Here is a 113,320-nt window from a genome sequence, read left to right on the forward strand (position 1 = left end):
CGCCGATGTACATCAAACCCGCCGATGCGGCCCCGTCACGGGACGTGCCGCCACGCATCCTGACATGACCAGCCCCATGTCACCGGCCCCCATGTCACCGGCCACTGCGGCCCAGATCATGGCGCGCGCCTACATGCATCAGTCGCCTTGGTCCGAAAAGGCCATCGCCGACACGCTGGCGCAATCAGGCTGCATATTCCTGCACGACCCCCACGGCTTTCTGATCGCCCGCCAGATTCTGGACGAGGCCGAGATCCTTGCCGTCGCGGTCGACCCCGATGCCCAAAGATCAGGCATCGCCACGCGGCTGATCACAGCCTTCCATGACGCGCACAAAGAACAGGGAATCGCCACCGCATTTCTTGAAGTTGCAGCCCAAAACACGGGCGCACGCGCCTTTTACAAGGCCCATGGCTATACCGAGTCCGGCCTGCGCAAGCGCTATTACCGCCGTCCGGACGGTAACTTTGATGATGCTGTGCTTATGGCACGGGCAACAATCCACCCCGAGAGCGTGACGTAACGCCAGACAGCCCTGTTTTTGCTGAAAAACCGGTTGACCACTTGGTCAAGACACGCCCTAATCTCTGTCAGATCGTTTTGATCCTGTAAAAATGGCCGCACGATTTTGGGAGCGGCCAGACATAACACACTGGGAGCCCGTAATGACAATCATGACCAAATTTCTTGGCGCAACAGCCGCGCTGGCACTCTCTGCTGGTGCCGCACTGGCCGATCCTGCGCTGATTTATGACCTTGGCGGGAAGTTCGACAAATCCTTTAACGAAGCTGCTTATAACGGTGCTCAGCGTTGGGCCGAAGAAACAGGCGGCACGTACAAGGACATTGAAATGCAATCCGAAGCCCAGCGCGAACAGGCGCTGCGTCGCTTTGCTGAAGCCGGCTTCAGCCCGGTCATCACAGCCGGTTTCGCCTTTGCCGATCCGATCAACAACGTCGCGGCTGACTATCCGGACACCAAGTTCGTCAACATTGATGGCTGGCTGCCTGAAGTGCCCGAAAACGTTCTGCTGATCAACTTCCAGGAACATCAGGGTTCCTATCTGGTTGGCATGCTGGCGGCGATGGAAAGCAAATCCAATACAGTCGGCTTCATCGGCGGCATGGACATTCCTCTGATCCGTCACTTCGCCTGCGGCTACGCACAGGGCGCGAAGGCCGTGAACCCCGACATCACTGTGATTTCCAACATGACAGGCACAACACCTGCGGCATGGAACGATCCGGTTAAAGGCACCGAGCTGGCTAAAGCACAAATCGGCCAAGGCGCGGACGTCATCTATGCGGCTGCTGGCGGCACAGGTATCGGTGTTCTGCAGACAGCGGCTGACGAAGGCATCAAGTCCATCGGCGTTGACAGCAACCAGAACCACATGCACCCGGGGTCCGTTCTGACATCCATGCTCAAGCGCGTCGACAACGCCGTGTTCGAAGCAATGTCCGGCGGTGCGGATCTGGAAACAGGCACGTTCATGACACTTGGTTTGGCAGAAGACGGTGTTGGCTACGCGGTTGACGAAAACAACGCGGAACTGATTTCCGACGACATGATTGCAGCGGTGGAAGACGCCAAAGCGAAAATCATCTCGGGCGAACTGGAAGTCGTATCCTACTACGCCAACGACAGCTGCCCCGCGCTGGAATTCTAAGAAGCGCTTCGCGTTTTATCTGAAACTTGGTTGAGGGGCCGTCCACGGGCGGCCCCTTCCCCATAGCGATATTCGGACCTTGATCATGAACGATACGGTTCCCGCGATCGAACTCAAAGGCATCTCCAAGGCATTCGGCCCTGTACAAGCCAACAAAGATATTTCGATCCGCGTCATGCCCGGCACCATCCACGGCATCATCGGTGAAAACGGTGCTGGTAAATCCACCCTGATGTCGATCCTCTACGGCTTTTACAAAGCCGACGCGGGCGAGATATATATTTCGGGCAGAAAAACCGACATCCCCGACAGTCAGGCGGCGATTTCCGCAGGCATCGGCATGGTGTTCCAGCACTTCAAGCTGGTGAAGAACTTTACCGTTCTGGAAAACGTCATTCTGGGCGCCGAAGAAGGCGGGTTGCTGAACAATTCGCTGTCCAAGGCGCGCAAGGTACTGAAGCAACTTGCCGAAGAATACGAACTGTCTGTCGATCCCGATGCGTTGATCGAAGACCTGTCTGTCGGCCACCAGCAGCGCGTGGAAATCCTCAAGGCGCTTTATCGTCAGGCCGACATCCTTATTCTGGACGAACCCACTGGTGTTCTGACACCGGCCGAGGCCGACCACCTGTTCCGCATCCTTGATAACCTGCGGGCCGAGGGCAAAACGATTATCCTGATCACCCACAAACTGCGCGAGATCATGGAGATCACCGACACCGTATCGGTCATGCGCCGGGGCGAGATGACGGCGACCGTTAAAACATCTGAAACATCGCCCGAAGAACTGGCCGAACTGATGGTTGGTCGTAAGGTTCTGCTGCGGGTCGATAAAAAGCCCGCCACGCCGGGCGAAAAGCTTCTGGAAATCAAAGACCTGCGTCATGTGGACGACCACGGCGTGGAACGTCTGAAAGGCATCTCGCTTGACCTGCGTGCCGGTGAAATTCTGGGCATCGCGGGCGTTGCTGGCAACGGCCAGTCCGCGCTGTTGGAAGTACTTGGCGGCTATGCCGATGCCACTGGATCCGTGAAACTGCGCGGACAGGAGTTGCCGCTGACAGGTGCCGGATCAGACGGCAGCGCGCGGCGCGAGGCCGGTATCGGCCACGTCCCCGAAGATCGCCACCACGAAGGTCTGATCCTTGATTACACCGCGTGGGAAAACGCGATTTTCGGCTATCACCGCGACGCGCAGTACCAAAAAGGTCTGCTGATGGATCATGACGCGATCCGCAAAGACGCCGAGGGCAAGATCGAACGCTTCGACGTGCGTCCCGCAAACTGCAACCTTGCGGCCAAGAATTTTTCCGGCGGGAACCAGCAAAAGATCGTTCTAGCGCGCGAGATTGAGCGCAATCCCGATGTGCTGCTGATCGGCCAGCCGACGCGCGGCGTGGATATCGGCGCGATCGAGTTCATCCACCAGCAAATCGTGCGCCTGCGCGATGAAGGGAAGGCCATTTTGCTGGTCTCGGTGGAACTGGACGAAATCTTTGCCCTGTCCGACCGCATCGCCGTGATGTTCGACGGTCAGATCATGGGCTTCCGCGACCCTGCGGAAACGGACCAACGCGAACTGGGCCTGCTGATGGCCGGCGTCACCAACACGAAAGAGGCAAGCCATGGATAAGATGCCAGCATGGGCCGATGCAGTCCTTGTTCCGCTGATTTCGCTGCTTTTGGCGGCTTTCCTGTCGGCGCTTGTTATTCTGGCCATCGGGGAAAACCCCGTTGATGCCTTTAAACTGATGGTCGACGGCGCGCTGATGCGGTCGTCGGGTTGGGGCTATACGCTTTACTACGCCACGAACTTTATTTTCACCGGTCTGGCCGTTGCCGTGGCCTTCCACGCGCGGCTGTTCAACATCGGTGGCGAAGGTCAGGCGGTTCTAGGCGGTCTGGGCGCGGCACTGGCCTGCCTGTTCATCCCGTGGCCCCACTGGTCGCTGGCAATCATCGGCGGTGCCTTTGCGGCGGCGGCCTTTGGCGCGCTCTGGGCACTGATCCCTGCCTATCTTCAGGCAAAACGTGGCAGCCACATCGTGATCACCACGATCATGTTCAACTTCATCGCCGCGGCGCTGTTGAACTACGTCCTTGTGAACCTGCTGAAACCCGCAGGCTCGATGGAACCCGCAACCGCGAACTTCCCCGAAGCCACGCACCTGCCGTCGTTCCAGGACATGTTCGCCACCGCAGACAACCCGCTGTTCCGCGGCTCGCCTGCCAACGTGACCTTCTTCCTTGCCCTGATCGCCTGTGTGCTGGTCTGGCTGCTGATCTGGCGCACGCGGTTGGGCTATGAAATCCGCGCGCAAGGGCATTCGGAAACCGCCGCACGCTATGCCGGCATTTCGCCTGTGCGCATCACCATTGTCGCGATGCTGATCTCGGGCGGTCTGGCGGGCCTGATGGCCGTCAACGCCACCATGGGTGAGGCCGAGCGTCTGGTCATCAACGCCGCCGAAGGCGCGGGCTTTATCGGCATCGCCGTGGCCCTGATGGGCCGCAACCACCCTGTGGGCGTTCTGATGGCGGCATTGCTATTCGGATTCCTCTATCAGGGCGGCGCGGAACTGGCGCTTTGGACAAACATCCCGCGTGAACTGATCGTCGTTATTCAGGCGCTGGTCATCCTGTTCACGGGCGCATTGGACAACATGGTGCGGATGCCTCTTGAGAAACTCTTTGTGAAACGGAGGGCCGCGTGATGGATTTTCTGACCCTACTTCAGGTTCTTGATTCCACCGTCCGTCTGGCAACGCCCCTGTTGCTGGCCTGTCTGGCTGGCCTTTACAGCGAACGCGCCGGTGTTTTCGACATCGGGCTTGAAGGCAAGATGCTGGCCGCTGCCTTCCTGTCTGCCGGTGTCGCCTATGTGACCGGCTCTGTCTGGCTGGGTCTGTTTGCCGGTATCGCAGCCTCGGTCGCGCTGTCGGGCATTCACGGGCTGGCGTCGATCACCTTCCGTGGCAACCAGCTGATTTCCGGTGTGGCGATCAACTTTCTTGCGGCTGGCCTGACCGTTCTGATCGCACAGAACTGGTTCAAGCAAGGGGGGCGCACACCGTCGCTGATCGGTGGCGGGCGTTGGGAAAACATCACCCTGCCCTTTGCTGAAACCCTGTCGGGTGTGCCTGTCCTTGGCCCCATCTATGCCGAGCTGATCTCGGGCCATTCGCTGCTGGTTTATGTGGCCTTTGCCATGGTGCCGCTGACATGGTGGATCCTGTTCCGCACCCGTTTCGGCCTGCGCTTGCGCGCCGTGGGCGAAGCGCCCGAGGCAGTGGACACCGCCGGCGTTTCGGTCGTCGGCCTGCGCTTTGCGGCTGTGGGCATTTGCGGCATCCTATGCGGTATTGCAGGCAGCTATCTGGCCACCGGCCTTCAGGCGGGTTTTGTCAAAGACATGACCGCCGGTCGCGGCTTTATCGCGCTGGCGGCGCTGATCTTTGCTAAGTGGCGCCCCTGGTACGCGCTTGGCGCCTGCCTGTTGTTCGGTCTGCTTCAGGCCGTCGCGCTGCGCTATCAGAACATTGATCTGGGCGGCGTCGTCATCCCTGTGCAGGTGATGGATGCCCTGCCCTATATCCTGACCGTGGTCATCCTTGCCGGTTTCGTCGGCAAGGCCATCCCGCCCCGCGCGGGCGGCGAGCCCTACGTCAAGGAAAGATAAGCCAAAAGCGGGCGTAGACCTGTGCTGCGCCCGCACTTTTTTAAAGCAAATCCACTCTGCCCCCGTTGCCATTTTTGAAATCGTAGGCACAGAGTGAGCACATGCAGATTTACCTTCCCATTGCCGAGGTATCGGTTAGTCTGATCCTTCTTCTGGGTCTGGGTACGCTTGTGGGCATTCTGTCCGGCATGTTCGGCGTCGGCGGCGGGTTTCTGATCACGCCTTTGCTGTTTTTCATGGGTATTCCGCCTGCTGTGGCCGTGGCCACCGGCGCGAACCAGATTGTGGCCAGCTCTGTATCCGGCGTGATGGCCCATCTGAAACGACGAACGGTCGATCTTAAAATGGGAACGGTGTTGCTGGTGGGCGGCCTTTTCGGGTCTGCCATCGGCGTCTACATCTTCAATTTCCTGAAAACCCAAGGTCAGGTCGATCTGCTGGTCAAGATTTGCTACGTCGTCTTCCTTGGCATCATTGGCGGGCTGATGTTTTACGAAAGCGTCAAGTCGATGATGAAAAGCCGCGCGGGCAAGCGTGGCAAACGACATGTGCATGTCTGGGTGCACGGCCTTCCGTTCAAAATGCGCTTCCGTGCATCGGGGCTTTATATCTCGGCCATCCCTCCGCTATTGGTGGGTGCGGCTGTGGGTATTCTGGCCGCGATTATGGGCGTCGGCGGCGGTTTCATTATGGTGCCTGCGATGATTTATCTGCTGGGCATGCCCACCAAGGTCGTCATCGGCACATCGCTGTTCCAGATCATCTTTGTCACCGCCTTCACGACTCTTCTGCATGCGGTATCCACACAAACCGTGGACATCGTTCTGGCGCTGGCGCTGATCCTTGGCGGCGTCGTGGGCGCGCAGATCGGGTCCGTGATTGGCGCAAAGCTGAAGGCCGAACAACTGCGTATCCTGCTGGCATCGCTGGTGCTGGCGGTCTGCTTCAAACTGGCGCTGGATTTGTTCCTGACGCCGGATGAGCTGTATATTCTGGCCGAGTTCGGATCATGATCCGCTACCTCGCCGCCATACTGACGTTTCTAACCGGCGCAGCCGCCGCGCAGGAAGAGATCGTACTGGGCCTCAGCCACGATACCGTGTCCATCTCTACCGATTTCGACGGGTCCGACATTCTGGTCTACGGCGCGGTCAAACGCGAAAACCCGATCCCCGAAGGTCCGCCGCTAGAAGTGATCGTCGCCGTCTCGGGCCCGACCGAGCGCATGACCGTCTACAAGCAGGATCGCAAACTGGGCATCTGGGTAAACGCCGAAAGCGTCGAGGTCGACGAAGCCCCGTCGTTCTATGCGGTCGCTACATCTGCCCCGTGGACCTCGGTCATTTCAGCCGTCGAAGACCTGAGGCATCGCATCTCCATCCCCAAGGCCATCCGCTCCGTCGGCGCGCCTGATGATGTCACAGACGCGCAAGCCTTCACACAGGCGCTGATCCGTATCCGCGAAAAGGAAGGCCGCTATCGGTTGGATGAAAATACCGTGAATATGCGGGAAGAGACGTTGTTTTCGACCTCGGTCTCGCTGCCAGCAAACCTGACCGAAGGCGAATATACCCTGCGGATATTCCTGACCCGTGAAGGCGCGGTTGTGGGTGATATCGACACATCGATCATCGTGGAAAAGGTCGGGATCGAACGCTGGCTGTATAACCTGTCGCGCCTGAACCCGCTGGCCTATGGCCTTCTCGCTGTGGCCATCGCGCTGATTGCCGGGTGGCTTGCCTCGGCCGCTGTCCGACTGGTCAGGAACGGCTGATGCCCCGCACACCGCCCCCCACCCGCGCCGATTTCCGCGCCTTCCGCCCCATCCAGACCCGCTGGGCGGACAACGACGAATACGGCCATATGAACAACGCCACCTACCTGTCGATCTTCGACACGGCGATCAGCATTTGGCAGATGGAAAACGGCATCAACATCCGCGGGCCCGAAGCGATCCGCTTTGTCGTGGTGGAAAACGGCTGCACCTATTTTTCCGAAGTGGGCTTTCCCGATGCGCTGACTGCTGGGCTGCGGCTGACCCATCTGGGGCGCACGTCCTACCGCATCGAAATCGCGCTGTTCAAAGGGGATGAGGACGTGGCCTCGACCCTCGGGTTCTTTGTGAACGTGCTGACTGATCCCGATGGCACCCCCACGCCGATCCCCGACGATCTGCGCGCACTGCTGTCCACCATCCTGACGGAGTGATCAGCCCTTTTCGTGGAAGAACCCGTAAATCCGTTCTGCCAGCGCCTCTGACACGCCATCGACAGCCTTAAGGTCGGCTAGATTGGCGCGGGATACGGCCTTGGCCGATCCGAAATGGGCCAACAGCGCGCGTTTGCGCGATGCGCCGACGCCCGGCACCTCGTCCAGCGGGTTGGCCATGTTGGCCTTGGCCCGCTTCGCACGGTGGGTGCCGATGGCAAAGCGGTGCGCTTCGTCGCGCAGGCGCTGGATGAAATAAAGAACCGGATCATTGCGTTGCAGCGCAAAGGGGCGCTGGCCGACGCGGTGGAATTCCTCCTTGCCGTGGTCACGGTCCACGCCCTTGGCCACACCGACCATGGGGATATCCTCCACCCCGTATTCGCGCATGATCTCGGCCACGGCACTGACCTGCCCTGCACCACCGTCGATCAGCAGCAAATCCGGCCACAGCCCGTTTTCGCGATCAGGGTCTTCTTTCAACAGGCGGGTAAAGCGGCGCGACAGCACCTCTTTCATCATGCCAAAGTCATCGCCCGGCGTAAGGTCTTCACCTTTAATGTTATACTTGCGGTATTGGTTCTTCATGAACCCGTCCGGCCCCGCAACGATCATCGCGCCAACGGCATTTGTGCCTTGGATGTGCGAGTTGTCGTAAACCTCGACCCGTTCCGGCGGGGCATCCAGCGAAAACGCCTCGGCCACGCCTTTCAGCAGTTTGGTCTGCGCCGCAGATTCCGACATCTTGCGGCCAAGGCTTTCGCGGGCGTTCCGCGTGGCGCCTTCGATAATCTCGGCCTTTTCGCCCCGCTGCGGGACAGAAAGTTCGACACGCCGCCCCAGTTTGCTGGAAAGCGCTTCTTCCATCAGGTCGGGGTTTTCCACCGCATGGGACAGCAGGATCAGGCGCGGCGGTTCCTTGGTGTCGTAGAACTGGCCCATGAAGGCCTCAAGCACCTCGGCCTCATCCACATCGGGGCCAACGCGAGGGTAGAAATCGCGGTTGCCCCAGTTCTGGTTCGCACGGATGAAAAACACCTGCACACAGGCCTGCCCCGCTTCCATATGAAGCGCGATCACATCGGCCTCGGTCACGGTGCGCGGGTTGATGCCCTGTGACGTCTGCACCTGCGTCAACGCGCGGATACGGTCGCGCAGGGCGGCAGCGCGTTCAAACTCCATCGCCTCGGACGCTTCCTGCATCTGGGCGCCCAGAGCCTCTTGGATGCGGGTGGATTTGCCGGACAGGAACCGTTCGGCATCTTTCACCGTCTCGGCATAGTCAGCTTCGCTGATCTTGCCCACGCATGGCGCGCTACAGCGTTTGATCTGGAATTGCAGGCAAGGCCGCGTGCGGCTGTCGAATACGGAATCCGTACAGTTGCGCAGCAAGAACGCCTTTTGCAGCTGGTTCAGTGTGCGGTTCACCGCACCCGCGCTTGCGAAGGGACCATAGTAGCTGCCCTTCTCTTTCTTCGCGCCACGGTGCTTTTTGATCATCGGATAGGGATGATCGCCCGTCACCAGAATATTCGGAAAACTCTTATCGTCACGCAGCAGCACGTTGTAGCGCGGCTTAAGCTGCTTGATTAGGTTCTGTTCCAGCAACAGCGCTTCGGTTTCGGTGCGCGTGGTCAGGAACATCATCGACGACGTTTCCGAGATCATCCGCTCGATCCGCCGCGAATGTCCCGAGGGCCGCGCATAGTTCGACACCCGCGCCTTCAGGTTCCGCGCCTTGCCGACGTACAGAACGCGACTTTGCGGGTCCAGCATGCGGTAGACACCCGGCGAACTATCCAATGTCTTTAGATAGTCCTGAATGACCGAATGGCCCTTTGGAATTTCAGGATTCGAATGTGTCGGATCGTCTGTCATTCACGTCACTTGATTCGCTGCTCGGGTGTCCTGATTCTTACGGCTTGCCTGCAAAAAGTTGACCCCCTGATCAAGACCAAAGGCATCCACGGTTTCTGTGGATAACTCTATGGGCAAATCCGAAGGAATTGGAAAATTTCGTTGGTTTTGAAGGATTTCGCTGATTTGCACAAATTTTAGGCACATAAATAAGCATTTGTTTTGCAACGATATTTTTTCTCAAAACGCCAAAACACTGATTTCCCTAAAGCTTCTGTGAACACTATGTGACGGCAATCATGATTGTGCAGAACTGACGTCCAATAGGTCACTCGACCCCCAAAACATCCGGCGTTTGCCATGCAAGATGTTGACCTCCGTCAACACACAGAAGCTGTCCGGTGATGGCTGGCGAATCACAGAAATAGCTGAGAGCTCCGGTTATATCCGAGGTATTTGCACCGCGCCCCAAAACTGTCGCTGCGCGCTGTCTTTCAAAATGGCTATCGCTTTGACGACCACCCTGAAGCGTCGGACCGGGGCCGATCGCGTTGACACGGACTTTATCGGCCATTGCCTGCGCTGACGTGCGCGTAAACGCCCACAAACCCATCTTGGCGATTGTGTAGGTCATGAACTCGGGCGTCAGCTTGTGCACGCGCTGATCGATCATATTGACTATCAATCCGCGCGCCAGCGGTTCGCCATATTCATCCATCGCCGCATCCGGCACCTGCGCATAAAGCGCCTGCGACAGCACGAAAGGCGCGCGCAGATTGCTTTCCATGTGTCGGTCCCAGCTGTCGCGGGTGGCAGAACCAATGTTGTCGTATTCGAAAATCGACGCATTATTGATCAATGTGCTTAAAGGACCGCCAAGCGCCCTGACCGCCTCGGGCAGCAGGTTTTGCACAGCGTCCTCATCCAGCAGGTTCGCCTGTACAGCCACCGCATCGCGGCCCTTGGCTTTGATCTCGTCCACCACGGCTTCGGCCTCATCCGCCGAACTGTTGTAGTGCACCGCCACATCATAGCCCTTGTCCGCCAGACAAAGCGCCATCGCACGGCCCAAGCGTTTACCCGCACCGGTTACAAGTGCGCGGTTCTGAAAGTCTGACATGAGCGGATCCCTGGTCTTAGATCAGTACTGAAACGACATAGCCCACATATAGCGCAGACAAGATCACACCCCAAACCTTCCCGATGTTCTGACGGAAAAAGACGAAGGGGATCAGGATCAATGTCGCCCCCAGCATGACCCACAGGTCATAGCGCAGGAATTCAGGGTCCACATCCATCGGCTTGATCAGCGCGGCCACACCGATGATGGCCAGCAGGTTGAACATGTTCGACCCGATCACGTTGCCAAGCGCCACATCCGCCTGACGGCGCAGTGCCGCCATCACGGTCGTTGCCAGTTCCGGAAGGGATGTTCCGATCGCAACCAGAGTCAAACCAATCACCGTTTCCGAGACACCGAACATGCGGGCGATTTCCGTGGCGCTTTCCACCAACAGGTTGGCACCCAGTGGCAGGCCAACAAGGCCCAGCACAAGGAACAGGCCAACCTTCCAGCCCGCCATATCCGGATCAGCGCCCTCGGGCTCTTCTTCGTCGTCCTCGCAGGCAGCAGCGCCTGCACGACGGTGGCGCAGGGAATCGACAATGTTGTCCCCCAGCGCCATGGCCAAAGCCGCCAGCAGGATCAGACCCGCGATCCAGTCGAACGTGCCGCGAAAGGCCAGCCCGATGAACAGCACGGTCGACGCCAGCATCACCAGATAGCTTTTACGCGAGTCGTGTTCAGCCGTGTGCATCACCGCGATCAGCGCAGGGATACCCAAAACCATCAGCACGTTGGCCGTGTTCGATCCCACCACGTTACCCAGCGCGATCCCCGGCACGCCGTCCAGCGCGGCCTTGATCGAAATCAGCAGTTCCGGCGCAGAGGTCCCGAAGGCCACGATGGTCAGGCTGACAATCAAAGCAGGGATGCCCACGCGAAGTGCAAGGTTCACAGCGCCTTTCACCAGTGCGTCACCCGCCAGCAACAAAATGACGAGTCCCAAAGCTGCAGTCAGCCAAACCATACTACTTTTTCCCTTGAGTACAGGGGCACGGGCCCTTGCCTATCTTGTAGCGTCCGCAATTGCTGCAGACGCCCGGCAACCTGCGTCCCGCCTTGGGCATCCGCAGACGGCCAAACATGGCCAGTACGGCCATGCCAATCAGGAAGAGGACGACAATCTTGATAATCACGTCAAAGCCCGAAGCGCGCGAATTCGGCGCGTTCCTCGATTTCCGATAACCCGTCCCGCACCAACTGTGCACCGAAACGGGGGAACATCGGGCGGCGCTGGCTGTAGCGGCGGAAACGGACCTTGTCGCCAAAGCGCGCCTTCATCACCGTTTCCAAATGGCCCACGCCATCGGCCAGGCCAACCTCGACCGCCTTCTGTCCAATCCAGACTTCGCCAGTGAACAGATCAGGGTTATCGGCCAGCTTGTCACCGCGACGCGACTGGATTTGTCCGATAAAGTTGTCATGCAACTGGGCAAGCAGGCTGTTCAGCCGCTCGATGTCTTCGGGATTTTCCGGTTTGAACGGGTCCAGCATCGACTTGGATTTACCGGCAGTATGCACGCGGCGTTCGATGCCCTGCTTTTGCAGGAACACATGCGCGCCGAAGCCTGCCGAAATCACACCGATCGACCCAAGGATCGAACTCGCGTCAGCAAAAATCTCATCTGCCGCCGAAGCGATCCAGTAGCCGCCAGAGGCCGCTACATCTTCGACAAAGGCGAAAACCGGCACTTCCTTTTCCTCGGCCAGCCGACGGATGCGGGCGCCGATCAGGCTGGATTGGACAGGCGATCCGCCAGGCGAGTTGATCTCAAGCGCGACTGCGGCAGGTTTGCCCTTACTAAAAGCGCGGGTCAGAAGCGGCGCCAAAGACGCATCGGACAATGTCCCGCGCCCGCCACTGGCAATCGTGCCCTGAAGGCGGATCACCGAGACAACCGGTTTGGATTTGAGGAATGGCAGCTTTGATCTCATGCCATTGGACTTAGATTGCCCGCCTTCAACAAACAAGGGTACGGCCCGATGGAACGCAGGGGAATTTTGCAGTGACGCAAACATGCACAACAAAAAAGCCCCGCCAAAGTGACGGGGCTTTTGTAATTTCAGTAGGCGAAAGACCTATCAGTCTTTCTTGCGGCCTTTGATCGGTGCCCAGATCTTCTTGTTCACCAGATACAGCAGAACCGACAGAACCGTCAGGAACAGCACGCCAACAAAGCCGGCCTGCTTGCGGGCCATCATCTTGGGTTCCGCTGTCCACATCAGGAACGCAGCAACGTCCTGAGCTTCCTGCTCGAGCGATGCTTCAACCTCTTCGGACACGTATTCAACGTCGTCACCGTACAGCGGCGGTGCCATCGAAATCCAGCCGCCCGGGAAGGCAGTGTTTTCGTACAGGGTCACACCAGCTTCGACTTTGTCTTCACCTGTGTAGCCTGTCAGCAGCGACGCGATGTACTCGGGGCCGCCCATGCCTTTGAACAGCTGGTTCAGACCAGAGCCATAAGGACCGTGGAAGCCCGCGCGTGCCTTTGCCATCAAGGACAGGTCAGGCGCGCCAACACCGTTGTTTTCCGGGAAGTGATCAGTCGGCTTGGCAGGGCGGAAATCTTCCAGCTCTGCGTCATAGACTTCGAAGTTTTCAGCCGCATAAGCGCGGACTTGTTCTTCGGTATAGCCCAGACCTTCTTCCAGATCACGGATCGGTACGAACTTCAGACCGTGGCAGCCTGCGCAAACTTCGGTGAACACCTGAAGGCCGCGCTGCAGCTGGTTTTGGTCATATGTGCCGAAGGGGCCTTCAAAGCTGAAAGCGAAGTCTTCGACGTGGCCCTCGGAGCCGGCAGCAAATGCGCTGCCGGAGGTCAGGCCGAGTGCTGCGACAGCAGCGATAGCGAGTTTTCTGAACATCTTCTTCAGATCCTTTCTTACTCGGCCGGAGTGGCGTCAGACTTGGGGTAATGCGCATCGAAGTCCGCTTCGATGGTTTCCGGACGCGGCTCGGGCTTTTCGATAACACCCAAGAGCGGCAGGATCACCAGGAAGTAACCGAACCAGTACGCGGACGCGATCAGCGAGAAGCTTGCATAGGGCTCTTCTGCGGGCATCGCACCCAGCCACATCAGCAGGAAGAAGTCGATGACCAGAAGGACAAACCACATCTTGAACTGCGGACGGTAGCGGCCGGAACGTACGCTGGATGTGTCCAGCCACGGTGCCAGCGCCATAACCGCGATCGCACCGAACATCGCCAGAACACCAAAGAACTTGGCGTCGATGATGCCACCTGTGACGAAGGACGCGATTTGTACGACCCATACATCAGCGGTGAAGGCACGCAGGATCGCGTAGAACGGCAGGAAGTACCATTCCGGAACGATGTGCGCAGGTGTGACCAGCGGGTTTGCCTCGATGTAGTTATCGGGGTGGCCCAGGTAGTTCGGCATGAAGCCAACGATCGCGAAGAACACGACCATAACGATGGCCAGCGCGAACAGGTCCTTGATCACAAAGTAAGGCCAGAACGGAACGGTGTCCTTTTCAGCGTCTGCTTTGGATGTGCGGCGCACTTCAACACCTGTCGGGTTGTTGTTGCCTGTCGAGTGGAACGCCCAGATGTGAACGATCACCAGACCTGCAATAACGAACGGGAACAGGTAGTGCAGCGAGAAGAAGCGTGTCAGCGTGTAGTTGTCTACAGCCGGTCCGCCCAGCAGCCATGTCTGCAGCGTTTCACCGATGAACGGGATCGCGCCAAACAGGCCGGTGATAACGGTCGCGCCCCAGAAGGACATCTGGCCCCAAGGCAGAACGTAGCCCATGAACGCGGTGCCCATCATCAGAAGGTAGATGAGGATACCGATGATCCATGTGACTTCACGCGGTGCTTTGTACGAACCGTAGTACAGGCCACGGAAGATGTGGGCGTATACAGCAACAAAGAACAGCGAAGCGCCGTTTGCGTGCAGGTAACGCAGAGCCCAGCCGCCGTTTACGTCGCGCATGATGTGCTCGACCGAGGCGAAAGCCAGCGTTGTGTCCGGCGTGTAGTGCATAACCAGCGTGATGCCGGTGATGATCTGCAGTGCCAGAGTGAATGTCAGTACGATACCCCAGATCCACATCCAGTTCAGGTTCTTGGGTGTGGGGATCATGATTGTGTCATAGAGCAGACCAACCACCGGAAGGCGCGAATGCAGCCACTTCTCGGCGCCGGACTTCGGCTCGTAATGATCGTGTGGAATTCCAGCCATCTCTACTCTCCCTTATCCGAGAAGGATCGTGGTTTCATCCACGAACTGCGCTGTTGGAACCGGCAGGTTCTCGGGTGCGGGGCCGCGACGGATGCGGCCGGACGAATCGTAGTGCGAACCGTGGCAGGGGCAGAACCAGCCGTCATAATCGCCAGCGCCGTTGCCCAGAGGCACGCAGCCGAGGTGCGTACAAACGCCCATCATGACCAGCCATTTGCCGTCTTCGTCCAGCGAACGGTTTTCGTCTTCTGCCGACGCTGTGCCGTCGATGTTGGCGTTACGCGCCAGCGGGTCGATCAGCTCGGACACGTCAACTGCACGTGCCTCGTCGATTTCAGCTTGGGTACGGTTCCGGATAAATACGGGCTTTCCCAACCACTTAACAGTCATCTGGCTGCCTTCAGCGACGCCGCTGATGTCGACACGAATGGTCGACAGAGCACGAACATCAGCCGAGGGGTTCATCTGATTGACAAGCGGCCATACCGCCGCACCGGCGGTCACGGCACCTGCACCTGCGGTGGCATAGTAGAGGAAGTCCCTCCGGGTGCCTGCGTGGTCTTCTGCGTTTGACACGAGGTTTTCTCCATTCCTGGGCCGTCCAAAAAACGACCAAAATTCAGGGTCGCACCGCGCCTGCAACACGGCGTTCTGGCGCGCTATGTAACGAGGTCAGCCTGCTCCGTCTAGATCACAACGCCGAGAGATCAAGAAAAGCGCCCATGTGTCGCGGTTGAACGGAACGTTTCCGACCCCTAATTCGTTAACCAACAGCTAAACCTCTTAACTCTCCTCCCTTCCTCCCGAGGTAGCCATGAAAAATTCACTAAAACTGGCCGTACTGGCCAGCGCCATGTCTATGGCAACTCCTGCTTTGGCTGAATTCGAACTTTCGGCCTATACCGGTTGGCAAAATGCCAACGACAGCACGGTCACCGGTACATATCCTCAGACCGGCGCCCAGATCGACGCAACCGTCGGCTGGGACGGCAAATCATTCGAAGCACCACCCTATTACGGCCTGCGCGGTACGTGGTGGCGAACGGACAATTTCGGCTGGGGTGTCGAATTCACCCACTCCAAGGTCTATGCCGAAGAAGATGATGCCCGTGCGATCGGCTTTTCCGGTCTGGAATTCACCGACGGCCTGAACATTTTGACCGCGAACGCCATGTACCGCTGGCCGAACGCCGCTTTGGGGGCAACGCCCTATGTCGGTGCGGGTCTGGGTATCTCTGTTCCGCATGTCGATGTGAACTCGACCAACGGTTCTGACACCTTCGGCTATCAGATCGGCGGCCCCGCCGCGCGCCTGACGGCAGGCATGTCCTATGACCTGACCGAACGCACAGCACTGTTCACCGAATACCAGTACACGATTTCGGATAACGAAGTTGAATTGGATGGTGGCGGATCGCTCAGCACCGTGATCGAAACAAACGCGATCAACTTCGGTGTGTCGCTACGCTTCTAATGCAAACGGCAGGCCCGATTACTCGGGCTTGCCCAAACCACGCGGGCGGGTGATCAGCTTCCAGATCACAACGCCGATATAGACAAAGCACAGCGCGATCAGGCTCAGCCACGCGTAGGTGACCAGCAAAGCCCCCACCAGAACAAAGCCCACCATGAAGATGCGGACATCGCCGCGGGGCACTTTGACCGTCTTGAACGACCACGTGGGCACACGACTGATCATCAACAGACCAATCCCGCCCATATAAAGCGCCAGCAGCAGGTCAGGCAGCACCGGATCTGTGCCGAAGCCGAAGGAAATGAACATCGGCAACATGACAAGCGCCGCGCCCGCAGGTGACGGCACCCCAACGAAATAGGCGTTCTCACTGCCTTTGCCGGGCATTTCCTCTTTCCGCGCAACGTTGAACCGCGCCAGTCGCAGAACGCAGCACACCGCATAGACCAGCACCGCCAGCCAGCCCAGACCGCGGAAATCCTCAAGCGCCCAGTGATACAGGATCAAACTGGGGACGACCCCGAAATTCAGGAAGTCGGCCAGCGAATCCAGTTCAGCGCCCATTTTGCTGTCAGACCCAAGCGCACGGGCAATCCGCCCGTCCAGCCCGTCCAGCACAGCGGCCAGAAGAACCAGTTGCACCGCCAGTTCGTACTGACCGTTCAGACCGAAACGAATGGCCGTCAGCCCCGCACAAATGGCGGTGATGGTCAGCATATTCGGAATCAGCTGAACCAGAGACAGTTTTTCGTTTTTGCGGTCAGGTCGGGTCATGCGTTGTCCTGTGTCAGGCGGGCAATCACGGTTTCACCGGCAATCATGGTCTGGCCGATGGACACTTCGGTGCCCACGCCTTCGGGCAGGTAAACATCCAGACGCGATCCAAAGCGGATCAGGCCAAAACGTTCGCCACGGCGCAGGTGATCGCCCTCTTTCGAGAAACACAAGATACGTCGCGCGACCAATCCGGCAATCTGAACAACACCCAGATCACGGCCATCGTCCATGCGGATCACGATGCCATTGCGTTCGTTGTCCTTGCTGGCCTTGTCCAACGACGCGTTCAGGAACTTGCCCGGTGTGTAGGCCACTTTGACCACCTCGCCCGGAACCGGCGCGCGGTTGATGTGGCAGTTGAAGACCGACATGAAGACGCTGACCCGCAGACGCGGCGCATCGCCCATGCCCAGTTCGGGCGGCGGCGACACGGTTTCGATCAGGGACACGATGCCATCAGCAGGGCTGATCACAAGGCCCGGAACCTGCGGCGTGATGCGCGCGGGGTCGCGGAAGAAGTAGTAGCACCAGACGGTCAGGCCCACGCCGATCCACCCCAGCGGTTCCCAGATCAGGAACAGAACAACGGTGATCGCGGCAAAAACACCGACAAATTTGAAGCCTTCGGGATGCATCGGCTTCAGAAACGTGTCGCGCATGCGCATGGTCAAATCTCCTGTAACGGTGGTCCGCTGGATGCGCGGGCCAAAGATGTTACGCCTGCCCTAGCCCCCCGCCGCGACGGTGGCAAGGGCCGCTTAGCCTTGTGGAACCGTCGCCTGCATGGACGGACGCTGGGAAAACTTTTCTTCCCAAGCGGCCAGTTTCGGCCGCCCGTCGCGCCAGTTGCGTTCGTCATGGCGCAAATCCAGATAGCCCAGCGCACAGCCCACCGCGATCTGGCCTGCGTCAAGCGGCCCTGCAAGATGGCTCATCCAGCGCTCTTCCAGCGCGTCCAGGCAGCGCGTGACCTTCAGCCATTGCGCCTCGATCCATTCCTGGCTCTGGATTTCGGGCGCGCGGTAGCGCAGCTCGTACACCATCGACAACGCCGCCTCGAGCAAGCCGTCCGCTGTCGCCTCAAGCGTCAGGACATCCCAAATCCGCGCGTCGGGATAAAGCCCCGCACCAGCGCGGTCGCTCAGATAGCGGGTGATTACGCGGCTGTCGTACAGCGTTGCGCCATCATCACGCACCAAGGCAGGGATTTTGCCGATGGGGTTCAGCGCCGTCAGTTCCGCATCAGGCTCCATCACCGAGTTTGCACCTGTTACCATCTCGACCTCGTCGAACTGGCCGGTTTCGTGCAATGTCACAACAACCTTACGGACAAACGGCGATGCGCTAAGCTTCAGCAGCTTCATGGGAGCCCCCTCTTTCCAATGCGTTCGTGTGGTGACCGTAGGGTTGCCCCCCGCAGATGGAAAGCGCCTTTATGCTTTGGGGTGCGCCTTTTCGTAGACTTTCATCAGGTGCACCGTATCGACCGCCGTATAGGCCTGTGTCGTCGACAGCGAAGAATGCCCCAGCAGTTCCTGAATAGCCCGCAGATCGCCCCCTGCCTCAAGCAGATGGGTGGCAAAGCTGTGGCGCATGGCGTGGGGCGTGGCCGTCGACGGCAGGCCAAGCTGCATCCGCGCGGCTGCCGTCACCTTTTGCACCAACCGCGCCTGCAACGGCCCGCCACGGGCCCCGCGAAACACCGGATCGTGTGTGCCAATCGGGAACGGCGCCATTTTGACATATCGCGCGACGGCCTCTCTTGCAGCGGGGATCACCGGAACGATCCGTTCTTTTCCGCCCTTCCCGACGATCCGCAGCACATCGCCCAAAGGCAGATCACGGCCTGTCAGGCCCAATGCCTCGGATATCCGCAGACCGCAGCCGTAAAGCAGCGTCACAACCGCCGCATCGCGCGCGCCGATCCAGTCGGCCCGCCCCTGATCACCCACGGTGTCAATGACCGCACGGGCGGCGTCGGCCGACAAGGGCCGCGGCAGTTTTTTCTGAAAACGCGGCGCGCGGGCGGCAAGGACCGAGGTCGCCTCGAACCCTTCGCGTTCGGACAGCCAACGATAAAAGCTTTTGACGGCAGACAGTTTGCGCGCCGCAGATCGCGGGGCCGCGCCCTGACCGCGCAGATGCGCCATCCACGACCGCATGTCGGACACGGTGATGCGCGACAAAGGGCCAAGGCCCTGCGCCTCGGCATAGTGGTTGGTCATGAAGGCGATGAAATCCAGAACATCTGCACGATAGGCGTTCAGCGTATTTTCCGACGCGCCTTTCAGTGCAGCCATCGAGGCCAGCCAGTTTTCCAGCGCGTCCCGCGCCTGTGCGGAAATCCCGAGTGTCACGACAACCAGCGGCGCATGGACCGTTCGAACACACCAGCAAAGAATGCCAGAAGGTCCGTGCCATGCTGCGGCGTGAACTGATGGGGGTCTTCGGCACCGAAGACCAGCAGACCGGGCTGACGACCTTCGCCGAAATCCAGCTTCAGGCAGGCCTCGGACCGCAGATAGCTGCCCTTGTCGCCGTAGATGCGTGCATCGCCTTCGTGCATCTGGCGCAGGGTCACCTGACGCACCGGCAGATTGCGGCCTTCGGTCAGATAGTCGTTGATAAAGCCCGATTGCGCGATGCTGAGAACATCACCCAGACGGTTCAGCGCCTGATCCTGTTCGCCAGCAGGCGATTCCAGCACCAAGCGGACTGCGTCCACACGCAGGATATCGGCAACTTCGCCACCCAGTTCGCGCAGGAAGGCCTCGAACTCGATCGGGTCCAGCATGCGCAGGATCGCGCGGTGGATCTGATTGGTGCCGGACAGGTTTTCGTAGGCCGCTGCAATCACCGACCGGTGGGTTTCTTCCAACCGGTCCAGACGCTGTTCCAGACGATCCATCGCAATGCCGCGCAGATCGACGATATTCGCGCCCATCGCCCGTTCATTGGCCGCAACCAACGCCCGCATCAGATCGGCGTCTTCAAGCACAATATCCGGGCTGGTCAGGATTTTTTCGCGCAAATCGCCTTCAATACGCGCACTGCTGGTCATGGTTGGCCTCGTGTTCTTTTCGCTACCTTACCAGAAAATGGCAGGTGCCTGAGAATTAATTTCTCACTTATTCGCTCGGCGTCATGTCTCTACTTTGGGGCCGCGTCTGTCAACGAAAGCTTGGTGAAAGTTTATGACAAAACGCGCGGCGTTGTGGGCATGTCACGTCATGCGCCACCAAGGTATTGCGCCAGCGCAGGCGGCGGGTTGTCGAGCAACGGGCCCGTGGGCTGCGGCGCGTGGGCGACGCCGTCGCTGACCAGCACGGTTTCCGGCGCAAAGCGGCGCGCGTCGTTCGGATCATGGGTCACGATCAGCACCAACGCCTGCAGCCGGTCGGCCACCTTCGCCAGCAAATCCAGCATTTCAACCTTCAGCGCAGGCCCCAACGCCGAGAAAGGCTCATCCAGCAACATGATGGGCCGTTCCTGCAAAACCACCCGCGCCAATGCCGCGCGGCTTTGCTGACCGCCGGACAATTGCGCCGGTTTGCGCCCACCCATGCCTGCCAGCCCCACATCCGCCAAAGCCTGCACAATCTTTTCGCGGCCCTCTGCGCCGATGCGACCCCCGTCAGGGCGCAAGGCCAGCGCCAGATTGCGATCAACCGTCAGGTGCGGGAACAGGTTGTTGTCTTGGAATAGCATCGCCAAGGGGCGTTCCGCGGGCGACAGATCGGTGAAGGGCCGACCGTTCCACGACACCGCGCCAGACACCAAAGGCTGGAAGCCCGCAATCGCATCTAGAAGCGTCGATTTACCCGCCCCCGACGGCCCGATCACCGCATAACGCCCCCCTGCCCGCAAACTCAGATCAGCCCGCAGTTCGAATTCGCCCTCTTTCAGATGCAGGCCCTTCAACTCAAGCATTCACGCGTCCCCCACGGTCAAACAGCCAGAACAGCCCGAGGCTGAGCATCAACAACAACAGCGCCGCCCCCTGAGCCGCCTCCATCTGATAGCGGCCCATCAGTTGGTAGACGTGCAAAGGCAAGGTCGCACGGTCCGGATCGGCAAACAGCGCGATGACCCCCAGATCACCCATCGACAAGGCCGCGGTCAAACCCGCCGCAAACCCCAAAGGCCGCTGCAAACGGGGCAAATAGACAAAGCGCACCCAAGCCCACGGCGTCAGGCCCAAAGCGGCGCTCAGCCGCGCATGGTCCTGCCGGATCGCCTCGGCCTCGGGGCGCAGAATGCGCAGGGCAAATGGCAGGCTGACCAATGCGTTGATCACTGCCGTAACCGGCAAGGCCACAGATAACGGGTTGATGTAAGGCCGCAAGATCAGGAACAGCCCCGTACCCAGCACCAAGGGCGACAATGCGATGCCCAGAAGGCCGATCAATTCGCCCCGACGCGTCGCGAGCGGCAGTGCCCAGAGGATGCAGAGCAGTGTCGAGCCCAAAGCAACCGACATCGAATGCCCCGCCGCCTGCCACACCGATGCGCCCAACATTGGCAAACCCGCCAGCCCGTTCCACGCAACCAGCGCCAAGGGCGTCAGCAGAAACAGCGCGGCCAGCATGATCCAGACCGCATCCAGCGCCAAACCTAATCGCCCAGTATCAAACCGCGTCACCACACGGTCCAACCCTGAACCAAACCCGTCGCCCCGCGCCAGCGCCAAAGCGGCCACACCTGCAACCACGGCCAGCACCAACTGCACCATGGACAGGCTCGCCGCGCGGGCCAGATCGAAATCAAAGCGCATCGCTTGATAGATCGCCAGCTCTACCGTCGTGGCCTTCGGCCCGCCGCCCAAGGTCAGCGCCACCGCAAAGGACGACAGGCAAATCACAAAGATCACCGCAAAGGCCCCGGGCGCGACGCGCAGCAGCATGGGCCACTCCAACACCTTGAACGCCGCCCAAGGGCGCAAACCCAGACCAGCGGACAGACGGAACCGTTCTGACGGGATCGCCAACCATCCTTGCAACAGCATCCGTGTCGCCAAGGGCAGGTTAAAGAACACATGCGCGATGATGACCCCGTGCAGGCCATAGATCGTCATGCTTGGCAGACCCAAGGCCCGCAGAAGTCCGTTGAAAATACCGTTGTTGCCGAACACCGCGATCAGGCCCAGCACAGCCACGATCACCGGCAGGATGAACGGCGCACCCAACAGAGCCACCAAGGCCCCGCGCCCGACAAACCGCCGCCGCGCCAACGCGCGAGCCACCGGAATGGCAAACAACACGCTGAGGCCCGCAGAAATCACCGCCTGCGTCAGCGTAAACCTGATCGCGCCCCAATCACCGGGCGCGAACCCGCCAACCCCGCCAGCCCGCAGTGACACTGCCACCACGGGCCCAAAGGTCAAAAGCGCGACAAGCGCGCCCGCGATTACTGCGAAAGCGCGGCGCGCCATGCCTCGATCGCTGTATCACGCAGCTCGGCTGCTTCGTCCTCGGAATAGAACAGAACCTTTTCAGGCAGGTTCAGCTCTTTGAAGCCTTCCGGCCATTTGTCCTGATCCAAAGCCGCAGGGATCGACCAGTTGCCAGTGGCAATCATCGACTGGAACTGTTCGGACAGGACAAACGCCATGAACTGGTCCGCCAGCTCCGGAACATCGGTGCTGGCGATTTTGGCGGCCAGTTCGACCATGAAATAGTGACCTTCAGGGAAGATCGCTGCCTTCTTGGTGCGGTCTTCTTCCGCGATGATGTGGTAGGCAGGGGATGTCGTGTAAGACAGCACCATGTCCGCCTCACCGTCGGTGAACAGGCCATAGCTTTCAGACCAGCCCTTCGTCACAGTCAGCACCTTGGGTGCCAGCTTTTCCCAAGCGGCCTGCGCCTGATCGCCGTAAACCGCCTGCACCCAAAGAACCAGCGCGAGGCCGGAAATGGATGTGCGCGGATCCTGAATGACCAGCTTCAGATCATCATCCGAGTTCACCAGCGCATCAAAGCTGGTGGGCGGATTGGCGATTTTTTCCTCGTTATATATAAACGCCGTATGCCCGTAGTTATAGGGCAGGAAGATCGCGTCATCCCACTCAAGCGGCAGGGTCAGCGGCGACAGGTCCACATTGTGCGGCGCAAACAGGCCGGTTTCGCGGGCCTTCTTGGTCACATCGGTGTTCAGGCCGAACACGATGTCGGCGTCAGTCTGGTCGCCTTCCAACAGGATGCGCGGCAACAGATCGCCCGGCTTGAACTGAAGATCGCAGCCGCATTCGGCCTCGAACAGTTCTTCGATCTTGGGGCCCGGCCCCCATTCGGATGTGATGTAGTCAGGTGCGTAAACCGTCAGCACATTGTCCTGTGCTGTCGCGGCAGTTGCCGCCATCAGTCCCGCAGCGATGATAAAGCCCTTGGTCATGGCATTCTCCACTCTGCGACGGACGGGCAAGGATGGAGCGGGACAAGGGTCCGTGGGCCATGGCCTTCCCTCCGCCGGTGTTAACCGGTTCAGGTTCGACGGGTTCGCGAAGCGTCGCATCTCAGCTTGGACCAACCCAAGCACCCCGAGGTGCGGCAACAGCTAGTGCCCCACGTAGGTGGATTCAAGCGAAATCCCTTGAGGGTCCGCGTCCCCTGCCCTAGGACGTCACCCAAGATCAGGAGATGCTTCATGAGCTTCAACACATTCGGCCACCTTTTCCGCGTCACCACATGGGGCGAAAGCCACGGACCCGCCCTTGGCTGCACTGTCGACGGCTGCCCCCCGGGCATCGCCGTGACCGAAGAAATGCTTCAGCACTGGCTGGACCGCCGCAAACCGGGCCAGAACCGCTACACCACCCAGCGCCGCGAACCTGACGCGGTGAAAATCCTGTCGGGCGTGTTCGAAGGCAAAACCACAGGCACGTCGATCCAGTTGATGATCGAAAACACCGACCAGCGATCCAAGGATTACGGCGAGATCGCCGAAACCTTCCGCCCGGGTCACGCCGATATCACCTACTGGCAGAAATACGGCATCCGCGACTATCGCGGTGGCGGCCGCTCGTCTGCGCGCGAAACAGCCGCCCGCGTGGCAGCCGGCGGCATCGCCCGCGCTGTTCTGGCCGACATGCTGCCTGACCTGAAAATCACCGGCTACATGACGCAAATGGGCCCGCATGGCATCACCGGCGACCGCGACATGGCCGAGATCGAGAACAACCCCTTCTGGGTGCCATCTGCTGACACAGCGGCTCAGTGGGCCGAGTATCTGGACGGCCTGCGCAAATCCGGTAGCTCTGTCGGCGCGGTGATCGAAGTTGTGGCCCAAGGCCTACCCGCAGGCATCGGCGCGCCGATCTACGCCAAACTGGACACCGACCTTGCCGCCGCGATGATGTCGATCAACGCGGTCAAAGGCGTGGAAATCGGCGAAGGCATGAACGCCGCCGCCCTGACAGGCGAAGAAAACGCCGACGAGATTTCAATGGGTCCGGACGGCCAGCCGATCTACGGCTCGAACCACGCAGGCGGCATCCTTGGCGGTATCTCTACCGGTCAGGACGTCGTCGTGCGCTTCTCAGTAAAACCCACATCGTCGATCCTGAAGCCGCGCGGGTCCGTTACGAAGTCCGGCAAGGATATCGAAGTCGTCACCAAAGGCCGCCATGACCCTTGCGTGGGTATCCGTGCCGTCCCGGTGGGCGAGGCGATGATGGCCTGCGTTCTGTTGGATCAGATCCTGATGGACCGCGCACAGACTGGCGGTAAACGCGGTCAGATCGGATAAGGGTTCCGCCGCGCTTCGCGCGCCGGCGTAGTGGGGGCTCTGCCCCCTTGGCCTTCGGCCAATTCCCCCGAAGGTATTTGTCGACAGAAAATACACTGTGCTCTGAGTGAGTATTTTCTGTCCCCAAATACCTCCGCCGGAGGCTCCCGCAATCAAACCTCGCGCGAGGTTTATGATTTACTCGGCAGCGATGGGTTTCAGGTCCAATCCACCGATATCGCAGAGCAGATCGATGATCTGGTCAACGCCTTTGTTGTGCTTGTTCTGCGCGAAGACAAAGGGCTTACCCGCCCGCATCTTTGTCGCGTCCCGCTCCATCACCTCAAGCGACGCACCCACGTAGGGTGCCAGATCGGTTTTGTTGATCACGAGGATGTCGGATTTACAAATCGCTGGCCCACCTTTGCGCGGGATTTCTTCGCCTGCGGCTACGTCGATCACGTAGATCGTCACATCCGCCAGTTCGGGCGAGAACGTTGCTGACAGGTTATCCCCACCGGATTCAATCAGCACCAGCTCCAGATCGGGGATCGCTTTGGTCAGCTCATCCACCGCCGCCAAGTTGATCGAAGCATCTTCGCGGATCGCCGTGTGGGGACAGCCCCCTGTTTCCACGCCGCGAATACGTTCCAATGGCAGCACCTGCATCCGCATTAGCGCTTCTGCGTCTTCGCGCGTGTAGATGTCATTCGTGATCACCGCCATCGACAGACGCGGACCAAGCGCGCGTGCAAGTTGGGCAGTCAGTGTCGTTTTACCAGCGCCCACGGGACCGCCGATACCGACACGCAAAGGGCCGTTTGGGGATGCCATAAGAAACCTCCTGTTCAGGACCGGAAGAGCCGCGTCTCAAGCACTTCGTGCCGCGCGGATGAGATATCGATAAGGGGTGCAAAACCGCCGATGTCGTCGATTGGCGTGTCAGCCGCCTTCGCCACAACGTCGGAGCAGATCACTGCGGCCTTGGCCAGCACCGCCTGCCCGTCGCTTTGCCCCAAGGGGATCAGCCGGACGCCAGCGTGAACAAGGTTCGACGCCATGCCCAACAAACACGCCTCGGCGCTCGGGATACGCGGCAGACCCATCAGCGCCGCAGCACGACCAGCCGCAACGGGATAGGCCATATCGGGCAAATCCAGCTGCCAGACCTTGCGTATCGTGGCGGCAAAGGCCGCGCCCTGAAGCATGGTTTCGCGGCGCCGTTCCTCGGTGCCCGACAACGCGGCGGCCAGTTCAGCGACCTCGGCCAAATCATCCCCAGCGTCATAGGCACAGCAAAACAGCGCTGCATCCGTGGCCCCCGCGCCAAAGCGCAGCACGGTTTCCAGCCAGTCCGCCATGTCGCCAACAGACGCCACCCGCCCCTCGGCCACCATCGCCTCAAGCCCATGGGAATAGGCAAAGCCGCCTGTCGGGAAGGCAGGCGAAAACATCTGGTGAAGGGTCAGGAACGGATCAGCCATGGGCATGCACGTGGGTGTCGGGACCGTGGCTGTGGGAATGATCATGCCCGTGGGTGCGACCATGCCCATATGCGCCACCTTCCGGCGTGAACGGTTCGACCACCTCGGCCAGTTCCGCCCCCAAACGCTCTAACATATCGCGCAGCACGTGATCGCGCTGGATCAACAGCCGATCCTCTTCGATCTGACAGGGGGTGTGGCGGTTGCCGATGTGCCAGGCCAAACGAACCAACCCGTCGCCGCGCACTTCCAACAACGGCTCTGGCGCGGCAACGACGGTCACCTCTCCGGCGTCAGTCACCAACACACCACCCGCATCCAAAGACGTCGTTTGCGGCAAATCCACCAGACAGCGGCGATCATCCGTCAGGGTAATCACCTTGCGGCGCAGAAAACGGCCTTCGTAATCCAGCACGACCTCTCCGATCGGGGTGGCATGGGCGTGACCGTGATAAGCATGGGCGGTGAGCATGAGCGGGCCATTCATCGTAGTGTCAAAGGGTGTCACAGGTGGCCCGACGCCGGTCGGACCCTGAGCCTGCGACGTTAGAACAGGAAATAGCGCTGCGCCATGGGCAGCTCTTTTGCCGGTTCGCAGGTCAGCAATTCGCCGTTCGCGCGCACCTCGTAGGTTTCTGGGTTCACCTCGACCTCAGGCGTCGCGTTGTTCAGGATCAGGTCCTTTTTGCCGATGTTGCGCGTGTTGCGCACGGCCAGCGTCTGTTTCGACAGACCCAGCTTTTCGCCGATACCTTCGGCCTGCGCGGCCTCGGACACGAACACCACGGCCGAGTTTTCGACCGCTTTGCCATAGGCCCCGAACATCGGGCGGGTGTAAACTGGCTGCGGTGTCGGGATGGAGGCATTCGGATCGCCCATCTGCGCACAGACAATCGAGCCGCCGATCAGGACCATCTCGGGCTTCACGCCAAAGAACGCTGGGTTCCACAGCACCAGATCGGCGCGTTTGCCTTCCTCGATCGACCCGATTTCATGGGCGATGCCGTGGGCAATCGCTGGGTTGATCGTGTATTTCGCCACATAGCGACGGACGCGGTAGTTGTCGTTATCGCCGGTTTCTTCAGGCAGGCTGCCGCGCTGCTTTTTCATTTTGTCGGCGGTTTGCCATGTGCGGATGATCACCTCGCCCACGCGGCCCATGGCCTGACTGTCCGACGCGATGATCGAAAACGCGCCCATGTCGTGCAGGATGTCTTCGGCGGCAATGGTTTCGCGGCGAATGCGGCTTTCGGCAAAGGCCACGTCTTCCGGCACACGCTTGTCCAGGTGGTGGCACACCATCAGCATATCCAGATGCTCTTCCAGCGTGTTCACCGTGTAGGGGCGTGTCGGGTTGGTGGACGACGGCAGCACGTGCTCTTCGCCACAAATCTTGATGATATCCGGCGCATGTCCGCCGCCCGCGCCTTCAGTATGGAAGGCGTGGATCGTGCGGCCCTTCATGGCCTTCACGGTGTTTTCGACAAAGCCGGATTCGTTCAACGTGTCGGTGTGGATCATCACCTGAACGTCCATGTCATCGGCCACAGACAGACAGCAATCAATCGCACCGGGGGTCGTGCCCCAGTCTTCGTGCAGTTTCAGCGCACAAGCACCGCCCTTGATCTGTTCGATCAACGCCTCGGGCAGGGACGCGTTGCCCTTACCCGCGAAGGCAAGGTTCATCGGAAAGGCATCAGCCGATTGCAGCATCCGCCCGAGGTGCCAAGGACCGGGCGTACAGGTTGTCGCCAAGGTGCCATGTGCAGGCCCCGTGCCGCCGCCCAGCATTGTGGTCAGGCCGGAATGCAGCGCGTCTTCGATCTGTTGCGGACAGATGTAATGGATGTGGCTGTCAAAGCCGCCCGCGGTCAGGATCTTGCCCTCGCCCGCAATGGCTTCGGTGCCCGGACCGACGATGATGTTCACGCCCGGTTGGGTGTCGGGGTTGCCCGCCTTGCCGATCTTGGCAATACGCCCGTCTTTCAGACCCACGTCGGCCTTATAGACACCGCTGTGATCCACAATCAGCGCGTTGGTGATGACGGTGTCCACCGCCCCACCTGCACGGCTGGTCTGTGCTTGGCCCATCCCGTCGCGGATCACCTTACCGCCGCCGAATTTCACCTCTTCGCCATAGATGGCAGAATTGGCCCCCGAACCGCCAGTCTGGGCCGTGCCGACCGCCTCGGCGGTCAGATCACGCTCGACCTCGATGATCAGATCGGTGTCGGCCAGACGGACGCGGTCGCCGGTGGTGGGGCCGAACATGGCAGCATAATCAGCACGGGAAATCTTGGCGGGCATAAGGTGTCCTTAACGGTAAGGGGTCGTTTCTGTACGTCCTGAGCGGGGATCAGGACGTGGGTTTCTTGGGCGATTTGTCGGGCATTGCAGGCGGCATCGACGGCTGACGCACCACTTTGCGCTTAGATGCGAATTCTGCGTCTTTAGACGGCGTTGCAGGCGCTACCGGTTTGGACGTGGCGGTCTTGGCAGGCGTCGCCTCAACGGGTGTCGCCTTGGACGGAGATGCTTTGGCAGCGGGTTTCGCTGGCGCAGCTTTAGCAGCAGGCTTGGGGGCCGCCTTGGGACGCGCCGTGGTCTTACGTTTCGGGGCCGCACGTTTCGCTGCGGGCTTTGCTGCAGGTTTTGCGGGCGCTTTCGGGGCCGCAGGTGCGGGTGTGGCTTTGACCTCGGGCGCGGCCGTTTTGGCCGCTGGTTTCGGTGTCGGCGCAGGGGCTGCTTCGGCCTTTGGTGCGGGTTCGGCCACCTTTGCGGCAGCAGCAGGCTTTGCTGGCGTCTCTGTCTTGGCCGCTACGGCAGGTGTTGGTTTGGCTTTCACAGGCTCAACAAGCTTGGGCTTGGAAGGCGCCGCTTTCGGTTTGTCGTAGACAGGCGTGTTCGTCTTGGCCGCCACGGGTTTGGACGCGGTCTTGGCCGCAGGTTTTGACGTGCGGGTCGTTGCAGGATTTGGAATAGGCCAGCCCATGCGCTGCATCGCGCGCGGGCTGATCGTTGCCTCGTACATCACTTCGGCAATCTTGATCTGTTGCACCCAGACTTTCTGGGTCAGGTTCATCCAATTCGTCACTGGTGTCGTCATCATGTCTTCACCTCCTGAAACCGGACCAATGGCCGGTCAGTTGAGCTCTCCGAAAATACGTAAATCTTCTGTTCTGTTTCTCGTTAACCGTTCCAAACACATAAAAAATATCATGTTCTGCATGGTGCCACCGCGTGCCATCAGGCTTTCCGCCTCGCAGGCTTGGTCCCGAAACGGAAGCCATGCCCGCTGCGCATCACGCAGGATTTCGACGGCGGGCACCTGACCGTCTTGCAGGTATTCATCCATGGACCGCGCACGCTCCATGGCCATTTTGTAGGCGAGGTTCAGATCACCATCCGCCGCCTCATACGCGCGGGCCGCGCAGCCGGTCATTTCGGCCTGAGACGTCGCATCAGGGCAATCAAGCACCTGCGCAGCAACGGGGCTTGCCAGTGTTACCAAAACTGCCAGCCCACGCAGCATCACAGCGCCCCCATAACCTTTTGGTTAAAGCCATAGACCACACGGTCCCCCGCCAGCTGGATCAGTGAAACCTCGCGGCGTTGGCCGGGTTCAAAGCGCACCGCTGTGCCCGCCGCGATATCCAGACGACAGCCCCGGGCCGCGTCACGATCAAAATCCAGCGCGGGGTTCGCTTCGGCAAAATGGTAATGGCTGCCCACCTGCACCGGACGGTCGCCGGTGTTGGCCACCATCAGCGTAAACGCCTCGCGGTCGCTGTTCAGGGTCAGGTCGCCCTCGGCAGGAATGATTTCGCCCGGGATCACGCCCGCGCTCCTCGTGCCCAAGCCAGAACGCCCGCCAAAGCCACAACGGCCAATGCGCCCGCGACCAGCCCCAAGGAAGACCCGCTGTCGCCATGCACATGCAAGCCCGGATGGGCCGCCGCCTGTGTCGCTGTAAACATCGCGCCGAATGCCAGTGCTGTCCGCATGATGTGTCCTTTCCTATCGTTCAGAATTATCGAATGGGGTTGTGCACGGTCACCAGTTTGGTGCCGTCGGGAAACGTGGCTTCAACCTGAACCTCGTGGATCATTTCGGGCACGCCTTCCATGCATTTTTCACGGCTGATCACCTCGGCTCCGGCCTGCATCAGATCGGCCACGCTGCGCCCGTCACGCGCACCTTCGACCACCGCATCGGTGATCAGCGCAATCGCTTCGGGGTGGTTCAGCTTCACGCCGCGTTCAAGCCGCTTGCGGGCCACGATGGCGGCCATGGAAATCAGAAGCTTGTCTTTTTCACGGGGGGTCAGTTGCATAAGTCAGATCATCCAGGGTCTTGGCAGGTCCGCACCATTCAGATGGCGCAGAACGGGAATAAGGGATTGGCGCAGATCGAACCCGTCAGGGGCCAGAATGCGCAGCACGATCAGGTCATCATCAAGGGCCGAGGCACCTGCGGTTTCGGGCAGCATCGCACGCAGTGTCTCCAGTTGCACAGAGGCCGCTGGCCATGCGGCGACCACGGTGGTCATCGCGACGGCACCACCGCCCAGATGCGCGCGGTTCAGTGCGGCTTGCGCATCGCCCGACAGGCGCAGGCGGTCGGCAAAGACAAGCTTTCCTTCACGACGCACGGAAATCCGGTCCATCAGGTCAAGCTGGGTGACGGTTTCGCCCATCAGGGCGCGTCCGAAGATCAGACTTTCAACACCCAGAAACCGCGCATCCGCCGCCATGGTCACGTCCAGCCGACGATCCAGCGCGGCGTGGTCAAACAGGATCGTTTCCTGCGGCAGCCAATCGGCCCGCGCGCGTTGGGCGATCTCAAGGCGGTTCACAACCTGCCCCGGCTTGCCCGGCATCGCGCGGTAAATCCGCTCTGCCGCCTGCGAGGTCAGCACCAGATGCGCACCTTCATCCGCCGCGGCCTCAAGCGTGAACTGGTCGCCGCCTGTGATGCCACCTGCGGTATTCAGCCAGACGCCTGTCATCGGCCCATTCGCGGGACCATGAGGGAACAACATCTTGGAGGAACCGGACACGGAAAACCCGCCGATCACAGTCGCCTTGTCCCGACGCTTTGCCCGCAAAACAACTGCACCCCGCGCGCGCTGCGCGGAGACTTTGGGTTCGTTGGCAGAGGTCTGGTCGTAAGGAATTGGTCGGTCCTCGGTTGGTCGCGATCAGAGTTGGCCCAACTCTGCACGGGCGAACAGGGACGGCCAAGAGCGAGACACCCCTCGCGCACCGAGTCGCCCATTTATGCGGCAATCACTGCCAGATTCGCCCAATAATTAATCCAAATTGAATCAACTTCGTGAAACCAACCAGATTTCCCTGATAAACCGACTATTTCGCACAGCAATTCAGCAGAACGCAGACCAAAGCATATGGTCCCCGTGATGCTTTTTCCTTGCCTTTCTTGCAATTTTTCCCAAATCTGACTCTCGAGCTGGAAATTTTGCAAGGTCGGGAGGATTTGCAAGACATGGGCGACGCGCTGCACCTTGCAGGACAGCTGGTTTTGTCAGGCGATCCCGATCTGTGGGAAATCGTCCTGCTGTCCCTGCGCGTCAGCCTGATTGCAACCCTGATTGCCTGCATCATCGGCCTTGCGATCGGGTCGCTGCTGGCCGTGTCCCAGTTCCGCGGCCGAAGCGCGGTTCTGGTGGTGATCAACGCGCTAATGGGCCTGCCGCCTGTTGTCGTGGGCCTGATCGTCTATCTGAACCTGTCGCGCTCTGGTCCCTTGGGCTTTCTCGGGCTGCTTTACACCCCGACAGCCATGATCATTGCGCAGACGATCCTGATCACCCCGATCATCGCGGCGCTGTCCCGTCAGATCCTTGAGGACCTGAACCACGAATACGCCGAACAATTCCGCTCTTTCGGTCTGTCCCGCATCGGCCAGATGAAGGCGCTGCTGTGGGATGGGCGTTTTGCCCTTCTGACCGTCGCTCTGGCCGGCTTCGGCCGCGCCGTGGCCGAGGTGGGGGCAGTGATCATCGTAGGCGGCAACATCGATCACCTGACACGGGTGATGACCACGGCCATCGCCTTGGAAACCTCCAAAGGCGACCTACCCTTGGCTTTGGCGCTGGGAATGATCCTGCTGACAATTGCCTTGGTGGTGAACGGTTTTGTCCAATCGGTACGCAGCACAGCAACAAGGGCCGCCTATGCGTGATTTCATGGACATGCCCGACGCGCGCACGCGCCATGAACAGGGGCTGACCCTGTCGGGCATCGGCCTGTCGCGCAATGGCACATGCCTTTTGAACGACATCACCTGCGCCCTGCCCCCCAGCGGCATCACCGCCGTGATGGGCCCGAACGGCGCGGGTAAAAGCCTGCTGCTGCGCGTGGCGCATGGGTTGATCGAGGCTGATCAGGGGCTGGTGTTCTGGCAGGGCGAGACCGTTACCGAAAAGGCCCGCAAAGCGCAGGCCATGGTGTTCCAGAAACCCGTTCTTCTGCGCCGCTCGGTCGAGGCAAACGTGGATTTCGCCCTGAAAGTCGCAGGCATCCGCCATCCATCGCTGCGCGACGCGCTGCTGAACCGCGTTGGCCTGAAGGGCCGCAACAAACAGCCGGCCCGCCTTTTGTCCGGTGGCGAACAACAGCGCCTTGCCTTAGCCCGCGCCTTGGCCACCAGCCCCAAGCTGCTGTTTCTGGACGAACCGACAGCCAGCCTTGATCCAACCTCGGCCCGCATGATCGAAGACATCCTTCACGAAGAACGCGATGCTGGCACCAAGATCGTTCTGGTCACCCACGACGTGCCGCAGGCACGCAGGCTGGCCGATGATGTTTTGTTTCTAACCAGTGGTCAGCTGCACTGCCATCAGGACGCAGCCAGCTTTTTCCAGACACCGGATAGCGCAGAAGCTGCACGCTTTCTGGCCGGTCACATTCTGAACTAACCCTTTTCTTGAACGGACCCCCATGAAACTGATCCCACTGATCCTTGCCGCCTTTGCCGCGACCGCCGCGCAGGCAGGCGACAGCATTATCGTGCAATCCACCACATCCACCGCGAACTCAGGACTGTACGAGGCCATCCTGCCCACCTTCAAAGACACCAGCGGCATCACCGTGAACGTCGTTGCTGTGGGTACCGGTCAGGCGATCCGTAATGCGGAAAACTGTGACGGTGACGTGCTGTTGGTTCATGCCAAACCCAGTGAAGAGAAATTCGTCGCCAGCGGTGGCGGCGTCGAACGCACAGACCTGATGTACAATGATTTCGTGGTGGTCGGTCCCTCGGATGATCCCGCACAGGTCGCATCTTCCGCCAGCATCACTGAAGCGTTGACCAAGATCGCCAACGCAGGCGCGCTGTTCACCTCGCGCGGCGATGACAGCGGCACGCACAAAAAGGAACGCGCGCTTTGGGCGGCGGCGAACCTGACACCGGCAGATGCATCAGGCACATGGTATCGCGAAACCGGTTCAGGCATGGGTGCCACGCTGAATGCGGCCGTCGGCATGGGCGCCTACACCCTGACCGACCGCGCCACTTGGATCAGCTTTCAGAACAAATCCGATTTCAAGATCGTACTGGAAGGCGACGAAACCCTGTTCAACCAATACGGCGTAATCCTTGTGAACCCCGACAAATGCCCCAACGTCGATGCCACAGCCGGTCAGGCTTTCATCGACTGGCTGCTGAGTGACGCGGGACAATCGGCCATTGCAGGGTATAAGCTGGACGGACAACAGTTGTTCTTCCCCAACGCCCCGAAGTGACATGACCGAAAACGCGCCCGAATACCTGACAGTCAAAGAACTGGCCGAGCTGCTGCGCCTGAAGGAACGCAAGGTCTATGACCTTGCCGCCTCGGGCGCGGTGCCTTGCGTCAAGGTGACGGGCAAGCTTCTGTTTCCGGAGAAAGACATCCGCGCATGGATGGCAGCGGGTCAAAGCGACGGCAGCAGCGAAGCCATCGGCGCGGCCCGCCCCAACGTCTTTCTGGGCAGCCACGATCCGCTGCTCGACTGGGCGATCCGCCAGTCCCGCTGCAGCATGGCCAGCCTGTTTGATTCCAGCCTTGACGGCCTGACCCGCTTTTCCGCCCGCGAAGGGACCGCGGCGGGCCTGCACCTGTTGGGTGCAGAAACCGAACAGTGGAACGTGCCCCACGTCCAGAAACACTGCGCCAACCAGAACGTCGTACTGCTTGGCTTTGCGACCCGCATGCGCGGCATCGTGATCCGCCCCGAAGATCAAAGCCACATCCAAAGCCTGACCGACCTGCCCCAGCGCCGCTTTGCGCCCCGTCAGCCGGAATCTGGCACCGCCAGCATTTTCGCCCGCCTTTGCCGCGACACCGGCATTGACCCCGCCGGTCTGACCCAGACCCCCGCACAGCGCAGCGAAACCGATGCGGTCAGCATGGTGCAACACGGCGCGGCGGACGCGACCTTTGGCCTTGCCAGTCTGGCCAAGGCGCACGGTCTCGCCTTTATCCCGCTGATCGAGGAACGCTTTGACATCCTCGTCGACCGTCGCGCGTGGTTCGACGACCCGCTTCAAAAACTGGCCGAATTCATGCGCACCGACGAATTCGCCGACTACGCCCACCGTTTGGGCGGATATGACATCAGCGCCGCCGGAAAAACGCGCTGGAACGCCTGACACAGGCTTCGTGACCGTAGGTTCGCAACGTTGCCCCTTGCCTGATGCACCCCATCGCGGCAATACATTCGCCACCACTAGGGGATAGGGGCGCATGGCAAGCAATCTGATGGAAACCGCGCAGGGCTACCTGCAGCAGGGCGTTGATATCGCGCAAAACTGGCTGCTGACGCCTGCGGCCTGGTCCCAATTCGCGATCCTGATACTTGCCTATGGCGCAGCGGTTCTCGCCAACCGCATCATTACCCCCAAGATCAAAGCCGTTCTGGAACCGGCCGAGGACGCGACCTCGATCATCGCCAAAGCGCGCCGCTTTGTCCTGATCTTCCTGCCGCTGCTCCTGCCGCTTCTGGCCTACGGGCTGACCGCGATCGGCGAACAGGTCACAAGATCGCTGTTCGGATCGGGCGCGGTGATTGCCTTTGGCAAACGCGTCTTTCTGTTCCTGGCTGCCCGCGCGCTGGCTAACAAGATCATTCAGGAACCCTTCCTGCGCACGCTCGCCAAATACATCCTTGTGCCGCTGGCGGGCCTCTATGCCTTGGGCATCCTTGACGATGTGTCGGCCTTCCTGAACGAAACGCAGGTCAATCTGGGCAACATCCAGTTCTCGGTCATGTCCATCGTGCGCGGCCTGATTGCTGGTAGCCTGCTGTTCTGGGCTGGCACTTGGTCAAACAGCCACACGGCGACCTATATCGACAAACAACCCATGCGCCCCGCGATCCGGCAACTGTCGGCCAAAGCCGCCGAGGCGATGATCTTCGGCGTGGCCTTCCTGCTGTTGATGAACATCATGGGCATTTCCCTGTCGTCGCTTGCCATCATCGGTGGTGCTGTCGGCGTCGGCCTTGGTTTCGGCCTGCAAAAAATCGCCTCGAATTTCATCTCGGGCGTGATCCTGCTGCTCGAGGGTCAGGCCACCGTGGGTGATTACGTGGAACTGGACGGCGGCGAGGCGGGCAAGATCATCAAAATGACCGCCCGCGCGACGATCCTAGAAACCTTTGACGGCCGTTGGATCGTGGTCCCGAACGAAGACTTCATCACCACCCGCGTTGTGAACTATTCCGACAGCGGATCGGCCAACCGGCTCGAGGTGGAATTTTCGGTCAGCTACGACACCGACATCAACAAAATCCCCGACCTGATCTCCAAAGCCGTCGCCGCCCACCCCGGCGTTCTGAGCGAACCGGAAGAGCCGGACGTCGAACTGCGCGGCTTCGGCGAGAGCGGGATCGATTTCGGGGTCGAGTTCTGGGTCGAAGGTCTGGACGACGGCAAGAACAAATACTCCAGCGATGTGCTGTTCCTGATCTGGAACGCGCTGAAAGCCGAAGGCATCGAAATCCCCTACCCGCGTCGGGTTATCGAAATGCGCGGCGGGGATGATGGGAAACCGTCTGAGGCGTAAGCGCGGCGTTTTGCCAATGCTTGCCGCCTGAAGTCAGGCATGTGGACTTTTCCGCCAGTGCCCTGGAGCAAGAGTACGTCTACGATGTGGATTACGAATTTTCTGAACGGCCAAGATTAGCCTTTTGGCACTTATAAATAGAACTAGGCCCCGTGAACACTTGCACTTGCAGTATTTCGCGACAGAGGCAAAAGTTACCTCAATTTAATTATATGATTAATCTAGGCATTCATGACAACTCCAGCGCTTCACGTATTTAAACATCCAGGGCCTTTCCTCCGTGCAATAAGGCAGCGTGTAATCCGAATTGAGAATTTCTTTGGACGGCTAGATGAAGCTGGCGGACTAAAGCGGTGGTTCTTTCCTCCTTATTGGCATACGGCGAAGCCTCTCATGTCAGACGGAATCTTTCGCCTGATCAAGTATTGGATCATCGTCTGTCCATTGATTGTTGCGATAGTTTCGAGCTTCCCAGTCGAAATTACTTTTCCAGAAGGCTTCAAGATAGAAATCGGCGATGGCTTCGTCGTACCATTCAGCTTCAAGCTTTCATTTGTATCGGCATTACTTCTAATGGCTGGACTTGCTTGCTACAAACTTCGATGCCCAAGTTTCATACAGAAACACGAAGCGCGATTTAATGATTTCCCCGATACGCTTACCGACACAGATTTTCTGGCAGAGTATAGGGAATTCAGCCTTGGTAGCTTACCCAGAACCATTTCTATCGAGGGGAAAGAGCCGTTAAAGCGAGTACATGGGGCACCCTATTTCAGCGAAAACATGTACATCAAAGACAGGGACAATCAAGCAATTCATGCGCGCGCCGCAAATACGCTAACGGAGAACGATCTAAGGACGCTATGTCTGTTGCTTGAGACCTCATCTTCCTATGCCCAGTTAGAGCGCATTAGCAGGGCTCATTTTATTCAGCCGAACTGGTCAGACCAATTGGAAAAAGCAAAGAGTGGCTACCTTCTGCGAGATGGCATGGGTGGTTTTGACCTATTTTTCATGGACAAGAAGTATGATGATATCAATAACTCCCTGAAGCTTTTGATGTGGCCAGATTTATTTGTTCAGGAGGGAGCCAGGGTCAGAGCCTATACCGAACTTTACCTCAGCGAAGGGAAATCGCGGCCAGTAAGCAGACTTGTTTTTTGGCTTTTGTACTCTTCTGGCGCGGTGACAGGCCTTATCGTTTTAGTCCAGCTAATCATGCGTGGAATTAGAGTAATGTTCTTCTGATAGAGGATAACAAACAGGTTGCCTATTCATTGCTCTATTCCAACTTATTTTTTCAAACTGGCGATTAGCTGGGCGTGAAGTGCAAAGCATTTTGGACTCCGATCAGAACAGCCGCACCTCATCACTAACCACGGCAGGCGCGATGCGCCCGCCAAACGTCACGCAGATCCAGCCGCTTACCTCAGCCGCGCTTCTGTCGTTGCATCAAAGAACATCGCCTGCGTGCCGTCGCAGGTGATGGTCACGTTGGACCCTTCCGCGATGTCTTCGTCGCCGCGTGTTTCCACGACCAGCTTTTCACCGTCCGGCGTGATCAGGTAGTCGTAGGCCACACCGCCCAGACGTTCGCGGATGTCCAGACGGGCGTGGTCTCCGCCTGCCTGCACGAACAGATGCTGCGGGCGTAGGCCGACGAGCACCTCGGACCCATCCGCAGGAAGGGACGCAGGGCCCGCCAAAGACGCACCGCCCAGTGCGGGGACCTGAACCTGACCACCAGCGACAACACCCTTAAGGAAATTCATGCTGGGCGATCCGATAAAGCCCGCGACGAATTTGTTGTCGGGGTCTTTGTAGAGATCCATCGGGCTGCCGACCTGTTCGATCTTGCCCGCGCGCAGCACCACGATCTTATCGGCCAGCGTCATCGCCTCGACCTGATCGTGGGTGACGTAAATCATCGTCGCGCCGATTTCCTTGTGCAGGCGCGCGATCTCGACCCGCATGTCGACACGCAGTTCCGCATCAAGGTTCGACAGCGGTTCGTCGAACAAAAACACCTCGGGGCCACGCACAATCGCACGGCCAATCGCCACGCGCTGACGCTGACCACCGGAGAGCGCCTTGGGTTTGCGTTTCAGGTAGTCTTCCAGCTTCAGGATGCGGGCGGCTTCATCGACCTTGGCTTTGATTTCATCCTTGGGATGGCCGTTCATTTTCAGGCCAAAGCCCATGTTCTGTTCGACCGACATATGGGGGTAAAGCGCGTAGGTCTGGAACACCATCGCCACGCCACGATCCGCCGCCTCGACCCGCGTGACATCGCGATCACCGATGTTGATCTGGCCGTCGGTGGTTTCCTCAAGCCCTGCGATCATGCGCAAAAGCGTGGACTTGCCGCAGCCCGACGGGCCGACAAACACACAGAATTCACCGTCCTTGATGTCCAGATCCACACCGTGGATCACCTGAACGTCACCGTATTTCTTAATAGCCTGTGTCAGCGTCACACCCGACATGGCGATCCTCCCCCGAAAAACTTAGGTCGGGAACTGCCAGCTTTCGGCAGCCCCGGCGATATCCTGCGCCGTGCGCAAAAGCGCGGCGCGATGTTGCTCTAACCCGTCAAAGCTCTGGCGGGATGTGGATGTGGTGATCGACAGCGCGCCGATAACGCGGCCCGTCGATGACAGAATCGGCGCGGCGATACAGATGATGCCGGGCTCGTGCTCTTCACGGTCGTACGACACGCCTTCGGCCTTGATCCGGTCCAGCTCGGCGGCCAGCGCGTCTGGTGTCGTCAGCGTGTTGGGCGTATGGGCGAAATAGGCCTGACGGTTGATGGCATCCTGCCGGTCCTCGGCATCAAGGAACGCCATCATCGCCTTACCGACGCCCGTGCAATAGCCCGGACCAACCTTGCCCGCCTGCGAAAACATCTCGATCGGTTCGGCGGCGTTCATCTTGTCGACATAAAGAACCTGCCCGCGATCAAGCTGGGCAAGGTGGATGGTTTCCCCGACTTCCTGAGCCAAGGCAGCCAGATAGGGGCGCGCCACAGGGGCCAGCGAACTTTGCCGCCACGCGCTGTGGGCCAACCGAACCAACCGCAGGCCGGGCGCATATGTCTGGCGATCTTCATCATAGGCCAGCATCCCTTGATTAGTCAGGGTTTGCAGCAACCGGTAGAGCGTCGCCTTGGGATGCGATGTTTCGGCCAGCAGTTCGGAGAAGCGCACAGGACGGCCCTTTTCAGCGACCTGATCCAGCACCTCCAAAGCTTTGCCAACGGTCCCGTCGGCACCACCCTGCTGTCGCACCTGTGAATTCATATGCGTGTTCCTCCCGACATTCGAAACATGAATGCCACCTGTTGACTTTCTTAGCGAGTCGCGATCATAGTTTCAATAGCTGGAAACTAGTTTCATTATTTGGAACCTGTTGACGCTCAGCATCAATCAGGGAGGACGCAATGCTGACCAGACTAATGACAACCGCAGCCGCGGTGGCTTTTACCGCAGGCGCGGCACTCGCTCAGGACTCGAACCTGACAGGCACGCTTAAGATTTTCTCGGACATGTCGAACCCCGCGCCCCGCGCGGTGATGGAGGATATGGCCGCACGCTTTGACGCCATGCACCCCGATCTGACCGTTGAACTGACTGTCATCGACCGCGAGGCGTACAAAACGCAAATCCGCAACTTCCTGTCCGCGAACCCGCCGGATGTGGCCAACTGGTACGCGGCAAACCGCATGCGCCCCTATATCTCGGCTGATCTGTTCGAAGACATTTCCGACCTGTGGGCCGAACCCGAAATCGCCGAAAACCTTGCGTCCACCAAAGGCGCGATGACCATCGACGGCAAACAGTGGGGCGTGCCCTATACCTACTATCAGTGGGGCGTTTACTACCGCGAAGACATCTACAAAGAACTGGGTCTGAGCGAGCCGACAAACTGGGATGAATTCAAAGCCAACTGTCAGGCGATCCTCGATTCCGGCAAGAAGTGCTTTACCATCGGCACCAAGTTCCTGTGGACCGCCGGCGGCTGGTTCGACTACCTGAACATGCGCACCAACGGCTATGACTTCCACATGGCGCTGACCAACGGCGAAGTGGCTTGGACAGACGACCGCGTCCGTCAGACATTCGCCAACTGGCGCGAACTGATCGACATGGGCGCCTTCATCGACAACCACCAGTCCTACAGCTGGCAAGAGGCGCTGCCCTTCATGGTCAACGGCGAAGCAGCGGCCTACCTGATGGGCAACTTTGCCGTAGCCCCGCTGCGCGAAGCAGGCCTGAGCACCGACCAGCTGGACTTCTACCAGTTCCCCGCCATCAACCCCGATGTCGAACTGGCCGAAGACGCGCCGACAGACACGTTCCACATTCCGGCAGGTGCCCAGAACAAAGAAGCCGCACGTGAGTTCCTGCGCTTCGTCGTTTCTGCGGACAACCAGACCAAGATCAACGCCGGCGACGCGCTGGGACAGTTGCCTGTGAACGCGCAGTCTTCGGTTGATGATGACGAAATGCTGAACCAGGGCTTTGCGATGCTGTCGTCCAACAGCCCCGGCGGTATTGCGCAGTTCTTTGACCGCGACGCACCGGCGGAAATGGCATCCGTTGCCATGGAAGGTTTCCAGGAATTCATGGTCTTCCCTGACAATCTGGATGACATCCTTGGCCGCCTCGAACAGGCGCGTGGCCGGATTTACAAGTAATCCTCCCCGGGCGGATGGCTTGATCGCCACCCCCCTTTGAAACACAGTTGCGCAAGGCCGCTGCGGCCTTGTGCCATCCGAACGACTGCGGAGGATCCCCGCCATGGCCACCGCCACGCATCCTGACACATCGCAACCCACCGGCTTTATCCGCCGCAACCGTCAGAAACTGGCCCCTTGGGTGTTTCTGGCTCCGGGTTTGCTCTTCTTTCTGTTCTACGTCATCGCCCCGATTTTCCAGAGCTTCCAGATTTCGTTCTACCAATGGGACGGGCTAGGCGCGAAAGAATGGGTCGGCATGCAGAACTATCAGGAACTGGTCACAGACCGCGCCTTCGAGGTGTCGCTGTGGAACAACCTGAAATGGCTGCTGATGTACCTGCTGGCGATCCCCGCCGGTCTGGGCATTGCGTTGTTCCTGAACCAGACGGTGACGGGCATCCGCCTCTATAAATCGCTGTTTTTCTTTCCCTTCGTGATTTCCCAAGTCGTCGTGGGTCTTGTGTTCACATGGTTCTACGATCCCACTTTCGGTCTGCTTAACACCATTCTGGAATCTGTGGGCCTTAGCCCGATCAATGTTCTGGGCGACCCGAAACTGGCCACCTACGGCATCATCGCCGCAGGTCTCTGGCCGCAGATCGCCTATTGCATGATCCTGTACCTGACCGGCCTGAACGCCGTGGACCCCGAACAGATCGAGGCTGCGCGTCTGGACGGTGCGAAAGGCCTGCGCATGCTGTGGCACGTGGTGCTGCCACAACTGGCGCCCGCCACCTTCATCGCCTTTGTCGTCACGATCATTGGCGCGCTTCGCTCGTTCGATCTGATTTCCATCATGACCAACGGCGGCCCCTTCGGATCGACCCGCGTGCTGTCGTTCTACATGTTCGAAAAGGCGCTGTCGGAATACGGTTTCCGCATGGGTTATGGCGCGGCGATCTCGGTCGTTCTGTTCCTGATCATGCTGGTCTTTATCGCCTACTTCCTCTGGTCGATGTGGCGTCAGGAAAAGGGGCACTGATCATGACACACACCACCATCACACCACGCGCGGGGGCCTGACGATGTTTCCCAAACCCATCGAAAAATCATCCCGTGCCGCCCAGCTCAGTTATCAGGGCCTGCTGCCCATCGCGCTTTTGATGTGGCTGGCCCCGCTGATCGCCGTAGCGCTGTTTTCGATCAAGCCTGACACGGATTTCACCACCGGCAACTACTGGGGCCTGCCCACGGCCTTTGGCGGATTTGAAAACTACGGCAAGGTGTTCTTCCAGTCGGACATGCCGCGCTATCTGATGAATTCCTTCCTGATCACCGTACCCACCGTGATCGGGGCCGTGGCCCTGTCCTGCATGACCGGATTTGCGTTGGGCATTTACAAGTTCAAATCGAACCTGTGGATTTTCTTTATGTTCGTGGCGGGCAACTTTGTGCCCTTCCAGATCCTGATGGTCCCGGTGCGCGATCTGACCTTGGACATGGGGCTATACAATACCAAAACCGGTCTGGTCCTGTTCCACATCGCGTTCCAGACAGGGTTCTGCACGCTCTTCATGCGCAACTTCATCCGTGCGCTTCCTTACGAACTGATCGAAGCCGCCCGCGTCGAAGGCGTTGCTGAATGGCGGATTTTCTGGTTCGTCGTCCTGCCCCTGATGAAGCCCGCAATCGCCGCCCTTTCGGTGCTGATCTTTACCTTCATCTGGAACGATTACTTCTGGGCCGTCGTCCTGACCCAAGGCGCTGAAAGCCAGCCCGTGACCGCAGGCATCACCAGCTTTAACGCTCAATACCGCGCGGCCTATCACCTGATGAGCGCGGGCAGCATCGTCGCCGCCCTGCCGCCCGTGGCGATGTTCTTCCTGATGCAACGCCATTTTATCGCGGGCCTGACACTGGGTGCTGTGAAGTAATGCGGAACTGGCACCTGACTGACGGGCATCAAAGCCTGATCCTTTCGTCGCTGAACGATGCGCTGCCCCATGTCGTCTATTGGGGCGCGGCGCTGGACGACGATCTGGCCGAACTGACGGCTGCGTCCGAAATGGACGTGACCGGCGGCATGCTGGATGCAAACCCGCCGATCTCGCTCTGCCCCGAGGCATCCCAGACCTTCCCCGGCCAACCCGGCCTCATGGTGCAGGATGCCACTGGCGCACCGATGTTGCCGCGCTTCCGCTATGCCAGCGATCAGGCCAGCGAAACGGCGATCAGCCTCACGTACAGCGATGCGGATTTGGGCCTGACCCTGACCTTTGATCTGGGGATAGACACCGTCACGCACATGATCACCGCGCAGACGACGCTGACATCAGACGCGCCTGTGCGCATCCACTGGTTGGCCGCGCCCACCCTGCCAGCGCCGCAACTGGCCGATCACTTGATCGACTTTTCCGGCCGCTGGATTGCCGAATTCCAGACCACAAACATCCCGTGGGCCGCTGGCATCCACATGCGCGAAAGCCGCACGGGCCGCACGGGGCACGAACATTTCCCTGCCGTGATCCTGCCGGAACGCGGCACCACCAACACGCGCGGCGATGCATGGGCCATCCACTACGGCTGGTCCGGCGGGCACCGCATGGTGGCCGAGGAACTGCCCGACGGGCGCCGCCAAATCCAGTTCGGCCACGCTATGGGCACCGATCTGGCCCCCGTGACCAAGGCCCAAACCGCCAAGCTTTATGCCACCTTCAGCACCACGGGCCTGAACGGCATCGCCACCACCTTCCAGCGCCACGTGCGCGACCGGATCGTGACATGGCCCAAACCCGACACCCCGCGGCCTGTGCATTACAACTGTTGGGAGGCGATCTATTTCGACCATTCCCTACCCGAACTGACCGCCATCGCCGACCGCGCGGCGGCGCTGGGGGCCGAACGGTTCGTGCTGGATGACGGCTGGTTCGGACGGCGAGACGATGACACCTCATCCCTTGGTGACTGGGACATCGATCCGCGCAAATACCCCGATGGGCTCGGGCCGCTGATTGATCACGTCCACGGCTTGGGCATGACATTCGGCATCTGGTTCGAACCGGAAATGGTGAACCCCGACAGCGATCTCTATCGCGCGCACCCAGACTGGGCGCTTGGCCCCGCCGATCAGGTACTGGGCCGTCAACAGATGGTGCTCGATATGGCAAACCCCGCCGTGGGCGCGTATCTTTACGACAAGATTGCCGCTGTCCTGTCGGCCTATGACATCGACTATATCAAATGGGATCATAACCGCGTTCTGCCCTTCCCCGATGCGGCCCAGACACGCGGCTATTACGCACTGGTCGACCGCCTGCGCACCGATTTCCCGCTGGTCGAGATTGAAAGCTGTTCGTCCGGCGGCGGGCGCATTGATCTGGGCGTACTGGAACGGACCCAGCGTGTCTGGCTGTCGGATTCCAACGACGCCATCGAACGCCTGCGCATCCAGCACGAGGCCGCGCTGTTCCTGCCGCTGGACGTCACCGGCAGCCACGTCGGCCCGCGCCATTGCCACACCTCCGGCAGAACGCTGGATATCCGCCTACGCGCATGGGTCGCCGCACAGCGCCACATGGGGTTCGAAATGGACCCCCGCGAACTGACCGAAGACGAAGCACAGGTTCTGCGCGACGTCACGCAGTGGTGGAAAGACAATCGCCATTGGCGCAGCACCGCCGCGATCCTGCGGCTGGACAGCGCCGATCCCTCTGTCATCGCAGAACAGCAACTGGCCAGTGACGGCAGCCGCTTTGTCGTCTTTGCAGGCAAGCACGCCACATCGGCGCAAATCCTGCCGCGCCCCTTGCAACTGACGGGGCTTGACCCCAAAGCACGCTACAGCATCCGACTGCTCAACCGCGACGACGCGCTGCCCAACCTGTCGCGCGGATCGCAGGCGATCAAAAGCCGCGATATGGTGCTGTCGGGACAATATCTGATGCAACACGGTCTGACCCTACCTTGGGCCTTCCCCGAGACGATGTGGGTGATCGAAGGAACACGAACATGACCAAGAAAAGACGCAGCGAAAACTGGTACGGCAAGCTGGACAAAGACGGCTTCATCCATCGTTCATGGATGAAAAATCAGGGTTTTCCCGATCACGCCTTTGATGGCCGTCCGGTGATCGGCATCTGCAACACATGGTCCGAACTGACGCCGTGCAACTCGGGCCTGCGCGATCTGGCCGAGGGCGTGAAGCGCGGCGTGTGGGAGGCGGGCGGTTTCCCTGTCGAGTTTCCGGTCATGAGCCTTGGCGAAACCCAGATGAAGCCCACCGCCATGCTGTTCCGCAACCTTCTGGCCATGGATGTCGAGGAATCGATCCGCGCCTATGGCATTGACGGCGTTGTGCTTTTGGGTGGCTGTGACAAAACCACCCCCGGCCAGTTGATGGGCGCAGCATCCGTTGATCTGCCGTCCATCGTCGTGTCGTCAGGCCCGATGCTGAACGGCAAATGGCAGGGTAAGGATATCGGGTCCGGCACCGACGTCTGGAAGTTTTCCGAGGCCGTCCGCGCGGGCGAAATGACCCTGCAGGACTTCATGAACGCCGAAGCCGGCATGAGCCGATCAAAAGGCGTCTGCATGACGATGGGCACGGCATCCACCATGTCGTCGCTGGTCGAGGCGATGGGCCTGTCGCTACCCACCAACGCCGCCCTGCCCGCCGTCGACAGCCGCCGCATGGCGCTGGCCCATCTGACCGGTAAGCGGATCGTTGAAATGGTGGACGAAGACATCAAACCGTCCGACGTTTTGACCAAACAGGCCTTCATCAACGCCATCCGCGCCAACGCCGCCGTGGGCGGATCGACCAACGCGGTTGTGCACCTTCTGGCCATCGCAGGCCGTGTCGGCGTGGACCTGACGCTGGCCGATTTCGAACTGGGATCGGACGTGCCGCTGCTGGTCAACTGCATGCCGTCGGGCAAATACCTGATGGAAGATTTCTGCTACGCGGGCGGAATGCCTGTCGTACTGCGCGAACTGGCGGATCAGGGCCTGTTGGAAGGCGCGCAAACCGTGCTGGGCCGCGATATCAGCGCCTATGCCGACGGGGCCGAATGCTTTAACCGCGACGTGATCCACAGCTGGGATGCGCCCGTCAAGCCCGCCGCTGGCCTGCGCGTTCTGCGCGGCAACCTTGCCCCCAACGGCGCGATCGTTAAGCCCTCGGCGGCCACGGATGCGCTGCTGGAACACGAAGGCGAGGCCTACGTTTTCGAGAATATCGAAGAACTCAAAGCCACCATCGACAACGATGATCTGCCCGTCACCAAAGACACCATCCTTGTCCTGAAAGGCTGCGGGCCCAAGGGCTATCCCGGCATGGCCGAGGTCGGCAATATGCCGATCCCGCGCAAGCTGGTCCGCGAAGGCGTGCGCGACATGATCCGCGTCTCGGATGCCCGCATGTCCGGCACGGCGTTCGGCACCGTCATCCTGCACGTCTCGCCCGAGGCGCAGGCAGGCGGCACGCTCGCGCTGGTGAAAACCGGCGACCGGATCAAAGTCAGCGCATCGCAGGGCATTCTGGAACTGCTGGTCGACGAGGCCGAACTGGCCGAACGCCGCGCCGCATGGACACCGGATGAACCGCATTACACCCGCGGCTACGCGAAGCTTTACATCGACCACGTTCTGCAAGCCGACCAAGGCGCGGATCTGGATTTCTTGGTGGGTAAAGACACCCGCCTTGTCACAAGGGAAAGCCACTGATGGACCTGAACGCCACCTATCACGATCTGAACGGCAAGTCGGTCTTCATCACCGGCGGTGGTTCGGGCATCGGCGCGTCTCTGACCGAAGGCTTCCTGCGCCAAGGTGCCAAGGTCGCCTTTGTGGGCCGCTCGGACGCCTCCGGCTTTGTGGAGGAGATGGAGCAGAAAACCGGCAACCGCCCGTTTTTCATCCAATGCGACATCACCGACATTCCCGCCCTACAAGACGCGATTGCCAAATCCGCCGAACATAACGGCCCGATTACCGTTCTGGTCAACAACGCCGCCAACGACAAACGCCACACAACCGAAGAGGTGACCGAAGACTTCTGGGACTGGTCGATGGCCATCAACCTCAAGGCTTACTTCTTTGCCTGTCAGGCCGTTGTCGGCGGTATGCGAGATGCAGGCGGCGGATCGATCATCAACTTTTCCTCCATCAGCTACATGATGGGGAACGCTGGATATCCTGCGTATACAACCGCAAATTCCGGCATCAACGGCATGACCCGCAGCCTTGCGCGTGAATTCGGCCCCGACCGTATCCGCGTGAATGCATTGGCACCGGGTTGGGTGCTGACCCAGAAACAACTGGATATGTGGGCCGACCCTGAATCCCTTGCCGCGCATCTGGACCGCCAGTGCCTTAAGGATCACCTCGTGCCCGAAGACATCGTAGGCACCACCCTTTTCATGGCCTCGAACGCCAGCCGGATGATGACCGGTCAGGCGATGGTCGTGGACGGTGGTGTTGTAGTGACAGGATGACCAAGACTATGAAACCCGACTGGATTGCCGTCGATTGGGGCACAACCCACCTACGTCTCTGGCTGATGACAGCCGATGGGCAGGCGCTGCAGCGGATCGACAGCAACAAAGGCATGGCCGGTCTGCGCCCCGACCATTTCGAACCCGTCCTGATCGACGCACTGCGCGATCATCTGGAACCGGGCGTCACCCTGCCCGTGGTGATCTGTGGCATGGCGGGATCGCGTCAGGGCTGGGCCGAGGCGCGCTATGTCAGCGTGCCCTGCAAGCCCCCCAGCATCGATCAGGCCACCCATGTGCCCACCCGCGACGCGCGGATCGATGTGCACATTCTACCCGGCATCAAACAGGACAAACCTGCCGACGTCATGCGCGGCGAAGAAACCCAGATCGCGGGCGTGATGCAGATCGATCCCGACTTTGACGGCATCGTCTGCCTGCCCGGAACCCATTGTAAATGGGCACATATCAGCGCCGGAGAGGTCGTGAGCTTCCGCACCTTCCTGACCGGTGAAATGTTCGGCCTTCTGTCGGAACAGTCGGTTCTTCGCCATTCCGTGGCCGATGATGGCTGGGACGACGATGCCTTTACCGACGCCTTGGATCAGGCCATGTCCCGCCCCGCCGCCGTCGCGGCCGAGCTGTTCTCACTACGGGCCGAGGCGCTTTTGACCGACCTTGATCCAGTGACGGCACGGTCGCGTCTGTCGGGTCTTCTGATCGGCCTCGAACTGGCCGCCGCCAAGCCCTATTGGTTGGGTCAGGACGTGCGCATCGCGGGCGCGGAAAAGATCGCCACCGCCTATGCCGATGCCCTGTCGGCGCAGGCCGTTCCCGTGACCATTCTGGATGCCGAAACGGTCACGCTTGCCGGGCTGACCGCCGCCTACAAAACCCTTCAGGACGCCTGACATGACACGCAACATCATCGCCATCCTGCGCGGCATCACCCCGCCCGAGGCCGTCGACGCCATGAACACCCTGATCGACGCGGGCATCACGCTGATCGAGGTGCCGCTGAATTCGCCCGACCCGTTCGACAGCATCGCCGCGATGGTGCAGGCCGCAGGCGACCGTGCTGTGATCGGTGCGGGCACGGTGCTGGATACCGATGCGGTCACACAGCTGGGCAACCTTGGCGCGCAGATGATCGTTTCACCCGACTGCAACCCTGACGTCATCGCGGCAACTAAGGCCGCTGGCATGCTGTCCTACCCCGGTGTGATGACCCCGACCGAATGCTTCACCGCCCTGCGCGCCGGGGCCGACGGGCTGAAAATGTTCCCCGGATCGCTTGTAACGCCCGCTGGCCTGAAAGCCATCCGCGCGGTTCTGCCCGAAGGCACGAAATGCTTTGCCGTAGGCGGTGCAGGCCCCGACAATTTCGCCGATTGGAAAGCTGCCGGAGCGGATGGGTTTGGCATCGGAACGGCACTGTATACTACAGGTATACGAACCTCCGAGATCAAAACACGGGCCGAAAAAATCGTCGTGGCCTATGACGAAATCTACGGATAATCCTTTATGAAACGGACACTTGGAACCTGCTACTACCCCGAGCACTGGCCCGAAGACATGTGGGAGCAAGACGCCGCCCGCATGGTCGAGGCCGGTCTGACGTGGGTGCGCATTGGCGAATTCGCGTGGGGTAAAATAGAACCGCGCGAGGGCGAGTTTCATTGGGATTGGCTGGATCGCGCGATTGACGTGCTGGGGCGTGCGGGCCTCAAGGTTGTTCTGGGCACCCCCACCGCCACACCGCCCCGTTGGGTCGTTAACAAACACCCCGATATGATCGCTGTCGATGTCGACGGAAAGCCGCGCAAATTCGGATCGCGCCGCCATTATTGCTTTAGCCACGAAGGGTTCAGCGCCGAAAGCCGCCGGATCACCGAAAAAGTCGCGCAGCGCTATGGCAAAAACCCCTATGTCGCCGCATGGCAGACCGACAACGAATACGGCTGCCATGATACGGTCATTTCCTATTCGAATGCCGCGCGTCTGGCCTTCCGCGACTGGCTGCGGAACGCTTTTGCCGACGATATCGACGCGTTGAACACGGCTTGGGGCAATGTGTTCTGGTCGATGGACTACGCCGATTTCGACGACATCGACCTGCCCAACCTGACGGTAACCGAACCAAACCCTGCCCACGCCTTGGCCTTCCGCCGGTTTTCGTCGGATCAGGTGGTGCAGTTCAACCGCGAACAGGTAGATATCATCCGCGCGCATTCCGACGCGCCGATCAGCCACAACTACATGGGCCGCATCACCGACTTCGACCATTACAAAGTCGGGCGCGATCTGGAAATCGCGACGTGGGACAGCTATCCCCTTGGTTTCCTTGAAGATCGCGTTGGCGCCGATGCCGAACGCCAACGCAAATATGCGCGTCAGGGCGATCCGGATTTTCAGGCGTTTCACCATGATCTGTATCGTGCCGTGGGCCGTGGCCGCTGGTGGGTAATGGAGCAGCAACCCGGTCCGGTGAACTGGGCGCCCTATAACCCCGCGCCCCTGCCCGGCATGGTCCGCCTCTGGACGTGGGAGGCGTTTGCCCACGGGGCCGAAGCGGTCTGTTATTTCCGCTGGCGTCAGGCGCCGTTTGCGCAGGAAGAGATGCACACAGGCATGCTGCGCCCCGACAGCGCGGACGCGCCCGCGATCATCGAGGCGCGGCAAGTGCGCGATGATTTGATCGATGCGCCCGAGTTGCAGGCAGCCCAAGCGCCTGTTGCGCTGATCTTCGACTACGACGCCGACTGGGCGTGGACGGTGCAGCCGCATGGCGCGGGCCTGTCCTATTTCGGCCTTGTGTTCGAACACTACCGCGCTCTGCGTCGCGCGGGGCTTAGCGTGGACATTCTGCCGCCTGATACACGTGATTTTTCCGGCTACTGTGCTGTTTTTGCTCCGGGTTTGATGCATATGCCCGATGACCTGAAGGCCGCTTTGAATGCGGCTGATGCGCAGGTCGTCCTTGGCCCCCGCAGCGCGGCGCGGGATGCGCACTTCTCAATCCCCAACCCGTTGCCGCCCGCGTTCCCCGATCTGGACGTGACCGTCACGCTGGTCGAAAGCCTGCGCCCCGACAGTCCTATGACCTTGTCAGGTGGTGGCGCGTTTACGGGATACCGAGAGGAACTGAGCGGCGACGCGGAAACGGTGATGACCCTGACCGACGGTCGCGCGGCGGTGAAACGTGCGGGCCATGTGAGTTATGTGGGCGGCTGGGGCGATGATGCGGCGCTGGACCGGATCGTTGCGATGATCTGTGAGGCGGCTGGCGTGCCCGTGATGGACCTACCCGACGGGCTGCGCACACGGGCGACGGCGACAGAACGGTTCTGGTTCAATCACACGGATTCCGAGATCGAGTTTGACGGCAGAACCATCCCCGCCGCAGGCGTTCTGCGCGAAGCCCGTTAAAGCGTATCCGTCTGATATAGCTTCACTTTCAGACCGCCATGAGGCACCGGCGGGCTGGTTTTGGCAAAGGTCAAACCGGTCGCCTTGGCCAATTGCGGCTCGCTGGTGATGATGCCGACGCGCCAGCCTGCAAAGCGCTCTTTCAGCACCTCACCCATCTGCGCGTGCACGGCGAACAGCGGGCCTTTGTTGCTGATCCGCGCGCCGTAGGGCGGGTTGATGATGACGATGCCCGGTTCACAGTCGGGGCGCTGCAAATCGGCGATCGCGACGTTGGTGAATTCGGTGAATCCATCCACGCCCGCGCGTTCGGCATTGGCGGCGGACATGCGCACGGCGCCTGCGTCGCGGTCCGATCCGAAGAACTGCTTTGGCGGGGTGCCGGATGTTTGCGCCGCCTTCATCTGCGCCCAAGCCGCAGGATCGAAAGAGGCAAGGTTTTCAAAGGCAAAGCTGCGCGAGCGACCTGGGGCAAGGCCGGCGGCCATCTCAGCCGCTTCGATCACAAAGGTGCCTGATCCGCACATCGGGTCGAGCACGGGCTGACTGCCGTCAAAGCCCATCTGGCGCAGGAACAAAGCAGCCAGAGTTTCACGCATGGGGGCTTTGTTCACCGCCTCTTTGTGCCCGCGCTTGTGCAGCGAGGTGCCCGAGGTATCGAGCGAGAACATCACAAAGTTATCGTCGATCCGCGCCATCAGCCGTAGCTCGGCGTCGTCCGCGATGGTGATGCCGTGGCTGTCCTTCAACGCGGTTTCGATGCGCTGGGTGGCGGCACCGGCGTGGTAGATCTTGGATTTGCGATTGGTCGTGGTTTCGACCTTCACCGGCACATCCGCGCGCAGGAAATCGCCCCATTCAAACTTGCGCGCGCGTTTATCCAGCTGCGCCAGATGGAATGCGCGGAACCCGCCGATACGGACCAGAACCCGCGTTGCGCCGCGCAGCACCAGATTGGCGCGCCAGACCTCGGGCCAGCCGCCTTGGGTCGTGACACCACCGGGCACGGTTTGGGGCGTGGCAAATCCTGCTGCGCGGACCTCTTCGGCCAACACAGGTTCCAGCCCCGGCGGGGCGGTCAGGAAAATCTCGAATGTCTGATCATCGCTCATATCCTGCGTCATAGCGGGGATTTTTGGCCTTAGCGATGACCAAATGCGTATAGGTTAGGCAGAAGCCATACGAATTTGCATGAAATCCTGAAGCGCGGTCTTCTGTGTTTCATTCATGCGAAGGCCCAGTTTGCTGCGCCGCCAGATCACATCTTCGGCGGTTTGGGCGTATTCATGGTCCATCAGCCACGCGACCTCGCGTTCGGTCAGGGTCGCGCCGAAATCCCACCCCAGATCATCAGCGGTTTCGGCCCCAGCAAGCAGATCCCATGCCTCGGACCCATAGGCCCGAACCAGTCGTTTTGCCCACCGTTCTGTCAAAAAGCCGAACTGTTTGTGCAGATTGCCAACCAATTCATCGAAATCGCCGACCTCAAAGTCGCCGCCGGGCAATGCCTTGCCCGCAGTCCATGGGCCGCTGAGACCGGGGAAGAACGGTGCGATTTCCTCCAGCGCGCTTTCGGCCAGTTTGCGATATGTGGTGATTTTCCCGCCGAAAATGTTCAGGACCGGCGCGCCGCCACGGTCTTCGACCTTCAGCACATAGTCGCGCGTTGCAGCCGTGGCCGACGATGCCCCGTCGTCATAAAGCGGACGCACGCCCGAATAGGACCAGTCGATATCGTCGACCGTGATGTCCTGTTCGAAATACTTGTTCACGAACTCCAGCATATAGTCGCGCTCGGCCTCGGTGCATTCAGGGCGCGTGTCTGGGTCTGTGTGATCCTGATCGGTGGTGCCGATCAGGGTGTAGTCGGTCTCATACGGGATCGCGAACATGATGCGGCCGTCTTCGCCCTGAAGGAAGTAGGCCTTGTCATGGTCGAACAGGCGGCGCGTGACGATGTGCGATCCGCGCACCAGCCGCACGCCATCGCGGGAATTGGACCGGATCGTGCCGCTGATGATGTCGCCCACCCACGGGCCACCGGCATTGACCAGCATCTTGGCCGTGACGGTGCGGGTTTGATCGCCCTCTTCCAGCGTGATCCGCCAGACACCGCCTTCGCGTTCGGCACTAAGAACCTTGGTGCGGGTCATGATATCGGCGCCAAGGCGTTCGGCGTCGCGGGCGTTCAGCACAACAAGACGCGAATCCTCGATCCAGCAGTCAGAATATTCAAACGCCTTTTCAAATTTGGACTTCAGCGGACGGCCCTCGGGCACCTCGGTCAGGTCCAGTGTCTTGGTGCCGGGCAGGATTTTGCGGCCACCCAGATTGTCGTACATGAACAGACCCAGGCGGATCAGCCAGGCAGGGCGGCGGCCCTTCATCCATGGCATGACGGTGTTCAGAATGCGAGAGGTCGGGGTCGACCCCTCGAACCGCATATCCTCATGATAAGGCAGCACAAATCGCATCGGCCATGAGATATGCGGCATCGCCCGCAGCAGGGTTTCCCGTTCGATCAGCGCCTCGCGGACAAGGCGGACCTCGAAGTATTCAAGATAGCGCAGACCGCCGTGGAACAGCTTGGTCGAGGCCGAGGACGTGGCCGACGCCAGATCGTTCATCTCGGCCACGCCAACAGACAGCCCGCGGCCCGCCGCGTCGCGCGCGATGCCGCAGCCGTTGATACCGCCACCGATGATGAAAAGGTCGTACTGCGTGTCCATGGGCCCTAGCCTACGTGATTTTGTTCGATTCACAGGTAGATATATAGCGCAAATCGTCCCAAAAGAAAGCCTGTTACTTTCGTTTGTGTTCGTTTTCCCATAAAATTCGCACATTCACCGCCAGACACGCGCCCCCGCGCAAATTGCCGCTTTGCGCATTTCACCGTTTCCAGTGGCGTATACTGGGCGTATTCACACCCCATGCTAAACGCTTTGATCCTAATGGTCGTTGTGGCCGCCGGTGCGCTGTTGATGTGGCCGAAGCTCGCCAATGCCACGCTGTGGCGGGCTGCGATCACGCCTTTGGCGTCGATCATCGGCAGCGGCTTTCTGGTGTTGGGGCCGATCCTGAACGCGTCCTTCGGGGCCTATGCGCCGCTGGTCATGGCGATCTTGTGCGGCGCAGCCTATCTGTTCGGCGCGGCGATCCGGTTCAACATCTGGCGACTGAACAACAAGGGCGAAAACCGCAGCCCGTCGGAACGGGGGCTAGAGCTTGCCTCGGCATGGTCGCTGGCTTTTGCCTATATCATCTCGGTCGCCTACTACCTGAACCTGCTGGGGGCCTTTGCCGTCAGCCTGACCGAGGTCGAAGGACACATCCCCGCGAAACTGGTCACCACCGCGACCTTTGCGATCATTCTGATCGTCGGCTGGACGCGCGGCTTTGGTGCGTTGGAGCGGCTCGAGGAGGTGTCTGTTGGCATCAAACTGGCCATCATCGCGGGGCTTTTGTTCGGACTGGCGGTGTTTTTCGGCAAAACTGCCAGCGCGGGCGATCTGGTATTCAGCGCGACCACCGTCAGCGGCTGGCAGGCTGTGGCGCTGGTGGGCGGATTGCTGGTGACGGTGCAAGGCTTTGAAACCTCGCGATACCTTGGCGCGGAATACAGCGCGCCGACGCGGATCAAATCGATGAAACTGGCGCAGGGCGTGTCGACCGCGATCTATCTGGTCTACATCCTGCTGCTCAGCTTTGCCTTTGCCCCCGATGCACTGGACCTGAGCGAAACCGCGATCATCGGATTGATGGAGGTCGTGGCCCCCATCCTGCCGATCCTGCTGATTGTCGCAGCGCTGAGCGCGCAATTTAGCGCCGCGGTGGCCGATACCGGCGGCGCGGGTGGATTGGTTTCGGAGCTGACTGGCGGACGTCTGGCCCCACGGGCGGGCTATGTGCTGTTGGCGGTTGTGGGCGTTGCGCTGACGTGGACCGCCAGCGTGTTCGAGATCATCAGCTATGCGTCCCGCGCCTTTGCGCTTTACTACGCCATCCAGACCCTGATCGCAGCAAAAGGGGCCGCCCTGAAGGGGAGGCCCGTGAAAGCCGTTGGCTTTGTTGCTTTGGCCGGCGTCGCGGTTGCGATCGTGTTGTTCGGCGCGTCGGTCGAGTAACCGGTGCTTAGGCCGGTTTGCGGCTGTGCATGACCTCGGGCGCGTCGGTGAACAGCGAATCCGCCAGATCCGCGCGCAGGCGCAGAACCGCGCGTTGGTTGACCGATCCTTTGTCCGTGACCTCGCCCAGATCAAGGCTGAGCGGTTCTTCCAGAAAACGCACATGCGGCACGCGCAGCGACGAACCACCTGCGGTTTTGTTGTAGGTGCCCAGAAGCGTTTCGACACGGTCGCGCAGCGCCGGATGGGCCAGCAATTCCGCGTCGGACAACGATGCGCCGCTCGGAACGACCTTTTCAATCGCAGGACGGAACGGCACCAGCAGCGCGCCCAGTTCCTCGTGGCCTTCACCGGCGATCACGACGTCTGCCGCCAGACCTTCCAGCGCGTTGTTCAGTTTACCGCGCAGGGCACCGACAGCGACCCACGTGCCTGTGGCCATCTTGAAGTTTTCAGCCACGCGCCCGTCAAAGAAGAAGCCCTTGGACGGATCACTTTCATCAGCAAACCGAAGCGCGTCGCCCAAGCAGTAGAAGCCTTCGTCATCGAATGCCTCGGCGGTCAGTTTGTCGTTCCGCCAGTACCCCGGCGTGACAGACGGGCCTTTCAGACGGGCCTCGAACTTGCCTTCGTTCGGGACCAGTTTCAGCGTCAGGCCCTTGGACGGCACACCGACGTTGCCCGGCGTTTCCTGATATTCGATCTGTTGCAGAGCGAACGGCGTGGTTTCTGTCGCGCCCAGACCGGTGCTGAGTGTCACGCTTTTGCCGGTGACCTCTTTCGACAGACTGCGCAGATCTTCCCATGTGTGCTGGGCCATGGCCGCGCCCGCGTACATCATCAGCTTGGCATCGCGGAAGAAACATTCCGCCAGCGATTTGTCCTCTTTCATCGCGGTGACCAGCATTTCGTAGCCGACGGGCACGTTGAAGTACCAGTTCGGGGACACATCGCGCAGGTTGCGGATGGTTTCGCCGATCAGCTTGGGCGTCGGTTTGCCCTGATCGATATGATAGGTGCCGCCGTTGTAGATCGTTAGGTTGAACACTTTCGTTCCGGACGCGACGTGGTTCCACGGCGCCCAGTCCAGCAGGACGGGCGGCTCATCGCGGAAAAACGCAAAACAATCGGCAACCATCGCCATATTCGCGCACATCATGCGCTGGGTCAGGATAACCGCCTTGGGCGATCCGGTGGTGCCGGATGTGAACATGAACTTGGCCACCGTATCGGGGCCGGTTGCGGCATTGGCCGCATCGACGGACGGGGTGATGGGAGTTGTCACCAGATCGTCCCACGATACGGCCAGGCCTGTCCCTTCGACCGCTAGACGCGGCAGGTCGGGGAAAACTTCTTCGATCGCGGGCAGAAACGGATCGAGGGTGTCAGCAAACACAGCGCCCGGTGTGATCTGGCCGCGGATGCCTTTGAGTTTCGCATAATCGCCCGACACCAGCGCATAGGCCGGCGCCAAAGCCGCCGACGGGATGCCCACGTACTGCGCACCCAAGGCCATCAGACCGTGGGCGATGGAATTGCCCGACAGGATGACCAGCGGGCGGTCGGTAGAAAGATCGAGATCAAGAAGACGCTGACCGATGGCACGGATTTGCGCGAACATTTCGCCGTAGGTGACCTTGCGCCACGCATCATCGGGGCCGCGTTCGGCCATCCATACACGATCAGGCGCGACCGACGCCCAATGCGCGATCTTGTCCGAAAGACGGTCGGGATAAGCGGGCAGCGGGTCTTTCTGCCAGACATAGATTGTCCCGTCGTCGCGCGTTTCGCTTAGGATTTCGGGCTGCCAGAAAAGCGTGTCACGCGAAGTTGCGTCCTGCACCAGATGTCTCCTCCGTAATCTGATCCAATTTAGTTTCCATGGAAACTTTATCCGTGGGTACTATTTATGCTAGGGGTAATCAAGTCTGAACAAAGCACACCGAAGGTCGCGCGAAAATGCCTGCGAAAACAGCAAAAAAGCCGCCCCTGCCCGCCGACGACGAAACCGTCGAGATCGCGGAACTGGGCGAATCCCTCGGGTTTCTTTTGCGGATCGCGCAGCTTCGCGCCTTTGAGGCATTCTTTGACGAACTGTCGGCTTTGGGCCTGCGGCCGGGGGAATTCACCGCGCTTTGGCTGGTCTTGCGTAATCCGGGCATGAAGCAGGGCGCGATTGCGCGCAGCCTGTGCATCAAGCCCGCGCATATGACAAAACTGGTGGATCGTTTGGTGACGGCTGGCCTGATGGAACGGGTCGCATCCCCCGAAGACCGCCGCGCGGTACATCTGTCGCTGACTCCCGAAGGCGAAACATTCGCCGCCGCGCGCAAGGATGATTTTCTGGCACTGCACCAGGCAGAGCGCGGAAATCTGAGTGAGGCCGAATTCAGCGACCTCACCCGTTTGCTTAAGAAGTATTCCGGTCTGGACTGACCCTTAGGACACGGCCTTGATCGGCGTAGCGTCGTGCAGGTCGCGCCAAGCATCGTACTGGGCCAGATAGACCTTACCAGTCAACTCTTCTAGGAAATGCGCCCGTTGCAAGCGGTCCATGACAGGGCCTTTGACCTCGGACAGGTGCAGCTTGATGCCCTGTTCATCCAGACGTTTGTTCAGTGCCTCAAGGGTTTCCAGCGCGGACAGGTCGACCTCGTTCACAGCCGAGAACATCAAGATGACGTGCTTCAGCGCGCAGTCTTTGGTCAGGCGGTCAAGGATCTGGTCCTCAAGGAAGCGCGCGTTGGCGAACCACAGGGCCTCATCCACACGCAGGGTCAGAATTTCCGGATCGGTTTCCACCTTGTGGCGTTTGATATTGCGGAAATGCTGGGTGCCCGGCACCAGACCGACCTCGGCCACATGGGGGCGCGATGTGCGGAACAGGTGCATCGCGATCGAGATGATCACACCGGCGCTGACGCCAGCCTCGACACCGAAACCAAGGGTCAGAAGAATGGTTGCCAGAACTGCGGCGAAATCGGCGCGGTTGTACGTCCATGCGTGTTTCAGGATAGACAGATCGACCAGACCCAGAACCGCCACGATGATCGTCGCAGCCAGCGTCGCCGTCGGCAGGAAGTAGATCAGCGGGGTCAGCGCAAGGGCGGCAATCGCCAGTCCGATGGCCGTGAAGGCACCGGCGGCGGGCGTTTCCGCGCCTGCGTCATAGTTTACGACCGAACGCGCAAAGCCACCTGTCACCGGATAACCGCCGGTAAAGGCCGCACCGATGTTCGCGGCACCCAGACCGATCAGTTCCTGATCCGGATTGATGCGCTGGCGTTTCTTGGCGGCCAGTGTCTGCGCGACAGAGATCGATTCAACAAAACCGATGATGGTGATCAGCGCGGCAGGCAACAGCAGTTGCTGCAACAGATCGGGCGACAACGCAGGCATGGTCAGCGGTGGCAGGCTTTGCGGGACAGAGCCCACGATCTTCACGCCGCTTTCATCCAGACGGAACAGCGCCACAGCCAAGGTGGTGACAGCAACAGCAGCCACGGGACCGGCCTTGGTCAGAACGCCCGCGACACTGTTTGACAGGCCAAGCTTGATCAGCGCGTCTTTCATGCCAAGACGCACCCAGAACAGGAAGGCAATCGCCACGATGCCGATCACAAGGGTGATCACATTGGTGTCGCCCAGATGCGTCCACAGCGAATGAACGATTTCCGGCAGGGTATGGCCCGACGCGGACACACCAAAGATGTGTTTCAGCTGGCTAACCGCGATCAGGATACCGGATGCGGTGATAAAGCCCGCGATCACAGGGTGGCTGAGGAAGTTCGCCACAAAGCCCAGACGGAAAATACCCATCGCCAGCAGCATCAGGCCGGACAAAAGCGCAAGGCTCAGGGCGGCGGCGGCATAACCGATGGTGCCCTGTTCGGCGATCTGGCCGACGGCGGCAGCAGTCATCAGCGACACAACCGCCACCGGCCCCACGGCCAGCGCGCGTGATGTACCAAAGACCGCATAAAGCAGGATCGGCACGATCGAGGCGTACAGACCCGCCTCGGGCGGCAGACCTGCCAGCATCGCATAGGCCAGCGATTGCGGAATCAGCATGATCGTCACGATCACCGCGGCGATCATATCATTCGAGAACGCAGTTTTATCGTAGCTGCGGCCCCAGTCGAGGATCGGGAGATATCTGCGGAAGTCAGGCATGGGCAGTCAATTCAAGAAAAGGGGGCAGCTTGAACATCCAAGCCACAAGCTGCCCGAGGTTTTGGCCAGACAGAGAGGAGTCGGCCATTTCGGGGAACGGGGGCGGGTGCCGCCCCTGTTCGTTGCATTCGGGGCCGATTACTCGGCAGCGATGGTCAGCTTTTCAGGCTTGGCCATCCATTCTTTGCCGCGCAGCATCGCTTTCCAGTAGATCGGCGGCAGCATCTTTTCTTTCAGGAACCATGCCGCGCGTGTCGGCTTGGTGCCGTCGATCAGGAACGACGGGAAGCTGGGCTTCAGCACACCGCCATAGCCGAACTCGGCCAGAACGATCTTGCCGCGCTCAACGGTCAGCGGGCACGAGCCGTAGCCGTCATAGGCGGCGACCGGAGACCGGCCATCGATGTCAGCCGCGATATTGTCCGCAACCGTCGGCGCCTGTTTACGTGCGGCCGCTGCGGTTTTCGCGTTCGGCGCGTTCATCACGTCACCAAGGCTCCAGATATTGTCGAAGCTTTTGTGGCGCAGCGTCGCCTGATCCACATCGACCCAACCAGCCGCATCCGCCAGGGGCGACACGCGAATGAAATCAGGGGCCGTTTGCGGCGGGGTGACGTGCATCATGTCAAAGTCGACAGTGACTTCGGTCGCTTCGGTGTCCGGCTTGGCCACCTTGAAGGTCGCCTTTTTCGCCGCCCCGTCCACAGACACAAGGTTGTGGAAGAAGTTCAGCGTCACACCGTATTTGTCGATATACTGTTCCAGAGCGGGGACATAATCCTTGACCCCGAACAGCACGCCGCCCGCGTTCATGAACTGGATGTCCATGTTCTTCAGAACGCCACGGCGGTTCCATGCGTCACCGGACAGGTACATCGCCTTTTGCGGCGCACCGGCACATTTGATTGGCATCGGCGGCTGGGTGAACAGCGCGCGACCGCCCTTCATTTCTTGAACCAGCTGCCATGTGTAAGGCGCCAGATCATAGCGGTAGTTCGATGTCACACCGTTACGGCCTAGTGTTTCTTCCAGACCTTCCACCGCTTCCCAATCCAGCTTGAGCCCCGGTGACACGACCAGACGGTCATATTTCACCACGCGGCAGCCATCGAGAATTACGGCGTTATTGGCAGGTTCGAACGCGGCCACGGCGGCCTTGATCCACTTGACCCCGCGCGGGATGAGCGAGCCCATGGTTTTCGCGGTTTCGCTGGCTTCGAAGATGCCACCGCCCACCATGGTCCAGCCCGGCTGGTAATAGTGGATATCCGCCGGATCGATGATCGCGATCGAGATATCGGGTTTGCGAGCGTGCAGGCTGGCTGCGACAGAAATACCGCCCGCGCCGCCACCTACAACAACCACATCATACTTTGCGTCGCCTGTTTCGGTGGGTGTTTTGCCACCGTTGGCGATGCGTCGGGCCACGCCGTTCATATCGTAGCCCGCCGCTTTGGTTGCAGCCAGGATTTCCGGCATGGGACGGTTCTTGGATTCGTGGAAGGACCACAAAGTCGCGGAACGAGTCCCCGTCCGGCAGTAAGCCAGCGTCGGGCCCGGCAGCGTATCAAGCGCCGCGCCGAACGCTTCGACATCCTGATCCGACACCATCCCCGCCTTGATCGGCACATAGCGCGCCTCCAGACCGGCTGCCTCGGCAGCCTTCTGGACTTCATCAAAGCTGGGCTGGTCGGCACCTTCGCCGTCCGGACGGTTACAGATAATCGCCCGGAATCCGGCTTCTTTGATGGCGGCCATGTCGTCTGGCATGATCTGAGGCGAAACGCTCAGATGGGATGAAATCTTTCTCAGGTCCATGTCTGGCTCCTTTCCTGTGTGCCGATTAGCCCAGTCCGTTGACCGGAACCTTGAGCATTGGCTTGCCGTCTTTGTCTGTCGGCACTTCACCGGCACGCATGTTCACTTGCAGCGACGGGATGATCAGTTTGGGCACGGCCAACTGGGCGTCGCGCTCGGTGCGGAACTTGACGAATTCTTCTTTCGTCTTGCCTTTACCGACGTGAATGTTGTGCTCTTTTTCCTCGGCAACCGTGGTTTCCCACTGGATGTCGCGGCCATTGGGCGCGTAGTCGTGGCACATGAACAGACGGGTTTCGTCCGGCAGCGCCAGCACCTTCTGGATCGAGTCGTACAGCTCGCCCGCATCACCACCCGGGAAGTCGGCACGGGCCGAACCGCCATCAGGCATGAACAGGGTGTCACCGACGAATGCCGCGTCACCGATCACATGGACCATGCACGCAGGCGTGTGGCCCGGTGTGTGCATTGTGAAGGCAGGCATGCCACCGATCGAGAACGTGTCGCCGTCCTTGAACAGCATATCGAACTGCGAGCCGTCACGCTGGAATTCGGTGCCTTCGTTAAAGACTTTGCCGAATGTGTCCTGCACAACGGTGATCTTGTCGCCGATACCGATCTTGCCACCCAGTTCCTGCTGGATGTAGGGCGCGGCAGACAGGTGGTCGGCGTGCACATGTGTTTCCAAGAGCCATTCGACGGTCAGGTTGTTGTCCTTCACGTATTGGATGACCTCATCCGCGCTTTCATAGCTGATGCGGCCAGCGGCATAGTCGATGTCCATGACGGAATCGACGATGGCACATGCGTTCGAGTTCGGGTCTTTCACAACATAGGTGATTGTGTTTGTGGCCTCGTCAAAGAAGGCTTTGACTTCGGGCTTAACAGACATGTTTACAGGATAATTGGTCATAGGTCTGATCCTTTAAGTCGTAGATTTGGTAAGTGCGTTCACGCCAACGCGGCGTAGGACGCGTGCTGTCAGAAGGCCGGCGATCAGGGATGCGACGAAGATCGCAACTTCGATCATGCCAGTGCCAAGGGCCGGCAGAGCACCACCCGGGCAGAAGCCCGCGATACCCCAGCCGATGCCGAAGACCGCCGAACCGCCAATAAGCGGCAGGTCAAGATCGCGGCGTGTGGGCACTTCGAAGCGGGGCGCCATCAGCGGGGCCGACCGGCGGAAGGCCAGACGGTAACCGATAAACGTCACAATCAAAGCACCACCCATCACGAACATCAGGGACGGATCCCACGATCCGGCAAGGTCAAAGAAGTTCAGGACCTTGGCAGGGTTGGCCATGCCCGAAATCGAAATACCGACGCCGAAAACAAGACCGATCAGGTAGTAGACGATAAGTTTCATGGCTTAGGCTCCGATCACGTGGCGGACGATGTAGACGGTGACAATTGTCGCCGCCATGAAGGTCAGGGTCGCGATGATGGACCGCGGCGACAGCCGCGCCATGCCGCAAACACCGTGGCCCGATGTGCAGCCCGACGAAAAGTTCACGCCGACCCCCACAAGGAACCCGCCTACGATGATCATCGGCAGCGAGATCGGGATTTCCACGGCAGGCATGGAACCTGTCATGAGCTGCACCGCCAGCGGACCGGAAACCATTCCGGCCAGCAGCGCCCAGCGCCATGCTCGGTCACCCGCACCTGATGGCAAAATCGCACCTGACAAGATGCCCGTGGCGCCAAAGATACGGCCTCCGAAGGTCATCAGCAGAACGGCAGCAAGGCCGATCAGCGCACCGCCAAAGGCCGAAGCCAGGGGTGTGAATTCAGTTACGATTGGTGTCATGCGCGGCACGTCCTTATTCCAAGAATTGAGTAGAGCGGGCAGTTGCCCAGTGCTGATGTCAGCAAGAAGACCGCGGCCACGACCAGCGCCAGCCAGTGCCACAGACCTGCGGCAGGCAGGATACCGGTGAAGGCCGAAACGATCAGAGCGATCGCGACCACAATTCGGATGGTCCGATCCAGTTTTCCCATGTTCTTTGTCATCTCGGTTTCTCCAGAAGGAATCACTTGATGACGTTGTTTTCTCACATGGTGGTCAAATCTACGGTGACTTCGTCACATAGAGGAAGAAGAGCGTGCCAAACGCTCTAATCCTTCGCGTCCGATAATACGGAGCGTGCCGCGGGATTGTTCAATCCAGCCACGGCGTTGGAACTCTGAAAGGGTGCGAGAAATCACTTCGCGGGCGGTACCAAGTTCGTTGCCGAGCACCTGATGCGTTGCCTTGACCGTATCGCCGTCACCCGCCAATTCTAGCAACCGCGCGGCCAAACGCACGTCCATGCGTTGGAAAACGATGTCATCAATCAAAGTAAACAAATCAGTCATCCGCCGCGAATAGGCGGCGAAAATCACATCGCGGAAGGGCTTGGATAGCCCTGCCAGTTCGTCAAACGTGGCACGCGGGATCGCCACGGCCAGAACGTCGGTTTCTGCGATCCCCTCGGCGGAATAGTCGTCAAAGGTGATCATGAAGGCTGTGGTCAGAACACAGCTTTCACCGCCATTCACACGATAGAGAAACACCTCGCGCCCGGTGTCCGAGGTCTGCTGGACCCGCACGGTGCCTTCCAGAAGCATCAAAAGGTTATCAGCGGACTGGCCGGGGCCGAACACTTGTGTGCCCTCGGGGACCGAGATCACCTTACTGCCTTTTTCCAGAATAGCACGATGTTCGGGCGGCAGTTGCTGCAGCCCGGGGAACCGATCAATCCACGATCCTTCCATCAGATGATCATGTACGGTGTCGTGCATGGCAAAATGGTGTCCCTTCGTATTCGCTTAGGCTAATCCAAAAGGCCGCGTTCTACCAGCACCTGCGGCCCCTCATGCGGCGCCTTTACGCAGAACGCCCCGTCAGATGCATCAGAGGTTCAAAATGATGCATTGTGTCAAAGGTACAGAATTCGATCGCCCCGAGGTCGATAGGCCCGATGTCTTCGACCACATCAGCCGTCAGTTCGGCGCTGAAATCCGCCATTTCCTGCGCCAGCGTGTCCGACACCCAATCGAGCGGATAGGCCATGGTGATGTGAAACACGTAGTCGTCGAATTTCGCAGGGCTGATCCCTGTCGCATCGCGCAATATCCGGCGGGCATGACGCAGATCGGCCTCGGCCGCCTCATCCGCGCCGACCGTTGTCAGGGAATGCAGGGCAAACAATTCGGTCGTGGTGACGCGGAAGGCCGTTGGTAGAACCAGATCACGGGTGCGCGCCATCAGTTCCGCACTGACCCTGTCGCGCGGCGTGTTCGGTGCAAGCCCATCGGGCATACTGGCGGGCAGATCAGGGGACAGGCCCTGAAACACCGTCATGTGAAAGCTGGTGGGCGTGAGGAACGCAAAGAAGCGCTGGAATTCGCTGCATTTGACCTGTTCCTGAAGATCGCGCATCGCCTCCCACTGGGGGGATTTGCGGTTGATGTGGCAGATGAACGTATTCCCCGGCCAGATCAGCGCATGACCATCCGGCGTGAACTTGCCCCCGTCCCCGGGCATCGAGACACCGCCGGGACGATCCGTGCCGCTGTGGCGACCGGTCAGGAATTCTAGGGGATCAGGGCGAAGTGGGATCATGGGGCACCGTGGCTGGCTGGGATTTCCCTGTTGCTAACCACGGAACACAACAGCCGCGTGACTGTCTACATATTTCGCTATGGGCGCAGGCGGGGTGCGCTGGCCCCGCCTGCCCTTCGATCATTTCCAGATGCGCTGGCGTTGACCTACCGCCATGGCCAAAGCCATAGGCCGCGCCGCGTGGCCGGCGACATTGGCTGGACGATGCACCGGCAAACCGCCGATCATCATCGGACGTGCACCATAGGCCGACATGCCGAAGGCTACGGTTTCGACACGTTGCAAGCCCCCTTCGACAGTCGACACGCCCGGAAGACCGACACCAACAGATCCTTGAACAATGTAACCGATCTTGTGCTGACCATCGGGTGTCATAACGTACTGCGCTCCGGCACCGACACTCACCCCGAGATCGGCAGATACGGTCGTTCCAATGACCAAACTTTGGCCGAAGAACTGGCTTGCGTCGCCATTGATAACAGTGAAATCGTAAGTCGCGTTGATCGAGAAGTTCCATCCTCCACCCCAACCGAACGACCCGTAGGCCGCCAAGTCACCATTGGGCAGGAACACGACACCGACGCCAGCAGCAGCTGATCCACCAAGACCTGCATTCACGCCAACGCCAATCCCGATTGATACATTCTGCGCCTGTGCCTCCATTTTGAGAAGTGTCGACATGGGAACTGTTCGCGACCAGATCATGTGCCAAGGATCAAAGGCCTGATTGATGGCCGCTTCCAATGCTGCTCGTTTCCAGCCTGTGATGCGGGTATAGGGGGGCAGCGAGTTGTTGTTCATAGCACGCGCATAGCCCATCGATTGGGCCTCGGATGTGCCGTTCAAGAAGGCGCCGGCCTCTTGTTCTGTCGCTCCGGCCTCAATCGCGGCACGAATAAAGGCCTGAATTCCAGGCGTATCATTCGCGCTCAGCGACATGGCCGAGAAGGTGGTCATCCACGAACCGGTGTTGGAAATCGCGCCGGTGATCTCGACCGCCGAAAGAACCGGAACCCCGAGCGAGAAGTTGATCTCGCCGACCACGCCGATGATGCCGCTGTTGTTCAGGATGGCCCGCAGACCGAAACCGGGGCCTTCGCTACCATCGACGCTGCCGCCGATCACAAGGCTCTGGCCGTTGAAATTGCTTTCACCACCTTTGACCGCAAGGAATTCGATGCCTGCGGCTGCATCCAGCACCCAGCCACCGCCGATGCTTGAGGCCGCATAGAAACCTGCGCGACGGTTCGGGGCGACGACGACACCGCCGCTGACACCGATGTTTTCCATGATCCCGCTGGGCACGCTGCCGTGCACGCCAATGGCAAGGCACAGGTCATAGCGGGTGCAGAAATCAAACAGGTGGTCCCACGGCATCTTGCCACCGGGGTTCGTGCCAGCCAGCACGTTGCCCAGCAGGGTGCGGATACCTGCCATCAACGGATTGCTGTCGCTGATAAAGGTCACATCGGGCAACTTCAGGCTGCTGGCCGACATGGACACCGACATGGAGCCACCGAAATAGGCGCGGGCCTCTTGCTCGGACGCGCCTGCCGCGACAGCGGCGCTGACGGCAGCGTTCAAGCCACCGGACATGGACATTGCAAGGCCTTGCGTTCTTGCGTTGTCGCGACTGGCCGGAATATGGCCAATATACTCAATTCCCTGCATATTAATCACCATTGATGGGTTGGATTTGGAAGGTGTGCCAAGCGATCTGCCAGCGGCGTCGAAGGCTTCGAAAATCATTTCGGAACAGAAAAGCTTATCTTCGTCATGGCCAGTCAGGAAGCTGGCTATAGCCCAGTAATCGTACTCGACCCCACGGCGCACGACGTCTTCGGCGAAATTGACGATGGTAGTTTCCTGCGCAGTCGTGAGACCGGACACGCGATAGGCCGCGGCGAAATCTGTATCGCGCAGGATCGTGGTCAACGGCACCTTGCGTGCGCCGGTGCCCACCATCTCGATGACCTGACCGTTGCCCACATAAAGTGCCGCATGACTTGCAGGTCCGCCTGTGTGGGTGCGGATTGCGGCAGATACCATGGCGTTGGCGCTGGTCAGAATGATATCCGCAGGCATCAGCATACTCGTGTCGATGCTTTGGCCGTAATAGCCGCGCGTGATCATCGCGTCGCGCTGGCTTTCATCCGGCGCAAAGGCGTCTTGTGCATGGCCATAGCCGCGCTGCTGCATCGGGTGCATGCCATGCGATGCGGCATAGCCCGGACGTTTCAAGTGGCCGACGTAGGTCACGTTGGACAGGGTCAGGATCTGCCCCGGCTCGCTATTGCCGGGTTCAACCGTCGACAACGGTTTGCCGATATGTTCGTAGGCGGCAAAGGTCAGCTCCGAACAGAACCACGCATCGTCGGAATTCGTGATTTCGTGGATCAAACCGCCATAGTCGTAGGGCTCGCCCACTTTGCCGCGCAACCACGTGACCAACGCGCTGCGGTCGGCGTCGGTCAGACCGTTCACGCGGTAGGCTGCCGAATAATAATCATCGGCCAAAGCGGCGGTTAAGCGGTGGCGTGTGACCCCGTCTCCAATGCCCTCGATCACCTCGCCGTTGCCGATGTAGACAGCGACATGGCTAACGGGGCTGTCTGTCACTTCGCGGATTGTAGCGCTGATCGCCTCGGATGTGGTGGACAGCAACAAATCACCCGGCTGCAACTGATCCGAGGTGATATCCGTCACCGCAGACGCGTTCGGAGCCAGCCGGACATAGCTGCCACGAGCGGGCGGAAAGTACCCTTCGCCATCGCCCGAGCCACCCGACAGGGGGGCGCCCTGAGGACGAACAGGCTGGCGGCGTGTGTGTTCGTGATAATGGGGCATATCAAAGGTCTCCTAATTTCTTTTGTTCTAAGTCATTGAAGTGACCGGCTGATTGGCCGCCGGATTGGCCGTGTTCGACTGGATGCCGGAAATCACACCGGCATCAGCAAAACGTTCGAGCGGGAAGACATCGGACTTGAATTGCAGGTCAACCTCGCCCGACAGGTTGGCCGAAACATCAATCTCGTTTTCGCTGTCCTTCTGGGAGGACGACACATAGGCAACAGTGGTTTTGGTCGAAGCCGAAACAGGCGACAGGAACCAGCCGTAGCGCGCTTTGGTTTCGTTTTTCATGTCAAAGCTTTTGGACGCCGACGCCGTTGCCGCATCCTTGGTGTCGATGCGGAAACCCATCTGCGCTTTGATCCGGCCACGGGTCACGATCACGCGGTTGATCCCCATCAGAACCATCGAGGACAGCATTTGCTGACGGCTTTGCGCGATGTGGCGGCGGGCTGCGGGAACGACGACGGATTCCACATCCGACAGGTCCGCATCCTCGCCCAGATTAAGCGTGCGGCGCATGCGGCTGGCTTCTTCGTCGGTCAGATCCTCGGACGGTTCCAACTGCGGGCCGTCACCCGAGGCGTTCAGCGTGTAGCGCGCGGGAAATGCGCCTGTGACCCAGTCGCGGGCGTTGTTGTCGGTGATATTGTCGGCCATGAAATCATCGACGGTCTTGGCGACGTTGGACAAAAGCTCGCTAAAGGCCTCCATCTGCTGGATCGAGGCATCGATGATCGCGTTGAAAGTGCCTTTGATCAGATCGGCGACAAAGGTCGGAAAGGCGATGGCGTTCAGGGTGCTTTCGGTGACGCTGGCCACCTGATTGGCGGCGGCGGGATTGAAATCGCCGGTTGCCATCGGTTTGGCGACAGGCTTGGGGCTGGCTGTGTCCACGGCCATGGGGACCGGAGCTGCGTCAGGATCGAACTCCATCGACCGGCTGGTGCGCACCATGGGCGTCTGGCCCAATTTGCGCGACTGTTTCCAGTCGTCTTCCACCAAAGCCGCCGAATAGGCCGCGATCTTGGCCATATTGGCGCGCATCTCGTCCTGTTTTTCCTCGGGCATTTCCGAGAACGCAGGCGACGACAGCAGCAGCGCGGAAATCTGTGATTGCACCAACCCGTTGACCTGATCCGAAACTTCCATCTCGGGTTTGGGTTCGCTGCCATAGGGGCCGGGAAGAACGTTGGTCTGGCTCATGCGGCACCTTCTGTGGCAGGGGTTTCGGCGGCGGGGGTTTCGGCGGCAGGCGTTTCCGTCGCCGGAGCTTGTTCGGCAGATTGGGAATTGTTCGCAGCTTCGTTCTGCTGCGCGTTTTCGCGGTTGATGCGAAGCCGTTCTGCCCGCTGTTCGTTGGACTCGCGCGGGATATCATCCAGCCCTGGTGCCGTGACGGCCTCGCGCCGTCCTAGATGGGTGTTCAGCATATCCGACGCCGACGCACTCTCGGTCCGATTGCTGCCAGCCATCGAGGCCGCGGCAGGTGCATTGGCCGACGGGTTCGGTGTGTTCTGACGGATGCGCGCGATCCGTTCGTCCGTCGCCATCCGGTTCAGCGGCAGGTAGTCGGTGGAAAAGGTCAGATCGACCTCGCCTGTCAGGTCGGCGTTGACGTTCAGTTCAGCGTTGCTGTCCGATTTCGTGGACCGCACGTAGGTGACCGAGGTCGAAACAGACGCAGACCACGGCCCGTAACCGAACGATCCCGACGCCGCCATGGACGTATCAAGAAGGCTGGCGTCACTGCGGCTCGCGGTGTCTGTTGCATCGATGTGAAACCCCATGGTCGCGCGGATGCGACCGTGGTTGATAACGATCCGCTGCAGCCCCATCATCACCAGCGACGACAGCATCTGAAGCCGTGACTGTGCCAGCTTGCGGCGTGCCGCCGGCAGCAGCGTTTCCTCGATCGTGGTTTCGTCAATGGACGACACACGATCCGGCAGCATCAGGGAATTTTCCAGCCCCTCGGGCACGCCATCAGCATCATCTGTTGGCACCGCAATCGGACCCGCGTCCGAGGGCTCCAGACGCATATGACGGGGATACTGCTGGGCCAACCACTGGTGTGCCTGCGCGTCCGAGATGTTTTCGTTCTCGAACTGCTCAACGGTTTGGGACACCTGTTCGAGCAGCTTCATATAGGCGTCCATCTGTGACGTGGTGGCGTCCAGAATGGATTTGAACGTGCCTTTGATCAGGTCCGACACGAACTCGGGGAAGGAAATGGCATTCAGGGTCGAGCGCGTCACCTCGCCCACACGGCCCGTCGAGGCGTTTTCAAATTCGGCACGCGCCTGTGGCCGTGCAACGGGGGTGTTTTGCGGGCGCATCCGTTCGGTGCGACGCACGACCGGACGCTGGCCCAGTGCCTCGGATTGCTGCCAGTCTTCCAGCGCAAGCGCCGCTGCATGACCAGCGATTTTTTGCAGCTTTTCCTCAAGCGCGGTCAGGTCTTTGGCGGGCAGTTCCGATGCGGCGGGCGATGCCGCGACCAGCGCTTTGACCTGCGCATCCGTCAGCCGCTTCAGCTCGGGCGTGACCAAGGGCGGATCGCGCCGGTCCAAGCCGCTAAAGCCTCTGGGCAATATGCGGGGGTGCGCCGTCATGCCCAGCCACCCGAATTGCGTGGCGTGTGGGGTTGATCGTAGGGCGAACCAGACGATGGCTGCTGCAACATGCCCTGCGGCGCGTTCATCAGCCAGTCCGATGCCGAGCGTAACATGCCGTAATCACGGGACAAATGCGCAGCCAACCCGCCGCTGCTGCGCGCTGAGGCCAAAGCCGCGATCAGGGCCGATCCTGACTGGGCACGACGCACGGCGCGACCCAGATCGGGCAATTGCCCCTGCGCGGGCACAGCGACGGCCTGCAAGAACCCCCACATATCCCTAGCGCCGACACGACGATGAAGCGCGGGGTTCTGCATAACTTCGATCGCGGCACGCAACTGGTGGTTCAGCAACTGCGCAGCCCGTTCCAACCCCATCGCGGCGCGCTGGGTTATGACCCGCAATGTGGCATCTGCCGACATGTCCAGACGGGCAGACATCCCATAGCTGCTGCCGCCATAGGACAACGTTTGTTCGAACTGCGCGATGGACTGGCAAAGACCGCCAAGCGCGCTCTGGATGCCATCGGACCGGCCAAGGCCCAGCATCGTGCCAAAGATCATCTGGCGCCGCTCTGCGCCGTACCATTCCCCGCGCATCGCACGGCTCAGACCATCAAGCGCACGATAAAGCGCCTCGTCCCGCACGCCCATAGCATCACGGTCTTCGGCCAAAAGCTCGGCCACGGTCATCAACCCCGTGCCTTCCAGTTCGCCGTAATAATAAAGCGCCGCATAGGCCCTGATTTGCGCGTCGGTCAGCGCACCGCCCGCCATACCGCCACCAGGCAAAGCGGGCAGCGACAGGTCCAGATCTTCCAGTCCCATCGCCATGGCACGCGGACCAACCGCCAGCCATCCGGCGTGCGTTCCAAGAGCCATCGAAATGGCGCTGGACAAAGGGCATATGGGCTGGCGTGTCATCGGCTTAACCTCAGGAATTCGGGAACGGCGGGATGTCGACCTGCGGCGCATCAGCCCCGCCCGAGGCAGGCTGCTGCTTGGCGTTCTGGGTGATCATCGTGGTGTCCGTGCCCATCAGCTCAGTCATTTTTTCCAGCGGGAAGGTCTCGGATTTGAAACGCAAATCGACGTTGCCCGTCAGCTTGGCCTTCAACTCGGTCTCGCGAACGCGCTCTTCTTCGTTGGTGCTGCTGGACTTGGTGGTGGTGTCGGTTTTGATGTTCAGTTTGTTCCGGCTGACCGTCTTGGGTTTGAACCAAAGGAACCCCGGCTTGACCGTCGCCGACTTTGTGGTGTCGTCCGTTTTCTTCCGGTATTCAAAGCTGCTTTCCCGCGTCTTAATCTCTTTATCCATCGCTTCGGAGTTCAGATCGATCACGACCGAGGCCTTGATCTGACCGTCGGTCACGACGATCCGGTTCAGCCCCATTAGAACCATGGTGGCCAGCATCTGCTGACGATCCATCGCGATCCGTTTGCGACCGGCCTGAACAAGTTGCTGTTCGGCCTCTTCATCGTCGATATCCCCCAGATCGAAGGGCAAACCGAGATCCGAGAGGAAATCAGGCGCGTTGTCGGTGTCGGCCTCCGGCTTGGCGGCCAGTTTCCCCGCCTCAAGATCCGCTTGAAGATGGTCGGGATACTGACCCACCAGATAGTCCCGTGCCTGATCTTCACTGACGTTGTCCTTCATGAACTGGTCAACCGATTTCGACACATTGGCTACCAGTTCGGCAAAGGCTTCCATCTGCTGGATCGAGGCATCGACCACAGCCTGAAACACACCTTGGATCAGTTCGGAAACGAAGCCCGGGAAATCGATGGCATCGACGGCATTTCCCATCGCGTCCACACCATCGTTCAGGTGATCACCGTGACCATCGCTCTGGTTTTCGCCTGCCATAGCCCGCGCGCGGGGTTTGCGCCCCTTGTTGTAGGCATTCATCGCCTGCGCGCCGACAGCGTGGCGCAACAGATGTTCCCCGCCTGCATCGGCGATAAAGCCCACGACCTTGCGGGTATTTTGCAGCACTTCGGCCTGCTGGTCCTGTGGCAGCGCCTTGAAGGACGCCGAACGATGCAGAAGGCTTTCGACCTCTTCCTGCGCAAAGTCGCGCTGGCTTTGGGGGCGCGGGTGGCGGGGGGCCATCTGGTTCATCTGTAGGCCCTCCAGTCCGGCATGTCAGCGGCGCGAAACTCGCCCGCGGCGGCGGCATGCATTTCCGGTGTCTGGGGAGCCTCCCGTTCGCCTTCGTCAAACGACACAGGACGCAGGTAAACGGCGATGCGGGCGGGCATGTCGCTGCGCACGCGGATCGACAGGACGTTGACCGACCCCGGCCCGCCATAGCCCTCGGGCGTCAGCGCAGTCAGCCAGCGGTCAAAGCTGGCCAGCGCCCCGGGGCGTTCGGCCATAGGCAGACGCAACAGCGGCAACAGAACCTGCGGCGCGTCCGGCAAGGCATCAAGATTGATATCCAGACGCAGTTCGATCTGCGGACCCGAACGCAGCAAAGTCAACGTCGTGCTGCGGGCTGGCAGCGTGTAGCGCGCACCAAGCGAAAACGCGCCCAGCGTCGTCAGACCGGCGTGGCGGTGGGACAGGCCGAACGCCTCCATCAACGGGGCCAGATCGGCAAAGCTGGTGTCTTGCGTCAGTTCGAACGTGATCTGCTGGCCGCCCGCGCTGCGGCCACAGCGGATCGTGGTATAGAAAGGTTCAAGCGCAGGCAGCGCCTGCTGTGCGATGCGCACCATCTGCACGATCGTGTCGGGAAACTGCCCTGTCATGCCCGGGGTCCATCCGTAGGTGGCCGACGCCTCGACAACACCATTGCCATCCAGCGCGGTCGAAAAATTGGCCCCGAAGCCGCCTGCCCAGCTAAGCTGGCGCGTGCGGAAGGGTTCGGTTCGGGCATCGAACCAACGGGCCGCTTCGCGCCCCATGTCGGCGGCGATCACCGCACGGGTGGCTTCTGTCGACAGCTCGGTCTTGTCCGACGCGCTGGCCTGGTCACCACCGGGTTCCACCTGAAACCCCAAGGCACTGCCGCGGGTTTCGGAATAGGTGGGCTCGAACGCGTCACCATGACGGCCCTGCCCCATAGACCAGTCAAGCGATCTGTCCAATGCGGTGGACATCTCTGGCAACTCGCTGGGATCGGGCGTCAACAGATGCCGTGATGCCCTGCTCAGCAGCGATTTCGCCACTGTAGATGCACGGGGGGAATACATGTCTGGCCCTCCTTTGTCTGGCCTTGAAACAGGATGGATCAGTAGGGAAGCGGCACAGCCGAGCGGACATCAGCCGCCGTCGGTGCACGACCACTGGCCGCCATGTTCTGCAGGTTGTTGATCGGGCTTTGGACCGGAAGCGCCGAGGGCACAGGTGCGGCCCCGCTTTGGCCCCCTGACCCGAACATCCCCATGCCGGGGATAGACGGCAGCGCGGGCGTATCGACGGGCTGGCTGTATTCGTAGACCTGATCGCTCTGGATGCCGTTCACAGCAAGGAAGTACTGCGCCGCACGCATCATGGTAGAGGTGTCTGCAAAGCTCAGGTCACTGGACGGCGCGTAGTCATAGTTCGACCCGCTATGGAACAGGGGCTGGCCGCTGGTGACGGACCAGACGCCCGGATTTTCCGCGATCACCTGCATCAGCTTGCGCACCTCTTCGGCCATCGTGCGGTGTTTCACGACGTTGACGGTGGTGCCGAATTCCGACTGCGCGACCCGTTCGATCACCTGCCACATGTTGTTCACGCCATAGATTTCGCGCACACGGGGCAGCTGCAGGATCTGCATCGCGGACTTCAGCTGGTTGCCCAGACGCTCGGCGGCGAACTGGACACCGGCAAAGCCGTAAAGCGTGCAGTTTGCGGCCAGATCGCGCACCGCCTTGCGGACATACTCGCCCGAGGTCGGCACCGCGCGGCGGCCTGTCTGGTCCAGCAGGTTGCCAACGGAATTCTGGCGTTCGTATTCCGAAATCGACGAAATTACACGCATCAGTAGGCTGTTGAATTCGCTGTTGGGTGAAACATCTGCACCCACATCACCACCCGGCGCGCCCAGCGCACGGCTGTATTGCGCGGAACGACCAGTCACGCTGACCTTGTCGTGGTTCCAGTAATACTGATCCAGCAGCCGCGCGGTGGAATCGCCTGCCATGGGCAGAAGACCCGCCATGAACAGTTCGACAATCCGGTCTGTCGCGCTGAACAGCATCATCTGTTCGCACTGGTAGACCACATAGATCGACGATACCGCCGTGATGTTTTCCTTCACGATATCGTCGCTACCACCGGACGGATCGGACAGCGGCGGCAGATCAAGATAGGCAACCCCGTTGCCCCCACCCGAGCCACCGCCCAGCTTCAGGGTTTCATTGGCGTAACGCGCCTCGACCGCGTTGGCGAACCCTTTGTCGTTGGGTTTGACCGAGTCGTGGATATCGACCATCTGGCGACCGACCGAGGCGTAGGAATCGAAGAAGATTTCGTTGTCGTCAGCTAAGACCTTAGCCACTGCGTAAAAGACATCGCGCTTAAGCGTGAAATCCGGTTCAAACACATCATTGCCGACTTCGGCGTGGTTGGGATCAGCAGCGCTGTTCAGTTCGTTGACCGCGTCTTTCACATAGTCAAAGAACTTGGCCGCGTCCGGATCATGGCGTCCCTCCAAAAGCAGGATGCCCATGACCGCGCCCATCGCGGCGAAAGCAGCCTCATCATTTCGCGGCACCGCATTGAGCCGCTTCATGGCAAGGATCACGCCCGAGATCAGGGCCTTTTGACCGACCGAGAACACACGGCTGCCGTTGTCACCATCGTAGTGAAGGCGCGACGGCAGTTTGGATTCATCGAAGGCATAAATTGAATCAATTTTGTCTAAAACTTCCTGGAATTCGGTCTCGTCCATTGTGGTATCTCCATTATTTGTGGTGCCGGTCACCACAATGGGTTCCGGAGTTTCTGGTTGGGCTTCTGGTTCAGGGGAAATCGTGTGCAACGCAGTGGACACGTCGCGCATGTAGGTTCTGACGGGTTCGGGTTTGTCACTGTCATCCAGTTCGGCCAGCGCCCGCAGCGTGTTCAGCTTGGTGCCGGGGTCCTGCTGGCCTTTGGCAATGACCTTTTCCACGAACCCTTTTGTCGCGTCCTTGGAATAGGTTTTGCCCGAGGCGGTGATCGCCTGACCGGCGATAACCATCGCGCCCAGTTCTTCACTGGCGTTTTCGGGGCTGATCTTTTTGTCCCGCACCCTTTGCGCCAGATTTTCCACCGCTTTGGTGGTGGCAGGGTCCAGATAGGACAGGAGCTTGGACACCGCCGCGTTGCGTTCGGGCGCGGACAGGTCCGGGAAAACGGCGCTGGCGAATTCGTTCCTCAGCACCTGCGGCAAGGTTGGGGCATTATCGGCCATTGGAACCTCCTTGATTTGCGGCGATCAGTTGATCCACCAGTGACAAGGTGCGAGGGACATTCAGGCGTCCGGCACCGGTTTCTTCGGGTCTGCTGTCGGGATGCGCGGGATCAGCCGCGCGACGCAGGACATCGCGACACTGGATCGCGTTCAGTCGCAGCCCTGCCGCATCGGCCCGCGCCAACATCAGCGCGACGGCACCGGCCACAAAGGGCGCGGCATGGCTGGTTCCGGTCGATGCGCGATAGCCTGTCAGTCCGGTCGAGATCACATCCTCGCCCGGCGCAGACAGGGCGATGTGATCGCCCATCGTGGAAAAGCTGGCCCTGCGGCCATGTTCGTTGATCGCGCCTACGGCGATCACCCCGTCTAACGCGGCGGGGTAGAAGCGTTCCGATTTACCAGAGTTGCCCATCGCGGCGACCGGCACGGCCCCTTTGGCCAGCACATACTGGATGGTGTCCGAATGAACCGGCGGCGCGCCAAAGGGCATGTCCTCTTCCGAGGTGCCGAAGGACAGGTTCAACACGCGTGCGCCAAGGTCCACAGCCGCCTTGACCGCAGCGTCGATATCCATAGTGCCGCCGATCCCGACGATCCGTCCGTCGGCAGAACGGGCGGCGGCCAGCGCGCGCACGGGGATCAGACAGGCGCGCCCGCCCACACCCGGCGGGATACGGTCGCCATTGGCAGCGATGATGCCGGCCACATGGCTGCCATGTCCGGTTTCGTCGTGGGCCATGATGTCGGGCGTGTCGCTGTCCCCGACAAGTTCCGCCCCGCCACCAAGCGCGCCACTGCCAAGATCAACCGTGTCTACGCCTGCCGCGATCCGGTTGTGAAATTCGGGATGACCCAGCGCCACACCCGTATCGACGACTGCCACGCGGATCGCAGGATCACCCGGCTCCATTTCCAGCGCGACAAAGGCGCCGACCTGCTGGAACGGGGCAAGTATTTTCTCGGGCGTCATGTCACGTGCCGACAGAACGCGGACCGGCGTGATGTCCATAGGGGCGAAAGACATCGGTTCGGGCATGGCCCATTCCACGTCATCACGTTGGTTCAGATCGTGCGCCAGATCGGCAGCGCGGGCGGATGTGGGAATATCCAGCGCCACGACACGATCCATCCCCAGCGCTTTTTCCGTGTCATCGAAACATTTGCAGCGCGTGCCTTCGTGCATCAGCGACTCGGCCGCGTGATAGACGCGGCGCACCTGCATCGCGCCCGCATGGTGATGGATGCAGCGATCGAGGCTGTTGTTGTCGATATGCCCCATGGGACGCGCCGCGCCCGCGATCACATCCAGATGCGAAGGCACATGTTCGGGACATTCGCAAAGCTTGGCCAGAACGCGGCCCGTGGTCATGCCGTGGTGGGTCATGATTGATCCTCCACCTCGTCACGATCCGGATCGGACCAGCCCGCGCCGCTGTCCGTTGGCGGGGTGTCTGTGTCCGTGTCCGGCTCCATCATCAGTGAAAGCGCCTCGACCGTGCCGCCGGGCAGTTCGAGCTCCAACAGACCACCTGTCAGCCCGTCCAGCTCCACATCGATGTGGCTTTGACTGAAGCTTCGGATCGGAAGCGTTTTACCGTCCAGCTTGGCGACAGGGCTTTCGCCCGCTTCGGTCAGGCGACGGCCCCGCAGGCGCAGTTTTGACTGGCCGCTGCGCAGCGACACCTCGGGCGTGCGCGGGCCGTTTGCTGCGGGCAGTGGCGTTTCCTTGCGCCCGATCTGGACAAGGTCGATGCGCGGACGCGCCTTTTGCAACCGCTGACGCAGAACGCCACTGTCCAGACCGGCAAATTGCGCGACCGAGTCTTCGTCCGTCCGCTGGCGCAGCTTTTCCAACTGGGCCAGATTGCGCACACCCAGACGCTGCAACTGTTTGCTTTCGTCAGGCGCAAAGCCGGCATCCTCAAGCGACGGGCTTTGCGTCATTTCCATCGAAATTGTGTTTTCCTCAATCATCGGGCGGGTGATTGTGGTGAAGCCGATCTTGATCACGCTGGCACCGGATTCATTCGGCCCCGAGGGGCGCAGCCGCACCTGACCGTCGCGGTCCATTTCCACGAAAACGGACAGATCGATGCTGAAATCCTTCAGCGCAAAGGTCAGCGGACGGTTCACCGCCTTCAGCCGCAGATTGTCTTGCGTTTTGTCCAACTGGGCGGTGATCGCCTCGAGGAAATCTTCGATCGGTGCGGCGGCGCTCATGTCGCGTCCTCCGCTGTTTCGCGGGCCTCGACCGGCACGCGGTGGGCCGAAATGATCATGCGTTGAACAGGGTTCTGAATGCCCGACACGAACCGGCTGGCCGGGGGGGCCACATCCGCCACCAACGCCCCGTCACGCCAGCCAAAGCTGACCTCGACCGCGGCATCCAGATGCGCCTCGGTTGTGATGGGCGCGCCCTCGATCTCGGGGCCGTCCAGCGCATCGAGGATCTGGGTCAGCGTGACGTGAAGTTCAGGGCGAAGCGACATCAGCGGCCTCCCCTGTTGGGATCACCCCAGCCGCTATCGCGGGAGGACGACAGCGACTGGCTTGAGACACCGGGCAGTTGCGGTGTTTCAGGGATCGGAACCGAGGAAACCGGCGTTTGTTCGGTCGCAGTGCCTTCGACGGTCTGGCCGTTCTGCGACGGGAAGGGCTTTGCGTGATTATTGATCAACTGAATGGCCTGACTGTCGGCAAAACGCTCCATCGGGAAGTAATCGGATTTGAACTTGATCCGCACTTCGCCGGTCAGTTCCGCACGCACGGAAATATCGGACTGGGTATTCAGATTGGTCGTTGTCACAACCAGCCCCGACGCCCCGAACGCATTGCGGCCAGCGGTGCCAGCCAAGGTCCAGTTCGTCGGCTTGTTATCGTCGAAATTCATCGTGGTGCTTTCAGACGCATCCACGTTGAAAATCAGTTTGGCGTTGATCTCACCTTCGTCGACGACGATGCGGTTCATGCCCATCATGACCATGGTCGCCAGCGACTGGTGCCGCGTTTCAGCCAAGGTGCGTTTGACGGCGGGAATGACCGCCTCGTTCAGGGCGGGTTCGTCGATGTCGCTGCTGTCGGTGAATCCTAGGTCTTGCAAGAAATTCGGCAGGGGCGAACTGCTGCCCGACGGCGGTGGCGGTGCCACGCCCAGTTTCGGACCTGTGGTTGTCACCTCGCGCTGAAAAACCGAGCCGTAGTTATCGGCCAGATGATCCCGCGCCATATCATCGGTGATGTGTTCGTCCATAAACTGGTCGACGGTTTTCGAAACCGAAGCCAGCAACTGGCTGTAGGCCTCCATCTGCTGGATCGAACTGTCAACAATCGCCTGAAACGTGCCCTGGATCAGCGAGGCGACGAAATCGGGAAACGCGATACTTTCCAGCATGTTCTGGGTCGCCGGACCGGCGCGGCGGATCACGTCGGGGTTGGCGGGGTCCTGAGGCTGGCCACCTGCACCCGTACCAGGGGGCAGCGGATCGGCCATCGGTCGGGCGGCGGCCTGCCCGTGTTCAAGATAGCCAAAGACCTTGGCCGCCTGCGCCCGCATCTTTTCCTGCTCGGCCATGGGAAGCGCACGAAACGCCGCGCTTTGATGCAGGGCGGCGGCCAAATCCTGGGCACTTGCGGGATGGGGGCTATGGGTCATGGCGCAAGGTCACTCCATCTCGGGCTTCAGGGATAAGGGGGCGTCAGAGGGGCCGCTTTCCACCGCCAATTGCGGGGCGCGTCCGGGCAGATCGCCGGCGGCGGCAAGACCGGCCAGCATCGCTATATTCTGGCGGGTGCCGTTTCCGGCAGACAGATTGGACCGGATCAGCGCCTCGGTCGCGGCAACGCCGGTTTGAACGGCACGATCAACGATCATCGCAAGCGCCCGTTCGCTGGTCATGTTCATCTGATCTGCCACATCAACCAAGGGGATCAGGCGCGTTTCGGCCGCCGCGCGGAACTGCATATCCTGAAAGGCCGGATGTTTGGCGGCTTCTTTGAAGACAGCGATCCAGTCGCGTGACCAAAGCTCTTGTCCGCCCACAGGTGCCATCCGCCCGCTTTCGCTGTCTGACGTGCACACCTGCAAAAGCTGTTCGGACAGGTCCTGATCCTTCAGGGTGAGTCTGGCCGCAAAGGCCGCAGAGTCTTCGTCTTTGCAGGCTTGCAGATAGACGCCCAGCGATCCGTCGATCTGGCAGAAACGCCCGATGCCGAAACACAGGCCCCGCCCGCCGATATTCGCCTGCGCCCGACCAAAGGCCGGTGCGGCGTTCGGAGCGGTCGTGGCGGCCAGAATGATCCGGCGCATGACGGCGGGTGTCAGCGACAGAGACGCCTGCGGCTGTGGCGTGGCAGGCTCTGCCGGTGCGACATCCTCGGGTGCAGGTGCAGGTGGCGTAGCTGGCTCTGCGGGGGGCTCGGACGACAGGTTCAGCGGGGCGGCGTCCAGATCTTCGAAAGACCCGTTGCAGTCGGGATCGGCCACAGATCTTTGCGGCTGTGGCGTTGCCCTTACGGGTGCCGCAACGGGGTTCACTGGTACCGGGTTTGAAGGGACAGCGCTTGAAGGAACTGGCGCAGACATCGGCCTGATCGGCATCATATCGCGGTCACGATAACTGCTAGCCGACATGCCCCCCGACACGTTGCCGCCTGACTGGTCTTCCGATGTCCCGAAGCGGCGCATGTTGGCGCGTGTCCGGTCAAGGTCGATCATGGGGGAAAGATCATTCATGGGTCTGGCCAACTGCATCTTCTATGATCCCGCCCAATTCGTCGGGATTCTGGAAAAACTGTCGTGCCGGCTTGTCGCCTGTGTCGGGGAAAACCTGCTCGACCCAGCCACGCCAGGTTTCGTCCGAGGCATCGCCCCGTGTTGCAGGCTCGCTGCGGTAAACGACAACAAAGCGGAAGGCCTGCACATTTCATCTCCTGCTGAGGCATGACGATTCGACCCCACTTTGCAGACCGCCTCTGACACGAGGCTCACCAAAGTCTCACAAAACTCTCGCAAAGCTGTGAGAGGTCGGAAAACGCAAAAAACCCGCCGTTGTGGCGGGCTTTTCAGAAAGAAGAAGATTTATTCTCAGCTACTTGGTTGCCTCAGGCGCCTGTCGACATTGGCCACAAGGCTGCGCGCTGCATCCAGTGACCCCAGCGCCATAGACAGCTGGTCTGTGATGGGCCGTTCGCTGCGCACCTGCCCCTTGGCCACCGGCGCGGGGCTTAGCGACAGCGACTGTGTCACACGGTCTTTGACGGGCCGCGCAGGGTCGTCGACAGTGACGTGGATCAGCCCCCGATACATGCGTTCCGTTTCGTCCGAGGGCGGTACTGACAATTCCTGTTCAAGGATATCGCGACATGCGCTGAACTGCCGGATCGCGCTGGCGCGGTTGCCCATCAGAAAGTGACATTTCATCGCCGTTCGATGCGCGTGCTCTAGCAAAGGATCAAGTTCCAGCAACCGATCCGCCCATCGCAGACCCGCCTGCCAATTGTCCTTGGCGGCTTCGTGATCCATCAAAAGCGTCATCAACGCCATGTGTTTGGAACGAAGCTTTTCCCGATAGAGAAAGCACCATTCCTGATCGAGCGACTTGGCAAAATCCCCGTGATAAAGCGCAATGGCCCGCCGCATACGGTCCGCATCTGCTTTGGAAATCTCATGCGGTGGCGTGTTGCGCAGATCGCCCCAGACCTGTTCCAGAAACAGGGCATCGACAAAAATCGGTGCATTCTGACGCAAGGCGATGCTGCGTCCACTGGTTTCCAGAATATCGGTGCTTGGCAGCCCTGCATTGTCAAAAACCGACCGCAGGCGCCAAAGATCGGTCGACAGCGCTTTGCGCCCCAGACCTTCGGAATGCTCGGATCGAAGCGCAAAGGCGGCCTCGCTTCGGGTCAGTTCCTGCCCCGGCGCAAGCGCCGCGAGCAATAGTAGTTCAAGTGATTTTTCGGTCGGGAACCTTAAGGCAGTGTTGTCCGCAAGTCGTGCGGACGGTTCACCGAAAGTGCTTAATGCCAGGACGGTCACAATTACCCCCTTGATGCAAAATGATAGGTGTAAAAAACAATGGCTTCTAAAATACCTTTACGATGACAGCCGATTTTGAATGCGTCCAGTCAAACGAAAGGCCATTCGCGAAAAACCGCCATTCACATCACGCACCCATGATGCAAGATGCCCGGAAAATCGCTTTATTTACAGAGCAGTAGGAGAAATATCTGCCCGATAGAAATTTAAGTAGAGAAAATGCGTATTTTCTTGGCAGGCGCTCTTTTCCGCCCGAATTCACCGTTCAAAATGGCACTGAAAGCAGCCCAACCATGGCTCGGGTGATTCTACTTTTGCGTAGGTCGCCCCTTGCGCCTGCAACCATGAATTAAGGTGATATCGCAGGTCGGAAAGCCCGCTTTGCACCGGCCTATAGCGGGGATGCCACGGGGCCGGATGATACTGTCCCCCACGGTCCCAATGCCCGCCACACCATGGCCCCCATGGGGATAAAGGGTTGTATTCTGAGGATATACGACAGTTGAGCAGCACACATTTGCCAACCGACTCTAACGTCTGGCGGCTGATGGTGTTGCCGTCTTCGGACAGGATCGACACAGGGCCCAGATTGACGCGGAAGTCAGGATCAGGCGGGGTGCCATAGGGGGTCGCGCGCACGGCTTCGAACCATTGCCGGCCCAACAGAACCTGACCGCCTGCGATATCGCCCGCGCCATCATGGGTGAAGTGACACTCGTTAAATACAAAACCATAGGGCACCTGCATCCTTGTGCTGGGGGCGGTGGCCCAGCTTTGGGCTTTGCGACTTCCCAAGGACCGGATGGTGCAGCCTTGGAAATGGGCGGTGCCCTGCCCGAAAATGAAATCCACATCGCCTTCGATCAGGCAGCTTTCAAAGGCGCTGCGGGTGATGCGGCCTTCGCGGGATTGCAAATACAGCGTGTCCTGAAAACTGTGCAGCGCCACGTCGCGCACAGCCAGCCCGTCGCCCAAAGACAAAAGCGCTACTGCCTGATGCTGCCCGCTAAGATACTGACCTTGCGCGTTTTTCGCATCGCCTTCGGCAGCAGCATCGCGGTCGCAGTTGTAGGTATTGCGGATGCTGAGGCCCTGAAGGCAGGTGCCCACCGCTTCGTTCCGCAGGACCGAGGCATTGGCCGTGCTCAGCTTATCCAGATCCGCGATCTGTTCATACAGGACCTGCACAGGTAGGGGGGAGGCCGCGAATTGCGCCGCGAAACGAGCGCGGTATTCCGACCCCGGCATTTCCGCATCGATGGCGGCGGTCAGAACCGTCCTGCCCTGCCCCGCGCCGGTGATCCGGAACCGCAATGCGTCATCCCCGATCTGCACGTTGGGCAAATAGACCAGCCCATCAAACTGCCCCTCGGCCAGCCGCAACTCGGCCAGTCCGCCATGCCCATCGGCCACAGCAGCCATGATCGCGGCATCAACGGCGGATTGGACGGTCTTGTGGTCCGATCCCGTCACCCCGACCGTCATCACCCAATCGGGCGACGCACCCCATGCAGGGGACCAAGGCAGGTCGTCAGGCGCGAGCGTCGCGCCCGCGCGGGACAGCACCCTGTCGCGAATGAACAGCGCGGCCTGTTCGTCGGTCAATTCGGGGTTAACCGGTTTCATGAAGGCTTAGGCGCTGACCTTTGACGGCATGCGCTGACCTTCCAGTTCCAACGACACCGCATAGGCCATCATCATCGGCCCGACGCCTTTGACGTCATCCGAAACGACCTTTTCCGACACGTAGTATTCGGCACTGCCATCGCGGAAGCGGCTTTCGTAATAGCCAAGGCCTGCGACCTCGCACATCTCGGCCATCTCGGGGCCGTTCGCGCCCTGCTTCATGACCCCAGCGGTCAGCTTATCCATCAGATCAGAGGGCGCATCGCACAGGCCCAGCGCGCTGCCTTTTTGCAAGGCATAGACAAACATCGCCGAGGCCGAGCTTTCACCGTAGTTGCCCGCAAGATCGGGCTGATCCATGACCTGAAGCCAAAGCCCCGACGGCTGGCGCAGGTCCAGCGTGCGCTTCAAAAGGCCGCGTGTGCGGGCTTCAAGCGGTTCAAACCGCGCGGCACCAACCAGTTCGCGGATATCGACCAGCGCCATCGCCAGCCAACCCACCGCACGCGACCAATGGGCCGGATTGTGGCCGGTCTGCGCATCGGCCCACGGTTGAAGGCGGGCTTCGTCAACGGCGTGGGCGTAAAGGCCGGTGCTGGCATTGTAGGTCATGTCCAAGGCGGTCGACACCTGCTGCAACGCGTCTGCAACCAAAGCGTCGTCGCCTGTTTCCTGCCCATAGCCGATCTGGAACGGCGCCCACATGTACAGGCCATCCAGCCAGACCTGCCAGGGGTACTTCAGCTTGTGCCAATAGACGCCGGATTTGGTGCGGGGATGGTTTTTCAACTGGGTCAGCAGATGCCCCGCCGCCGACAGCCACCGCGCCTCGCCCGTTTTTTCATGCAGATACAAAAGCGACCGGCCGGACAGCACGTGATCGACGTTGAACTCGGCCGGATCATAGCCGAAGAGTGTCGCGCCTTCGGGGCCGTCCTGCACCTGTTCGTTGATCAAACGCATCAGATGCGCTTCCCAGCGCGGATCGCCTGTTGCCTCGGACAGGAACTGCAGACCGCGATAGAGCAGACCATCCTCATAGCACCACGTCCCGCGTTTGTAGGCGTGGTAGTCGCGGGCGAAGGCATCAAAGAAATCGATCAACATAGGATGGGGTCCTTCAAAGGTTCGGCGCACAGGGGTTCACCCGTGACCTGAGTATTTTCGGCAATCATGGGGATGTGGCGGACGGGCGTCTGGCCCTCGGCCATCAGGGGTTCGGCAGGTTCGGCATCGGGGTCGAACGTGACCGAGAAATATTCCAACCGCACATTGGTGATCGGGCTTTCGGGCAGGCCCAGCATCGCGGCACCCGCCAGTTTGGCCATCTTGGCCGTCACGTTGCGGACAAGGATATTGTCGATCGCGGGCGTTTTTTCGGTGACCGGCGCAGGTTTGCGGGATTGCACCCAATCATCGCTGCCGTCGGGATCGCAGAAGTAATAGGCGTTGGCGACAACGGGTGTGTCCACATAGGTCATGTCCACGCGCTCCATCACCACATTGGCGACGCGCCCGCCACGTCCACGACGGGTTTTGATGCGCAGGCCGCGGTCGGTGCGGTCGAACGTGCAGTCTGTGATAGTGACACCGGTGATATCGCCGGACATTTCCGAGCCGAGGACGACGGCCCCATGTCCGCGTTCCATCAGGCAGTGGGTGACGGCCAGGCCCGTGGTCGGCGCTAAGTGGTCGGATTGCCCCTGATCGCCGCGCTTTCCGGCCTTCACCGCGATACAGTCGTCGCCCACGCTGAAATGCAGACCCGTCAGGGTCACGTCACAGCAGCTTTCGGGGTTCAGACCGTCGGTATTCGGGCTGTCAGCAGGGTTCTGGATGTGCAGGGCCGAGGCCGTCAGCCGGTCGCAGCGGAAGGGGTGAACAGTCCAACTGGGCGAATTGCGGATGGTCAAGCCAGAGATCTGGATATCGTCCGACCATGCCAGAAACAGCGTGCGCGGGCGACGGGCATCGCGGCGGGTGGATTTGGGCCACGACCACCAATCGCCCCTGTCACCACCGCCGTCAATTACGCCCCTGCCCGTCAGGATCAGACCGTGGCAGTCGATGGCTGTAACCGGCGCGGCAAAGGCGGCTTCTGGCAAGCCTTCCCAACTGGACAGCGGGCGGCCTGTGTCGTCGCGCGCGGGCAGGATGGGCCAGTTGGACCAATCGCCATGGGCGTTCAGCTCGGCCCCTTCGGGCAGATAGAACGTCATGCGCGGTTTCAGGAAAATCGGCCCAATGGTGTAGCGGCCCGGTGCAATGCGCAGCGTACCGCCCTCGGGCGTGGCATCAATCGCGCGCTGGATCGCGGCGGTGTTGTCGGCGGCGCGGGGATCGGCCCCGAAGTTGCGCGCATCCACCAGACCGGCGCATTTCAGCGTGCGGAAACACAGACGCCCCAGCGGCGTGGTCAGGCAATATTCGGTATCCGGCGTCAGGTTTTCGAAAAACAGCGGGGCCACAGTGGCCTTACCCGACGCGCAGGGTTTGTCACCACAGCTAAGCTGCCAACTGATCGGAACCGGCACGGCATAGCGTGCGCCGCCCGGAGCCAGCAAAAGACTTGCTGTCCGCGAAGACAGCTGGAGAACGCGAAGATCGCTCATAGACAAACCATTGTTCGAAAAGGCGGGGCGTCTGCGGATTAGAGGACAGCAGACGCCCCGTCAGGAGGATTACGAGTCGATGTCAGCCAAGGCTTCTTCGATGCCGTAAATCATCTCGTCCGCTGCCGTTTCGGCATCCACTTCGCCGTAGGCAAACAGCTCGAGATTGTCTTGCATCGCCGAACGGACGTCGGGATGCTCCATGAACGGGTGGATCGCCGGACCTGCGGCTGCCAGAACCTTGGCCTGCGCTTCGATCTGAACCGGCTTGATGGCGTCGTTGGCCAGAAGCTGTTCACGCGCGGCGGTCGAAGACGGCACACCACGGGCGGTGCCCATGGCCGCGATGCCTTCGGGTTCGTTCAGCAGGCAGTTCAGAACCTGTGCGGCGGCTTCCTTGTTCTCGGAATTGGCCGAGATCGAGAAGACCATGGATGCCTTGCGGTAGATGCCCGGTGTCTGCTGGCCGTTCTGGCTAAGCAGATCGACGTAGGCCAGTTCCTGACCATCTTCCAGCGGATCGTTGATTTTGAAGTAGGTGGAATCCCACTGGTAGGTGCCCGCGATCTTGCCCTTGGCCCATGCAGGATCTTCGTGCAGCGCCTTGACGCCCGATGCCTGCGCGGCCTTCCAGTTGTTGATCACGTGGTTGTCGACCAGCGTCTGGTAGAAGTTGATCGCGTCGATCAGTTCTTCTTTGGACCACAGGATTTTGTTCGTTTCCGGGTCGATCAGCGGCTTGCCGGTTTTCTGCGTGCCGTACAGCGTGACGATCAGCGTCGCGTCCAGCTTGGTTGCCTCGAACGGGAAGTAATCGTCGCCCAGCTTTTCCTTGAACACAGGGCCAGCTGCGATCAGCTCGTCCCACGTGGTGGGCAGCGGAACACCCGCTTTGTCAAAGGTCGTTTTGTTGAACACGAACAGACGGCCTGTTGTGGACACCGGCAGGCCGTTCAGCTTGCCCTTCATCGTACCCGCTGCCAGCTGGTCCGCCGACCACTGGCCCAGATCGATTGTGCCGGACAGTTCGTTCAGATCGGCAAAGCCTGTGCCACGGGCCGAAAAGATCGGCAGCCACGGCCAGTTGATCTGCATGATGTCGGCCTCGGTCCGGCCTGCGATCTGGGTCGCGACCTTTTCGAAGTGACCGGACCAGCCGGTGAATTCAGGCTTAACGGTGTGGCCGTACTTATCGCCACAAACCTTGATGCCTTCTTGCGTCGCCGCGTGACGGCTGTCGCCACCCCACCAGCTCATGCGCAGGTCGGCAGCAGAGGCCGCGCCCGCAAGCGCGGTTGTGGCAAGGGCAAGTCCCAATACAGTCAGTTTCATCGTCAGTTTCCTCCCTGGACGATTATGAATTCTGGTCAGCCAGCGACACGTTTTCGCCGGTCTCCGGATCAAAAAGATGCAGACGTGCCGCGATGGGTCTTAGGCCCACTTTGTCGCCACGTTGCAGGGTGGTGTCGAAACGTTCGGTCGGCACGACGGCGACGAATGTCGCGTCACCAACACGGGCGTGAACGTTGACCTCGTGCCCCATGAATTCGAGGTTCGAGATCGTTCCGCTGAACGCCTCTGCGGCTCCGTCTTCGAGCACTTCAAGGTGCTGGGGGCGGATGCCCAAGGTGACAGCCCCGTCTGCGGTTTGCAGGCGTGCTGTCAGGTCTGGTCCTGCCATGATGGTTTGTCCGGCAAGGGTCAGACGGGCGGCGCCGTTGCTGCTAAGAACAGCAGGCACAAGGTTCATTTCCGGCATACCGATGAAGCCCGCCACAAAGGCGTTTGCAGGGCGTTCATAGAGCGTCGCAGGATCGGCCACCTGCATGATGTGGCCGTCTTTCATCACGCAAATCCGGTCGCCCATGGTCATCGCTTCGACCTGATCGTGGGTCACATAGACCACTGTCGCGGGGCGGCCTTCGGATCGCAGGCGTTTGTGCAGATCGGTGATCCGCACCCGCATCGAGGCGCGCAGTTTGGCGTCAAGGTTGGACAGCGGTTCGTCGAACAGGAACACGTCCGGTTCCTTGATCAACGCACGCCCCAGCGCCACACGCTGGGCCTGACCGCCGGACAGTTGTTTCGGCAGACGGTCCAGCAGTTCCTCAATCTCAAGGATGTTGGACACGACCTGCGTGGACTGTTCGATCTGGTCCTTGGGCTGGCGTTTCAGGCGCAGGCCAAAGGACAGGTTCCGGCGCACTTTCATATGCGGATAAAGCGCGTAGTTCTGGAACACCATCGCGATGCCGCGCTTGCCGGGCACCAGATCGTTGACCACCTGATCGCCGATGCGGATTTCACCGCCTGTGACCGTTTCCAGCCCTGCAATCATCCGCAGTGTTGTGGACTTGGCGCAGCCGGACGGGCCGACCAGCACCATGAATTCGCCTTCCTTGACCTCAAGGTTGATGCCGTGAACGGCCTTGAACCCGTTGCCATAGGTTTTTTCCAGCGATTTGAGTTGAAGCTCGGCCATTAGCCTTTGACCCCCCCGGTAGAGATGCCTTCGATGAAGTATTTCTGAGCCATGAAGAACACGACCAGCGACGGTGTCAGCGCGAGCACGGACATGGCGAGGATCTGGTTCCAGGCGAAGGCTTCGGTTGTGTCGATCGACAGTTTAAGTGCGAGGCTGACAGGGTATTTTTCAACCGAGCTGATGTAGATCAGCGGCCCCAGAAAGTCGTTCATGGTCCACATGAACTGGAACAGGCACACCGAAATCAGCGCAGGCATCAGCATCGGAACAACGATAAAGATCAGCGTCTGAAGGGTGGTCGCGCCGTCCACACGTGCGGCCTCTTCCATGTCGCGCGGGATGGCGCGCAGGAACTGGATCACCATGAAGACAAAGAACGCATCCCCCGCCATCGCAGACGGCACCCACAGCGGCAGGAAGCTGTCCAGCCAGCCGATGTCACGGAACAGCAGGTACTGCGGAATGCGTGTGACAACGTTGGGCAACAGAAGCGTCGCGATCACCGTGGCGAACAGGATGTTCTTGCCCGGAAAGTCAAAGCGGGCAAAGCCGTAGGCCACCAGCGTACAAGAAATCGCCGTGCCGATGGTTTTCGGGATGATGATCCAGAGCGAGTTCAGAAAGAAATGTCCGAAGGTGTAGGGTGTCGAGGTTTTCCAGCCGTCGATATAGCCCTGAACCGTGGGTTCGCTGGGCCAGAAGCCGGGCGACGAGAACATTTCAGAGTTCGTTTTGAACGACGCCCCCACCAGCCAGATCAGCGGATAGACCATGATCAGGCCGATGACCGCCAGCACTGTATATCGCAGCGCTGAATTGATGCGGGCTTTGCGGCGCAGTTTGATTTCCAACTGGGTCGGCGCGTCGCCGGTGTTGTGGGCGGGGTTGGGCAATTCGGAATAGGACACCATTGCTCAGCTCCTCTTGTCGCCAGCGTAGTAGACCCACTTTTTCGAGGACCAGAACGCGATGAGTGTAAGAACCATGATGATCACGAAGAGCACCCAAGCGATGGCCGAGGCATAGCCCATGTCAAAGCTCTTGAACGCTTCGTCGTAGATATACAGCGGCAGCAGGTATGTGCTTTTCAGCGGACCACCTTCGGTGATGATGTAGGGGCCGTTGAATTCCTGAAACGCCTGTACGGTCTGCATGATCAGGTTGAAGAAGATGACCGGCGTGATCAGCGGCAAGGTGATGTAGCGGAAAATCTGCCACTGGCCTGCACCGTCGATGGCGGCCGCTTCGTATAGCGATTTGTCCACCGATTGCAGCGCCGCAAGGAAGATGACCATGGCCGAACCGAATTGCCAGCAACGCAGCAGCGTGATGGTGAAAAGTGCCGTATTTGGATCGCCGAACCAGTTGATCGGTTCAACGCCGAACAGCGCAAGGCCCATATTCACAAGGCCGGTGTCGGCAAAGATATAACGCCACAGAACCGCAATCGCGATGGATCCGCCAAGGATCGACGGCACGTAGTATGCCGTGCGGAAGAGGTTGATCGCCTTCAGCCGGTAGTTCAGCACCACCGCGATGAACAGCGCGAACACCAGTTTCAGCGGAACGGTCGTGAACACATAGATCAGCGTCACCTTCAGCGACTTGTCGAACGTCCGGTCGCGGGTGAACAGCTTTTCATAGTTCTTCATGCCGACCCATTCAGGCGTCGACAGCAGATCGTAATCCGTGAAGCTCAGGTAGAACGAGGCAAGGAACGGAAAGGCTGTGAACAGCAGCAAACCGATGATGTAGGGCGAAACATACCACAGCCCCAGATACTTACTGTCACCGCCCATGATCCGCGCCCCCGTGCGTTGGCCCGCATTGCGGGGCGCTGAAGGCGCAGTGGGGTGTCACGTAAGAGGCGGACGCACCGCTGGTATACGCGTGTTCGAAATAGTTCATGTGTTTATAGATCAAGCCGCCCCTCTTCCTGCGCAAAATGACAATGCACAGGTCAAATGGATGCTTATTTGCCTCCCTAAGGTCCATCCTTTTCGGTGCGGACCACGTATTGATTCCCTGAAAGCACAGTAAATCGCCTTGCCAGCCCGACTAAATGTCAGCTACAGACAAAAAGATGGACAAAACCGTAGATTTTCCGCTTTCCCTTATGCCAATGCGGTCGCTATCGCTGCGTTTGGCCCGTTCGACGATCCGGATGCACCACGGTCCCGCGTGGCGCATCGACAAGCTGAACCCCGTGCATGACCTGATCATCTGCCTGACGGGACGGGGGCTTTATCACATCGACGGAGAAGAGATCACCGTTGAACCGGGCGATGCGCTGCTGATACCCGCCTACACGCGGTTTCGTGGTCAGCACGGCGGTGGCGATGACATTTACACCGGTGTCGCACAGCACTTTACGCTGGACCTTTTCGGGCGCGGCAATGTGGTGTCGCAGATGGATTTGCACCGCAAAGTGCGCCTGCGCGATTGGGAGGCACTGGGCCCGCTGGTACAGCACTACCGCGCGTCGGCCACCCCGACCTCGACCACTTTGGCACAGCATCACCAGTTTATGGTTCTGTTGCTGGCCTATTTGGAAGACGCGTTTTTGGGCTGGAAATCGAACGAGGCCATCGAGGATTCACAAGACCAGCTGTCCATGCACATCATGTTCGTCGCCACCCACCTTTCGGCGGACCCACTGGGATCGGTGGTCGAGGAAACCATGGCGAATGTGCCCTACAACCCCGACTATTTCCGCCGCGCGTTCCGCGACCGGATCGGCATGACCCCGCAGAAGTTCCGCGAACTCAAACGCATGGAATTTGCCGCCAACCGTCTGGGTCAGGGCCTGCCGGTGAAGGCTGTGGCCGCAGAGCTTGGTTTTTCCGACCCCTACTTTTTCAGCCGCATGTTCAAACGCTTTATCGGCGCCAGCCCGTCAAGCTACCGCGAAAAGAAAAGCAAACTGGTTGAGGATGGGAAGGCGGAGTGAGCCCGCCTTTTCACATCATTCTTCCTGCACAATCGCGCTGTAGTCGCCACGCAGTTGCAGGGTGACGGTCACTTCGGATTTGTCGCGGTTGCGCCAGAACCAGCCGTGGTTGCCCGCGAAGGGCGTTTCAAAGCTGCCCGCGCCCGAAGTTTTGCCGCGGCCCTTTTCATAGGTCACGTTCTGACCATCTGCGTGGGCGTGCAGATCAAAGTTGATCCGGCCACCGTCTGCCACCCATGAATAATAGAGCGTCGCGCCCTCCTCCATCGTGGCTTTGATTTCGATGTACGCACCGGGATCAAGGACGAAGGTGATCTCGTCCGTCCATGCCTCTTCGGCGTAGGCTGACGAAACGAACAAGCCCATCAGATCGTCAATCAGCGAAGAGGACTGATCCGGTGTGTGCAATTCCGCGTCTGCTGCGGCCTCGGCGGCGAGTTGCTGTTTGATCTCGCCCATTTCCGTCAGGCCAAGAAGCGTGCCGACGCCGGTTGGATCCTTGCCCAATTCCGCAGGCATATAAACCATCACGCCGATGGCGACCGCGCCGATGCCAGCGACGATGGAAGACCGACGAAGTTGCGCTTTGGTGGGCAGATCTTCGAGGTTCGGCTTGGGTGCGTTGTGCATGGAATCCTCCTGTTCTTAGGTGCTGGCGAGGTAGCCGGTGATCTGCTGATAGGTCAGCAGAAGGCCGAGCACGACCATGATCCAGTTGGCGTAGGTGGCTTGTTGCATGAACCGAGGGCTGCGCCGCCAGTAGCCCATTACGATCAGAATGACGAACAGCGCCAGAATTTGGCCGATCTCGACGCCCACGTTGAAGGCCAGAAGGTTGGCCAGAAGGCCCTCGGGGTCGATCTGGTAGTCGATGATTTTCGACGCAAGGCCCGTGCCGTGGAACAGACCGAAGATCAGCGTTGCGGCCTTGGTGTTGGGTTGGACCCCCAGCCATTTCTGGAACGCGCCAAGGTTATCCAGCGCCTTATAGACGACGGAGAGGCCGATAATGGCGTCGATGATATAGGCGTTGATGCCCCAACCATACCAAACGCCCAGCAGCATGGTGATCGAATGACCCAGCGCAAAAAGGCTGACGTAAAGCGCGACATCCTTCATCCGGTACAAGAAGAACACCACGCCGAGCAGGAACAGGATGTGGTCATAACCCGTGATCATGTGCTTGGCGCCAAGATAGATGAAGGGCACGATATGTACGCCCCAAATCTCTTGGATATAGCCCGCATCACCGGGGGTGACGTCATGGGCAAAGGCGGCATTGGCCGTCATCAGCAGCGCGGCCAAGGCCATCAGCAGTGAAAAAGGCGTCAGGCGCGTGTTGTGGCGCGGCTTTGATCTGGAAGTGCTGGGGTTCACGCGTCTTGCTTCGGCTCTTGTTCCGGTCTGACCAAAGGTAGAGGCCAACGGAACGCCCGACAAGTTGCCATTAGGTACGGGTGTGGCCGACCCGATTAAAGCAGTGCGTCTTTCAGGGATCGTGGTGCTTCGTCCTGTTCGCGCAGGTCCAGCGCGGAATGCAGGTCGACCAGATGCGAGCGCATCAGATCGGCGGCCTTATCCCCGTTTCCATCCGCGATGGCCTGCACCAGTTCATGATGTGCGTGTTTTTCGCACAGTGCGCTTTCGCGACGCCAATAAAGCGCGATGATCAGTGAGGATCGGGAAATCAGGCTTTCGACAAAGGCCGCGATGGTTTGTTGGTCGGCGATGCGGGCGATTTCGATGTGGAATTGGCCGGACAGATGCAGAGCGCGGCCATGATCAGCCTCGGCCAGTGCGGTGTGTTCGTCATGGATGTGCTGCTGCAACAGGGCGACATCGTCTGGCGTGGCTTTGGCGGCGGCCATACGGGCGATGCGCGGTTCCAGCAGTTCGCGAGCCTCGAACACCTCGCGCGCGTCGCGCAGGGTTGGCTGGGCGACAAAAGCCCCGCGGTTGCGCTGAATATCCACCAATTGGACATGGGCCAGCGCATGAAGCGCAGAGCGGACGACCGTGCGGGACACGCCATAGATATCGGCCAGCTCATCCTCGCCCAGCTTCATCCCCGGCTTGATACGGTGTTCGTGGATGGCCAGCGTCAGGGCGCGGGTCACGTCCTCAGCCAAGGGCTGAGCAGGTCTTGCTGATTGGGTTTTGGCGGCTGCGGTGTCCATGTCGTCTCCTTGTGTTTGGTTCTGACAAAAGCACCGCGTGCACTCAACCCACCGCGACGTTGTACGGGATGTTTTTCAAAGTTGTATACAGTTTTGCGCTCAATATTTACCCAGATTGAATTTTTTCTGCGGAAATTTTCAGCAACATCAGGATTCCACCCACATCACTGGCACTGAATTTTTGCTGCGGCGCAAAAAGTCGCTCCTGTAGTCCCAACGCAGGAGGCGACATGAGTCTGAATACCAAAGAGCTTGAACTCGTATCCGTCACGAAACGCTATGGCGACACGATCGCTGTAGACGCCGTTTCGCACCATTTCCGTCCGAACAGCTACACGTGCCTATTGGGGCCGTCGGGCTGTGGCAAATCCTCGACCCTCCGGATGATCGCAGGGCATGAAACGGTCAGCGACGGCGCGATCCTGTTGGGTGGCGTGGACATTTCGCACCTGCCCCCCGCCCAGCGCGGCACGGCAATGATGTTTCAGAGCTATGCCCTGTTTCCACACCTGAGTGTTGCGGAAAACGTGGCTTTCAGCCTGAAGATGAAAGGCGTCGATAAGGGCGAGCGCCTGAAGAAAGCGGGCGAGATGCTGGAACTGGTGGATCTGTCGGCGCTGGCGGACCGGCTACCGGATCAACTGTCGGGCGGTCAGCAGCAGCGTGTCGCACTGGCCCGCGCGCTGATCACGCGGCCGCAGTTGTTGCTGCTGGATGAGCCACTGTCAGCGCTAGACCCGTTCCTGCGGATCAAGATGCGCGCCGAGCTGCGCAAGCTGCAGCAGGAACTGAAGATCAGCTTTCTGCACGTCACCCACGGACAGGACGAAGCGCTGGCGCTGGCCGACGAGATTGTCGTGATGAACAACGCGGTGATCGAACAGGCGGGCACGGCCCGCGAGGTGTTCAACACCCCCAAGACCGCCTTTGTCGCGCGGTTCATGGGCGGTCACAACGTGGTGTCGCTGGCTGACGGCACCTATGCCATTCGCGCCGATGCGGTGGGGCTGTCTGCCCCCGGCGCAGGGTCCATCGACGGGACCGTCACCGCGATCGAATTCCAAGGCACCCATGTTTCGGTATCGGCACGCATTGCCGGCGACCAAGAGGTCACCGCGCTTTTGCCTGACGCCCGTTTCTTTGACCAACCGAATAACCCGGGCGATCCCGTCGGACTGACCTGGGAAACAGACCAGCTGCACAAGCTGAGCGCATAGACCCACAAGGAGAGTATGACATGACCAAAATGACACGACGCGAACTTCTGGCCGGGGGCACGGCCCTTGCGGCGGGCTCCACACTCGGGGCGCCGATGATCTGGGCGCAGAACATCAAGGATGTGACCCTGCGCCAGTTCGGCACCGGCGTTTCCAACCTGAACGAGGTTGCCGCCAAGGTGAAAGAGGATCTGGGCTTTACGCTGGAAATGACGGCGCTGGATTCCGACAGCGTGACACAGCGCGCGGCGACACAGCCCGAAAGCTTTGACATCGCCGACATCGAATACTGGATCTGCAAAAAGGTCTGGCCGACAGGCAACCTGCAGGCGATGGATACGTCCAAGATCAAGAACTACGACAAGATCGTCGGCATTTTCCGCAGCGGCAAGCTGACACCGGAAAGCGAGATTGCCCAAGGCACCGCGCCGCACACAGTGGGCTTTGTCGAAGGTCAGAACGGCACCGAGTTTGTGGACAATGAATCCGGCTGGATGACGCTGATCCCGACAATCTACAACGCCGACACGCTGGGCATCCGCCCTGACCTGATCGGTCGCCCCATCAACAACTGGTCCGAACTTCTGAACCCCGAATTCAAGGGCAAGGCGTCGATCCTTGATATCTCGTCCATCGGGATCATGGACATGGCGATGGTGGTCGAGTCGATGGGTGAATACAAATACCCCGACAAGGGCAACATGACGAAAGAAGAAATCGACATGACCCTTGGCATCTTCACCGAAGCCAAGAAAAACGGCCAGTTCCGCGCCTTCTGGAAGTCGTTCGACGAAAGCGTCAACCTGATGGCCTCGGGCGAGGTTGTGATCCAGTCCATGTGGTCACCCGCGATCACGGCTGTGAAATCCAAAGGCATCCCGTGCGTCTACCAGCCGCTGGAAGAAGGCTATCGCAGCTGGGGTGGCGGCATCGGCATGTCGGCGGCGCTGACCGGCCTCGAACGCGACGCGGCTTATGAATACATCAACTGGTACCTTGATGGCTGGGTCGGCGGCTTCCTGATGCGTCAGGGCTATTACTCGGCCGTTCCGGAAACATCCAAGAACTATATGTCCGAGGATGAATGGGGCTTCTGGTTCGAAGGCAAGCCTGCACAGGGCGACATCACCAACCCGTTCGGCGACGTCATGGAAACCGCAGGTGCGGTGCGTGATGGCGGTTCGTTCTATGACCGTATGGGCAAGGTTGCCTGCTGGAACGCGGTTATGGACGAAAACCAGTACATGGTCCGCAAGTGGAACGAATTCATCGCGGCCTGATCTGACATGGTTTCGGTGCCTTGCGGCACCGACCGGGGCGTGGGGGCCGCTGGCCCCTACGCCCACCCCTGAATATCAAAGACAATGATTGGCAACCAACCGATGCGCCTGTCCCCCAATTCCAAAAGCCTGATGATGGTATCGCCGCTTGTTGCGGTGCTGTTCGTCTTTCTGGTGTGCCCCATCGCGATGATCGCGATTGTCAGTTTCTGGCGAGCGACCGAATTTTCGATCATCCCTGCCTTTGTCTTTGAGAACTACGAATTCCTTTTCGGGTCCTCGGTGACCTATCGGGTGTTCTTCAACACCTTCAAATACGCACTGATCACATGGGCGGCGACGCTTCTGATCGGCTTTACCGTGGCGTATTTCCTAGCCTTCCACATACGCACACTACGCTGGCAGATCGCACTGTTTCTGCTGTGCACGATCCCCTTTTGGACGTCGAACATCATCCGTATGATTTCGTGGATTCCGTTTCTGGGCCGCAACGGCATCGCCAATTCGACGCTGATTTCGTGGGGTGTGATTGACGAGCCTTTGGAATGGCTGCTGTTCAGCGACTTTGCCGTCGTGCTGGCCTTTGTGCATCTTTACACGCTGTTCATGGTCGTCCCGATCTTCAACACGATGATGCGCATCGACAAATCCCTGATCGAGGCCGCGCGGGACGCAGGTGCCAATGGTGCGCAAATCCTGTGGAATGTGATCATCCCGCTGACCAAACCGGGCATCATGATCGGCACGATTTTCGTGGTCACGCTGGTGATGGGCGACTTTATCACCGTGCGCTTCATGTCCGGTAGCCAATCGGCCAACGTGGGCCGCCTGATTTCCAACGACGTGGCTTTGCTGGCCTATCCCTCGGCCTCGGCCACTGCCGTAGTACTGCTGTGTACTGTGTTAATCGTGATCGGCATCCTGCTGCGGTTCGTCGACATCAGAAAGGAGCTGTAAGATGGAGCCCCGTTCCCGTTCCTTCTATGTCCTCGCCGCGTTTTTCACGCTGTTCATGCTGTTCCTTTATGGGCCTACCGTGACCATCGCGATCCTGTCGTTTCAGGGACCAAGCGGTGGCCTGACCTTCCCGATGAACGGCGTGTCGCTGCACTGGTTCCGCGATCTGTTCGAACAACAGGCCGTGGGTGACATCTGGGGCAGCTTCAGCCGCAGTCTGGTTCTGGGCCTGATGGTCATGGTCACAACCGTCGTCGTCTCGGTCATGGGTGGGCTTGCCTTCCGCCGCCGTTTCCCCGGATCAAACATCCTGTTCTACCTGATCATCACGGCGCTGGTCATTCCGTCGATCCTGATTTCACTGGGCGTCGGATTGATGTTCAGCCAGTCGGGCATGACGGTGCACTGGGCAACCTCGGGCTTTGGCGCGCAGCTGACATGGACCCTGCCCTTTGGCCTGTTGATCATGTTCGCCGTCTTCAACCGTTTTGACAGCAGTTACGAGGAAGCCGCCCGCGATCTGGGGGCCACGTCATGGCAAACCATCCGCCACGTGGTGCTGCCGATCATTGCGCCTTCGCTGATCGGGGTGGCGCTGTTCGGCTTCACTCTCAGCTACGACGAATTCGCGCGGACGCTGCTGACGGCGGGCAGCTACAACACCCTGCCGCTTGAGATTTTCGGGATGACGACAAACGTCACGACGCCTGTGCTATACGCGCTTGGGACGCTGACCACCGGATTTTCGCTGATCATGATCGGGGCGTTCCTGTTGCTGACGTGGGTCAGCACCAAGCGGAAGGCCCGCGCCGGATCGGATGCCGGAAAGGGCATGATATGATCGTCCTGATCAACCCAAACAGCACCGTCGCCATGACCGAAGCGATGCAGCGCACGGCGGAACGCACCTTGCCCGGAGTTGAGGTGCAGGCGTGGACATCGCACTACGGGCCGCCCTCCATTCAAGGGGCCGAGGACGGGGACGCCGCCGTACCGCCCATGTTGGAACTGGTTCAGAAAGCCTCTGACCAAGGGGCCAGTGCGATTATCATCGGATGTTTTGATGACACCGGGCTTTATGAAGCCCGCGACATCGCCGCCTGCCCCGTTATCGGGATCGGGCAAGCCGCCTACCACGTGGCCGCCTGCGCTGGCGGGCGGTTTTCGGTGGTGACGACTTTGGCCGTTTCCGTTCCGATTTTGGAAAGCAACATCGTCACTTACGGTCTGTCACCGCACCTGTCCCGTGTGCGGGCCAGCGACGTGCCTGTGTTGGAACTGGAATCCGACCCCAAAGCCGCCAACGCCAAGGTCATTGCCGAAATCAAACGGGCCGAATCCGAAGATGGTGTTAAGGCCATCGCCTTGGGTTGCGCGGGCATGGCGGGGTTGTTGGCCGAGGCTCAGGCCGAAACAGACCTGTTGTTGGTGGACGGGGTCCGCGCCAGCCTGCACATGGCGGCCTCTTTGTCCGCCTAACGCCTAACGCCTTCGCATCAACCGCGCGATCACAGGCGATCCGATGATCACCAGAACGATCCGCGTTAGGTGGTGGGCGATGACGTATCCCAGATCGGCGCCTGCCACGATGGCCAGAACCGTCATCTCTGCCTGACCACCGGGTGCAAAGGCCAGAAATGCCTCGGTTCCTGCGGCCAGCCCGACATGGGTCACCACATAGGCCACGATAGCAGCCAGAATCGACAGGATCACAACGTAGGCCGCCCCTGCCGCCACATCGCGCGACAGTTCGCGCCACGACACGCCCACGAAATGCACGCCGATGCCGCAGCCGATAAAGAACTGCGCGGTAAGGATCGCCTCGGCCGGCGGGCGACCGTGCAGGACGTTCCCCAATGACAACGCCCCTGCCACGATCATCGGGCCAAGAATGGACGCGCCGAACAGGCCAAGCTTTTCGCCGCCCTTCCAGCCGACCAAGGCCGCAACAACCATCAGCGCCATTTCATAGATAGGCAGTTCGGACGCAGGCACGCCCAAAGGGTTCGTCAGGCTTTGGCCGTAAAGCTGCGTCAGGAAAATCGGCGCGAGCGTGACCACGATCAGAACGCGCGTCGCGTGGATCAGGGACAAGGCACGCGCATCGCCCCCTGCCTCGATCCCGAAGATCACCATGTCCTGCAAACCGCCCGGCATTGCGGCGTAATAGGCGGTGGGTTGGTCGAACTTCCACACACGTCGAAAGAACGGGACGCCGATCAACCCGATCAGCGCGATGTAGAAGGGCACAATCGCCACCGATAGCGCCATTTCCGGCAGGCGCGCCACGACCGCAGGGGTGATCGACCCGCCGATGGCGATGCCCAGAATGGTGCGTGCCGCGACCGACACCTGACCAAAGCCCTTCAGCCGAAAACCGGCAAGGGCCGCGATCAGACAGGCGAACATGGGGCCGAACAGAAACGGCAGTGGCAAATCGAGAATCCAAAAGAACACGACACCGGCGCAGGCAAAGGCCAATGTCATAAGTCTTTGGGAGGTAGGGGAATTTAGGGCCACTCGGCGTTCCTTGACGAATCTTGTATCCAACTGTATTCATCCGGATACATAATTCAGGATAAGACGTTTGACCAGCCAAAACGACAGCCAGCAGGACGCGCAGGGACAGTCCGTTTACAGCCAGCTTCTGGATGACATTCGCGCGGGCCGCCTGAACGCGGGCGACCGGTTGCGCGAAACCGAATTGGCCGACCGGCTGGGCGTGTCCCGCACCCCCGTGCGCGAAGCCATCCGTCATTTGGAAGCTGACGGGCTGGTGGCCCATGTCCCCCGCCAGGGCGCCAGCATTCGCACTCTGGATTACGCCGAGGTGATGGAGCTTTACGAGATGCGCGCCGTGTTGGAAGGCACTGCCGCGCGACTGGCCACACGCGCCGCATCGGACATCGAAATCGAAGAGCTTGAGGCGCTGAACAACGAGTTGGAAAAAGCCGGTGCCACGCCCGAGGCGTTCAAGCTGAACCGCCTGTTCCACGCAGCCCTTCTGGACGCCGCCAAGAACCGCTTTCTGACGAAATCCATCACCGGCCTGCAAAAAGCGCTGATGATTTTGGGGCCAACAACACTGACCCAACCGGAACGCGCCCGCAACGCCGTCGAAGAACACCGCGCCATGATGACCGCAATCAAGGCCCGCGATCCAATAGCCGCCGAAGCCGCCACCCGCGCCCACATCCAAGCTGCCCAACGCGTCCGCGTCAGGGATTTGCGTTTCAGGAACCGCGCCCTAAGCAACGAGGATCCGCTGTGATCCTTGAAGCTGCGACCGATGGCTTTCGTAGGACATTGCGGCGGAAAACTCTCTGATCCGCGGCCAGCCTTATGGCCGTGGCGTCGTGCTAGCTGATCCTTTTGAAAAGGGCGTCGAAACCTTGTGCGATCTGGGCTCGTCCGATCAACGAACCGCCCTTATACGGCCATTCGATAAAATTAATCGTCATTATTGCTTATCTGATCAGCAAACTGACGAAAATTGCCGCCGTTATGTTGATATGCCCAGATCGAAAAATCTGTGTGCCGAAGGCGAAACCATGCTGGGATCAATCCTTGGCCACGGAAATCTGGTCGGTTGCGGTATGATGATCGGCACGGTCTTTGGCCGGATTACAGGACAGATGGCCGCGGCTTTGCGCGTAGGGCCCAGTGATCTGGCGTAGCAGTCGCCTTCGCTGTTATCTCACACCGATAGGTCTGGGATCACACTTGCCCATGACCGCTATGCCCTTGAATACATCGCCGAGATGCGCATTCTTGCAGCGGAGCGCTCGGATGAATACAAATTTGAAGAGAAATACCACGTTCCCCACACAGCCGCGCTGATCAAGAACGTACAGCGCAAACAAAAATGCCGGCTGATGTGGGAGATGACATCAGCCGGCGCTGGCGGGGCCATTCTGGGAACCCCTTTGGGCACTGGAGGTTAAGTGCCCAAATCCTAGACTGTCGCGTTCGGGAAATAGGGTGTTCCCGACCAAACCGGAAGGCGGTGCTGCATGTCGTCTTCGCTCACCACCTGGCATTTCGACAGCAGCCAGTTCTTTGCAGCCAGCCCGTCAGCATCGGTGCCAAGGTTCCCCGATGACCGGCCCAGAGCAAGGAAGCCCGCAACAATCGCCGACGAGGCAGACGTGCCACCGAACCGGCAGAAATATGATCCGAATTCACGCAGTGTGTCGTCCGACAGTTCGTTTTCAAACGGGCTGCTGGCATAGCCGAAGCGGCCCGGAACGTCGGTCGAGATGATTTCGAACGACGAGAATTTGTGGTTCGAATTCTTTTCCGGAACCCCGACACCATCATAGTCACGGTCCTGTTCATCCAGACGCACTTCGGTGCGGTCAAACACCTCGGAATCGTTGCTGGGGGCCATCACTGTCGTGTTGCGCGCATCCGAATATCCGCTGCGGTACCCCTTTGAATTTAGGGCGCCGACAGAAATGATGCCGTTATGCTCGGTCGCCAGATTAGCAGGATAGATGGCAAATTCCTCGTTCGCGTTTCCTGCGGCACAGACAACAGGGCGCTTCATTGACACTGCAACAATCAGTTCGGCCAACTCGCTCCACATCGCCTCTTGCTCGGGCGTGACTGGACAGGGGGCAACCAACGGCCCAAGCTCTTGCCCATTCACAGAATGCGCGGATAGCTCGGGCTGCGTGCGGATCGGATCGGGAATGATACGCGGCAGCAGAACCACATCGGCGTCGATCAGTTCGGCGTATAGAAAGGCCAAAATCATCTGTTCCGGATCGGGATCGAAGTTGGTGGAAATCGGAACGATCTCGCAGGTCGGGTCGACGCCTGCATAGGGCAGCATCAGCGAATTTTCGACGCCGTCCACTTTGCAGGGTCGCGCCCCCACCAGGCCGGCAATGGCTGTGCCGTGCACGGAAAACTCGGGCGCGACGGCGGGGCGGATCGTGCCCATGCGTGTCGCCTCACCATGGCATAGCCGGTCATTCAACTCGGCCAGCAGGCGCGAACTGTGCGTCAGCCCGTCTGCGACCTGCGTGGTGGCGTTCAGTTCAAGCGCGCCAAGCTTGTCCACATCACCGTAATAGGGAAATGCCCCCAGCCGTGTGGAAAACAGATCAATGGCAAGCAGCTTGTTGATGGCGGGCGCAAGGTTCGGGTGATCAACCGCCACAGAGGTGTCGATCACGGCAACCCGTGTCTTTTTCTCGGTGTCGCAAGGCGGCGTGAAATCGGGGCGGTTATAGTCCTGATCCAGAACGCCGATTGTTTTCAGGTGCCAAAGCGCGTCGTAGTCGGGGTAATTTTCCTGACCGATCTGGGATGTCGTTGTCATAACAGAATTCCTTCAATCAATAATCACTCAGAGCCACTCGGACACGGCATCCAGCATTTGCTCTTTGCAGACCTCTTCCAGAATGGGCGCGACCATGCGGGCAAGCTGATAGCCTGCGCGCGTGTCAGAGGCATAATGAAGCCCCGCCCATTCACGGTTTTCAGCGATCCGGCGGGCCGAGCGGAAAAGCTCGGAACTGGCGGGGTGTTCCGGCAGCATGCGCGAAAAAATGAATGCGATCGAAAACGACTGGAACGAATGATTGCTAGGATAGCTTGCGTGACCGGGGTTCGGCAGGAACGGGCGCAGGCGCGGTTCGATCTGGTTCGGACGCAGCACGTCAAAGCGCGACTTGTAGCGCAGCCCGATTTCGTCAGTCAGGGCCAGAACCAGATGGAACAGCGTTTCGGTCGCCACAAAGGAGCTGCCCTCTTCCAGCCCCAGCGGCCAGAGATAGCCCGACAACTCGAGGCTGGCTTCTGTCAGGATTTCACCCTGACGGATCGAATGTTCCGGCGTGTGCAGCAAATGCTGCTTTTTCAAAAGCTCGATGGCTTCGCGACGAAGCTGTTCAGGGCTGGGCGGCAGATCGACAGGCAGATCGATCCATTCGGGCAGCAAAGCGTGCAGCTTTTCGCGTTCTTTCCAAGGCTCTTGCAGGGACGCGGACCCACCCGGCGCGAAATCGTCACGGTTGCGGTTTCTGTTGCGGTTGCGATTTCTGTTGCGGTTCCGGTTACGGTTTCTGTTCCGGTTACGATTGCGGTTTCGATTGCGGTTCCGGTTTAGCGACAGCGCCGACAAAACGGACGATGCACCTGCTGCTGCAGCGCCATCAGTGCCTGCTTCGCCCTGCGCGCCGGAACTGCCTTCGATTTTAAGCCCAAGCGGCGTGACAATGAACTTCGAGTCTTTCAAATCAATCGGTGTACTCATGCTAGGCTCACAATTTGGGAAGTTGTTTAATGCTGGTTAGAAAAGTCTGCTGCATGTCCTTGTCCGCCAATCGGAACCGGTCGGCCTGAACGTCGGGGTTTGAAAAATCGGGATCGATCTCCAGCAAACGGCTGTAGACCTGTTCCGCTTCTTCATGCCGGCTCTGCATCGCGAAATTGATCAACAGATACCGAAGCGCCGCCGCAGAACGCGGCTGTTTGCGCAGGGCTGTTTTGCAGCGTGCAACAGCCTGCCCATGTTCGCCAACCATGGTTGCCGCCATCGCGTGCGTCACGTCGTAGCTATAGCTGATAGGGCTGTAAGCCCCTAGATAGCTTGCATTTTTTGCCGCTTCCATCGCTTGGGAATATTGGCCGGTATAGATTTTATGCAGGGCGTAGTGATCCCAGACAAAGGCCTGCGTCTTGTTCAACAACAGCGCGCGTTCCAGCAGGGATTCGGCCATTTCGTGTTCTTTGAAAACATATCCCGTCACGTGGCCCAAACAGGCCAGCGCGATGGCGTTGAACGGGTTGTCATCCACGACCTCGGTCAGCAGACGATCCGCCGCTTCGCTGCGAGCGCCGTCCAGATCGCCCAGATTTTCACCGACATTGAAGCTGGTCAGATAGGACTGAAGCGCAGGGTAGATCGAATTCTGCTGCTGCAGGCACGGATGCGCCAAAAGCGTTTCCGCCATCGAGAAATCATTTTCATCCAGACGGAACATCAGGTTCAACGCCGAATAGCCCGCCCGATGCAGATGTTCGAGTTCACTGGGCCGCACGCCATCTTCGAAAACCGATTTGGCGATGCGGTCGACGTTTTGCGAAATGAACCCGTTCAGCACGATCCCGTCGGGCGAAATCGCCTCGGACACCGGCACCTGAATGGATTGGCTCCATTCCATATTGATCTGCGTCGCACGGTACAGGAACAGGGTCAGCGTCAGAGAATTGCCAACCTGAAGCGTGCGGGTGCGCACGTAGAAATCGGTCTCGCCCGCCGACGCCATATCGCCTGCATAGTTCGAACTTTCGCGAAAATCGCAGATCGAAATCGGCTGGAATTCATGCAGGTTCTTGGCAACGCTTTCGACGACATAGTCGGCCAGAAACTTGGTCTCGGGCTGGCATCCATTCTGGATGCTGGGCAGGAAACCAAGGCTATGAAGTGGCTGTGGCGCGATGATCTGCGCAGGGCGCGGAGTGGCAGGTTTGGAGACGACCGGGGCGACTTCGGCGGTTTCCTCGATCTCGACCGCTTTGTCGTGCCAGATCTGCCGTTCCATCGTCAGCCAGTCTTCGAACTCGGGATCGGAAATATCGATCCCTTCCAGAAGCTCGATGTCGGATGTCAGACCGAACTGCGCAAATAGCGCCGTGTTTTCAGGAATTTCACGGACATCGACCCAGATCGCATCCATGCGCAAACCAATGGAATAGCGATCAACGATCAGGATCTGGTCGACCAGATCGCCAATGTCCCGTTTGATTTCAAAAAGCGACTGCCGAAGGCTGGAGGACGCGCGCTTTTCGTCGCTATCGCTCCACAGTTTGTCACGCAACCAGGCGCGTGTGCGCTGTCCGCGCGGAGCCAAAGCAAGCAGGCCCAAAATAGCCTGCGCCTTCTGCCCGCGCGGGGTCAGTGTTTTGCCGGTCCGGTCCTGTAACGAAATCGGGCCTAACAGATGCAGGGAAACCAGTTGGCCGCCACGTAATTGCGGACGGCCACTGGCCCCTTGAACAGAAGAGGAAAAGGGTGCGTTTGAAGGTGCATTCGTTTTAAATGTTTGGTAATCCCCAGTCGAAACTGAAGCCCCCATTGAGTGACCCGTATTCGTTGCACGTTCGCTTGCTGAATCAGGCCCCTCTCCGGACGAAATAGTTTTTTGAAAAGACATTGGTAAGTCTCACCTCCAAACGCAGAATCAGCTTAGATGACGTTGCGTTAGTAAATTGTTAGAGGTTTCGAAAACTCAAAATAACGAGAATCGGATTCGCGTTATCCGAACGTTCCACCCCCCTGACACGAAACTGTCCGCGCATTTAATTCTTAAAGGTTATCACCGCTTTGGAATGTCACAAAGCCCTAATGATCAAAGGCTAACGTGCCCGCCGCTAACGTGCCTCGCGAACAGCCCGGTGGCACAAAATGATCAACATCGTTCTTATTTCGTCCAATTCATTCTTTATCGACGCGCTGCGTTTGACGATGCCCGCCGACGAATTTTCGGTCACATCTGTTCTTCGTACGCCGCAACAGCTTGAGACACCCAACGCCTTTGCAACGGGGCGCTGTGATCTGGTGATCTGGGATCAGGGAACGTTCCCCGACATCGGCAAAACCGTGATCGCAGCCCTGCGCCGACGCCGTGTGCAGCTTGGGATACTGGCCGTTCTGCCCAGTTACGACCCGACCCAGATGGCCAGTTGCTATGACGTCGGCTGCGATGGTGTGCTAATGTCTGATCTGGCGCTGGAAAAGCTGCCGCATCACCTGCGGCTTCTGGCATCCGGCCACAAAGTGTTTCCGGATCAGGTGGCCGATATTGTGTTACAGATGCTGACCGTCAAAGAACCACGCCGCACCGCGCGTGCCGCAAACTGCAATTTCTCACTGCGGCAGAAAAAGGTGCTGGGAATGATTTTGGAAGGTGCCCAGAACAAGGGGATCGCACAGGCGCTGAAGGTGCCTTTGACCACCGTCAAAGCGGATATCAAGACCATGATGCGCGAAACCGGTGCGCAGAACAGGACCGATCTGGCCATTAGCGTTCTGCGCACCGGACTGATTGATCCGTCAGAGCTGGAAGGGGCGGCACCGTTTGCCACGACGCCGCCCGAGCAGATCAAACTTTGATCTTTTTCACCGCCGCAATAGCACGGGCCAGAAGATCGCTGACATCTGCCAGAACATCGTCTCCGGGCTGTGGTGCGGGTGCAGCGGGAGGCGGAACCACGCCTTGCAGAACGGGCATGCCGCGTCCTTGAAGCTCGGCTTCCAGTCCCAGATCCTGACAAGCTGCGATCACCGCATCGAACAGTGCCTTGGCCCGTGCGCCAGAGCGCTGCATGTTCAGGATCGCAGGAGACTGCGCCAACTTCACGGCGGCAAACCCTGCCACGTGGGGCGACGCCATCGACGTGCCATCATAGGACGAATAGCCCTTGCCCGGCACGGTCGAAATCACCGCAACTCCAGGCCCGCAGACATCGATCTCGGGTCCACGGCAGGTAAACCGCGCGGCGAAGTAGGCGCCGTTTGCCGTATTGGTCCCCGTAACATGCGCGGTGTGATGGCTGTCATCCGGAAAGGTCCCCACCCGTCCGACCGCTGCAACAGCCATCACTTCGGAATAGGCAGCGGGGTACATGACCTTGCCACCGTTATTGCCGGCCGCAGCGATGGGTAGAATGCCGGCATTTCGCACCGCCTGAAGGCGTTCTTGCAAAACAACGCTGCTGGAACTGCCGCCAAGGCTCATGTTGATGACGTCCACCTGATCCTCGATCGCCTTATCCAGAGCACGCAAAAGCTTGGACATCGTGGCCTGAGGGAAAATCTGGTAGGAATGGATCGCGACGCGGTCTGCCACACCACGCACGCCAAAAGCATTGTTCAGCGCGCCCACCGTGCCCGACACATGGGTGCCATGGCCGCTACCGTCATTCTTCCAGTCCTCTGCCGGATCACCGCCCTCGCCCATAGACATTCCGCCTGCCGGATCAAGATCGGGATGATCGCCGGACAGGCCGCTGTCGATAACGGCGACTTTGACCATGGGCCCGTTATTCGGCATCGCAACAATGCCCATCGCTTCGGTGCCCCACGTGTCGATCTGCGGGTCATCCTTGCTGGTGGGAAGCGGCTGAAGAGTGACGGTATTTCCACGCTCTTGCAGCGCGGGCTGCTTGATCACCTTGGACCAGAAACTGTCCTTGGGTTTGATCCGCAATTCGGACAGGGTTTGCAGAGTTTCGCCATGCAGCTTCAGCGTAGCGTTGCCTTGGGTGTTCGTCAGTTGACGATCCGACCAGACCTCGCCGAACAACATCACGCTGGCATTGGCCACCGCCGATCCGTCCGGTGCTTTGACACTGACAACAACGCTGAGCGTATCTGCGCTCGCGCTGCTGGCCATGTTCTGCGCCAGATCGAACATCCCGCCGCTGTCGAACAATTCCAGGGGCGTGTCTTCTTCGATGGTCAGGCCCGCGCCGAATTTTGCCTTCAGCGCCTCGACATGTTCATCCGTCAGTTCGGCCTCGATCCGGTGAACGCCCTGCGTATCCGGTGCGGACAGGGGCGTCATCACAACGGGTTCAGCATCCTCGCCCACGGTCATGGCACGCAGTTCCTTGGCAAATCCCTCAAGGTCGCGCACCACAGCGTTCAGATCAGGTTCATCAACAGATGCAGCCCGCAGGGGATTTTTGGCGATAATGTATTTCTTGCGCGCAGTCCCCACCGCGCGTGACGTAACTTCCGACATGGTAGTCTCCTTACGAAATACGTTGGTTCAAATCCGCGATGTCCTGGGCCAGTGCCTCTAGGCGTTGAGCCAGTTCAACCACCGCTTCGCGCAGGTCATCGTGGTCTTCCGGCTCGGACCGGGCCGCGATCAGCGCTTGGGTCGTGGCAAAGCTGTCTTCCAACTGGGAAATCAGCAGATCCACGCTGGGCTCGACATCGTCTGCCTCTTCGCCCGCAAATTCGGACATGAAGGCATCCAGTTCGGCCAGTTCTTCTTTGGAAATGGTTTTCATTGCAAAATCCTCCTGCAAATTGGGGGGTGGCCCCGCGCAAATTCGCGGGACCAAGGGAGGGATTTGTTTACAGGCACTTCTTGATGCAGCGGTATGCATCCCATGCCGCGCGGATCGCAGCCGCATAACGCTTGGCCTTGAACAGGCGCACAGCGTTCACGACCTTGGGAACGCAGTGGGCGCAGCCACGGGCACGGCGGACCAGAGCCACGATTTTCGCAATGATCTTGCGGGCTTTGTTCTTGATCAGCCGACCGATGAACTGCTGCTCGAATTCGTCGGCGAACATTTCGCCGAAGTCTTCGCCACCAGCGCTCATTTCACCGATGCCAGTGCCGGACAGCTCTGCATCCAGTTCGGACAGAGTGTCATGCTCATCGTCCACACCGGCAAAGCCGAATTCACCGAAATCCGCTTCAAGGCTATCAAATTCGGCCTGCAGTTCGGACAGTTCAAGTTCGGAAAGAGAGGATGTCATAATATGCTCCATAATCAAAATAAGTGAGTGTCATTTGCTGACACCCACAGATTTGCAGGAGCATTGGAGACCAGCGCGGCGCATGTGGCCCGCGCTGGTCTCTTTTGGTCAAGCCATTGTTTTTATGTAAAACGTTTTAGGCATCCGCCAACATCCAACGCGCGGCTTTTTCCGCAATCATCAGGGTTGGGGCGTTGGTGTTGCCGCTGGTGATCGTGGGCATGACGCCCGCATCGACCACGCGCAGGCCGGTGATCCCGCGCACGCGCAGGTGCGGGTCCAGAACCGCCATCGCGTCGTCATCGCTGCCCATCTTGGTGGTACCCACGGGATGGAAGATCGTCGTCGCGATATCGCCAGCCAGTTTGGCCAGTTCTTCGTCGGTCTGATACTGCGTGCCGGGTTTGACCTCGGCCGGTTTGTACTGCTGCATTGCGGGCTGCGCCATGATCGACCTCACCTGCCGCAAGCTGTCTGCGGCGACTTTGCGGTCGTCTTCCGTGGCCAGATAGTTGGGCGTGATCTTGGGCGCGTCGCGGTAGTCAGATGACCCGATCCGGATGTGGCCACGGCTGGACGGGTTCAGGTTACAGACGCTGACCGTGATTGCAGGGAAGTCATGCAGGTCTTCGCCGAAGGCCTCAAGGCTCAGGGGCTGGACGTGGTATTCAAGGTTCGCGTGCGGGCGGGTCGGGTCGGAACGGGTGAAGGCGCCCAGCTGGCTGGGGGCCATGCTCATCGGGCCCGAGCGTTTCAGCACATATTCCAGACCGATCATCGCCTTGCCGAACAGGGAATTGGCCAAAGTGTTCAGGGTTTTTGTACCCTCAACACTGAACACCGCGCGGATTTGCAGATGGTCCTGCAGGTTTTCACCCACCCCCGGCGCGTCCAGAACCACGTCGACGCCGTGCTGCTGCAGCAGTGCGGCAGGGCCCACGCCAGACAGTTGCAGAATCTTGGGCGAGTTCACGGCACCTGCGGACAGCGCCACCTCGCGCGTTGCGGTCACATCCACGATCTGGCCCTTGTGATCGACCTGCGCGCCCGTACAACGCGGGCGGCCATCATCGCCAGCCTCAAACGTCAGCTTGACCACCTGCGCCTCGGTCCAGATGGTCAGATTGGGCCGTGTTTTGGCAGGGCGTAGAAAGGCCTTTGACGTGTTCCAGCGCCAGCCAGAGCGTTGGTTCACATCGAAATACCCGACGCCCGCGTTATCGCCGCTGTTGAAGTCGTCCGTCTTTTGAATGCCGTTTTGTTCGGCGGCATCGGCAAAGCTGTCCAGCACGTCCCAGCGCAGGCGCTGTTTTTCGACGCGCCATTCGCCACCGTGGCCGTGCATATCCGAAAAGCGGCTGTTGTCGCCCGTTTTGGGATCAGCGCCATTGTCCAGTTTGTAGTGATCTTCGTGGACCTTGAAATCGGGCAGCGCATTCGCCCAGCGCCAATCCTCTTCGCCGGTCTGTTCCGCCCAACTGTCATAGTCGCGCGCCTGTCCGCGCATATAGATCATGCCGTTGATCGATGAACAGCCGCCAAGAGTCTTGCCCCGCGGATAGCGCAACGACCGCCCGTTCAGACCCTTGTCCGGTTCGGTGTTATAAAGCCAGTCAGCGCGTGGATTGCCGATGCAGTAGAGATACCCCACGGGGATATGCACCCAAGGATAGGTGTCGGGCTTACCAGCCTCTAACAGCAGCACGCGGTTTTTCGGATCAGCGCTTAGGCGGTTGGCCAGAAGGCATCCTGCCGTCCCTGCCCCGATCACGATATAATCAAATTCACCGCCAGAATGTGCCGCCATGTGTCCGCCCTTTTCAAATACAGCCCTAAAATCCAGCAGGTTGGGACCGGTTGCAAGGGTTTAACCGTGCAACGCCGGACTGTGAAAAAGCGGAACGGAAAGTGGGTGTTTCTGGCGCTGTGCGCACGCCGGACGATACCGGGCCCACACAACAAGGATTCACAACGCATCCATACCCCGAAAACCATCCCGTGTATCACGGGTGCGCAACAGCGCCAGAAACGAAGACGCACGAGACAAGGCGCGCGTCTTTGGCAGCCAGAGCCGGAAGGATGGCCATCCTCCGGCTATGACCAATGCTTAACCAGCCGCGGCCTCGCGTTCGCGAGCCATGGTCATGGCGGTGTCCTGAATCATGTCCTCTTGGCCGCCGATCATCTTTTTGCGGCCCAGTTCGACCAGAATGTCGCGTGCAGGCAGACCGAACCGCTGCGCCGCGCGTTTGGCGGGCAGAAGGAAGGTCGAATAGACACCGGCATAGCCCAGTGTCAGCGCCTCGCGGTCGGCACGGACGACGTGATCCATGAACGGCACAACCACATCTTCGGCCAGATCCATCAGCGCGAACGTATCGCTTCCGGTGTCGATGCCCATGCGGTCACAGACGGCGGACAGCACCTCGATAGGTGCGTTGCCTGCGCCTGCGCCAAGGCCCGCCAGCGAGGCATCAATGCGCGTCGCGCCTGCGCCGATCGCGGCAATGGAATTGGAGACACCCAGACCCAGATTGTGGTGCCCGTGGAACCCGATTTCCGTTTCCGGCTTCAGCGCGTCGCGCATCATGGAAATCGCCTCGATCACTTCGTGGCCCAGCATCGCGCCCGCACTGTCGGTGACGTAGACAGTGTTCGCGCCATAGCTTTCCATCAAAAGCGCCTGTTCGGTCAGACCCTTGGCGCTGTTCAGATGCGACATCATCAGAAAGCCGCTGGTGTCCATGCCCAGTTCACGGGCAAAGGCGATGTGCTGGGGCGATGTATCGGCCTCGGTGCAGTGGGTCGCCACATGGACCGACCGCGCGCCGCAGTCATAGGCCTCTTTCAGTTCGGCCATCGTGCCCAGACCCGGGATCAGCAGAACCGAGATCACAGAATTTTCAACCACGTCCGCGACGGCCGAGATGTATTCGGCGTTTGATGCCAAGGCGCGGCCATGCTGGATCGAATTGCCGCCCAGACCCGCGCCATGGGTGACCTGCATGTAGGGCACCTTGGCGGCGTCCAGACCGCGCGCGATCTGCACCATCATATCGACAGAAATCTGTTCCCGTTTGGCATGCATCCCGTCCCGCAGGGACATGTCATGCAGCTTGACCTTCATACCTTCCATTGCGCTTTTGGACATCAGGCCATCTCCGGTTTGGGCAGAACAAAGGATCCGTCAAGGATACGTTCCGCGAACATTTCAGCAGTACGGGCGGCAGCCGCCGTCATCACATCGAGGTTGCCCGCATAGGTCGGCAGGAAATCCCCAAGGCCCGCGACCTCAAGGAAGATCGCCACGCGGTTGCCGTCGAAGTCAGGTCCGTTGACCAGCTTGTAGCCCGGCACATAGCGCTGGACCTCTTTGATCATGGCGTGGACGGATGCCGTGATGGCATCCTGATCCGGCGTACCTTCGACCTCGCAATAGACCGTGTTGCGCATGATCAGGGGCGGCTCGGCGGGGTTGATGATGGCCAGCGCCTTACCCTTTTTCGCGCCACCCAGTTTTTCCAGCGCGCTAGAGGTCGTGTAGGTGAACTCATCAAGGTTCGCGCGGGTGCCCGGACCCACAGATTTAGAACTCAGCGACGCGATGATTTCGGCATAATCCACCGGCTGCACCTGACTGACCGCGGCCACCATCGGGATCGTCGCCTGACCCGCGCAGGAAATCATGTTCACGTTCATCGGGCGGTCGCCCGCCAGATCGGCAAGGTTCACCGGCGGCACGCACAGCGGGCCGATCGCGGCGGGCGTCAGATCGACCATCAACACACCCAGTTCGTTCAGCTTGGCGCTGTTAGCCGCGTGCACATAGGCCGATGTTGCATCAAAGGCGATTTCGATATTGTCCGCCTCGACATGGGGCAGCAGACCGTCGATGCCCTCATGCGTGGTTTTCAGCCCCTTCTCGGCGGCGCGTTTCAGGCCCTCGGACTCGGGGTCGATGCCCACCATCCACACAGGCTCTAGCACCTCGGAGCGGAGCAGTTTGTACATCAGATCGGTGCCGATATTGCCCGATCCGATCAAAGCACATTTGATCTTGCGCATTTTAGCCTCCTGTTCAGGGGATCATTCGGTGAAAGTCACCGTGATCGACCCCATTTCGTAAAAACGTGCGGTGATGGTGTCGCCGGGTTTGACGGCGACGGCGGCGGTGATGGCACCTGCCATGACGAAACTGCCTGCGGGCAGAACCTCGCCCATGTCATCCAGAACGCCGACCAGCATGGCGATGGCCTCGGCGGGATGGCCCAGCACCTCGGCGCCCGCGCCGATCTGGGCGATTTCGCCGTTGTGTTCCAGAACCACGCCCACAGTACGCAGATCCAGCGCATCAGGGCGGATCATGCGGCCACCGGGCACATAACGAGCCGAGCTGCTGTTGTCGGCGATCACGCTTTCCAGATCGAATTTGAAACCGGAAAAGCGGCTATCGATGACTTCGAGGGCGGGCTGCACATAGTCGGTCGCCGCCATGACCTGCTCAGCGGTCACTTTGCCGGACAAGTCGGCTTTGGTGACAAAGGCGATCTCGGCCTCGACCCGCGGGTGGATCAGGTCGCTGACGGTGATCTTGCTGTTGGCCGGACGCTCCATCGCGTCGGTCAGAAAGCCCACGCCCGGTGTCGACACACCCATCTGCGCCATCTTGGGCTTGGACGTCAGGCCCGCCTTCCAGCCGATGACGCGCTGACCGCGTGCCTCATAGCTGCGGCGCAACGCGGTCTGGACGCGGTAGGCCTCGGACAGTGTCATGTCAGGGTAGTCTTGCGTCAGCTTATGGATCGGCGTCGCATAGCTTTGCGCGGTTTCAACCCGTTCGGCCAAGCGGATGATGGCCTCGTTGTTCAGGGTTTTGGGGTTATCAAGGCTCATACCATTGCCCTTCCTGCAAACCGCATTTCGCATTTTCCGATGCCCGCGATTTCGCAGGTAAAGTGGTCGCCGTCGGTCACCGCCAACAGCGGGGCCTGCGCGCCCGACAGGATGATT

General features: G+C 59.8%; 110 protein-coding genes and 1 riboswitch (1 of these 111 cut by a window edge). Of the genes, 36 read left to right on the plus strand and 74 right to left on the minus strand.

The window, feature by feature from the left end; all coding sequences use genetic code 11:
* The 8 genes from rimI to AC4FIA_RS12110 form a co-directional block, all read left to right on the plus strand.
* A partial coding sequence (rimI, locus tag AC4FIA_RS12075) for a ribosomal protein S18-alanine N-acetyltransferase (protein WP_490366062.1) occupies positions 1–523 on the plus strand: 523 nt, incomplete at its 5' end.
* Positions 524–665: 142 nt separating this feature from the next.
* Positions 666–1,670, plus strand: coding sequence for a BMP family lipoprotein (locus AC4FIA_RS12080; RefSeq protein ID WP_490366063.1), 1,005 nt, complete (start codon positions 666–668; stop codon positions 1,668–1,670).
* A gap of 85 nt (positions 1,671–1,755) precedes the next feature.
* Positions 1,756–3,303: an ABC transporter ATP-binding protein gene (locus AC4FIA_RS12085; RefSeq protein WP_490366064.1), complete on the plus strand. Its 1,548-nt coding sequence runs from the start codon at positions 1,756–1,758 to the stop codon at positions 3,301–3,303.
* Positions 3,296–4,384 (plus strand): ABC transporter permease, encoded by a 1,089-nt coding sequence (locus AC4FIA_RS12090; RefSeq protein WP_103911361.1) that lies wholly within the window; start codon positions 3,296–3,298, stop codon positions 4,382–4,384. The genes AC4FIA_RS12085 and AC4FIA_RS12090 overlap by 8 nt, the downstream gene beginning before the upstream one ends.
* Entirely contained in the window at positions 4,384–5,349 is a 966-nt protein-coding gene (locus AC4FIA_RS12095; RefSeq protein ID WP_490366065.1) for an ABC transporter permease, read from the plus strand. Before AC4FIA_RS12090 ends, AC4FIA_RS12095 begins: the two co-directional genes overlap by 1 nt.
* A 101-nt stretch (positions 5,350–5,450) precedes the next feature.
* Entirely contained in the window at positions 5,451–6,362 is a 912-nt protein-coding gene (locus AC4FIA_RS12100) for a sulfite exporter TauE/SafE family protein (protein ID WP_103911363.1), read from the plus strand.
* Entirely contained in the window at positions 6,359–7,123 is a 765-nt protein-coding gene (locus AC4FIA_RS12105; protein ID WP_103911364.1) for a TIGR02186 family protein, read from the plus strand. The genes AC4FIA_RS12100 and AC4FIA_RS12105 overlap by 4 nt, the downstream gene beginning before the upstream one ends.
* On the plus strand, positions 7,123–7,557 hold the full coding sequence (locus AC4FIA_RS12110; protein WP_490366066.1) for an acyl-CoA thioesterase: 435 nt from the start codon (positions 7,123–7,125) through the stop codon (positions 7,555–7,557). The genes AC4FIA_RS12105 and AC4FIA_RS12110 overlap by 1 nt, the downstream gene beginning before the upstream one ends.
* On the opposite strand, the gene uvrC is transcribed toward AC4FIA_RS12110, so the two are convergent.
* The 7 genes from uvrC to petA form a co-directional block, all read right to left on the minus strand.
* On the minus strand, positions 7,558–9,435 hold the full coding sequence (gene uvrC / locus AC4FIA_RS12115) for an excinuclease ABC subunit UvrC (RefSeq protein WP_490366067.1): 1,878 nt from the start codon (positions 9,433–9,435) through the stop codon (positions 7,558–7,560).
* Positions 9,436–9,742: 307 nt separating this feature from the next.
* Positions 9,743–10,534, minus strand: coding sequence for an SDR family oxidoreductase (locus tag AC4FIA_RS12120; protein ID WP_490366068.1), 792 nt, complete (start codon positions 10,532–10,534; stop codon positions 9,743–9,745).
* Positions 10,535–10,550: 16 nt separating this feature from the next.
* Positions 10,551–11,504, minus strand: coding sequence for a calcium/sodium antiporter (locus AC4FIA_RS12125; RefSeq protein WP_490366069.1), 954 nt, complete (start codon positions 11,502–11,504; stop codon positions 10,551–10,553).
* A gap of 170 nt (positions 11,505–11,674) precedes the next feature.
* A complete protein-coding gene (locus AC4FIA_RS12130; RefSeq protein ID WP_490366070.1) occupies positions 11,675–12,472 on the minus strand; it encodes a S49 family peptidase in 798 nt (265 codons plus the stop codon).
* Between the two features lie 147 nt (positions 12,473–12,619).
* Entirely contained in the window at positions 12,620–13,408 is a 789-nt protein-coding gene (locus tag AC4FIA_RS12135; RefSeq protein ID WP_490366071.1) for a cytochrome c1, read from the minus strand.
* A gap of 17 nt (positions 13,409–13,425) precedes the next feature.
* The gene (gene petB / locus AC4FIA_RS12140) at positions 13,426–14,751 is read right to left on the minus strand and encodes a cytochrome b (RefSeq protein WP_103911371.1); all 1,326 of its coding nucleotides are present in this window, start codon (positions 14,749–14,751) and stop codon (positions 13,426–13,428) included.
* Positions 14,752–14,763: 12 nt separating this feature from the next.
* Positions 14,764–15,327, minus strand: coding sequence for a ubiquinol-cytochrome c reductase iron-sulfur subunit (petA, locus tag AC4FIA_RS12145; protein WP_103911372.1), 564 nt, complete (start codon positions 15,325–15,327; stop codon positions 14,764–14,766).
* 238 nt (positions 15,328–15,565) lie between these two features.
* Here petA and AC4FIA_RS12150 point away from each other — a divergent pair, with 238 nt between their 5' ends.
* Positions 15,566–16,225 (plus strand): outer membrane protein, encoded by a 660-nt coding sequence (locus AC4FIA_RS12150; protein WP_490366072.1) that lies wholly within the window; start codon positions 15,566–15,568, stop codon positions 16,223–16,225.
* Positions 16,226–16,243: 18 nt separating this feature from the next.
* Here AC4FIA_RS12150 and pssA read toward each other — a convergent pair whose 3' ends face one another.
* The 8 genes from pssA to thiB all read right to left on the minus strand — a co-directional run bounded on the left by pssA (position 16,244) and on the right by thiB (position 23,392).
* Positions 16,244–16,999, minus strand: coding sequence for a CDP-diacylglycerol--serine O-phosphatidyltransferase (gene pssA / locus AC4FIA_RS12155; protein ID WP_103911374.1), 756 nt, complete (start codon positions 16,997–16,999; stop codon positions 16,244–16,246).
* The gene (locus AC4FIA_RS12160) at positions 16,996–17,667 is read right to left on the minus strand and encodes a phosphatidylserine decarboxylase (protein WP_103911375.1); all 672 of its coding nucleotides are present in this window, start codon (positions 17,665–17,667) and stop codon (positions 16,996–16,998) included. The genes pssA and AC4FIA_RS12160 overlap by 4 nt, the downstream gene beginning before the upstream one ends.
* Before the next feature lie 93 nt (positions 17,668–17,760).
* On the minus strand, positions 17,761–18,366 hold the full coding sequence (locus AC4FIA_RS12165) for a glutathione S-transferase (protein WP_490366073.1): 606 nt from the start codon (positions 18,364–18,366) through the stop codon (positions 17,761–17,763).
* Between the two features lie 69 nt (positions 18,367–18,435).
* A complete protein-coding gene (locus tag AC4FIA_RS12170) occupies positions 18,436–19,359 on the minus strand; it encodes a tyrosine recombinase XerC (protein WP_490366074.1) in 924 nt (307 codons plus the stop codon).
* On the minus strand, positions 19,356–20,063 hold the full coding sequence (locus AC4FIA_RS12175; RefSeq protein ID WP_103911378.1) for a DUF484 family protein: 708 nt from the start codon (positions 20,061–20,063) through the stop codon (positions 19,356–19,358). Before AC4FIA_RS12175 ends, AC4FIA_RS12170 begins: the two co-directional genes overlap by 4 nt.
* A gap of 167 nt (positions 20,064–20,230) precedes the next feature.
* Positions 20,231–20,932, minus strand: coding sequence for a thiamine ABC transporter ATP-binding protein (locus tag AC4FIA_RS12180; protein ID WP_490366075.1), 702 nt, complete (start codon positions 20,930–20,932; stop codon positions 20,231–20,233).
* The gene (locus tag AC4FIA_RS12185; protein ID WP_490366076.1) at positions 20,925–22,433 is read right to left on the minus strand and encodes a thiamine/thiamine pyrophosphate ABC transporter permease ThiP; all 1,509 of its coding nucleotides are present in this window, start codon (positions 22,431–22,433) and stop codon (positions 20,925–20,927) included. Before AC4FIA_RS12185 ends, AC4FIA_RS12180 begins: the two co-directional genes overlap by 8 nt.
* A complete protein-coding gene (thiB, locus tag AC4FIA_RS12190) occupies positions 22,409–23,392 on the minus strand; it encodes a thiamine ABC transporter substrate binding subunit (RefSeq protein ID WP_490366077.1) in 984 nt (327 codons plus the stop codon). The genes AC4FIA_RS12185 and thiB overlap by 25 nt, the downstream gene beginning before the upstream one ends.
* Positions 23,393–23,441: 49 nt before the next feature.
* Positions 23,442–23,550: riboswitch (TPP riboswitch) on the minus strand.
* A gap of 94 nt (positions 23,551–23,644) precedes the next feature.
* Between thiB and aroC the strand changes: the two genes are divergently transcribed.
* The gene (aroC, locus tag AC4FIA_RS12195) at positions 23,645–24,745 is read left to right on the plus strand and encodes a chorismate synthase (RefSeq protein ID WP_490366078.1); all 1,101 of its coding nucleotides are present in this window, start codon (positions 23,645–23,647) and stop codon (positions 24,743–24,745) included.
* A 177-nt stretch (positions 24,746–24,922) separates the two neighbouring features.
* Here aroC and ureG read toward each other — a convergent pair whose 3' ends face one another.
* The 10 genes from ureG to AC4FIA_RS12245 all read right to left on the minus strand — a co-directional run bounded on the left by ureG (position 24,923) and on the right by AC4FIA_RS12245 (position 31,384).
* Positions 24,923–25,558: an urease accessory protein UreG gene (gene ureG / locus AC4FIA_RS12200; protein WP_490366079.1), complete on the minus strand. Its 636-nt coding sequence runs from the start codon at positions 25,556–25,558 to the stop codon at positions 24,923–24,925.
* 14 nt (positions 25,559–25,572) lie between these two features.
* A complete protein-coding gene (locus tag AC4FIA_RS12205; protein ID WP_490366080.1) occupies positions 25,573–26,277 on the minus strand; it encodes an urease accessory protein UreF in 705 nt (234 codons plus the stop codon).
* A complete protein-coding gene (locus AC4FIA_RS12210; RefSeq protein WP_287473072.1) occupies positions 26,201–26,680 on the minus strand; it encodes an urease accessory protein UreE in 480 nt (159 codons plus the stop codon). Before AC4FIA_RS12210 ends, AC4FIA_RS12205 begins: the two co-directional genes overlap by 77 nt.
* Before the next feature lie 74 nt (positions 26,681–26,754).
* On the minus strand, positions 26,755–28,515 hold the full coding sequence (gene ureC / locus AC4FIA_RS12215; protein ID WP_490366081.1) for an urease subunit alpha: 1,761 nt from the start codon (positions 28,513–28,515) through the stop codon (positions 26,755–26,757).
* Positions 28,516–28,564: 49 nt separating this feature from the next.
* The gene (locus AC4FIA_RS12220) at positions 28,565–29,317 is read right to left on the minus strand and encodes a hypothetical protein (RefSeq protein WP_490366082.1); all 753 of its coding nucleotides are present in this window, start codon (positions 29,315–29,317) and stop codon (positions 28,565–28,567) included.
* A 33-nt stretch (positions 29,318–29,350) separates the two neighbouring features.
* A complete protein-coding gene (locus AC4FIA_RS12225) occupies positions 29,351–29,740 on the minus strand; it encodes a lysozyme inhibitor LprI family protein (protein WP_490366083.1) in 390 nt (129 codons plus the stop codon).
* Positions 29,740–30,045 (minus strand): urease subunit beta, encoded by a 306-nt coding sequence (locus AC4FIA_RS12230; protein WP_490366084.1) that lies wholly within the window; start codon positions 30,043–30,045, stop codon positions 29,740–29,742. Before AC4FIA_RS12230 ends, AC4FIA_RS12225 begins: the two co-directional genes overlap by 1 nt.
* On the minus strand, positions 30,042–30,212 hold the full coding sequence (locus tag AC4FIA_RS12235; RefSeq protein WP_200813235.1) for a hypothetical protein: 171 nt from the start codon (positions 30,210–30,212) through the stop codon (positions 30,042–30,044). Before AC4FIA_RS12235 ends, AC4FIA_RS12230 begins: the two co-directional genes overlap by 4 nt.
* A 26-nt stretch (positions 30,213–30,238) precedes the next feature.
* On the minus strand, positions 30,239–30,541 hold the full coding sequence (locus AC4FIA_RS12240; protein ID WP_490366085.1) for an urease subunit gamma: 303 nt from the start codon (positions 30,539–30,541) through the stop codon (positions 30,239–30,241).
* Between the two features lie 3 nt (positions 30,542–30,544).
* Complete coding sequence (locus AC4FIA_RS12245) at positions 30,545–31,384, minus strand: urease accessory protein UreD (protein WP_490366177.1); 840 nt, start codon at positions 31,382–31,384, stop codon at positions 30,545–30,547.
* Between the two features lie 320 nt (positions 31,385–31,704).
* Between AC4FIA_RS12245 and AC4FIA_RS12250 the strand changes: the two genes are divergently transcribed.
* The 6 genes from AC4FIA_RS12250 (at position 31,705) to AC4FIA_RS12275 (ending at position 37,525) form a co-directional block, all read left to right on the plus strand.
* Entirely contained in the window at positions 31,705–32,412 is a 708-nt protein-coding gene (locus tag AC4FIA_RS12250) for an ABC transporter permease (RefSeq protein ID WP_490366086.1), read from the plus strand.
* A complete protein-coding gene (locus AC4FIA_RS12255; protein ID WP_490366087.1) occupies positions 32,405–33,148 on the plus strand; it encodes an ATP-binding cassette domain-containing protein in 744 nt (247 codons plus the stop codon). Before AC4FIA_RS12250 ends, AC4FIA_RS12255 begins: the two co-directional genes overlap by 8 nt.
* A 22-nt stretch (positions 33,149–33,170) precedes the next feature.
* Positions 33,171–33,974: an ABC transporter substrate-binding protein gene (locus AC4FIA_RS12260; RefSeq protein WP_490366088.1), complete on the plus strand. Its 804-nt coding sequence runs from the start codon at positions 33,171–33,173 to the stop codon at positions 33,972–33,974.
* Between the two features lies 1 nt (position 33,975).
* A complete protein-coding gene (locus tag AC4FIA_RS12265) occupies positions 33,976–34,863 on the plus strand; it encodes a substrate-binding domain-containing protein (protein ID WP_490366089.1) in 888 nt (295 codons plus the stop codon).
* 94 nt (positions 34,864–34,957) lie between these two features.
* A complete protein-coding gene (locus AC4FIA_RS12270; RefSeq protein ID WP_490366090.1) occupies positions 34,958–36,277 on the plus strand; it encodes a mechanosensitive ion channel family protein in 1,320 nt (439 codons plus the stop codon).
* Positions 36,278–36,670: 393 nt separating this feature from the next.
* Entirely contained in the window at positions 36,671–37,525 is an 855-nt protein-coding gene (locus AC4FIA_RS12275) for a hypothetical protein (RefSeq protein ID WP_490366091.1), read from the plus strand.
* A 176-nt stretch (positions 37,526–37,701) separates the two neighbouring features.
* On the opposite strand, the gene AC4FIA_RS12280 is transcribed toward AC4FIA_RS12275, so the two are convergent.
* Positions 37,702–38,763 carry an ABC transporter ATP-binding protein gene (locus AC4FIA_RS12280; protein ID WP_287473063.1) on the minus strand — a complete coding sequence of 354 codons (1,062 nt, stop codon included), beginning with the start codon at positions 38,761–38,763 and terminating at the stop codon, positions 37,702–37,704.
* A gap of 21 nt (positions 38,764–38,784) precedes the next feature.
* Complete coding sequence (locus tag AC4FIA_RS12285; protein WP_490366092.1) at positions 38,785–39,576, minus strand: IclR family transcriptional regulator; 792 nt, start codon at positions 39,574–39,576, stop codon at positions 38,785–38,787.
* A 155-nt stretch (positions 39,577–39,731) separates the two neighbouring features.
* Here AC4FIA_RS12285 and AC4FIA_RS12290 point away from each other — a divergent pair, with 155 nt between their 5' ends.
* The 9 genes from AC4FIA_RS12290 to AC4FIA_RS12330 all read left to right on the plus strand — a co-directional run bounded on the left by AC4FIA_RS12290 (position 39,732) and on the right by AC4FIA_RS12330 (position 50,878).
* Positions 39,732–40,973, plus strand: a complete 1,242-nt coding sequence (locus AC4FIA_RS12290; protein ID WP_490366178.1) for an ABC transporter substrate-binding protein — start codon at positions 39,732–39,734, stop codon at positions 40,971–40,973.
* Between the two features lie 103 nt (positions 40,974–41,076).
* A complete protein-coding gene (locus tag AC4FIA_RS12295; protein ID WP_490366093.1) occupies positions 41,077–41,997 on the plus strand; it encodes a carbohydrate ABC transporter permease in 921 nt (306 codons plus the stop codon).
* Between the two features lie 43 nt (positions 41,998–42,040).
* Complete coding sequence (locus AC4FIA_RS12300) at positions 42,041–42,889, plus strand: carbohydrate ABC transporter permease (RefSeq protein ID WP_490366094.1); 849 nt, start codon at positions 42,041–42,043, stop codon at positions 42,887–42,889.
* Complete coding sequence (locus AC4FIA_RS12305; RefSeq protein ID WP_490366095.1) at positions 42,889–44,967, plus strand: alpha-galactosidase; 2,079 nt, start codon at positions 42,889–42,891, stop codon at positions 44,965–44,967. The genes AC4FIA_RS12300 and AC4FIA_RS12305 overlap by 1 nt, the downstream gene beginning before the upstream one ends.
* Positions 44,964–46,679: an IlvD/Edd family dehydratase gene (locus tag AC4FIA_RS12310; protein WP_490366096.1), complete on the plus strand. Its 1,716-nt coding sequence runs from the start codon at positions 44,964–44,966 to the stop codon at positions 46,677–46,679. The genes AC4FIA_RS12305 and AC4FIA_RS12310 overlap by 4 nt, the downstream gene beginning before the upstream one ends.
* Positions 46,679–47,449 (plus strand): SDR family NAD(P)-dependent oxidoreductase, encoded by a 771-nt coding sequence (locus tag AC4FIA_RS12315; RefSeq protein ID WP_490366097.1) that lies wholly within the window; start codon positions 46,679–46,681, stop codon positions 47,447–47,449. Before AC4FIA_RS12310 ends, AC4FIA_RS12315 begins: the two co-directional genes overlap by 1 nt.
* The gene (locus tag AC4FIA_RS12320) at positions 47,446–48,360 is read left to right on the plus strand and encodes a 2-dehydro-3-deoxygalactonokinase (protein ID WP_490366098.1); all 915 of its coding nucleotides are present in this window, start codon (positions 47,446–47,448) and stop codon (positions 48,358–48,360) included. Before AC4FIA_RS12315 ends, AC4FIA_RS12320 begins: the two co-directional genes overlap by 4 nt.
* A 1-nt stretch (position 48,361) precedes the next feature.
* Positions 48,362–48,967: a 2-dehydro-3-deoxy-6-phosphogalactonate aldolase gene (locus AC4FIA_RS12325; RefSeq protein ID WP_490366099.1), complete on the plus strand. Its 606-nt coding sequence runs from the start codon at positions 48,362–48,364 to the stop codon at positions 48,965–48,967.
* 6 nt (positions 48,968–48,973) lie between these two features.
* Complete coding sequence (locus AC4FIA_RS12330) at positions 48,974–50,878, plus strand: beta-galactosidase (RefSeq protein WP_490366100.1); 1,905 nt, start codon at positions 48,974–48,976, stop codon at positions 50,876–50,878.
* Here the strand turns inward: AC4FIA_RS12330 and AC4FIA_RS12335 are convergent.
* Complete coding sequence (locus AC4FIA_RS12335; protein ID WP_490366101.1) at positions 50,875–51,990, minus strand: THUMP domain-containing class I SAM-dependent RNA methyltransferase; 1,116 nt, start codon at positions 51,988–51,990, stop codon at positions 50,875–50,877. The two genes, AC4FIA_RS12330 and AC4FIA_RS12335, sit on opposite strands and share 4 nt — an antisense overlap.
* 54 nt (positions 51,991–52,044) lie before the next feature.
* Complete coding sequence (gene glpD, locus AC4FIA_RS12340; RefSeq protein ID WP_490366102.1) at positions 52,045–53,607, minus strand: glycerol-3-phosphate dehydrogenase; 1,563 nt, start codon at positions 53,605–53,607, stop codon at positions 52,045–52,047.
* Positions 53,608–53,808: 201 nt separating this feature from the next.
* Between glpD and AC4FIA_RS12345 the strand changes: the two genes are divergently transcribed.
* A complete protein-coding gene (locus AC4FIA_RS12345; RefSeq protein ID WP_490366103.1) occupies positions 53,809–55,002 on the plus strand; it encodes an APC family permease in 1,194 nt (397 codons plus the stop codon).
* Between the two features lie 7 nt (positions 55,003–55,009).
* Here AC4FIA_RS12345 and AC4FIA_RS12350 read toward each other — a convergent pair whose 3' ends face one another.
* Positions 55,010–56,845 (minus strand): feruloyl-CoA synthase, encoded by a 1,836-nt coding sequence (locus tag AC4FIA_RS12350; protein WP_490366104.1) that lies wholly within the window; start codon positions 56,843–56,845, stop codon positions 55,010–55,012.
* 116 nt (positions 56,846–56,961) lie between these two features.
* Between AC4FIA_RS12350 and AC4FIA_RS12355 the strand changes: the two genes are divergently transcribed.
* Positions 56,962–57,438 carry a MarR family winged helix-turn-helix transcriptional regulator gene (locus AC4FIA_RS12355; RefSeq protein WP_488048508.1) on the plus strand — a complete coding sequence of 159 codons (477 nt, stop codon included), beginning with the start codon at positions 56,962–56,964 and terminating at the stop codon, positions 57,436–57,438.
* Positions 57,439–57,441: 3 nt separating this feature from the next.
* Here AC4FIA_RS12355 and AC4FIA_RS12360 read toward each other — a convergent pair whose 3' ends face one another.
* The 29 genes from AC4FIA_RS12360 to AC4FIA_RS12500 form a co-directional block, all read right to left on the minus strand.
* Positions 57,442–59,175, minus strand: a complete 1,734-nt coding sequence (locus tag AC4FIA_RS12360) for a SulP family inorganic anion transporter (protein ID WP_287473048.1) — start codon at positions 59,173–59,175, stop codon at positions 57,442–57,444.
* A 138-nt stretch (positions 59,176–59,313) separates the two neighbouring features.
* Positions 59,314–60,993, minus strand: coding sequence for a bifunctional protein tyrosine phosphatase family protein/NAD(P)/FAD-dependent oxidoreductase (locus AC4FIA_RS12365; protein WP_490366105.1), 1,680 nt, complete (start codon positions 60,991–60,993; stop codon positions 59,314–59,316).
* Between the two features lie 25 nt (positions 60,994–61,018).
* Positions 61,019–61,906, minus strand: coding sequence for an MBL fold metallo-hydrolase (locus AC4FIA_RS12370; protein ID WP_490366106.1), 888 nt, complete (start codon positions 61,904–61,906; stop codon positions 61,019–61,021).
* A gap of 12 nt (positions 61,907–61,918) precedes the next feature.
* The gene (locus AC4FIA_RS12375; RefSeq protein ID WP_490366107.1) at positions 61,919–62,359 is read right to left on the minus strand and encodes a DUF6691 family protein; all 441 of its coding nucleotides are present in this window, start codon (positions 62,357–62,359) and stop codon (positions 61,919–61,921) included.
* Positions 62,360–62,362: 3 nt separating this feature from the next.
* Positions 62,363–62,803 (minus strand): YeeE/YedE family protein, encoded by a 441-nt coding sequence (locus tag AC4FIA_RS12380; RefSeq protein ID WP_287473046.1) that lies wholly within the window; start codon positions 62,801–62,803, stop codon positions 62,363–62,365.
* A complete protein-coding gene (locus tag AC4FIA_RS12385; RefSeq protein WP_287473045.1) occupies positions 62,800–63,006 on the minus strand; it encodes a YgaP family membrane protein in 207 nt (68 codons plus the stop codon). The genes AC4FIA_RS12380 and AC4FIA_RS12385 overlap by 4 nt, the downstream gene beginning before the upstream one ends.
* Before the next feature lie 72 nt (positions 63,007–63,078).
* A complete protein-coding gene (locus AC4FIA_RS12390) occupies positions 63,079–63,750 on the minus strand; it encodes a Crp/Fnr family transcriptional regulator (protein ID WP_490366179.1) in 672 nt (223 codons plus the stop codon).
* A gap of 112 nt (positions 63,751–63,862) precedes the next feature.
* Positions 63,863–64,600, minus strand: coding sequence for a DUF1868 domain-containing protein (locus tag AC4FIA_RS12395; protein ID WP_490366108.1), 738 nt, complete (start codon positions 64,598–64,600; stop codon positions 63,863–63,865).
* A 120-nt stretch (positions 64,601–64,720) separates the two neighbouring features.
* Positions 64,721–67,447: a YiiX/YebB-like N1pC/P60 family cysteine hydrolase gene (locus AC4FIA_RS12400; RefSeq protein ID WP_490366109.1), complete on the minus strand. Its 2,727-nt coding sequence runs from the start codon at positions 67,445–67,447 to the stop codon at positions 64,721–64,723.
* Positions 67,448–67,474: 27 nt separating this feature from the next.
* The gene (locus AC4FIA_RS12405; protein WP_490366110.1) at positions 67,475–68,656 is read right to left on the minus strand and encodes a hypothetical protein; all 1,182 of its coding nucleotides are present in this window, start codon (positions 68,654–68,656) and stop codon (positions 67,475–67,477) included.
* Positions 68,653–70,065: a hypothetical protein gene (locus AC4FIA_RS12410; protein ID WP_490366111.1), complete on the minus strand. Its 1,413-nt coding sequence runs from the start codon at positions 70,063–70,065 to the stop codon at positions 68,653–68,655. The genes AC4FIA_RS12405 and AC4FIA_RS12410 overlap by 4 nt, the downstream gene beginning before the upstream one ends.
* Positions 70,062–70,949, minus strand: coding sequence for a hypothetical protein (locus AC4FIA_RS12415; RefSeq protein WP_490366112.1), 888 nt, complete (start codon positions 70,947–70,949; stop codon positions 70,062–70,064). The genes AC4FIA_RS12410 and AC4FIA_RS12415 overlap by 4 nt, the downstream gene beginning before the upstream one ends.
* Before the next feature lie 52 nt (positions 70,950–71,001).
* Positions 71,002–72,189 (minus strand): hypothetical protein, encoded by a 1,188-nt coding sequence (locus AC4FIA_RS12420; RefSeq protein ID WP_490366113.1) that lies wholly within the window; start codon positions 72,187–72,189, stop codon positions 71,002–71,004.
* Positions 72,186–73,265, minus strand: coding sequence for a hypothetical protein (locus AC4FIA_RS12425; protein WP_490366114.1), 1,080 nt, complete (start codon positions 73,263–73,265; stop codon positions 72,186–72,188). Before AC4FIA_RS12425 ends, AC4FIA_RS12420 begins: the two co-directional genes overlap by 4 nt.
* Positions 73,266–73,303: 38 nt before the next feature.
* Positions 73,304–75,457: a hypothetical protein gene (locus AC4FIA_RS12430; RefSeq protein ID WP_490366115.1), complete on the minus strand. Its 2,154-nt coding sequence runs from the start codon at positions 75,455–75,457 to the stop codon at positions 73,304–73,306.
* A complete protein-coding gene (locus tag AC4FIA_RS12435; protein ID WP_490366116.1) occupies positions 75,447–76,844 on the minus strand; it encodes a S8 family peptidase in 1,398 nt (465 codons plus the stop codon). Before AC4FIA_RS12435 ends, AC4FIA_RS12430 begins: the two co-directional genes overlap by 11 nt.
* The gene (locus tag AC4FIA_RS12440; protein ID WP_488048522.1) at positions 76,841–77,680 is read right to left on the minus strand and encodes a hypothetical protein; all 840 of its coding nucleotides are present in this window, start codon (positions 77,678–77,680) and stop codon (positions 76,841–76,843) included. The genes AC4FIA_RS12435 and AC4FIA_RS12440 overlap by 4 nt, the downstream gene beginning before the upstream one ends.
* Entirely contained in the window at positions 77,677–77,949 is a 273-nt protein-coding gene (locus AC4FIA_RS12445) for a hypothetical protein (RefSeq protein ID WP_490366117.1), read from the minus strand. Before AC4FIA_RS12445 ends, AC4FIA_RS12440 begins: the two co-directional genes overlap by 4 nt.
* On the minus strand, positions 77,949–79,112 hold the full coding sequence (locus tag AC4FIA_RS12450) for a hypothetical protein (RefSeq protein WP_490366118.1): 1,164 nt from the start codon (positions 79,110–79,112) through the stop codon (positions 77,949–77,951). The genes AC4FIA_RS12445 and AC4FIA_RS12450 overlap by 1 nt, the downstream gene beginning before the upstream one ends.
* 9 nt (positions 79,113–79,121) lie before the next feature.
* Positions 79,122–80,192: a hypothetical protein gene (locus AC4FIA_RS12455; protein WP_490366119.1), complete on the minus strand. Its 1,071-nt coding sequence runs from the start codon at positions 80,190–80,192 to the stop codon at positions 79,122–79,124.
* Positions 80,185–80,379: a hypothetical protein gene (locus AC4FIA_RS12460; protein ID WP_287473031.1), complete on the minus strand. Its 195-nt coding sequence runs from the start codon at positions 80,377–80,379 to the stop codon at positions 80,185–80,187. Before AC4FIA_RS12460 ends, AC4FIA_RS12455 begins: the two co-directional genes overlap by 8 nt.
* A 164-nt stretch (positions 80,380–80,543) precedes the next feature.
* Positions 80,544–81,494, minus strand: a complete 951-nt coding sequence (locus AC4FIA_RS12465; RefSeq protein ID WP_490366120.1) for an AfsR/SARP family transcriptional regulator — start codon at positions 81,492–81,494, stop codon at positions 80,544–80,546.
* Positions 81,495–81,752: 258 nt separating this feature from the next.
* Complete coding sequence (locus AC4FIA_RS12470; protein ID WP_490366121.1) at positions 81,753–83,120, minus strand: pectinesterase family protein; 1,368 nt, start codon at positions 83,118–83,120, stop codon at positions 81,753–81,755.
* A gap of 6 nt (positions 83,121–83,126) precedes the next feature.
* Positions 83,127–84,227 (minus strand): glycoside hydrolase family 88/105 protein, encoded by a 1,101-nt coding sequence (locus AC4FIA_RS12475; RefSeq protein WP_490366122.1) that lies wholly within the window; start codon positions 84,225–84,227, stop codon positions 83,127–83,129.
* Positions 84,221–85,732 carry a polygalacturonase PglA gene (pglA, locus tag AC4FIA_RS12480; protein ID WP_490366123.1) on the minus strand — a complete coding sequence of 504 codons (1,512 nt, stop codon included), beginning with the start codon at positions 85,730–85,732 and terminating at the stop codon, positions 84,221–84,223. The genes AC4FIA_RS12475 and pglA overlap by 7 nt, the downstream gene beginning before the upstream one ends.
* Positions 85,733–85,801: 69 nt before the next feature.
* Positions 85,802–87,064 (minus strand): ABC transporter substrate-binding protein, encoded by a 1,263-nt coding sequence (locus AC4FIA_RS12485; RefSeq protein WP_490366124.1) that lies wholly within the window; start codon positions 87,062–87,064, stop codon positions 85,802–85,804.
* Positions 87,065–87,086: 22 nt separating this feature from the next.
* On the minus strand, positions 87,087–88,214 hold the full coding sequence (locus AC4FIA_RS12490) for an ABC transporter ATP-binding protein (protein WP_490366125.1): 1,128 nt from the start codon (positions 88,212–88,214) through the stop codon (positions 87,087–87,089).
* Positions 88,214–89,128: a carbohydrate ABC transporter permease gene (locus AC4FIA_RS12495; protein WP_490366126.1), complete on the minus strand. Its 915-nt coding sequence runs from the start codon at positions 89,126–89,128 to the stop codon at positions 88,214–88,216. The genes AC4FIA_RS12490 and AC4FIA_RS12495 overlap by 1 nt, the downstream gene beginning before the upstream one ends.
* 3 nt (positions 89,129–89,131) lie before the next feature.
* On the minus strand, positions 89,132–90,016 hold the full coding sequence (locus AC4FIA_RS12500; RefSeq protein ID WP_103911420.1) for a carbohydrate ABC transporter permease: 885 nt from the start codon (positions 90,014–90,016) through the stop codon (positions 89,132–89,134).
* A 284-nt stretch (positions 90,017–90,300) separates the two neighbouring features.
* Here AC4FIA_RS12500 and AC4FIA_RS12505 point away from each other — a divergent pair, with 284 nt between their 5' ends.
* A complete protein-coding gene (locus tag AC4FIA_RS12505) occupies positions 90,301–91,167 on the plus strand; it encodes a helix-turn-helix domain-containing protein (RefSeq protein ID WP_160006920.1) in 867 nt (288 codons plus the stop codon).
* Between the two features lie 15 nt (positions 91,168–91,182).
* Here the strand turns inward: AC4FIA_RS12505 and AC4FIA_RS12510 are convergent, their stop codons facing one another.
* The 3 genes from AC4FIA_RS12510 to AC4FIA_RS12520 form a co-directional block, all read right to left on the minus strand.
* Positions 91,183–91,797 carry a transmembrane anchor protein gene (locus AC4FIA_RS12510; protein ID WP_490366127.1) on the minus strand — a complete coding sequence of 205 codons (615 nt, stop codon included), beginning with the start codon at positions 91,795–91,797 and terminating at the stop codon, positions 91,183–91,185.
* Positions 91,798–91,812: 15 nt separating this feature from the next.
* Positions 91,813–92,478 carry a HupE/UreJ family protein gene (locus AC4FIA_RS12515; RefSeq protein ID WP_490366180.1) on the minus strand — a complete coding sequence of 222 codons (666 nt, stop codon included), beginning with the start codon at positions 92,476–92,478 and terminating at the stop codon, positions 91,813–91,815.
* Positions 92,479–92,639: 161 nt separating this feature from the next.
* A complete protein-coding gene (locus tag AC4FIA_RS12520) occupies positions 92,640–93,344 on the minus strand; it encodes a GntR family transcriptional regulator (protein ID WP_490366128.1) in 705 nt (234 codons plus the stop codon).
* A 230-nt stretch (positions 93,345–93,574) separates the two neighbouring features.
* Here AC4FIA_RS12520 and AC4FIA_RS12525 point away from each other — a divergent pair, with 230 nt between their 5' ends.
* The 5 genes from AC4FIA_RS12525 to AC4FIA_RS12545 all read left to right on the plus strand — a co-directional run bounded on the left by AC4FIA_RS12525 (position 93,575) and on the right by AC4FIA_RS12545 (position 98,277).
* The gene (locus tag AC4FIA_RS12525; protein WP_490366129.1) at positions 93,575–94,561 is read left to right on the plus strand and encodes an ABC transporter ATP-binding protein; all 987 of its coding nucleotides are present in this window, start codon (positions 93,575–93,577) and stop codon (positions 94,559–94,561) included.
* Positions 94,562–94,581: 20 nt separating this feature from the next.
* Positions 94,582–95,841 (plus strand): ABC transporter substrate-binding protein, encoded by a 1,260-nt coding sequence (locus AC4FIA_RS12530; protein WP_490366130.1) that lies wholly within the window; start codon positions 94,582–94,584, stop codon positions 95,839–95,841.
* An 84-nt stretch (positions 95,842–95,925) separates the two neighbouring features.
* Positions 95,926–96,798 carry an ABC transporter permease gene (locus AC4FIA_RS12535; protein WP_234994792.1) on the plus strand — a complete coding sequence of 291 codons (873 nt, stop codon included), beginning with the start codon at positions 95,926–95,928 and terminating at the stop codon, positions 96,796–96,798.
* A gap of 1 nt (position 96,799) precedes the next feature.
* Positions 96,800–97,639, plus strand: a complete 840-nt coding sequence (locus tag AC4FIA_RS12540; RefSeq protein WP_490366131.1) for an ABC transporter permease — start codon at positions 96,800–96,802, stop codon at positions 97,637–97,639.
* Complete coding sequence (locus tag AC4FIA_RS12545; RefSeq protein ID WP_490366132.1) at positions 97,636–98,277, plus strand: aspartate/glutamate racemase family protein; 642 nt, start codon at positions 97,636–97,638, stop codon at positions 98,275–98,277. Before AC4FIA_RS12540 ends, AC4FIA_RS12545 begins: the two co-directional genes overlap by 4 nt.
* Positions 98,278–98,280: 3 nt before the next feature.
* Here AC4FIA_RS12545 and AC4FIA_RS12550 read toward each other — a convergent pair whose 3' ends face one another.
* On the minus strand, positions 98,281–99,285 hold the full coding sequence (locus tag AC4FIA_RS12550; RefSeq protein ID WP_490366181.1) for an AbrB family transcriptional regulator: 1,005 nt from the start codon (positions 99,283–99,285) through the stop codon (positions 98,281–98,283).
* A gap of 100 nt (positions 99,286–99,385) precedes the next feature.
* Between AC4FIA_RS12550 and AC4FIA_RS12555 the strand changes: the two genes are divergently transcribed.
* Together AC4FIA_RS12555 and AC4FIA_RS12560 are read left to right on the plus strand one after the other, a co-directional pair.
* Complete coding sequence (locus tag AC4FIA_RS12555) at positions 99,386–100,069, plus strand: GntR family transcriptional regulator (RefSeq protein WP_490366133.1); 684 nt, start codon at positions 99,386–99,388, stop codon at positions 100,067–100,069.
* Positions 100,070–100,349: 280 nt separating this feature from the next.
* On the plus strand, positions 100,350–100,475 hold the full coding sequence (locus AC4FIA_RS12560) for a hypothetical protein (protein ID WP_490366134.1): 126 nt from the start codon (positions 100,350–100,352) through the stop codon (positions 100,473–100,475).
* A 278-nt stretch (positions 100,476–100,753) separates the two neighbouring features.
* Here the strand turns inward: AC4FIA_RS12560 and AC4FIA_RS12565 are convergent, their stop codons facing one another.
* Genes AC4FIA_RS12565 through AC4FIA_RS12575 form a run of 3 tightly spaced genes read right to left on the minus strand, consistent with a single transcriptional unit; the run spans position 100,754 to position 104,630 of the window.
* Positions 100,754–102,127 carry a S8/S53 family peptidase gene (locus AC4FIA_RS12565; protein WP_490366135.1) on the minus strand — a complete coding sequence of 458 codons (1,374 nt, stop codon included), beginning with the start codon at positions 102,125–102,127 and terminating at the stop codon, positions 100,754–100,756.
* Positions 102,128–102,154: 27 nt separating this feature from the next.
* On the minus strand, positions 102,155–103,063 hold the full coding sequence (locus tag AC4FIA_RS12570) for a phosphatase PAP2 family protein (RefSeq protein ID WP_490366136.1): 909 nt from the start codon (positions 103,061–103,063) through the stop codon (positions 102,155–102,157).
* Between the two features lie 7 nt (positions 103,064–103,070).
* Positions 103,071–104,630, minus strand: coding sequence for a transcriptional regulator (locus AC4FIA_RS12575; RefSeq protein WP_490366137.1), 1,560 nt, complete (start codon positions 104,628–104,630; stop codon positions 103,071–103,073).
* A gap of 587 nt (positions 104,631–105,217) precedes the next feature.
* On the opposite strand from AC4FIA_RS12575, the gene AC4FIA_RS12580 reads away from it, so the two are divergent.
* Complete coding sequence (locus tag AC4FIA_RS12580; RefSeq protein WP_287473012.1) at positions 105,218–105,925, plus strand: LuxR C-terminal-related transcriptional regulator; 708 nt, start codon at positions 105,218–105,220, stop codon at positions 105,923–105,925.
* On the opposite strand, the gene AC4FIA_RS12585 is transcribed toward AC4FIA_RS12580, so the two are convergent.
* The 8 genes from AC4FIA_RS12585 to AC4FIA_RS12620 form a co-directional block, all read right to left on the minus strand.
* Positions 105,915–107,558 carry a S8 family serine peptidase gene (locus AC4FIA_RS12585; protein WP_490366138.1) on the minus strand — a complete coding sequence of 548 codons (1,644 nt, stop codon included), beginning with the start codon at positions 107,556–107,558 and terminating at the stop codon, positions 105,915–105,917. The two genes, AC4FIA_RS12580 and AC4FIA_RS12585, sit on opposite strands and share 11 nt — an antisense overlap.
* A gap of 10 nt (positions 107,559–107,568) precedes the next feature.
* Positions 107,569–107,832: a hypothetical protein gene (locus tag AC4FIA_RS12590; RefSeq protein ID WP_490366139.1), complete on the minus strand. Its 264-nt coding sequence runs from the start codon at positions 107,830–107,832 to the stop codon at positions 107,569–107,571.
* A gap of 67 nt (positions 107,833–107,899) precedes the next feature.
* The gene (locus tag AC4FIA_RS12595; RefSeq protein WP_490366140.1) at positions 107,900–108,310 is read right to left on the minus strand and encodes a hypothetical protein; all 411 of its coding nucleotides are present in this window, start codon (positions 108,308–108,310) and stop codon (positions 107,900–107,902) included.
* A gap of 136 nt (positions 108,311–108,446) precedes the next feature.
* Complete coding sequence (locus tag AC4FIA_RS12600) at positions 108,447–110,117, minus strand: GMC family oxidoreductase (protein WP_490366141.1); 1,671 nt, start codon at positions 110,115–110,117, stop codon at positions 108,447–108,449.
* A 300-nt stretch (positions 110,118–110,417) separates the two neighbouring features.
* The gene (dmpG, locus tag AC4FIA_RS12605) at positions 110,418–111,461 is read right to left on the minus strand and encodes a 4-hydroxy-2-oxovalerate aldolase (RefSeq protein WP_490366142.1); all 1,044 of its coding nucleotides are present in this window, start codon (positions 111,459–111,461) and stop codon (positions 110,418–110,420) included.
* Entirely contained in the window at positions 111,461–112,375 is a 915-nt protein-coding gene (locus AC4FIA_RS12610) for an acetaldehyde dehydrogenase (acetylating) (RefSeq protein ID WP_103911434.1), read from the minus strand. The genes dmpG and AC4FIA_RS12610 overlap by 1 nt, the downstream gene beginning before the upstream one ends.
* Positions 112,376–112,396: 21 nt before the next feature.
* Positions 112,397–113,203, minus strand: coding sequence for a 2-oxo-3-hexenedioate decarboxylase (dmpH, locus tag AC4FIA_RS12615; protein WP_490366143.1), 807 nt, complete (start codon positions 113,201–113,203; stop codon positions 112,397–112,399).
* On the minus strand, positions 113,200–113,320 hold the 3' portion of the coding sequence (locus tag AC4FIA_RS12620; protein ID WP_103911436.1) for a fumarylacetoacetate hydrolase family protein. It continues 680 nt past the right edge of the window; only the last 121 of its 801 coding nucleotides appear in the window; the start codon falls outside the window, past its right edge; it ends in the stop codon at positions 113,200–113,202. Before AC4FIA_RS12620 ends, dmpH begins: the two co-directional genes overlap by 4 nt.

The sequence above is a fragment of the Thalassococcus sp. genome, from assembly GCF_982780845.1.

Bases quoted from the DNA above. Each gene is read 5' to 3' on its own strand.
- AC4FIA_RS12125 (WP_490366069.1), bottom strand. From the start codon at position 11,504: ATGGTTTGGCTGACTGCAGCTTTGGGACTCGTCATTTTGTTGCTGGCG.
- AC4FIA_RS12285 (WP_490366092.1), bottom strand. From the start codon at position 39,576: ATGAATTCACAGGTGCGACAGCAGGGTGGTGCCGACGGGACCGTTGGC.
- petB (WP_103911371.1), bottom strand. From the start codon at position 14,751: ATGGCTGGAATTCCACACGATCATTACGAGCCGAAGTCCGGCGCCGAG.
- AC4FIA_RS12420 (WP_490366113.1), bottom strand. From the start codon at position 72,189: ATGAACCAGATGGCCCCCCGCCACCCGCGCCCCCAAAGCCAGCGCGAC.
- AC4FIA_RS12500 (WP_103911420.1), bottom strand. From the start codon at position 90,016: ATGGGCGGTGACAGTAAGTATCTGGGGCTGTGGTATGTTTCGCCCTAC.
- uvrC (WP_490366067.1), bottom strand. From the start codon at position 9,435: ATGACAGACGATCCGACACATTCGAATCCTGAAATTCCAAAGGGCCAT.
- AC4FIA_RS12490 (WP_490366125.1), bottom strand. From the start codon at position 88,214: ATGGCCGAGCTTCAACTCAAATCGCTGGAAAAAACCTATGGCAACGGG.
- AC4FIA_RS12470 (WP_490366121.1), bottom strand. From the start codon at position 83,120: ATGAAACCGGTTAACCCCGAATTGACCGACGAACAGGCCGCGCTGTTC.
- thiB (WP_490366077.1), bottom strand. From the start codon at position 23,392: ATGACCAAGGGCTTTATCATCGCTGCGGGACTGATGGCGGCAACTGCC.
- AC4FIA_RS12110 (WP_490366066.1), top strand. From the start codon at position 7,123: ATGCCCCGCACACCGCCCCCCACCCGCGCCGATTTCCGCGCCTTCCGC.
- AC4FIA_RS12445 (WP_490366117.1), bottom strand. From the start codon at position 77,949: ATGTCGCTTCGCCCTGAACTTCACGTCACGCTGACCCAGATCCTCGAT.
- AC4FIA_RS12080 (WP_490366063.1), top strand. From the start codon at position 666: ATGACAATCATGACCAAATTTCTTGGCGCAACAGCCGCGCTGGCACTC.
- AC4FIA_RS12220 (WP_490366082.1), bottom strand. From the start codon at position 29,317: ATGATGACGACACCAGTGACGAATTGGATGAACCTGACCCAGAAAGTC.
- AC4FIA_RS12405 (WP_490366110.1), bottom strand. From the start codon at position 68,656: ATGAGCCAGACCAACGTTCTTCCCGGCCCCTATGGCAGCGAACCCAAA.
- AC4FIA_RS12595 (WP_490366140.1), bottom strand. From the start codon at position 108,310: ATGACATCCTCTCTTTCCGAACTTGAACTGTCCGAACTGCAGGCCGAA.
- AC4FIA_RS12410 (WP_490366111.1), bottom strand. From the start codon at position 70,065: ATGACGGCGCACCCCCGCATATTGCCCAGAGGCTTTAGCGGCTTGGAC.
- AC4FIA_RS12175 (WP_103911378.1), bottom strand. From the start codon at position 20,063: ATGACCAGCAGTGCGCGTATTGAAGGCGATTTGCGCGAAAAAATCCTG.
- AC4FIA_RS12415 (WP_490366112.1), bottom strand. From the start codon at position 70,949: ATGGCTCTTGGAACGCACGCCGGATGGCTGGCGGTTGGTCCGCGTGCC.
- AC4FIA_RS12515 (WP_490366180.1), bottom strand. From the start codon at position 92,478: ATGGCCTTGGCCGCGCTGCTGATGACGGCCAATGCCGCCTTTGCCCAT.
- glpD (WP_490366102.1), bottom strand. From the start codon at position 53,607: ATGGACACGCAGTACGACCTTTTCATCATCGGTGGCGGTATCAACGGC.
- AC4FIA_RS12510 (WP_490366127.1), bottom strand. From the start codon at position 91,797: ATGCACAACGCACCCAAGCCGAACCTCGAAGATCTGCCCACCAAAGCG.
- pglA (WP_490366123.1), bottom strand. From the start codon at position 85,732: ATGAGCGATCTTCGCGTTCTCCAGCTGTCTTCGCGGACAGCAAGTCTT.
- AC4FIA_RS12265 (WP_490366089.1), top strand. From the start codon at position 33,976: ATGACCGAAAACGCGCCCGAATACCTGACAGTCAAAGAACTGGCCGAG.
- pssA (WP_103911374.1), bottom strand. From the start codon at position 16,999: ATGACCCGACCTGACCGCAAAAACGAAAAACTGTCTCTGGTTCAGCTG.
- ureC (WP_490366081.1), bottom strand. From the start codon at position 28,515: ATGCCCGCCAAGATTTCCCGTGCTGATTATGCTGCCATGTTCGGCCCC.
- AC4FIA_RS12260 (WP_490366088.1), top strand. From the start codon at position 33,171: ATGAAACTGATCCCACTGATCCTTGCCGCCTTTGCCGCGACCGCCGCG.
- AC4FIA_RS12210 (WP_287473072.1), bottom strand. From the start codon at position 26,680: ATGCTCACCGCCCATGCTTATCACGGTCACGCCCATGCCACCCCGATC.
- AC4FIA_RS12270 (WP_490366090.1), top strand. From the start codon at position 34,958: ATGGCAAGCAATCTGATGGAAACCGCGCAGGGCTACCTGCAGCAGGGC.
- AC4FIA_RS12505 (WP_160006920.1), top strand. From the start codon at position 90,301: ATGGACAAAACCGTAGATTTTCCGCTTTCCCTTATGCCAATGCGGTCG.
- aroC (WP_490366078.1), top strand. From the start codon at position 23,645: ATGAGCTTCAACACATTCGGCCACCTTTTCCGCGTCACCACATGGGGC.
- AC4FIA_RS12310 (WP_490366096.1), top strand. From the start codon at position 44,964: ATGACCAAGAAAAGACGCAGCGAAAACTGGTACGGCAAGCTGGACAAA.
- AC4FIA_RS12255 (WP_490366087.1), top strand. From the start codon at position 32,405: ATGCGTGATTTCATGGACATGCCCGACGCGCGCACGCGCCATGAACAG.
- AC4FIA_RS12455 (WP_490366119.1), bottom strand. From the start codon at position 80,192: ATGAATGATCTTTCCCCCATGATCGACCTTGACCGGACACGCGCCAAC.
- AC4FIA_RS12160 (WP_103911375.1), bottom strand. From the start codon at position 17,667: ATGCGCATGCGCGACACGTTTCTGAAGCCGATGCATCCCGAAGGCTTC.
- AC4FIA_RS12130 (WP_490366070.1), bottom strand. From the start codon at position 12,472: ATGAGATCAAAGCTGCCATTCCTCAAATCCAAACCGGTTGTCTCGGTG.
- AC4FIA_RS12280 (WP_287473063.1), bottom strand. From the start codon at position 38,763: ATGTCGGGTGTGACGCTGACACAGGCTATTAAGAAATACGGTGACGTT.
- AC4FIA_RS12325 (WP_490366099.1), top strand. From the start codon at position 48,362: ATGACACGCAACATCATCGCCATCCTGCGCGGCATCACCCCGCCCGAG.
- AC4FIA_RS12580 (WP_287473012.1), top strand. From the start codon at position 105,218: ATGATCAACATCGTTCTTATTTCGTCCAATTCATTCTTTATCGACGCG.
- AC4FIA_RS12185 (WP_490366076.1), bottom strand. From the start codon at position 22,433: ATGGCGCGCCGCGCTTTCGCAGTAATCGCGGGCGCGCTTGTCGCGCTT.
- AC4FIA_RS12095 (WP_490366065.1), top strand. From the start codon at position 4,384: ATGGATTTTCTGACCCTACTTCAGGTTCTTGATTCCACCGTCCGTCTG.
- AC4FIA_RS12090 (WP_103911361.1), top strand. From the start codon at position 3,296: ATGGATAAGATGCCAGCATGGGCCGATGCAGTCCTTGTTCCGCTGATT.
- AC4FIA_RS12320 (WP_490366098.1), top strand. From the start codon at position 47,446: ATGACCAAGACTATGAAACCCGACTGGATTGCCGTCGATTGGGGCACA.
- AC4FIA_RS12300 (WP_490366094.1), top strand. From the start codon at position 42,041: ATGTTTCCCAAACCCATCGAAAAATCATCCCGTGCCGCCCAGCTCAGT.
- AC4FIA_RS12610 (WP_103911434.1), bottom strand. From the start codon at position 112,375: ATGCGCAAGATCAAATGTGCTTTGATCGGATCGGGCAATATCGGCACC.
- AC4FIA_RS12540 (WP_490366131.1), top strand. From the start codon at position 96,800: ATGGAGCCCCGTTCCCGTTCCTTCTATGTCCTCGCCGCGTTTTTCACG.
- AC4FIA_RS12530 (WP_490366130.1), top strand. From the start codon at position 94,582: ATGACCAAAATGACACGACGCGAACTTCTGGCCGGGGGCACGGCCCTT.
- AC4FIA_RS12475 (WP_490366122.1), bottom strand. From the start codon at position 84,227: ATGTTGATCGATTTCTTTGATGCCTTCGCCCGCGACTACCACGCCTAC.
- AC4FIA_RS12295 (WP_490366093.1), top strand. From the start codon at position 41,077: ATGGCCACCGCCACGCATCCTGACACATCGCAACCCACCGGCTTTATC.
- AC4FIA_RS12565 (WP_490366135.1), bottom strand. From the start codon at position 102,127: ATGACAACGACATCCCAGATCGGTCAGGAAAATTACCCCGACTACGAC.
- AC4FIA_RS12430 (WP_490366115.1), bottom strand. From the start codon at position 75,457: ATGGCCGATAATGCCCCAACCTTGCCGCAGGTGCTGAGGAACGAATTC.
- AC4FIA_RS12235 (WP_200813235.1), bottom strand. From the start codon at position 30,212: ATGCGGACAGCACTGGCATTCGGCGCGATGTTTACAGCGACACAGGCG.
- AC4FIA_RS12380 (WP_287473046.1), bottom strand. From the start codon at position 62,803: ATGACACCAATCGTAACTGAATTCACACCCCTGGCTTCGGCCTTTGGC.
- AC4FIA_RS12440 (WP_488048522.1), bottom strand. From the start codon at position 77,680: ATGAGCGCCGCCGCACCGATCGAAGATTTCCTCGAGGCGATCACCGCC.
- ureG (WP_490366079.1), bottom strand. From the start codon at position 25,558: ATGGCATCCCCAAACGGCCCTTTGCGTGTCGGTATCGGCGGTCCCGTG.
- AC4FIA_RS12495 (WP_490366126.1), bottom strand. From the start codon at position 89,128: ATGGTGTCCTATTCCGAATTGCCCAACCCCGCCCACAACACCGGCGAC.
- AC4FIA_RS12360 (WP_287473048.1), bottom strand. From the start codon at position 59,175: ATGCCTGACTTCCGCAGATATCTCCCGATCCTCGACTGGGGCCGCAGC.
- AC4FIA_RS12240 (WP_490366085.1), bottom strand. From the start codon at position 30,541: ATGCAACTGACCCCCCGTGAAAAAGACAAGCTTCTGATTTCCATGGCC.
- AC4FIA_RS12135 (WP_490366071.1), bottom strand. From the start codon at position 13,408: ATGTTCAGAAAACTCGCTATCGCTGCTGTCGCAGCACTCGGCCTGACC.
- AC4FIA_RS12315 (WP_490366097.1), top strand. From the start codon at position 46,679: ATGGACCTGAACGCCACCTATCACGATCTGAACGGCAAGTCGGTCTTC.
- AC4FIA_RS12335 (WP_490366101.1), bottom strand. From the start codon at position 51,990: ATGAGCGATGATCAGACATTCGAGATTTTCCTGACCGCCCCGCCGGGG.
- AC4FIA_RS12390 (WP_490366179.1), bottom strand. From the start codon at position 63,750: ATGGAAGGATCGTGGATTGATCGGTTCCCCGGGCTGCAGCAACTGCCG.
- AC4FIA_RS12345 (WP_490366103.1), top strand. From the start codon at position 53,809: ATGCTAAACGCTTTGATCCTAATGGTCGTTGTGGCCGCCGGTGCGCTG.
- AC4FIA_RS12165 (WP_490366073.1), bottom strand. From the start codon at position 18,366: ATGAAGCTGCTGAAGCTTAGCGCATCGCCGTTTGTCCGTAAGGTTGTT.
- AC4FIA_RS12450 (WP_490366118.1), bottom strand. From the start codon at position 79,112: ATGACCCATAGCCCCCATCCCGCAAGTGCCCAGGATTTGGCCGCCGCC.
- AC4FIA_RS12370 (WP_490366106.1), bottom strand. From the start codon at position 61,906: ATGACCAATTATCCTGTAAACATGTCTGTTAAGCCCGAAGTCAAAGCC.
- AC4FIA_RS12520 (WP_490366128.1), bottom strand. From the start codon at position 93,344: ATGGACACCGCAGCCGCCAAAACCCAATCAGCAAGACCTGCTCAGCCC.
- AC4FIA_RS12205 (WP_490366080.1), bottom strand. From the start codon at position 26,277: ATGGGCATGGTCGCACCCACGGGCATGATCATTCCCACAGCCACGGTC.
- dmpH (WP_490366143.1), bottom strand. From the start codon at position 113,203: ATGAGCCTTGATAACCCCAAAACCCTGAACAACGAGGCCATCATCCGC.
- AC4FIA_RS12550 (WP_490366181.1), bottom strand. From the start codon at position 99,285: ATGACATTGGCCTTTGCCTGCGCCGGTGTCGTGTTCTTTTGGATTCTC.
- AC4FIA_RS12435 (WP_490366116.1), bottom strand. From the start codon at position 76,844: ATGACCCACCACGGCATGACCACGGGCCGCGTTCTGGCCAAGCTTTGC.
- AC4FIA_RS12290 (WP_490366178.1), top strand. From the start codon at position 39,732: ATGACAACCGCAGCCGCGGTGGCTTTTACCGCAGGCGCGGCACTCGCT.
- AC4FIA_RS12400 (WP_490366109.1), bottom strand. From the start codon at position 67,447: ATGCCCCATTATCACGAACACACACGCCGCCAGCCTGTTCGTCCTCAG.
- AC4FIA_RS12395 (WP_490366108.1), bottom strand. From the start codon at position 64,600: ATGATCCCACTTCGCCCTGATCCCCTAGAATTCCTGACCGGTCGCCAC.
- AC4FIA_RS12545 (WP_490366132.1), top strand. From the start codon at position 97,636: ATGATCGTCCTGATCAACCCAAACAGCACCGTCGCCATGACCGAAGCG.
- AC4FIA_RS12560 (WP_490366134.1), top strand. From the start codon at position 100,350: ATGCTGGGATCAATCCTTGGCCACGGAAATCTGGTCGGTTGCGGTATG.
- AC4FIA_RS12355 (WP_488048508.1), top strand. From the start codon at position 56,962: ATGCCTGCGAAAACAGCAAAAAAGCCGCCCCTGCCCGCCGACGACGAA.
- AC4FIA_RS12330 (WP_490366100.1), top strand. From the start codon at position 48,974: ATGAAACGGACACTTGGAACCTGCTACTACCCCGAGCACTGGCCCGAA.
- AC4FIA_RS12105 (WP_103911364.1), top strand. From the start codon at position 6,359: ATGATCCGCTACCTCGCCGCCATACTGACGTTTCTAACCGGCGCAGCC.
- AC4FIA_RS12570 (WP_490366136.1), bottom strand. From the start codon at position 103,063: ATGAGTACACCGATTGATTTGAAAGACTCGAAGTTCATTGTCACGCCG.
- AC4FIA_RS12225 (WP_490366083.1), bottom strand. From the start codon at position 29,740: ATGCTGCGTGGGCTGGCAGTTTTGGTAACACTGGCAAGCCCCGTTGCT.
- AC4FIA_RS12525 (WP_490366129.1), top strand. From the start codon at position 93,575: ATGAGTCTGAATACCAAAGAGCTTGAACTCGTATCCGTCACGAAACGC.
- AC4FIA_RS12590 (WP_490366139.1), bottom strand. From the start codon at position 107,832: ATGAAAACCATTTCCAAAGAAGAACTGGCCGAACTGGATGCCTTCATG.
- AC4FIA_RS12600 (WP_490366141.1), bottom strand. From the start codon at position 110,117: ATGGCGGCACATTCTGGCGGTGAATTTGATTATATCGTGATCGGGGCA.
- AC4FIA_RS12305 (WP_490366095.1), top strand. From the start codon at position 42,889: ATGCGGAACTGGCACCTGACTGACGGGCATCAAAGCCTGATCCTTTCG.
- AC4FIA_RS12585 (WP_490366138.1), bottom strand. From the start codon at position 107,558: ATGTCGGAAGTTACGTCACGCGCGGTGGGGACTGCGCGCAAGAAATAC.
- AC4FIA_RS12100 (WP_103911363.1), top strand. From the start codon at position 5,451: ATGCAGATTTACCTTCCCATTGCCGAGGTATCGGTTAGTCTGATCCTT.
- AC4FIA_RS12375 (WP_490366107.1), bottom strand. From the start codon at position 62,359: ATGAAACTTATCGTCTACTACCTGATCGGTCTTGTTTTCGGCGTCGGT.
- AC4FIA_RS12085 (WP_490366064.1), top strand. From the start codon at position 1,756: ATGAACGATACGGTTCCCGCGATCGAACTCAAAGGCATCTCCAAGGCA.
- AC4FIA_RS12120 (WP_490366068.1), bottom strand. From the start codon at position 10,534: ATGTCAGACTTTCAGAACCGCGCACTTGTAACCGGTGCGGGTAAACGC.
- AC4FIA_RS12425 (WP_490366114.1), bottom strand. From the start codon at position 73,265: ATGTATTCCCCCCGTGCATCTACAGTGGCGAAATCGCTGCTGAGCAGG.
- AC4FIA_RS12535 (WP_234994792.1), top strand. From the start codon at position 95,926: ATGATTGGCAACCAACCGATGCGCCTGTCCCCCAATTCCAAAAGCCTG.
- AC4FIA_RS12150 (WP_490366072.1), top strand. From the start codon at position 15,566: ATGAAAAATTCACTAAAACTGGCCGTACTGGCCAGCGCCATGTCTATG.
- dmpG (WP_490366142.1), bottom strand. From the start codon at position 111,461: ATGTCCAAAAGCGCAATGGAAGGTATGAAGGTCAAGCTGCATGACATG.
- AC4FIA_RS12385 (WP_287473045.1), bottom strand. From the start codon at position 63,006: ATGACAAAGAACATGGGAAAACTGGATCGGACCATCCGAATTGTGGTC.
- AC4FIA_RS12365 (WP_490366105.1), bottom strand. From the start codon at position 60,993: ATGGACCTGAGAAAGATTTCATCCCATCTGAGCGTTTCGCCTCAGATC.
- AC4FIA_RS12275 (WP_490366091.1), top strand. From the start codon at position 36,671: ATGTCAGACGGAATCTTTCGCCTGATCAAGTATTGGATCATCGTCTGT.
- AC4FIA_RS12485 (WP_490366124.1), bottom strand. From the start codon at position 87,064: ATGAAACTGACTGTATTGGGACTTGCCCTTGCCACAACCGCGCTTGCG.
- AC4FIA_RS12180 (WP_490366075.1), bottom strand. From the start codon at position 20,932: ATGCTTGAGTTGAAGGGCCTGCATCTGAAAGAGGGCGAATTCGAACTG.